Here is a 92,170-nt window from a genome sequence, read left to right as displayed (position 1 = left end):
CTCCTTTGTAGAAGATTTGGGAACTAGTTAGGTCTTCTTCTACAATAGGAGCAATTTTTATTTTTGTAAACAGATTACATATTCTTTCATTAAAGTAAAGATAACCCATTAATGCAACGCTAGTGGGACTGTCCCCAAAGTCTTGTTACCGGCTTGCGGTCATGATATACTCCTTAAGGTTGGGTGGGGAAGGTTGTCCTTCTCTGCTATTTGATGAACGGGGTGTTATGATGATTGCGAAATATAGGCGGAATCCCATGCCGAAATGGCTGGTTCATGTAATTGAATATTCGATGGTGATTATCGGAGCGTTTTTTGTGGCGCTCGCTTTTAACGTTTTCCTTTTGCCTCATGATGTGGCATCAGGTGGAGTGGCGGGCATCAGTACGATAACAAAAGCATTGTTTGGCTGGGAACCTTCAGTAGTCCAGTGGGCGCTGAATATCCCGTTGTTTATTTCCGGGGTAATAATTCTTGGTAAAAATTTCGGCCTGAAGTCATTGGTCGGTACAATCGTGCTGCCGTTTTTCGTGTTTTTAACGAGAGATCTGCCGCCCGCAACACCGGATCCTTTGCTCGGATCTATATTTGGCGGGATGGGAGTCGGTCTCGGACTTGGTATAGTTTTCCGTGGCAAGGCATCTACTGGCGGAATCGATCTTGCCGCACAAATTCTCCATAAATTCACGCATCTCCCGCTCGGTGTCTGCGTGCCGATTTTTGATGGGATGATTGTGTTGACGGCTACCTTCGTTTTCTCTGTAGAAGAAGGGCTTTATGCATTGATCGGTTTGTTCGTTACCAGCAGGACGATTGATTTTGTCCAGGTTGGTTTGAATACGTCCAAAAATGTACTGATTATTACGGACCATACGGAAAATATCCGGCGGGCTTTGCTCCAAGACGTCGACAGAGGAGTCACCGTTTTAAATGGAACCGGCGGATATACAGAACAAGAACGGCGGATCGTCATGTGCGTGGTTGCGCAAAACGAATTCACGAAATTGACACAACTCGTAAAAAGGATTGATCCTCATGCGTTTGTCGTGGCCATGAATGCCACCGAAGTGCTTGGCGAGGGTTTTAAAACCCACTAGTTTGCTTATAATAGTAGATGACAACGTAGTAAATGGGGGAATAGATCTTGAAAAGAATTTTGTTTCTCTTTCTGCTCGCGGCAGCCTTCGTCATGAACGGATGTGGCGCGGGCGATCAAGCAGGGGAAGATGGACAATCTCCGTCGGAAGAACAGCAAACGGAAGAAAACACAGGTGACTCAGCAGGAACCGTCGATACTGCGGCAGCGGAAGAAGAGTACAAGAAAAGCTGTCAGTCGTGTCACGGTGCTGACTTGAGTGGAAACATCGGACCGGACCTCCGGGAAATAGGCAGCAAATATTCTCAAGAAGAAATACTGGAGATCATTGAAAAAGGCAAAGGTGGCATGCCGCCCGGACAAGCGACAGGAAAGGATGCAGAATTAATTTCCGCCTGGCTTGCTGAAAAAAAGTAAATTAACCGGTGACAGAAAAAAGATGTCCTCAAGCAGAGGGCATCTTTTTTTTGGCTGGGTTCCACCTCTTGTTGACGAAAAAACCTCCGGGTCATGGAAGCACTTTTGTCTTTTGGTTAAACAAAACAAGAAAGATGCCGATAAAAGGGAGGAAGTTGAATTTTTCTGGCAATCTTCATAGTCTATTCTTATAAACTGTCATTATTCCTGGCGGTTTACTATGTTATTGGCGTAATTTGTTGTGATATTGCTAACTTTGAAATATAAATGTAATAATTTTAGGGCTAAAAAAATCAATAAGAGATGTTATAATGTAAAAGAATTGCTGATTCGACAATATAATCAGCGTTGGCTAGCTAGAAAATTCAACAAGATATAACATATTGAGATAAAGGTGATAAATTTATGATAGATATGCAGGGAGTTTACAAGACTTACCCGAACGGCGTCACTGCCCTGAATGGTATTGATGTCCGCATCGAACAAGGTGAGTTTGTATATGTTGTCGGTCCGAGCGGCGCGGGAAAGTCTACATTCATCAAAATGATCTTCAGAGAAGAAAAACCAACAAAAGGGACTGTCATCGTGAATGACTACAAGCTTCATGATTTGAAGTGGAAAAAGGTTCCCTACTTAAGAAGAAACATTGGCGTAGTTTACCAGGATTTCAAATTACTCCCCAAAATGACAATCTTCGAAAATGTGGCTTTCGCACTGGAAGTAATCGAAGAAGGCCCGAAAGTGATTCGTAAGCGAGTAATGGAAGTGTTAGACCAAGTGGGTTTAAAAAACAAAGCTCGCTTCATCCCCGACGAACTATCCGGGGGAGAACAACAACGGGTGGCTATTGCCAGGGCGATTGTCAATCATCCTCAATTAGTTATCGCTGATGAACCGACCGGAAACCTGGATCCGGAAACATCATGGGAAATCATGAAAATCCTTGAAGAAATAAATGCATCAGGAACTACTATTCTAATGGCCACTCACAGCAAAGAGATTGTGAACACTATCAAGAAACGCGTAATTGCTATCGAAGACGGCATAGTGGTACGTGACGAACATCGGGGTGAATACGGCTATGAAATTTAATACATTCAAAAGACACCTTAGTGAAGGCGCCAAAAACATCCGCCGGAACGGCTGGATGACCGTAGCTTCAGTGGGGGCTGTGACCACCACTTTGATCCTGGTCGGAGCATTTCTGGCATTGATGCTTAACTTGAACCAGGTTGCCGGCAATATCGAAGAAGATGTCGAAATCAAGGCACTGGTCGAAGTTACTGCAGATGAAGCGCAAGTAGATGAGATCCGCCAAAAGATCGATGATATTCCGGAAGTTGCTAGTGTAGATTATTCCTCAAAAGAGGAAGAATTAAACGGCTTAATTGAAAGTATGGGAGAACAAGGGGAAACCTGGGAGATGTTTGAACAGGACAACCCGTTGAATGACGCATTTGTCATTAAAACGGATGATCCACTAGATACATTTGATGTAGCGTCGGAAATCGAAGGATTTGAAAATATCCAGGAAGTCAATTATGGAGAAGATGTTGTCCAGAATTTATTCCGTTTCAATAAATATGCAAGAAACATAGGATTAGCTTTGATCATCGGTTTGGTATTCACGGCAATCTTCCTTATCTCCAATACCATTAAAATCACCATTATGGCCCGCAGTAAGGAAATTGGCATCATGAAGCTCGTGGGAGCAACGAATGCATTTATCCGCTGGCCGTTTTTTATCGAAGGTTTGCTGCTCGGCATACTAGGAAGTGTGATTCCGATAGCAGTGATTATCTCAGGTTATTACTACCTTGACGCAAATGTAAGCCAATTGATAACATTTGATTTTGTCTCATTGATGCCTTTCAACCCGTTTGCCTGGCAGCTTTCCCTGATTATACTGGGAATCGGTGCCGTCATCGGAGTATGGGGCAGTGTCATGAGCGTACGGAAGTTCTTGAAGGTGTAGGCAGAGGATTTAGTCAACAATGAATAGACCAATCGCTAAATAGTATTAACAGGGGGAACTATAAAATGAATAAGAAAAAACCGGCTTATTTATTCATGATAACTGCATTATCATTAGGCACTGTGTTACCGGGTGTCAGCCAGGTGAAGGCAGATGAACTCGGCAATGTAAAAGATGAAATCAATTCATTGAAAGAAAAACAAGAGGATGTCAACAGCGAAAAAAGCGAAGTGAGCGGTAAAAAGTCCAATACAGAAGAAAAGATTGAAGAAAACAAAGAGAATCAGAACCAAGTAACAAATGAAATAGAGAAAATCGATCAGGAACTGTCCGATGCTCAAGATAAAATCGCGAGTAAGGAAGCAGAAATTAATACCACCAATCAGGAAATCGAGCAAACGACTGCTGAAATCGAAAAGACAAAGCAGGAGATTGAACAGCTGAAAGCAGATATCGAGGACTTGAAAGAACGGATTGCCAAGCGTGAGGATTTGTTGAAAAATCGTTTGCGCGCTATTCAAAAAAACGGTGGAGACATCAGCTATTTGGAAGTGTTGATGGGAGCCCAAAATTTCGGGGACTTCATCAATCGGGCAACTGCTGTAAATAAAATCATGGATCAAGATAAAGACATTATGGAAACCCATCGGGCAGAAAAGGCCGAATTGGAAGAGAAACAGGAAGAAGTAGTTTCCAAGAAAGAGCAGTTGGAAACCAAACAAGCCGAGCTTGAAGACAAGAAAAGCAGTTTGCAGCAGCAAAAACAGGAGCTTGAATCGCTGAAAGCCGACTTGAACCAAAAAATGGAGCAAAAGGAATCATATATGTCCGAGCTGGAAAACGAACAGCAAGAACTCGAAGAATATAAGATGTCCTTAGAGGAAGAACAGCAGTTGCTTGCAAGCCAGCAAAGCGCTATTCAAAAAGCAATCCAACAGGCGCAGTCTGAGCAGCAAAAACTGGAACAGATGGCAGCGGAGAAAAAACGTAAAGAAGAAGAAGCACGCAAAAAATCGGAAGCGTCCAATTCAAGCGGAAGCAGCAGTAGCAGCAAAGCTTCTTCCTCCCAACAATCCAGCGGCAATGGGTCTTTCATCCGCCCAGCCGAGGGAAGAAACACTTCTGGCTTAGGGCAGCGCTGGGGAACTTTCCATGCCGGAATCGATATTGCAAATGGAATCGGCACACCTGTCAAAGCAGCAGCAAATGGCGTAGTCATCCGGGCGTATCGTTCATCAAGTTACGGTAACTGTGTGTTTATCAGCCATTATATCAATGGACAAGTTTACACAACTGTATATGCTCATTTAAACAGTTACAACGTTTCAACCGGCCAATCTGTAACCCAGGGGCAACCAATCGGTCAAATGGGTAATACCGGTGATTCGACCGGCCCGCATTTGCATTTCGAACTGCACAAGGGTTCTTGGAATCTTTCGAAAAGTAACGCCGTAAATCCTTATAGTTACTTCTAAGTTTTCTACAGGCATGTTTGGGACAAGTCCCGCATATAACTGAATTAAGAAAAGGCATCGCACAGTCACGGTGTGATGCCTTTTTCTTACATCTTCATCCTTTTTGTCCAAAATTTCTCGACCAGCGATTGTTTCGTGTTAAAGTAGTAAGGAGAGACTTTGGCAGAAATAGAATCAAATCCATTGGAGTGAATACCATGAATCTCAAAAAACGCTACATAGCGGCGATTATGGCGGCTGCCCTCCTGCTTGGCGGTGTCGGGGCTTACTTTGGTGTCCAGCTTGCCCAGTCACAGGATTCCACTGCACAACAAGGCGGAGATGGTGGAACGTTCGCCGATTTAAGCGAAGAACAGCAGCAGGAGTTGATCGGGAACTCGCAAGGCAGCGAGGAACTCGCAAAAGTAAACAAGGCATTTAACCTGATCAAGGATAGCTATCTGGAAGATGTAGATGACAGCAAGCTGATCGAGGGTGCGATTCAGGGAATGATGGACAGCCTGGAAGATCCGTACAGTGTGTATATGGATCAGGAAACAGTCGAGGAGTTCAATCATTCGATTGAGTCATCTTTCGAAGGAATCGGGGCCGAAGTCAGCATGGTGGAAGGCAAGGTCACCGTCATCGCTCCAATCAAAGATTCGCCGGCAGAAGAAGCAGGATTAAAGCCGAATGACCAAATCTTGAAAGTCGATGGGGAAAGCGTAGAAGGGTTGGATCTTTATGATGCGGTTTCCAAAATCAGAGGAGAACAGGGTTCGAAAGTTTCCTTGGAAATCAATCGTCCAGGTGTTTCCGATCCTCTGAACATTGAACTGACAAGAGACGATATTCCATTGGAAACAGTTTATTCCGACACGAAAGAAGTAAATGGAAAAACAGCAGGCATCATTGAAATTACTTCCTTCTCAGAAGGGACTGCGAAACGATTCGATGAAGAGCTCGCTAAGTTGGAAGACAAGGGTATCGACGGATTGGTTATCGATGTCCGTGGAAATCCGGGCGGCTTGTTCACAGCTGTAGAGGATATCTTGAAAAACTTCATCCCGAAAGATACACCTTATGTACAAATAGAAGACCGCAATGGAGAAAAGTCCCGTTACTTCTCAGAGATTGATGAAAAGAAAGGTTATCCAATTAATGTCCTGATTGACGAGGGAAGTGCCTCCGCTTCGGAAATACTGGCAGGTGCGATGCAAGAAGCTGGCGATGCCGAACTAGTCGGTACAACCAGTTTTGGTAAAGGAACAGTTCAGCAGGCGATTCCGATGGGGGACGGCAGTACAATCAAAATGACATTGTTCAAATGGCTGACTCCGGAAGGGAACTGGATACACGAAAAAGGGATAGAACCTACCATTGAAGTCAAACAGCCAGATTACTTTTATACGAATCCGCTGCAAGTCGAGGAACCCCTCCAATTGAATCAAAACAATGATCAAGTGAAGAATGCTCAAATCATGTTGAGCGGACTCGGTTACGAGCCTGGAAACAAGGACGGGCTTTACGACCAGGAAACGGCAAATGCGGTCCAAAGCTATCAATCCGACAACAGTCTTGAAAGCACAGGGAAAATCGACGAACAGACAGCAAACAAACTACAGGCAGATATCATAGAAAAAATCAGAGAAGGCAGTAACGATAAACAAAAGGAAGAAGCTTTGCAAACACTGTTTCAATAGATAGATTTCACCCGTGGGCGATATCACCTACGGGTGTTTTTTTGGATAAGCACCCGCTGGGGTCAGTCCCCTGCCGGTTTAGATTGGTAAAGCGCTAATAAGGTGGGGGACTGACCCCAGCATAAGAAACTTTCTTATAGATCTGTTTCTGGATTGATAGTTTATAGGAGATGTTTCTTAATATTGCTGTCTAATGGGCATTTTCCTATGCTATAATATACATACTATATTTGACCGGTACGTCGTGGTTAGAGCGGGGAGGGGAATAGATTGGCAATGGATGCATGGTTGATAGAATTGGCAAAAGGGATCGGCAAGCTGTTTTTGAATCCGCTGCTGTATTGGTCGGTAATTTTGTTATTGCTGGCTTCGACACGTAGAATCAAGCAAGAACGAAGTCAATTTGGTTTGAAAATTTTCGATGCATTTTCTGAAGCTAAGCATACATGGCCTGTCAGCTTGATTGGCGGAATACTGCTTTCGATAGCTTTTGTCGGTGGCGGTGTAGTCCTCAGCTATCCTGTCATCATGTTATTGTCGGCGATGATGGTGCTGCTTTCTATTTCAGGACGATTCACCTTGCTATCGGCTGCTTATACTTTTGGATTTAGTTACTTGATTTTGTTGATCGCTCCCCCTATGATAGCGGAATACACAGATTTTCCCTTGACGACCGATTTGCAGTCACTGAATTTCACCGGACTTGTCCTGCTGCTCGCAGCCTTTTTACTAATGGAAGCCCTGTTATTGTTGCGAAGTACAAGCAGGGAGACTTATCCGGAACTGGTCAAAGGAAATCGTGGTAAGTGGGTGGGCCGTCATCGGTTGAAAAAACTGACTGTCATTCCGTTCTTCACCTTGGTCCCATCAGGCATGATCGAGCCGTTTGCGGACTGGTGGCCGTTTTTACATATCCAGGGTGAAAGTTTTGGCTTGGTTCTCCTGCCGCTCATGACAGGGTTCGAGCAAGTGGTGAAAGGAACAAACCCCGTGTATGCTGCCAAAAGAATCGGCAGATCAGTACTTATTTTGGCACTTTTCACCTTTGGTCTTGCCATCGGCAGTTACTTTTTACCGCTTCTCTCACTTGCTGCATTCGGAGTGGCTTTGGTGGGAAGGGAATGGATTTCCTTTCGTTTTCGAGAAAAGGATAAGCAGGAGCAGCCTTTCTTTCATCCTTCTGAAAAGGGTCTGCTGATCCTTGGCATCATTCCAGGTACACCGGCAGATCGACTCGGCATGCTTGTCGGTGAAAGAATCGAGCGGGTAAATGGACAGCAAATCAGCAATGAACAAGAGTTTTACAGTGCATTACAGCGAAATAGTGCTTTCTGTAAATTAGAGGTACGGGATGAACGGGGAGAAATTCGCTTTTTACAACGAGCAATGTATCAGGGTGACCCGCATGAGCTCGGAATCTTGTTCGCTAAAGAAGAATACCGCTTGCGCAAACAGGAAAAATCCGGTTGAAATTCGTGTCGTGAAAAAAGGACCCGCTCAGGGTTCCTTTTTTAATATCGGAAGCAAACACTTTGCTGCCTTTATATTTCAGTTGTTGATGCAAACTAGTGAAAATTCTCTTTTTATAAGGCTCTCACTCGTTCTATAGAAGATGAGCGTAAGTCCAGCATTGCGAAAAACACTCCCTTTCCAGCCTGTAGACTCCTAGAAAATACAAACCGATTTTCTTCGTGCGATGTCTTGTTGTCGCAGCTTCCCTTGGACTGCGATTACTCTTCCCACCGAAAGACACCTTTCCTGCGGGAAGAGAGGCTTCGCTGAGATCCCGTACATATGGCGCTAGCTCGAGGAAACTCGCCAGCCGCCCGTTAAAAGCGTAAGGTATTTCCGTAACGAGGGCTACTGCTCTAACTAGCCAAGGACAAAAGAAAGTCATAAGGAAAATAGGTTCTCGATTCATTATCAATAGTGAAAAAATATAAAAATCCCCAGGCCTAAACCAGCCTGGGGAATCGTTATACTTTCATCTGCAACAGCTCGCGCAGTTCCTGTTCCGACAGCTTCGATAGCATCGTCTCGCCAGGCTGGATGATTTGATCAACGAGTTCGCGCTTTTTCTGTTGTAGCTCGAATATTTTTTCTTCAATCGTACCTTCTGTTATCAATCGGACGACCTGGACTACTTTTTTCTGGCCGATCCGGTGGGCACGGCCGGCTGCCTGCTCTTCGACCGCCGGGTTCCACCACAAGTCATACAAGATGACGGTGTCTGCGCCGGTAAGATTCAAACCGGTTCCGCCTGCTTTCAGAGAAATCAGGAACACGGTCTTTTCTCCGTTATTGAACCGATCCACCATTTCCATCCGTTTTAAAGGCGGGGTGGAACCATCGAGGCAAAAGACGTCGATTCCTTGTTCTGTCAACTTTTTTTCTATGATGCCGAGCATCGATGAGAACTGGGAAAATACCAGCGCGCGTTTGCCGCTTTGCTGCAACTCCTGTACCGTTTCCAGCAGCTGTTCCAGCTTGCCTGATTTTCCATCATAGTTATCGAGGAACAGGGCGGGGTGACAACAGATCTGACGCAGTCTTGTCAGACCGGCCAAGATTTCCAGCTTCCCTTTGTCAAATCCTTTTTCCTCGATTGTTTCGGCCACCTGCTGTTGCATTTTTTCAAGATAAACCAAATACACCTGTTTTTGCTGCTTGGTAAGATCCGAGTATTGCACCGTTTCAATCTTGTCGGGAAGCTCCTCGAGAACATCGGTTTTTAGCCGTCGTAAAATGAACGGCCGGGTAATGCGGGCGATGTAGTCGTGTTCCAGGTTAAGGAACGCTTTTTTATTGACAAACAGTCCGGGCGAAATCGTATGGAAAATCGCCCACAACTCCTCTAAAGAATTCTCGATCGGTGTACCACTGAGGGCAAAACGTTTTCCAGCTTGAATCATCCTTGTGGCTTTCGCAGTTTGCGTCAAATGGTTTTTGATCGCCTGTGCTTCGTCCAATATAAAGTGATCAAAGACTGTATCCTCATAGAATCCAGTATCTTTACGCAACAGTGGATAAGAGGTCACATAAACATCGGCAGCGCTGTTTGAATTGATTATTTCCCGTCGTTGCTGTTTGGTGCCGGCAATAACCGCTACTTGAAGAGAAGGGGCGAATTTTTCAAACTCCTTCTGCCAGTTATATAGCAGGGAGGCGGGAGCCACTACGATACTTTTCATTGTTCCGTTGGTTTCTTTTTCCGACAACAAATAGGTGATTGTCTGGATGGTTTTCCCCAATCCCATATCGTCTGCCAATATACCGCCTAGATGATAGTGACTTAACGTTTTAAACCATCGATAACCAGTCAGCTGATAATCGCGCAATTCTGCTTCCAATTTTGCCGGCAGGGGAAAATCAAGTTCGCCGGGATTTTTCAGCTGGGCGAGCAACTGTTGAAAAGTTTCGCCATATTCGGCATGGTCATCATCCAAAGCTTCCTCAACTTGAAAACTGCGTGCCATGGGCACTTGGATTTTACCGTCCTCCACCTGGCTTTTTTGAAGCTGAAGCTTGTCGGCCAGCTGGCGGAAAGACTCGAATGATTCATCTTCGAGCGAGACCAATGCTCCTTCCGGGATTCGGTAATAACGCCGTTTTTCAATTAACGCCTGCATCAATTGCTGGACTTCCTCGGCTGAAATTCCTTCGACATCAAACTGGATATCAAGCATTCCGTCAAGACGGTTGACTTCAACAGAACTGGACATAACCGGCTCGCCTGTATTGATCAAAGACTTCACCCTGGAAGAAACATATACATCAGCCATTTCTCGTAATTGGGGAAGTGTTTCCTGCAGGAAGTGATAAATCGCATCGGTTTTAAACAATTGGTACATATCGTTTAAATAGACAAATTCCGCCTTTTCCAACAGGTTGATCAATGCCAATTCTTTGTCGGCTTCCCGTTTGATTACCTTTTCTGCCAGTCGATCTTCCTGATAAGGGTAAACGATGTCTTCCCCATAATGGAATTCCAGTTTTAATTGAAGCGAATCGGAAACTTCTTCAAGATAAACTTTCGGACGCAGCGGACTGGTGGTGATAGCCTTCTTTGTTTTTTCTGCATAATGCACCCGGCCGATTTTTTCCAGTTTGGGAACGACATTACTGACGAAGGAACTCATCTCTTTGCCGGCGATCTGTTGCTGTTTATCCGTCCTGTATGGAAGCAGGGCATACAGCTGGTCCATGATTGTATGTTGTTCCTTATCGAGCAGGTAAAAGGTTGCGTCAGAAAAAAGGCAGCCATAGTGTTGGAAGTACATATAATTCGCCAAATCGGAAATATCGATTTGAAAGGCTTCCTCGGCCTGTTTGTCTAGTTGGAAGCGGACAGGCTGAACGTTTTGCTCCACTTCGATCGGCATTTTCTCTTCTCTTACCTGATAATAACTGTCTGCCTCAGCCAGCAGCATGAGCATTTCCCCAGCAGAAGCCGGCGGCAGTATAATCGATCGTTTATCAGCTATAGGATTGGAAAAAGAATTTTCGTATAAAGCCTCATTGTCATAGGCGTCGATCAACTGGTCGATAATTGGTTGATCTTGCTCCCGGAAGACGTGGCTGCCGGGCTGATAGGTGAATGAAGGCGTTACTTTATAAGGAATCCCTCTTTTGATATGGGACAACAATTCCCGGATGTCTTTGATGACATACGTTCTGGATGTGCCCAGTCTCACTTCTGTTTCAAGGAAAAACGTAGAATTATGAGGATTCACTCTGCTTTGCAGGATGTATTCTACCTGCAACAGTTGCTTTTGTTTCGGCGTTTTTTCGGTGAATGCATCGATCATCCTCACAGAAAAGTCATAATCTGCTTGTTCAGCCGTGAAATCCTCCTGTCCGGACTCGGTACGGATTTTACTCCATGACTCCTGGCTGATTGCCAGCAAAACGGCGGCTATGTGCTTGCAGGTATAATGCGTCGCATAGGCCGGACAGTCACAGCTCCCTTCCAGATCATCATCATCGAAAAAGAAAATACGGACATTGTACGTTTCCGTTCCGCGGACTTGGCCGCGCCAGGCATTGATCGTAGGATTGTAGGTGATTCCATGCACCCGGCCCTTCTGATAATAATCCCGGCCCCTTTTATAAAAACGTTCGCCGGTGATTTTCACGATGTCTTGTTTGTCTAAAAAAAACGTTCGCAACTCTATCTCATCCCTTGTTGAAAAACATAGTCATCTCTCTATTATAACAGAGGCAGCAAGCTGTGGGATGAAGGAATGCAGAGAAAAATCCGTCAAATTCGTGGAAGGCATCCTTTCAGATTTGTGTTAGGATTAGAAAAAACGATACAGCAGCATAGGGGGAGAGGGCATGAAATTCATTCTGTTATACGGTCCGCAAGCTGTCGGGAAAATGACCGTCGGGCAGGAACTCGAAAAATTGACTGGATTGAAGTTGTTCCATAATCATATGACTATCGATTTGGTCCATCATTTTTTTGATTTTGACTCGGAGTCGTTCCAGCGTCTTGTCAATCTGTTTCGTCATGAAATCTTCGAAGAGGTAGCGAAAAGTGATTTGCCCGGGATGATTTTCACCTACGTGTGGGCATTCGACGAGCAGGAGGACTGGGATTTCGTCGAAAAAATCTGTGAGACGTTCAAATCCGAGGGAGCAGAAATAATGTTTGTGGAACTGGAAGCGCCATTGTCAACTAGGTTGGAACGCAATGTATCCACGCACCGCCTCGCACAAAAACCGACGAAACGGGATTTGAAACAGTCAGAAAGCAATTTGCGCCTGACGCACGAACAGCATCGTTTGAACTCTGAGCCAGGCGAAATGACACGGAAACCTTACCTGCGAATCGATAATTCGGAACAGACAGCAGCACAAACAGCATTGTTGATCAAGGATGCGTTCGGTTTATAATTTGCGGCTTTCGATAGGTTAGTGAATGAATTGCAATTTTCTGGTTGATAAACAGCAGTCAAATTAGCTATGATAGTAAAGGATTAAAAATTTTTCTCCCGAAGGGGAGTCGTTCGCTCGAAGCAGAGATTTTGACGCACCTGTCAATGGCAGGTGCATTTTAGATAAAGGAGAATCATCCAATGTAAACATAAATCCCTTGCTGTACAGAAACTTAATACCAATCAATCTATATGAAAGGGATTTTTATATGTCTATTAAAGAAGAAGTGAACAAGCGGAAAACCTTTGCGATTATTTCCCACCCCGATGCCGGTAAAACAACCTTGACCGAGAAGCTTTTGTTATTCGGGAACCTGATTCGGTCGGCGGGTACAGTCAAAGGGAAAAAGTCCGGGAAATTTGCTACATCGGACTGGATGGAAATCGAGAAACAGCGGGGGATTTCCGTCACCTCCAGTGTCATGAATTTTCCTTACAAAGGGCATCAAGTGAATATTTTGGATACCCCTGGTCACGAGGACTTCAGTGAAGATACGTACCGGACGTTGACTGCGGTCGACAGTGTGGTGATGATCATAGATGCCACGAAAGGGATCGAGGCGCAGACAATCAAGCTTTTCAAAGTTTGCCGGATGCGTGGCATTCCGATTTTTACCTTCATCAACAAGCTGGACCGGGAAGGCCGTGAACCACTTGAATTGATGGAAGAGATCGAGGAAGTACTCGATATCGAAACCTATCCGATGAACTGGCCGGTAGGAATGGGGAAACGATTCTTGGGGATTTTCGACCGGCACGGCGAGCAATTCGTCCGGTTTAACGGCAATGAAGAGGAAAGCTATATACCATATGCCGATCTCGACAAGGCGGAATATGCTGATTTGGTAAATGATGCAACTTATAAAGAAACGGAAGATGAGCTTGCACTGCTGGATGAAGCAGGTGATCAATTTTCGCTTGACGCCGTGTTGAGAGGCGAGCAGACTCCGATCTTTTTCGGTAGTGCACTTGCCCCGTTCGGCGTACAGACTTTTTTTGATACTTTCATTTCCATGGCACCGGCTCCGACAGCACGAAAGTCGACCGAAGGATTAATCAGCCCGGATAACCCTGATTTTTCCGGTTTTGTTTTCAAAATCCAGGCAAACATGAATCCGGCGCACCGTGACCGGGTTGCCTTTCTGCGCGTATGCTCCGGAAAGTTCGAACGGGGAATGAGCGTCAAGCTGGCAAGGACCGATAAGCCGATCAAACTGGCTCAGTCCCAACAATTCGTCGCCTCTTCGCGAGATACGGTGGAAGAAGCGTATGCCGGGGATATTATCGGCATTTATGATCCGAACGCTTACCGGATCGGCGATACGTTGATAGAAGGCAAAGAGTCGTTTGAATATGATGAGTTGCCACAGTTCCCTCCAGAACTGTTTAAAAAAGTCTCCGCCAAAAACGTCATGAAGGCGAAGCAGTTCAAAAAAGGCATTGAGCAGTTGGTTCAAGAAGGCGCCATCCAGTTGTTCCGAGGCGTCAATGATGAATCTTATATCATCGGAGCCGTCGGTGAACTGCAGTACGAAGTGTTCGATTACCGGATGAAAAACGAGTACAATGTCGAGGTTATGCTGGAATCGATCGGAGAGCGGATTCCGCGCTGGCTCAAGGAAGAACAAGTCGACCGTTCGATGTTCGATGAGCGCAACCTGCTTGTGAAAGATCGTGAGGGAGAGTATCTCGCTTTGTTCAAGAACGATTTTTCACTGCGCTGGTTCCAGGATAAACACCAGGATATCGAACTCATTGATTTGTTTGAAGTGAACCAATACGATCAGAGCTATCAATAAACTGCAACATAAAACAAAGGTGCCTTTTCCAAAAAAAACCGAACGATTCGTTCGGTTTTTTTTTGATGAGCAGAAAGCAAACCGTTCTACCCTTCTCCTATGAGAAGTGCAACTTTCCACTCCGGCAAGGTGATCTGGTGTGATTTCAGTTTTGCTCCTTACCATTACTGGTAGGAAGATAAGCCAATGTAAACCAGGATTATTTCTTTGCCCTTTTTTTGTTGTTGGTCGAACCCTTCAATTTCAGTGGAAAAACCCCCCTATTTTAGCCACTACTTAGTACTTATCAGTTAATAGAAGCATAAGGTTCTTCTATTCATCTTATCTTTATCCGGTTGGAACCAAACCGCGAAAATATAGCGAAGGCAAGATACGGAGACTCCAACGGGAACAGCACGAGCTGAAAATCCCGCAAAGAAGAGGAATTAATTGGCATTTTGTGTTAGGATAACTTTCATAGAATGCATTATCATATTGTCTACCCTATTCTACTTATGTAGAGTAGAAGCGTTTCAGAAGAAGGAGAGGAGATGGTTAGAATGGCAGAGTTCAAAATCAAAAAACTGAATACGATCGTAGTCCCTGTAAAGGACTTAGATAGGTCCAGGACATTTTACAAAGATGTTTTACATCTTCCGGAAGACTTTGTCGAGAATGGAATGGCTTTTTATTCCGTTGGAACGGGGGACGGAAAAGTCACGGTGTTATTACATCTCATCGATGAACCGGAACCAGTGGAAAAAGGTATCGTGATCGAGTTTGAGGTAGATGACGTGAACAAAACGGTCATTTCCATAAAAGAAGCAGGTGGACAAATTATCCAGGAACCGATAGACCGTGAATGGGGAGTGAAGGAGGCAGTCATCGCCGATCCCGACGGCTATAACATTTGGATAGTAGAGCCTTTGGTATAGGTGAATTTATTCGAGGACAACTTGGTTTGGTCTTGTAGTTGGTCGTGATATTCAGGGAAGCTTCTATGAAATCACGTCATCCTATCGACAAATAAGAGAGGAGCCGAATCATCAAAAGAAAAGGCTCCTCTATCTTATGGACGTTGCCACGATATTTTTATTCTTCCACCCCTAGTGTGGTCTCTTCATGTGTATGCAACTCTTCTTTTTTTACGTGGATGGTGATGTCATGCTCACCACTGTGTGCAAAGGTGACTTTGCCGGCATACATACCGTTGTCCCCTTCTGTCAAATTGACCCATTGAGGATCCTCTTCCGGATCATGATAGATTTCCAGTGTGACATTGGCGCCAGTCAACGGCTCGTCCTCCTGGTTGATGCTTACCGTCACTTCGCTTTCCTCATGAACGGTCAGGGAATCCGGAGCATGGAGTTCGACAGCTAAATCATCATGGTGATGATGGTTGCTGTCATCTTCTCCTGCAGTTTCATCGTCCCCGTGGCTATGTCCTTCTTCTGCATCTTCGTCTTTTGCATCACCAATAACAATCGATTTTTTCGGCATGATATGCATTTGCCGAGCAGTGACATGGGACTGAACGATAAAGGTACCGTCCGCGTCAAATTTCTTTTCTATTCCATAGACACCGTCTTCCTGGTATTCCGCTTCGATCATTTCACTGTCGTCTTTTGCGCCTTCCTGCCATATTTCAAATTCTACTTCATCGGCATCGCCGACATTTTCTCCACCTTGTGTTACTTTTGCGGTCATGCTGACGGCTTCACCGCTGTCTGCATGTTCTGGGACTTGCAAATCTACTTCGAGGGGTTGTGGTTCGCTGTTTTCATCGCCAGAACCCTTGTTATCGGATTGTCCGCAGGCAGCAAGACCAAAAAGCATGATGACAAGGAAAAATAAAATTCGTTTCATTCTCAAACTTCATCCTTTCTCGCTAATAAGCGCTCCTATCTCAGATTATAGGCAATTGCCAGTAATACTACAATGCTTGTAGATGACTACTTTGTGAACACTGCCATGTGTCAATCATTTTTCTATAAACCTTGAAAAGAACGTGTTAAACTGTCTTCGTGCCGGCAACCGGCATTCATTAGAAGAAAAAAGCTGCATAAGTCGAATGTTTGTTCGGTTTTGTGTTAATATAGTAATACAATGTGATAAAATAGTTCAGGAATAGAAAGAACGGAGGTTGGTTCGATCGTGGAAAATAAATTCGACCTTGTTGCCCAGTATCAGCCTGAGGGAGATCAGCCGAGAGCAATAGATGAACTGGTGGACGGTCTGAAAAAAGGGAAGAAGCATCAGACGCTTCTTGGAGCTACGGGGACAGGCAAAACGTTCACGATGTCGAATGTCATTAAAGAAATTAATCGCCCGACGCTGGTGATTGCGCACAATAAAACACTGGCAGGTCAGCTGTACAGTGAATTCAAAGAATTTTTTCCGGATAATGCCGTAGAGTATTTCGTCAGTTATTATGATTACTATCAACCGGAAGCATACGTTCCGTCGACGGACACGTTTATCGAAAAAGACGCGAGCATCAACGATGAAATCGATAAATTGCGCCACTCGGCAACATCTGCATTGTTTGAACGCAATGATGTCCTGATTGTCGCCAGCGTATCATGCATCTATGGGTTGGGTTCTCCGGAAGAATACCGCAGCCAGGTGCTCTCGCTCCGGACCGGAATGGAAAAAGACCGGGATCAGCTGTTGCGTGACTTGGTCGATATCCAGTATGCCCGCAATGATATTGATTTCCAACGCGGCACGTTCCGCGTCCGCGGTGACTCGGTGGAAATCATTCCAGCTTCCCGGGAGGAGCATTGCCTGCGCATCGAATTTTTCGGGGACGAAATCGACCGGATCCGGGAAGTCGATGCTTTGACCGGCGAGATTATCGGCGATCGGGAGCATATTGCGATTTTCCCGGCTTCCCACTTCGTCACCCGTGAAGAAAATTTAAAAAAAGCGATAAAAAATATCGAACAGGAGCTTAATGAACGGGTAAAAGAGTTGAAGGACCAAAACAAGCTGCTGGAAGCACAGCGCATCGAACAGCGGACCAATTATGATTTGGAAATGATGAATGAAATGGGCTTTTGTTCGGGAATCGAAAACTATTCCCGTCATTTGACTTTCCGCGAACCAGGATCGACACCATATACGCTGATCGATTATTTCCCGGATGATTTTCTTATCGTGGTGGATGAGTCCCACGTCACCCTGCCGCAAATTCGCGGAATGTACAATGGTGACCAGGCGAGAAAACAAGTGTTGGTTGACCATGGTTTCCGGTTGCCATCCGCTATGGACAACCGTCCGCTGACATTCAGTGAATTCGAAAAGAAAATCAACCAGATGGTTTATGTATCGGCGACTCCTGGCCCTTATGAGTTGGAGCATACACCAAAAATGACCGAGCAAATCATCCGTCCGACCGGCTTGTTGGATCCGGAAGTCGAAGTCCGTCCGATTGAAGGGCAGATCGACGATTTAATCGGAGAAATCAACAAACGGATCGAGCGAAATGAGCGTGTATTGGTAACCACGCTGACTAAAAAAATGTCAGAGGACTTAACCGATTACCTGAAGGAAATCGGCATCAAAGTAGCTTATTTGCATTCTGAAATCAAAACGCTGGAAAGAATCGAGATTATCCGGGACCTGCGGGTGGGTAAATATGATGTATTAGTAGGAATCAACCTGCTTCGTGAAGGACTCGATATTCCTGAAGTTTCCCTCGTGACGATATTGGATGCGGATAAAGAAGGCTTCCTGCGTTCCGAGCGCTCCCTGATTCAGACAATGGGAAGAGCGGCACGTAACGAAAACGGCCGTGTCATCATGTATGCCGATAAAGTTACTGATTCGATGGAAAAGGCAATCGATGAAACCAACCGTCGTCGTGTAAAACAACAGGCTTATAATGAAGAACACGGCATTACACCGAAGACCATCAAAAAGGATGTCCGCGATGTGATCCGCGCAACTGTGGCAGCCGAAGAAACAGAAGAGTATAAATCTGAACAACCAAAGCTGTCGGAGATGACCAAGAAGGAACGGGAGAAAGTGATCGAGGATATGGAAAAAGAAATGAAACAGGCGGCAAGGGACCTGAACTTCGAACGGGCCGCCGAGCTGCGTGACTTGGTTTTGGAACTTAAAGCGGAAGGATGACCTAGGAATGGCAAAAAAATCGATAACGATTAAAGGGGCACGCGCCCATAATTTAAAAAACGTGGATGTGGACATACCGAAAGATCAGTTGGTCGTGTTGACCGGCCTGTCGGGATCCGGTAAATCATCTCTGGCATTCGATACGATTTATGCAGAAGGCCAGCGCCGTTATGTCGAGTCGCTTTCGGCCTATGCCCGCCAGTTTCTCGGCCAGATGGACAAACCGGATGTCGATGCGATAGAAGGACTTTCGCCGGCAATCTCGATCGACCAGAAAACAACAAGCAAGAACCCGCGGTCCACTGTCGGAACTGTCACGGAGATTTATGATTATCTCCGCTTGTTGTTTGCCCGTGTCGGCCATCCGACTTGTCCGATTCATGGGATAGAAATAACATCGCAAACGGTGCAGCAAATGGTGGATCGGATCCTCGAATATCCGGAAAGAACCAAACTGCAAATCCTGGCACCGGTCGTTTCCGGCCGTAAAGGGGAACACGTGAAGGTGCTGGAGGACTTGAAAAAAGAAGGCTATATCCGGGTCAGGGTAGACGGCGACATGTATGAGATTACCGATGAAATCAAACTGGAAAAAAACAAAAAGCATTCCATCGAAGTGGTTGTCGACCGGATCGTTGTCAAAGAAGGCGTCTCCGGGCGTTTGTCTGACTCGTTGGAAACGGCGCTTGGACTTGGTGACGGAAATGTGATTGTCGACGTTATCGGAGAAGAAGAGTTACTGTTCAGTGAGCATCATGCATGCCCGATCTGCGGATTTTCCATCGGAGAATTGGAGCCGCGGCTGTTTTCCTTCAATAGTCCGTTCGGCGCTTGTGAACGCTGTGATGGATTGGGCACGCAGCTGGAGGTCGATGTTGATTTGGTGATGCCCGACCGAAGTCTGTCCTTGAGAGAAGGAGCGATTGCTGCTTGGGAACCGACGAGTTCACAATACTACCCGAAGCTGTTGGAAAGTGTCTGCAACCATTTCGGCATTGATATGGATGTTCCGGTCAAACAGCTTTCAAAACGGCAGATGGATAAAATTTTGCACGGAAGCGGCAAGGAAAAAATCCATTTCCGCTATGAAAACGATTTTGGACGGGTTAGGGAAAATGATATTTATTTTGAAGGCGTTTTGAAAAATATCGCTCGTCGTTACCGGGAAACGACTTCCGATTTCATTCGCGAACAGATGGAAAAATACATGACCCAGAAGCCTTGTCCGAAGTGTGACGGTTACCGTCTCAAAGACGAAGCGCTGGCTGTTTTGGTCAATGGGCTTCATGTAGGCAAGGTGACGGAAATGTCGGTGACCGAAGCTTTTCAATTTTTTGAGTCAGTCGAATTGTCTGAGAAGGAAGAGCAGATCGCCCGGATGATTTTAAAGGAAATTTGCGACAGACTGACCTTCCTGAACAATGTCGGACTCGATTATTTGACATTGGCCCGTTCTGCCGGCACGTTGTCTGGAGGGGAAGCCCAGCGGATTCGGCTGGCGACACAAATCGGTTCTGCCCTGACAGGTGTGTTGTATGTATTGGATGAGCCATCGATTGGTCTGCATCAGCGTGACAACGATCGTTTGATCGGAACCTTGAAACGGATGCGCGACCTTGGCAATACGCTGATCGTGGTAGAGCATGATGAAGATACCATGTATGCTGCAGACTGGTTGATCGATATCGGGCCTGGAGCCGGAGAGCACGGCGGGCAAATCGTATCTAGTGGTACGCCGAAGCAGGTCATGAAGGACAAAAACTCTTTGACCGGTCAATATTTGTCCGGCAAGAAGTTCATTCCGCTTCCGCAAGAACGCCGAAAGCCGGATAATCGGGCAATTGAGGTACTCGGGGCAGAGGAAAACAACCTGAAAAAAGTGGATGCAAAAATTCCGCTCGGGTTGTTTACTGCAGTCACTGGTGTTTCGGGATCCGGCAAAAGTACGCTGATCAATGAAATACTGCATAAATCCCTTTCGATGCAGCTGCACCGGGGTAAACAAAAACCTGGCAAGCATAAAACAATCAAAGGAATCGAACATTTGGATAAAGTGATCGATATCGACCAGTCTCCGATAGGTAGGACCCCGCGTTCCAATCCGGCGACTTATACTGGTGTTTTCGACGATATCCGTGATGTTTTTGCCCAGACGAACGAAGCAAAAATCCGCGGTTACAAAAAAGGCAGGTTCAGCTTCAATGTGAAAGGCGGTCGCTGTGAAGCCTGCCGTGGCGATGGGATCATCAAAATCGAAATGCACTTTTTGCCGGATGTGTACGTTCCTTGCGAAGTATGTCATGGGAAACGGTATAATCGCGAGACGTTGGAAGTGAAGTACAAAGGAAAAAATATCGCCGACGTATTGGACATGACCATTGAGGAGTCGCTTGATTTCTTCGCCAATATCCCGAAAATCCAGCGCAAGCTGCAGACCATATTCGATGTCGGTCTTGGCTATGTCCGGCTTGGACAGCCTGCGACCACCTTATCAGGCGGCGAGGCACAGCGTGTCAAACTGGCCAGCGAACTTCACCGTCGCTCGAATGGCAAGTCCTTTTACATTTTGGACGAGCCGACAACCGGTTTGCATGTGGATGATATATCGCGGCTGTTGGAAGTGCTGCAACGGTTGGTCAACAACGGAGATACCGTGCTGATCATTGAGCATAACCTGGATGTCATCAAGGCGGCAGACAACATTATTGATCTTGGACCGGAAGGCGGCGACCGTGGCGGTCAGATCATTGCAACGGGTACGCCGGAACAAGTGGCAGACTCACCGCAGTCATATACCGGAAAATACCTGAAACCGGTTTTGGAAAGAGATCGTCAACGCATGGCCGATAAAGTCAAGCAACAGGAAAAAGTAGGTTCCAAGTAACAGGAAAACAAAACCGTCTTGGTTGAAAGACGGTTTTGTGCTTGTGTAGAAAATGATAAATTTAACTGTATGTGGACAATGATTGACTGAGACAGCCACGTCCAGCTCCAGCGCCTACCCCCTCGAGGTCTTAAGCCCACCCTCTGTGTGGCAAAAAACGCCACGCCGAGGCAGTTCTTAAGCTTGGCGGGGGTGAGCAAGGCGCTTGCGCTTTTGTTCGTCCAGCTCCAGCGCCTACCCCCTGCCCACCCTCTGTGTGGCAAAAGGCGCCACGGCGAGGCTGTTCTTAAGCTTGTCGGAGGCCGCCCACACGATGTGTGTCAGGCGTTGCCACAGAACGTGGCGGCTTTAGAAGCTTAAAAGGAACATAAAACTAAAAACCGAGCGATTCTACTAGAACTTGTAGAATTCGCTCGGTTTTTTTGCTTTGGTGTCGATGCTTTTGTACCGGCAGCCTTTTGTTATGTTGGATGTGCACGCTATGAGCAAGTCATAACTTTTTTACATCGGTAAGCTTTATACCGCTTTTAGGAATGCTTGGGATTGAAACCATACTGAAGCTTAAATCTTGCACTGGGACATGATAATCCAATCTATTAACCATATAATCAAGCACTACCTTCATTACTTGGATCGTTACCCATTCCCCAGCGCAGCGGTGACCGAGATAATGGTCCCCTCCACCTTGAGGAATAAAGTCGAAAGGACTTCCTTGCCATTCAGTAAAACGCTCCGGATAGAACGTATCGGGATTATCCCATAAGTGAACATCATGGTTTGTCCCGTATAAGTCAAGCAGCGTCAACGTCCCCTTTTTAAAGTGGTAGCCATGCCATGTGAAATCCTCTTTTACACGTGCTCCGGCAAACGGAAAAAACGGGTAGTAACGTCTTACTTCCTGTACAAATTGCCGGTAGTAATCCTGGCCGGTTTCTTTCAGTTTGCTTGCTTGACCAGGAAACTGATGTAAGGCAAGGGTTGTAAAACTTATATAGATGGCAATCGCCACAATCGGTCTGAGGATGTTAAGTAACTCTACTGCTGCTACGCGAGGTTCCAATAAATTTCCTTGTAAGTCCCGATGCCAAGCCATGGTGTATAATGCCGTATCTTCCTTTGGCATTCTTTCTTGCCTTCTGACTTGCTCGATCAAATCCATCATCCAACTTTCCGACCGTTTTCGAGCATTTTTCCCTTTTTGATAGCGGACACCCATCGAAACGGAGGATTCGATGATGGTACTTAGATCCTCTGCCCGTTTTTCCACTTCTGAAGCCCAAAGCGGAACGCCAGCCCATTCACAGGCCACCCGGGTCATCAGTTTTTTTGCTTCTTGGTATACACGGATCGAGTTTCTTTTTTCCCAATCCGCCGCCATTAAGTCGAGGTGTTTGTAGGTGATTTCATGAAGCAGTTCCAATCGTTCCTTCGACATCAGCGACATGAACATTTGTTTCCGGTGCCGGTGTTCTTCCCCGTCCAATGTTTGGACGCCGTTTTCTCCAAACAGCGTTTTTTGAACCCTTTTCGGTGCTGCACCGCTCCTTATGAATTTCGTATGGTCATAAAAAACTTCCGCTGCATCTTTACCACCCATACAAATCGCTCTTTGTCCGAGTAAACGAGTCTCGAACAGGTTACGCTGTAAGCTGTGTCGTCTGTTCGGGATGTACATGTACCCTTCCCGCAGCAAATCCAAGCTATGGTCGATACCCGTTTCTTTAGGGAATTCCTGTTGAACTACCATGGTTACACTCCTTCCAACATGTTTACCGCTAGTTTTAAAGCTTCACTTACATTTCTAGCCTTTTCAGCTTGTTTTAAACATATATTTCCTTCTGATCGGCATCACTTGGAGTAGTGGAATGCTGCTTCCTTGTAAGGTATTACGAATATATTTAGAGATTAGGAAGGTCCAATCAGCTAAATGCTTTGACGCTTCAGCCGATTTTGGGTAAGGTAAAAATAGTATTCGGTGAAGGAAGGGAAAGTGGGAAATGGAACCTATTCATATAGAAGAAGTACAAAAGCAACTGGACCGTCTGGCCAATAAGGAAGTATATGTCCATTTGGAAACGACCAACGGTGCCTATGCCAGCCATTTTAATGAAAATGCCTATAATGTCGGTGCATTTATCCGAAATGCGAAAGTGAATTATCTGCACGGGAAAATCGTCGGAGACAATGGTACATACCGTGTCGGCTTGAAATTGGATATCGGATGGGTTTATGCAGAAGGAGTCAATCAATGGGAGCTTGATGAACAAGATAGATTATTGATGGCGGGCCATGATCGGGAAGGACGCCTGATGGTCGCTTTGGAAATCAGTGAGCAGCCGTTTAAAAATTAGTTAGGGAGAGATGATCGCTTTGGAAAAACATGTAGTAGTCATATATCCGCACCCGGATGACGAAGCATTCGGTGCTTCTGGTACAATCACCCAATTCAGGCAAGAAGGGGTTCCGGTTACGTATTTATGCGGTACCCTGGGAGAAATGGGGCGCAACATGGGAAATCCGACATTTGCCAATCGGGAAACCTTGTCAGATTTCCGCAGAAAAGAACTGATCGATGCCTGCAACGTGATGGATGTCGAATTGCGCATGCTTGGTTATCGGGATAAGACCCTGGAATTTGAGTCCCGGGATGAAATAGCGAAACACTTGAAAAACATACTGGAAGAAATCGAACCAAGTCTGGTGATTACGCACTATCCGGGCCATGCCGTCCACCCGGACCACAATGCAATGGGAGCTGCAGCGATTGAGGCGGTAAAGCAGATGGATCCGGACAAGCGTCCAAAAGTATGGGCACAAGCAATAAGCCATGATCATGTGAAACTTTTCGGAGAGCCGGACGTAATAAATAATGTAAAACCCGTTTTTGATCAAAAAATGAAAACAATCATGGCGCACCGCTCGCAGGCGCAAGGAGTGTTAGGCAGCATGAATGGCAGTGCCGAAGCGGCAGCTGATCTGGAGGAAGTTGCCAAGGAACGGCTGGGCTACGAAAGTTTTTACACGTGGAATTTTGATTGAGGATTGGAAAAAAGCCGCTGAACTAAACTGTACCTGCAAGCGAGGTTTTACGTTTTAGTTGTAGCGGCTTTTTTTAGCAACTAACAAGGCAGGTGGAAAAAAGTGAAGGAAGAACGTAAAAAAATCTTGAAAATGGTAGAAGATGGACTGGTCAGTTCCGAAGAAGCAGAAGAGTTGCTCGATGCGCTCGAAGAAGCCGAACAAGCGGAACAACAACAAAACGCTGTTTCCACGAAAGTGAACTGGGAAGAGGGAAACCGTCAACAGCAATATAAAACAAAAGCAAGTAAGAAAACCAGTTTTTTCGGTTTTGTCGAAGAAGCATTTCAAAAAATCAAAAATGTCGATCTTGATTTTAACTTTGGGAAGTATTACGAGGTATCCCACATTTTTCACCATCACTCCGCTGTTTTCCAAGACATCGATATCGATGTCGCCAACGGAAATGTTACGATTCAGCCATGGAATGAAACCGATGTCCGGATTGAGTGCAATGCGAAAGTCTATCAGGTGGATAATCAGGAACAAGCCCGGGAAAAGTTTTATAAGGAAGCGGTTTTTCAGTTGGATGAGGAGCGTGTGCAGTTTTATTTGCCAAGTCAACAGGTAAAAACGGAAATCACCGTCAAAGTTCCAGAAAGGCACTACCGGAAAACAGTAGTCAAATTGTTTAATGGAAGCATTTATGGTGAAAAATTAAGCGTGGATCGGTTACACATCAAATCGACCAACGGCTCGATCAATTTGTCTGAAGGAAAGGGTGCCGTACTGGAAGCAGAAACTGCCAACGGTACAATCAATATCAGCGATTGCCGGTGGGAAGTGGCGGATATGGAGAGCATCAACGGAAAAATAAATGTCGAGGGCACCTTCGAGAAAATCGACGCACAGCTCGTCAATGGCAGTATTAGTTGCCTTTGGCAGGACGGCTTTCAACCGAAATCAGGGTTCTTCAAAACGACAACCGGCAGTGTCCGTCTGGTTTTACCGGACCGACTCCGCATCGACGGCAAAGCCGAAACCAAAATAGGAAACATTCATTGCGATTTGAATAATTATCAAGTAATCGAAGAAAAGAAAGAAATGATCAATCGTTCGCTGCACTTTGAAGTCAAGCACGAACAAGATATGGAGCCGTTTTACGTGGAAGCAGAAACGAAAACAGGGTCCGTGTGGATGTTACCGACCAAGTAGGAGGGATATTATATGTCCAGAAAGTTATACCGTTCCCGTACCGATCGGAAAATTTCCGGTGTGTTAGGAGGGCTGGCAGAATATGTGGATATCGACGCCACGCTGTTGCGGTTATTGTTCGTATTGATTTTTATATTTACAGGATTTTTCCCGCTCGGAATCCTCTATATCCTAGCAATATTCATCATGCCTAAGGAGCCGTTCGTCTGATGGTGAAGCGATGGCTGCTTTCCATTTTGCTGAATGCGGTGGCATTGATTGTCGTCGATCAGTTGTTTGCTGACTTTTACCTGGAGGGATTCGGAACAGCACTGTTGGCAAGTCTGATCTTGTCTATTTTGAATGTGATCGTCAAACCGATTTTAATTGTTTTTACGTTGCCGATTACGTTTTTGACGCTCGGGTTGTTTTTATTCGTCATCAATGCAATTACTTTGATGATTACCCAGGGGTTGATAGGCAGCTCGTTTGTAATTGATGGATTTGGGTTGGCGATTCTTGCAGCAATCATCCTGTCACTATTGAACTTGCTGCTCAACCGATTGATCAGGGACACAGTTGATTTGAATCGTTAAACAAATAAGCGGGCTGACGGGATCGTATCGTCAGCCCGCTTTCTTTTAAGCAAAAACGAGGAGATACGGCTGAGGCCATGCCCGCGGCAAGCATCCACCGACAAGCGATTCGCGGAGTCGGCAACGATCGTTGAGGCCACTTTAGGATTTTTTCAGTGGCCTCGATTGTTAAAGGATCCATTTTCGCGTTTTCTCCATATTACGTATCCATAGTGCCTGGAAATGTGGCGATAGACATCCTTTCCTGATGCATTCCTTTCCTTGTCAACTTGCCAGCCTTTCCACCGCGTTCCAATCCTTTCCGTCTGAAAATCTACACACTAATGCCTCCGAATAAAAAAAGTGCTACAATAGGATACAGTGATTAGGAAGGTACGATGGAGGGATACATATGGCAAAAGTACGTACCCAGGATTTACTGAACCAGTTCAACCTGGAACTTGTTGCAGGCCGCAATGGCGTGCACAGGGAGATTTTCATGAGTGATATTTCCCGGCCTGGTCTGGAAATGGCCGGTTATTTTAAATATTATCCGAAAAATCGGTTGCAGTTGCTTGGCAAAACGGAAATGTCTTTTTTTAACGAGCTGAGCACGGAAGAACAGCGGGACCGTGTAGAAAACCTTTGCACAGACATAACCCCGGGGATCGTCATAACCAGAGGGATGGACATCCCGGAAGTGCTGATTGAAGCGGCAGACAATTCTGGTGTGCCGCTGATGCGTTCTCCGCATAAAACGACCAGGGTGACCAGCAGGCTGACGAATTATTTGGAGACCAGGTTTGCCCCGTTTACTGCCATCCATGGCGTTTTAGTCGATATTTATGGTATAGGCGTCCTGATAACCGGGCAGAGTGGTGTTGGTAAAAGTGAGACCGCGCTAGAGCTGGTAAAACGGGGACACCGGCTGGTCGCTGATGACAGCGTTGAAATCCGGCAGGAAGATTACGATAGTCTAATCGGCAATTCTCCGCCTTTGATCGAGCATTTATTGGAAATCCGCGGCTTGGGAATCATCAACGTCATGACGTTGTTCGGAGCAGGGTCGGTCCGTTCGCACAAAAAAATATCCATGATCATCAACCTTGAGCTGTGGGATCAGAAGAAGCAATACGACCGTCTCGGATTGGAAGAAGAAACCATGAAAATCATGGACGTAGAAATACCGAAGGCTGTCATTCCTGTCCGGCCGGGTAGAAACTTGTCTGTCATCATCGAAGTGGCGGCAATGAACTTCCGTTTGAAAAGGATGGGGGTAAACGCTGCGGAAGAGTTTTCAGAACGGTTGACCAACATGATTCAACAGGAAAAAAACGAGGATATACAGGATTAGGAGGCGGACGACTTGACGTGTAGTGCACCCGCGCTAGATCGCGCATTATTGGAATTAGGACCACTGACGGTTTATTGGTATGGAGTGATTATCGCGGCTGGAGCTTTTCTCGGCCTGTGGTTGGCAACAAGGGAAGCAGACCGCCTCGGTTTGAATAAAGATTTGTTTGTCGATTTGATCGTGTTTGCGATTCCAATTGCCATCATTTCGGCACGGATTTATTATGTCATCTTTGAATGGGATCGCTATGACGGCGGGACCTGGTGGGATGTATTCGCTATTTGGGAAGGCGGCATCGCCATCCACGGAGCATTGATCGGTTCTGTTGTCACCGCGATCATATTTGCCAGGGTACGCAAGGTTTCTTTTTGGCAGCTGGCCGATATTGCAGCGCCTAGCATCATTCTCGGGCAGGCAATCGGCCGCTGGGGAAATTTTATGAATCAGGAAGCCCATGGCGGTCCGGTTTCGCAAGCTGCTTACGATAATTTCTTGCAGTATCTTCCTGACTTTATCAATAATCAAATGTGCATCGGCGGTGTGATGTACCACCCGACTTTTCTGTATGAGTCCGTCTGGAATTTGATAGGGTTAGTGCTGCTGTTATTGTTGCGCCGATTCAACCCAAGGCGCGGTGAAGTTTTCTTAAGCTATGTCATCTGGTATTCGATCGGACGTTACTTTATAGAAGGCATGCGGACCGACAGTTTGTATATTGTCGGACAGCTCCGGACAGCCCAGGTCATTTCGATTGTATTAGTTGTACTAAGCATCGCTCTGATTATCTATCGCCGGTACTCGGGGAAGGAAGATAGGCTATACAACGGAAGAAAAGTCTGAAGAAAGAGGGAAAGCATATGACTGGTATTTTACAACGCGGATTCAAGGCAGGATTGTCGCTGTCCTGGACTTTGGGAAAAGTCATCTTTCCTGTCACCCTGATTGTGACCATTTTGCGTTTCACTCCGGTTTTGGGGTGGTTGATGGATTTGCTCAGTCCACTGATGAAGTGGATCGGCTTGTCCGGCGAGGCAGCGGTCCCGCTCGTGCTCGGGAATTTGCTGAACTTGTATGCAGGTATTGGAGCGATTGTTTCCTTTGATTTTTCGGTCAAACAAGTGTTCATCATGGCTGTGATGATGTCGTTTTCGCATAACTTGTTGATTGAATCGACAGTGGCGTCCAAGGTGGGCGTCAGCTGGTGGATTGTCGTCGGTGTCCGGGTTTCACTTGCTTTGGCTGCGGCATTGCTGATCAACCTGTTTTGGAAGGGCGGCGGAGAACTCGCCCAATATGGCTTGATATCAAAATCCGAACATATACCGGATACATGGACGGGAATTTTTGCACAGGGATTGCAGACAGCTGTCATGGGCGTATTACAGCTGGCTTTGATTGTGATCCCATTGATGGTATTCATGCAATTTTTCCGCGAGCTTGGCTGGATGGATAAACTTTCTAACTGGTTCGCGCCGTTCACCAGGTTTTTGGGCATGGAAAAAAATGCATCGATGACGCTGGTTGCCGGGCTGACACTCGGTCTTGCCTATGGAGCCGGCTTGATGATCCAGGCCGTCAAGGAAGACGGTGTGTCGAAGAAAGATATGTACTTGTCGCTGATTTTTCTTGTATCCTGTCATGCGGTGGTGGAGGATACGTTGGTTTTTGTGCCGCTGGGCATACCAGTATGGCCGCTTTTGGCAATCAGATTGGCGACTGCGATTTTGTTGACAGCTGGAATCGCTTATTTTTGGAACAGGGCAGAATCGAGACAGAGAAAGGAGCCCGCACATGAACATTCGTACGATACTCTTTGATTTAGATGGAACGTTGATTGATACCAATGAGCTGATTATCGCTTCATTCACTCATACACTGGGCAAGTATGCAAAACAGCCTTATGCCCGCGAAGAAATTTTGGAGTTCATCGGCCCGCCGTTGAAAGACAGCTTCATGAAAATCGATCCGGCAAAGGTGGAAGAGATGATTGCCACCTATCGTAAGCATAATTTAGAAAATCACGACAGTTACGTCACGGCCTATCCGACCGTTGTCGAAACGTTGACACATCTGCATGAGGCAGGTTATCAGCTCGGAATCGTCACTACCAAAGTCAAATCGACTGCGATGAAAGGAATGAAATGGACCGGCATGGATCATTTGTTTGAAACCGTGATAGGTTTAGAGGACGTGACCCACGCCAAACCGCATCCGGAACCGATTTTGAAAGCTTTGCAGGAACTGGATGCCAAAGCATCCGAGACCTTGATGGTAGGGGATAATTATCATGATATCGAGGCGGGACATAATGCCGGCACCCTTACTGCCGGTGTTGCCTGGACGATAAAAGGCCGGGAATTCCTGCAATCATACAACCCTGATTACATGCTGGAAAAAATGAGCGATTTGAGGGATATACTGGGAGTGTGATGAGTGTGCGTAAAACCGAGCGATATCGGGTGGATACGGCCAACTCACTATGGCATATCTACAAAACTGTCCCGTTTTTCAAAGTGGTGAAAAATTTTGCGGTAATCCAGATTGCCCGTTATACACCGTTTTTGTCCGTGAAGAATTGGCTGTACCGGACTTTTCTGCGGATGAAGGTCGGCGACCAGACGGCTTTCGCTTTAATGGTTATGCTGGACATTATGTTCCCGGAAAAAATTTCGGTCGGTAAAAATACGGTGATCGGCTATAATACGACCATCTTGGCACATGAATACCTGATCCGTGAATATCGACTCGGGGAAGTCAAAATCGGAAAAAATGTGATGATCGGAGCCAACACGACGATTTTGCCAGGAGTCACCATCGGAGACGGCGCAATTGTTTCAGCGGGAACGCTCGTACATAAGGATGTGGAGGAAGGGACCTTTGTCGGTGGAAATCCGATGCGAGTCATCTATTCCAGGGAAGAACTAGAAAAACGACAGATAGAGGATACGTTTTTTTCAGAATGATGGCCGATATGGATGCAAGAAGCCGCGACAAAAGCATAGCGAGCAAAACAAAAGCCGAACAATATTCGAAGTGCTGAGCATTCGGATTCGTTCGGTTTTTCTGATTACTTGTCGATGCTTCTTCGGCATTGCACAGAAAGATATTTCCTTACCCAGATAGCTGAAGCTGTGCCGCAGAATACAAGGTACCTTGCCACATTCATCTTCAATGGAATCAATGGCTATTTCATCATTCTGATTCTTTCAGTTTTTACAGGTCAATTTATATGATCTCCCCCTCGCTCCCGCATACACGTACTTACGAACCAAAGGAAGACGATCATAGCACCCTGCCGAGAATTTCACCGGGCAATCCGTCTATTTCACATACTTTTTCCGATACAAACTGTTGTCTAAGCAAAATTTTCCTGGAGGCATGGTTTTCTGGATCGATGATGGCTTTCAACTTTCGTATTTCTGCTTGTTGGGCCAAATCAACCAACAGTCTCGCTATTTCTGTCCCATAACCTTTCCCCCAATATTCCGGCAAAATCATATAGCCAATTTCTGCTACTTCTTTCGCCTCTTGATACCGAGTGACATGCCCCTGCCCGATGAATCCGCCGCTACGTGCATCAGTAATTTTATAGGAACCTGTTTCATCATCCTTGTTATTGCGCTTTACGATTGTTTCAAAGTTTGTCCGGGCTTCCTCCAAAGGGATTGATCTTTCCGTTATCTGAGCCATTACTTTTTCATCCGAAACAAGACGATAATAGTAAGGAAAGTCTTGCATTTTAAATTTCTCGAGGTGAATTTTGGCCATTACGGGGTTCTCCTTTTTCTATGGTTTAATTATAGTTACGTTTGTCCCTTCCTTTTTGTTTCCCTTCCCTACCCTATCTTGGTCTATGGATTCGATTTTCTGAATTCGCCATCCATTGCTTATACAAGTAGCTGTTGTTTTCTGCAAGATGGAGGTTGTACCTTATCCGTCAAGATAAAAGGAGCTAAAAGAATGTTCAATTCGTAGTGTCTAGTTCTCATTGAAACACGTTTCAAAAGGAAAAAACAGTTTTTTGTAGAATCCATAAGTAAAAAGAAATGGGAGGGTTGGCATGATCGTAGTAAGAAGGGGATTGCCCGAGCATGTGAAGGGCATCGCCAGGGTTTGCATAGAGGGAAGACAGGCTGCAATCGGACATCTGAAGAGTCCAGAGAATCTAAAAAGAAATAACCAGGTGTTTTACAATGATGATCGCATCCGGAAGGAATTAAACGAAACACAAGGGTGGGATGGCTATTTTGTCGCCCTCGATGGCGACAACGTTGTAGGAGCCATTGGCGGTGGGATGACAGGAGAAAACACAAGTGAAGTCTACGTATTATATTTGGATCCCGAACGCCGAAGGGAAGGAATAGGGACTAAATTGTTACATCACTTAACAGAAATCCAGCGCCATAAGGGGGCCAAAGAGCAGTGGGTTTCCGTGCTGAAAGGAAACCAAAAAGGAATCCCTTTTTATGAGGCAAAAGGGTTTCGGTTTGTTCGTGAGAAAGAGGCGTATGGCAACATCGAGGGAGAGAATTATGTCTCTTTAAGGTATCGGCGTCCCATAGAAAACTCAGGAACATCGCCATGAAATCTTTTTCATCAGGTAGATGAAGGACAAAAACAGGCAGAGTAATGTCGGAAACGCCGATCTTTGAAATGGATGACCAAGTGGATTTTATGATCCGATTTTCTAGTTGCTGTCCACTGCTAAAATTTTAAATTTGCGCACGCCGTTTACTCTTCCGAATTTTTCGGTTTGAAAGTCATGGCTCGGCAGAAAACAAGTTGTTATGAATAGATGGAGTAGAAGGAGGGGGTTCATAATGGTAAAAAGCCCGGTGAAAAACAAAATCAATTTGGTGTTCATCCCTGTATCGGATGTGGAAAAAGCAAAACAGTGGTATGCAAAGATACTAGGTATCCAAGATGGAGAGGTTCATTTCGGACATTTATTTGCTGCGGGAATGGACGAAGGATCAGGGATGATACTTGATACGATGCCGATGTGGAGAGATGAAAATGGAAAACTGCCGACACTCAATGTCCCTGCCATTCAATTCGGGACAGAGGATGTCCATGCATCCTATCAATTTATGAAAGAAAACGGGGTAGAGCTTGTAACGGAAATCCAACATGGTCAATTTTTTGTTTTCAAGGATCCCGATGGCAACATGTTGATGGTTTGTGAGGACTAGTATATAAATATTAACGGAAATGGGTGGAGCAATGAAGTATCAAGTGGTCACCTTGCCTGCTTACCGGGCAATAGGATTAAAATGGGAAGGCACGTTCGATGAGATTGTGCCAGATTTAAAAAATATAATTGAACAAATGAAGGGACGTGCAAGTGAGCTAAAGGAAAAGCTGAATCCGGCTGTACAGTTAGGCTTGTCTTATCATGTAGTGGAAAATGGCTTTGCACATTATGCCGTGTATGAAGTGGGAGAGAAACAGGAAATCCCGGAGGGGATGGTGGAAATACGGGTGCCTGCATGGACCTATGTGAAGACGTCCCACCCCAAAGGAGAGGATGTTACCAAGACGTATTCGGACTTGCATCAATGGTTATTCAGTAGTGACTATCATGTGCTTAGAGAAGATGGAATAAAATACTATGACCCTTATATGCCGATTAAACATGAATATTATCCTGTGGATCAAGACCCGGAGGACCCGCATTTTGACATTTATATACCGCTTGTGAAAAAATAATGATAGGACGTTGATTCAAATGAATCAACGTCCTTTTTCATGGAAACCCCGTCTTCGAATGGAGGATTTCATGCTTCTATGAAGAAAAGGGTTAGTAGGACCATAGAATGGGGAAATATATCAAAACAAACGTTTACATCCACTAATATGGGAGGAATGTGCTATGGAAAAGTACATAATGGCACTCGATCAGGGTACGACAAGCTCAAGAGCCATTTTATTCAATCACCAGGGTGAAATCGTCGAAACTGCCCAGCGGGAATTTCAACAGTTTTTTCCGAAATCTGGTTGGGTCGAACATGATGCCAACGAAATCTGGACATCGATTACATCCTGCATTGCAGAGGTCTTGCGCAAATCGGATGCGGAACCGGAAAATATCGCCGCCATCGGGATTACCAATCAACGGGAAACAACGGTAGTGTGGGACAGAAACACGGCCAAACCGATTTACAAGGCAATCGTTTGGCAGTCCAGACAGACTGCCCCGATTTGCCGCGAGTTGAAGGAACAAGGTTACAATGACTTGTTCCGTGAAAAAACGGGGCTCTTGATTGATCCGTATTTTGCCGGGACAAAGGTGAAATGGATTCTCGACAACGTGGAAGGCGCCAGGGAAAAAGCGGATAACGGCGATTTGATGTTCGGGACCATCGACTCCTGGCTGATTTACAAATTGTCGGGAGGAAAAGCGCATGTCACCGATTATTCCAACGCTTCCCGTACCCTGATGTTCAATATCCATGAACTGAAGTGGGACGAGGAATTGCTGGATATACTTGGGGTTCCGAAAAGCATGCTTCCAGAAGTGAAGGATTCCTCGGAAGTTTATGCAGAAACCGTTGAATACCACTTTTTCGGACACAATATTCCGATAGCCGGAGCGGCGGGCGACCAGCATGCCGCTTTGTTTGGACAGGCTTGCTTCGACGACGGAATGGCGAAAAACACGTATGGCACCGGCTGTTTTGTCCTGATGAATACCGGTGATAAAGCTGTCAAATCTGACCATGGTTTGTTGACCACCTTGGCCTGGGGGTTGGATGGAAAAGTCGAATATGCGATGGAAGGCAGTATTTTTGTGGCTGGCTCGGCTATTCAGTGGCTGCGGGACGGATTGAAAATCCTTGAAAACGCACCACAAAGTGAAGAGTATGCACAGCGTGTCACCGATTCGTCGGGGGTGTACATGGTACCGGCGTTTGTCGGCCTGGGGACACCCTACTGGGATAGTGACGCCCGCGGAGCAATGTTCGGCCTTACCCGGGGAACGGAGAGAGAACATATCGTCCGGGCGACATTGGAAGCCCTGGCATACCAGACGAAAGATGTAGTAGACGCAATGGTCGAAGATGCCAACATGGATTTGAAATCGCTGCGCGTCGATGGCGGGGCAGTCAAAAATGACTTCCTGATGCAATTTCAAAGCGATATGCTCGGTGTTTCGGTAGAAAGGCCGGCTGTCACGGAGACAACAGCTCTGGGGGCCGCTTACCTGGCAGGTTTGGCGGTAGGCTATTGGGAAAGCAAGGAAGAATTGAAGCAGCATTGGAAAATGGAAAAGAACTTTGATCCGAAAATGGATGAAAAGAAAAAAGAAGCGCTTTACCGCGGATGGAAAAAAGCGATCGAAGCGACCCAAGTATTCAAGTAAAATACTTTGCAAGGACATCCGCTCGTGCTATAATGAAATCAAGTTAATAAGAAACGGCCGGAGAAGTGGAGAGACCGCACAATTCTATGGGGATACCTATAGAAGCTGTTGCGGTCTCTTTTTTTATTTTCACATTGCCTTGGAAAAATGGATGATTTCCAATTATGGTACATGAACCTGGCTTGTTTCGGGTAAAGAATAGATAAGATAATTTCTCTCAGCCGTGAAGAATAAAGGAGTGTCGGAAAATGGCTAGATTTTCTAACTTGCGAAGACAAGAAATTTTCGAGGAATTGACGAAAGAACCGCTTGATCTATTTATTATCGGCGGCGGCATCACTGGAGCAGGTATTGCTTTGGATGCTGTTACAAGAGGACTGAAAACGGGATTGGTGGAAATGCAGGACTTCGCTGCGGGAACATCAAGCCGTTCCACAAAGTTGGTACACGGCGGTCTCCGTTATTTAAAACAATTTGAAGTGAAAATGGTGGCAGAAGTCGGAAAAGAACGGGCGATCGTGTACGAGAACGGTCCACATGTAACTACACCGGAGTGGATGATGCTTCCATTTCACAAAGGCGGAACGTTCGGTCCGTTTACATCGAACATTGGCTTGCGGGTGTACGATTTCCTTGCCGGAGTCAAAAAAAGTGAAAGAAGAACGATGCTTTCTGCTTCAGAAGCAATGGAGCGTGAACCGTTAATCAAAAAAGATGACTTACGTGGAGCAGGCTATTATGTCGAGTATAAAACGGACGATGCCCGGCTGACACTGGAAGTGATGAAAAAAGCTGCCGAGCAGGGTGCTCATGCCATCAACTATACCAAGGTTACCGAGTTCATTTACGATAAAGACGACAAGGTTACCGGGGCAGTGGTCGAGGATTTAACTACAGGCGAACAACAAGAAATCTATGCGAAAAAAATCATCAATGCCGCGGGCCCTTGGGTCGACACACTTCGGGAAAAAGACGGATCGAAAAAAGGGAAAACACTTCAACTGACAAAGGGAGTCCATCTCGTCTTTGACGGAGAAACCTTCCCGCTTACTCAGGCGATTTACTTTGACACCCCCGACGGCCGGATGGTATTTGCCATTCCGCGTGAAGGGAAAACCTATGTCGGCACGACCGATACAGCTTATGAAGGAGACATCGCTCATCCGGTGATGACAGTGGAGGATCGCGACTACATTATCGAAGCAATCAATTATATGTTCCCGGAAGTAGGAATCACAGCGGATGATGTGGAATCAAGCTGGGCCGGGTTACGTCCATTGATCGGAGAAGAAGGAAAAGATCCGGGAGAGATTTCACGTAAGGATGAAATTTTTGTATCGGATTCCGGCTTGATTTCCATGGCAGGCGGCAAGCTTACTGGCTACCGGAAAATGGCAATCAGTGCAGTGGACTTGGTTGTAAAGCAATTGAAGGAGGAGGAAGGGGTTCTTTATTCTTCTTCTGAAACGCTTCATTTGCCAATTTCGGGCGGAGACGTCGGCGGCTCGAAGGGCTTTGAAAAATTCAAACATCAAAAAATCGATGAAGGAACTGCACTTGGTTTGACGGAAGATGCCGCAGCATCGCTTGTCGATACCTATGGTTCCAATGTAGAGCGGGTTTTTGCCATGTATGCTGACCTGCAAAACGAAGCAGCCGAAGCTGGTATCGAACCGCTTGTATTTGCACAGCTCCGTTATGCGATAGACGAGGAACTGATCTATAAGCCGGTCGACTTCTTTGTCCGCCGCACTGGCGCCTTGTTCTTCCATATCAATTGGGTTCGGGAGCATAAGGATACCGTAATCGATTATCTGGCGAAGGTATTCCACTATACCAATGAGCAAAAAACTGAATATACAGAAGAACTGGAACAGCTGTTGAACGAAGCAGTCCATCCGGTTGCCTAAGCAAACGAAAAATCGAGCCGTCCATATGAACGGCTCGATTTTTTTGGCTTGCACGCCGGATCAAGATTGCCAAGATTCCTCATACCAGCGATGATTCTTCAAGAAGAAGTTCGGCAATCCTGAATGCGGACACTTCCCCTCAATCCATCAAGTTAGCTTACTCGATGAGTCCTTTCCACAGTTTTTTGACATGCTTTACTTTGCCGATTTGCCGAGTTAAGTAAATTTTTTTCGGCTTTAAAAAGCCATCGCGGAAATAATATTGTTTATGTTCACGATCCATCAGCCGGAGAATTTCTGTATCCAGTTGCTGCAGCATGTACTTACGGAAGGGGAAGTTTTGATACTTTTTCGGCTGGTATATTTCTTGGGAATACAAATCCGGATATTGGTATAGTCCCCCTTGATATACTAACTCCAGCTCGTCATGATGGCGAAAATCCTCCGGGGTGATCAGGGAACTTCGCTTGGTGAATAACCGATGCCCCGCCCTGCTCAACACTTCAGCGACAAATTGCGAGCAAAAATAGGAAGCGGGCATTTCAATCGGATAGTTTATCGGAATGCCGACAAGGCCTGCGTAATTATATAAGTAACGTTTTGGCTTTTTTTCAAAAACAGCGATGATCCGCTCGAGTTTTCGATATTCCCTGGAGGTCAGCATGAGCCGGTACACTGCGCAAGTGGAATCGGGATACCAGCTAAACGTTCCTGTGACGAAGTCTTCTCTGACAAAACCGCCCCAGAAAGGATTGAGCGGTTCCCGTCTGGCAAAGCTGTATATGCGACGGAAATCTTTATCCAACGCTAACGATGCATGATTGTAAGGAGCTGAAGTAACCGATTTTAACGCCCAGTTGATAAGGGATCCCGTATTAGTCAGCACGATATAGACCGCTTGCATAAAGCCACCTCATGTCAGATATTTAGTACCTGGTGTCAATATACTATGTTTTCCATTTCTTGTATAGCCAGTTTTCGAAAAACGGGCGGAACTTCTGCGGAAATACATCTTGAGACTTAGGATGCTATCCAGAAGATGAGGAAAACTTATTTGGACGGTTTCCGATGGCAGAAAACCTTCGAAAAAGCACTTCATCTACTATTCAATTATCAGGCAAACGGCTTGATGAGTCCATAAATGGTACGAATAGTCGGTAGTTCTATTTGCGCATTGGCTGCCAGTCGCAGGGCGCCACCGTGTAAATGCTCGACCTCCAGGCTGATGCCTTTCCGCCGGTCTTGATGCATCGAGGAGGTAGCTGCGTCGTCCAGTCCGTTCAATTGTCGGATTGCCTGCTCGACATGATCATCGGTCAAGCTTACTTGCTTTTTATTGGCAAGCTGCTTCATTTCCGCCAGCATGGCCTTGGCGACGGCGAATGTTTCCGGGTGGTTTCTGATGGTTCCGATCGGAAGGTCTGCAGCTGTGGTGATACCGGAAAACGCCGCGATGAACATATACTTTTTCCACATGTCTGTATCGATGTCCTCGCTCCACCTGGCAGTAAAATTCGCTTTTTCGGAGGCAGCGGCGATCTGACGGCAGATTTCTTCCTGTTCGGGTGTCAATGCCCCGTAAACGAGCTCGTGGAATGGACTGGTATGTTCGACACCGCCCTGCCCATCCAATGTGGAAATGATAAAGGACAAGCCGCCTAGCACTGCGTCTTTGCCGAGTTTTTCCTGGAGAATCGGAATATGCTCGATTCCGTTCAGGACAGGGAGTACCTTGGCTCCTTTGTCTACCAAGACTTGCAATTGCTCCAGTGTGCCGTCGAGATGGTAACCTTTCACGGCCAATAATACAAGGTCTGCTTCTTGAATTTCCCCGGGATTTTCCACAATTGCCGGGTTGTCTAGCTGATAATCCCCTTCTATGCTCTTTATCCGTAGTCCATTTTTTCTTAATTGGTCTGCTCTTTTTTGGCGGACAAGGAATGTAACGTCTTGCCCAGCTTCCTGCCATCTTGCCCCAAAATAAGCACCGAGGGCACCTGCACCCACAACGACGATTTTCATCAAATCCCTCCCAAAGAATAGCTGTTTGTTCTTTGTCCATTTTAGCACAGTCCAGGTTGGGTATCAGAAAAAAAGCGCTTGATTTTTCTGACAACTGAAACCAAAATGAAAGATAATCGTATGTCTTTTCAAGGGGAGGGAAAAAGATGACGAACGTGTCCGAACTATTAACAAGAGATGGGAAACATCAATTATATACCGGTATCATTCTGTTATTTGGCAGTATATGCATGATCATGTTGTTTTTGTTTTTCGCCCATCAATGGGAAACGGGTCTTTTATCGATCGTGTTGGCAACAGTCGGTGGGACGGTTCTTTCCAGAGGAAGACGCGACATGCAGTTGGGAAAACAATCTGAATTGACTATGCAGAAAGAGAAATGGATTCCTGTCAGCAGGCAACTTGATCGGGTCATGGCAATCGAGGGAAACTTTTCGACGAAGACATCGATCATGAGCCTGGACGACGAGCAGCTTTGTGTATTGAAGGAAACAGGTTTTCAAAGTAACTGGTTCCTGCACATTGTTCGTTTTTTTTCCAGTTCAGGTATTTTTATGCCGAAGAATTTTCAACTGCTGGATGATCAAAACAATATCCTGTTCTATATGCAAAAACGAGGCGGGCTTTCCTGGCGTTCTTATGTATTTAATGAAGACGGAGATTGTATCGGCTACATTTGTCCTGCAAAAGGGGAGAAAGGAGCCTTGCTCGATTTCATTGATCAGACTGGCAGCAGGTGGCGTGCCGTCAAGGATTATCGGGATTTTATCTCGGTTACAGATCAAGAAGGAAAAAAGCTGCTGCTCATGAAACCTGGAGCAATTCCTTTAGAACATGCTGAACGTTTTTCCCGCGGTGATTCCGTGGTCTTGGAATGGACTGAAACCGAAAATATCAGTTATTCGCTTTTATTGTTCATCCTCGCTGTTCTGAAAAGCCGGTCAGCTGATTAAAAAGGGATTGAAGTTTACGTTAACGTAAGTGCTATGCTTGATGTATCACCAAGAAAAAATGACCGTGCCTGACAAATAGTCGCTGCGGCTATTTTTTTACCTTTCATTGGTAAAATCCTGTCTGCGCATCGGCAGAGGCTTCAGAAAAGATTCAAGACAAGGGTGATGGTATGGGCGATAGAACATACACGATTTCTGAACTTGCCGCTGAATTTAACGTCACCCCGAGGACGATACGCTATTATGAAGAGATTGGTTTACTTCAACCTCGACGGACAGAAAGCGGCAGGAGATTATTTTCCGGGAGGGAAAAAACCAGGCTTCGCCTCGTGTTCCGGGGCAAGAAGTATGGTTTTCAACTGGAAGAAATAAAGGAAATGATTCAGTTGTTCGACAAGGATCCAAGCGGCAAACAACAACTCTTGAAGACAATTGAGTATGGCAATAACAAAATCGAGGAGGTATCAAAACGGATAGCCGAATTGGAAACTGTCAAGCGGGAAATGGAAGCGCTTGTAGAAGAATTCCGGCGAAAGCTTGCTGAATAACAAAAAACCAAAGATAGGAGTGTACCCTCCCATGAACATACCGGATTTATTAGCAATCCAGTCTCGAAAGTATCCAGAACATGAGGCGATCGTCACACCAGACGAACGATTGACTTATCGTCAATGGAATAGGACTGTCAATCAGCTTTGTTCCAGTCTGCTTGAATTAGGAGTGGTGAAGGGCGACAAGGTTGTGCTTCATATGCCGAATACGAAAGAATTCTTGATTTGTTACTTTGCAGTCCAGCGGTTGGGCGGCATCATTGTTCCAATCAATCCCAAGCTGGTCGAACAGGAAGCTGCGTATATCTTGGAACATAGCGATGCCAGAATGTTCCTCACCCATGAAGCTGTATTTCCGGCGGTGAGCAATCTGCCCGACAAAGTGGAGGGGATGTTCGCGAAAACGGGGCGGCACTCCGACCAATGGTTGTCGATTGACGAGTTGATACTGGAAGGGGCGTCTGGTGAGATATCGTGCCAGCTGACGGAAGAAGATGAAGCGGCTTTGCTATATACCTCGGGTACCACCGGTGCGCCAAAAGGGGTATTGTACACATACCGGAACATTTTATCGGTGGCAGTGATGATTTGTATTGAAATGACGATGAAACCGGAAAGCCGGATCCTTCATATGATGCCGCTCAGCCATTCAGCTCCTCTGCACTTATTTATGGTGGCGGGCACGTATGTCGGAGGTGTCCATGTACTTGTTCCTAACTTCAGTCCCGAATTACTGCTCGAAACAGTATCCAAGGAAAAAACCACCCACTTTTTCGGTGCACCGATTGCATACTTGGCTTCTGCCAAGCATCCGGGGATAGAAGAGTATGATTTATCCTCGATGGAATATTGGGTGTACGGCGGGGCTCCGCTCTCGGGCCCTGAGGTGACCTTTATCCAGGAAAAGTTTTCGACGAAAAAGCTCATGTGTGTATACGGTCTGACAGAAGCCGGCCCAAATGGCACGTTGCTAGGGTTTGACGACCATCCGCACAAGGCCGGCAGTATTGGTCATCGGGCCGCTTTGAACTGTGAGATTAAGCTTGTCGATGAACACGGACGGGAAGTCGAACAGGGTCAAGTAGGGGAAATTATCCTTAAGGGAGAAGGAAACATGAAAGGGTATTATAAAGAACCGGAAAAAACAGCAGAAACGTTGAAGGATGGATGGCTTTACACCGGAGATATGGCAAAAAGGGATGAAGACGGTTACTACTGGGTGGTCGATCGTAAAAAAGATATCATCATTTCCGGCGGGGTGAATATTTTTCCGAAAGAAGTTGAGCAGATGCTGCTCAGCCATCCGGCGGTTGCCGATGTCGCGGTTGTTGGAGTTCCGCATCCCGACTGGGGAGAAACCGTCAAAGCGTATGTGGTGGTGGTGCTGGAAGTGGAGGACTTAACAGCCGAGTGCAGACAATTTCTTGACGGTAAACTAGCGGATTATAAAATCCCCCGTTTATACGAAGAATTGAAAGCGCTTCCTAGGAATGCGACAGGTAAACTTTTGAAAGGACAGCTGCGCAGCCAGCCGCAGCACTAAGGAGGGTTGACATGGTTAACTTTTACCAGGAGGATGCGCATCTTACTTCGTTGTTGGAAAAATATTTGCCCGTTCCATTCTACCATTGGGCTGACAGGCAGCTTCACGTTTTTGGCGAAAGTTGTGCAGGAGAAATCGATGAACGGGCTGTCCATACAGACCGGGAGGGGCAGCCGCGTCTCGTGAAATACGACAAAATGGGGGAGGAAGTCTCCAAAGTTTGGGTGAATGAGGGGTACAAGCGCACCGTAGAAGAAACCTATAATACAGGGATTGTGGGATATATCCACAAGGAAATTCCTGATCTAAGTAGAAAAGGCAACTATGTTTATTCATTTGCACAGGGATACCTGCTTTCCCATGCAGAACCAGGATTTTATTGTCCGGTTACATTGACGATGGCGACCGCTTATTTGATTGATCATTATGCTGATGAACAGTTGAAAGAAAAGTTCTTGCCGCATGTTCTGGCAACTGGCGAAACAGAATTATATGAAGGGGCGACGTTTCTGACCGAACGGCAAGGTGGCTCGGATGTAGGAGCAAACGTGGTTCGTGCGGTCGAAACAGAGGACGGTTACCGGATTTACGGCGAAAAGTACTTTGCCAGCAACGCCGGGCAATGCGGTGTGGCCATGGTGCTGGCAAGAATGGAAGGAGCTGGAGATGGAACGAAGGGACTCAGTTTGTTTTTGGTGCCTTGGGAAGAAAACCGTCAGGATCAAAAGCTGTATATCCGCCGCTTGAAGGATAAGCTTGGTGTTCGTGCCGTCCCATCGGCCGAGGTCGAATTCGATGGGGCCAAGGCATACCTTGTCGGCCAAGCTGAACAAGGGTTTGCATACATGGCGGAAGCATTGAATCTATCACGGATTTGCAATGCGGTAGCTTCGCTCGGAATCATGAAACGCGCTTTTTTGGAAGCACGGGATTATGCAGGAAAACGGACAGCCTTCGGGAGTAAACTCAAGGACCTTCCAATGATCCAGGATACATTGACCACACTTGCTGTGAAGCAGCAAGTAGAGATGAGCGCGGTGTTTGATATGATTCACCGTTTTGATCAGCTGTGTGGTGATGCAGCCCCATCTACCGAAGAGCAAATCTTGATTCGCTTGTACATTGCTATATTGAAAAAAGAGACGGCCGAACAGGCGATCCATTTTGCTCATGAGTCACTGGAGATGCATGGCGGAAACGGATATATCGAAGATTTTGTCACTCCAAGGTTGTTGCGGGATGCCCAAGTGCTAACCGTTTGGGAAGGAACCGGCAATATTTTGGGATTGGAAGTACTGCGGCTGATAGAAAAATATCAAGCAGACCAACTGTTTTTCCACGAAGTACATCGCAGGCTCGCTGCCCTCCCGGAGAATCTCCAGGTATTACGTGAGCAGCTGGAGCTAGAAATAAAACATATCACAGATTGGCTGGAAGATGTGAAAAGGGCAGATAAGGAAATACGGACGTTGCATTGCAAGGAGATTGCCGAAAAATTCACTGCCGTTTTTGAAAGTATCATTGCATTGGAAGATGCTGCTGAAGGGGATGGACGGAACAAGGATGTGGCTGAAGTCTACATGCAATCTACTTGGAATCCCGGTGGCTATCAGGATGATCCATTGACAATCCGCCATTTTCAGCGGATTGTCGAAACAAATCAACACGCAGCAATTACTGATTGACAGAGGAAAGAGAATCGGTGTTCCTTCTGCCGACATAACGAATATATGGAGTAGCGGACCGAATCGAAATAAAGATTTGGTCTTGTTTTTTTGTTCTATTGAAAAAATCGGAAGAAATATATCGTTATTTTTTTAAGAGGGTGCTGCCACTGCACTGTGGAAATATACGGTGCTTTCCGCGGGTGGCTGTTGAGCTTCCTCGAGGTAGCGCTCTCCGGGATCTCGCCGAGGCCTTTCCACCCGCAGGAATCCCCAAAAAGTCCCTTTTTTCACTTGTTAGTATGTTTTTATGGCAGTTCCTATATATTACCTTTCCCAAATGTGGTATACTTCAAGCGGTATCAGTCTGTAATTATCAGCTGCCATGGAGCGTCAGCTTTCATGGCGGTTTATTATATACGGTTACGGTTGAATTAAGTCATACAGGGGGAGACGAATGCATACTTCGCAAAAGATGAAACTACCGCTTAATGTTGATAAAGTCATCCCTTTTATCCCTGAGGGCGATTTTTATTTTACGAAAGGTGTCGAAGCCTTTCAAAAACGGAAATTCGATATTGCGGTCAAATGGATGAAAAAGGCAGTCGAAGCCTCACCGGAGGAACCGCTGTTCCGCTGTCAGCTTTCGATTATTTATACAGAAGCGGGCGCCTATCATATGGCCAACCAAGTGCTGACGGAAGTGTTAGATGCACATGGTGACGATTATGTGGATTGCTATTATTTGATTGCCAACAATTATGCGCATTTAGGATTGATGAATGATGCCATGAAAAATGCCAAGCAGTACTTGGAACAAGCACCTGAAGGAGAATTCAGGGAAGAGGCCGAAGAATTGCTGCAATTTTTGGATATAGAAGAAGAGGACGAGGACTGGGACGGTATAGACGATGAACTGTTGATCTTCCAGGAAACCGCCTTTTATCATCTGGAACGTCAGGAGTGGGATTATGCGCTGCCACTGCTTAAGGAAATGATGGGATTGTTTCCGGAGCATGTGACTGCAAAGCACGAATACAGTTTTGCTTTATTCTTTTCCGGCGAGGAAACAGAAGCGATTGCTTTAGAGGAAAAATGGCTTGAAGAGGAACCGCAGTCTCTGTTTTGCCACACAAATTTAGCCGTGTTTTATTTCTATACCGGAAACTCCGACAAAACCGCTGCGCATGTCGAAGCGCTGTTCAATGTATATCCGCTGCACAGCCAGCAAAAACTGCGTGTGGCTGTCACGCTGGCAAGAACAGGCTATTATCGGGAAGCGGTACAACGGTTCAAAACCTTGTCTAAATCCAATTTGCAAGGCCATGCTTCGTATTACAAATGGTACAGCATAGCCGCCTTTCATACTGGAATTCCATCGAAAGCGTTGGCCCTCTGGGAAGAAGGCTGCAAACGCCATCCTTTTCTCAGCAAGGATGAAGGCCCTTGGATACACAATAACCATTAAATCCATACTATAAATAAAGACCTGTTTGCAATGAGCAGAATAGTAGACCTGGACATTGATTCATACGATAATGGGCTTGAGAAGACAAAGATGCAGAAGAAAAGGGGCTGATCGAGAATGGCCGATGAAAAAATTTATGACGTTATTATCGCCGGGGCAGGACCTGCCGGCATGACTGCCGCTGTGTACACTTCCCGGGCCGATTTAGATACATTGATGTTGGAACGCGGGATTCCAGGCGGGCAAATGGCGAACACCGAGGATGTGGAAAATTATCCAGGGTATGACCATATTTTAGGACCGGATCTTTCCACCAAGATGTTCGACCATGCGAAAAAATTCGGTGCCGAATACGCGTATGGCGATATAAAAGAAGTTATCGACGGGAAAGAATATAAAACTGTTGTCGCCGGAAACAAGGAGTACAAAACGAGGGCGTTGATCATCACTACTGGTGCTCAATACAAGAAAATCGGCGTACCGGGCGAAGAAGAGCTTGGCGGACGAGGCGTTTCTTATTGTGCTGTATGTGACGGTGCCTTCTTTAAAAACAAAGAATTGATTGTTGTCGGCGGTGGGGACTCTGCGGTGGAAGAGGGGGTTTATTTGACCCGTTTTGCCAGCAAGGTGACCATTGTCCATCGCCGTGATGAGCTGCGTGCGCAAAAAATCTTGCAACAGCGGGCCTTTGACAATGAGAAAATCGACTTTATTTGGGACACAGTCGTAAAAACAATCAACGGCAAAGATGGAAAAGTGGGCAGTGTTACACTTCACAATCAAAAGTCGGATGAAGAGTATGAGCATTCCACGGATGGCGTGTTTATTTATATCGGAATGGTGCCGTTGAGCAAACCGTTCAGTTCGCTTGGTATCACCAACGAGCAAGGGTATATTCCGACCAATGAAAAAATGGAAACAAGTGTACCGGGAATCTTTGCTGCTGGTGACATTCGCGAAAAAGAATTACGTCAAATCGTGACAGCAACCGGGGATGGAAGTATTGCTGCTCAGTCTGCCCAGGCTTACATTGAAAACCTGGTAGAAGAATTGAAAGCCGTCAATTAAAAGGGATGCGGCAGAGATGGAAATCGTAAATACTTTTTAACTCTGCTGTAACACGGACGAAACAATTATCGGGTACAATAGAATTAACTAATTGACCCCCTTTTAATAAATATATTCTTTGTGCACAGGTGGAGTTTCCGCCTGTGTCTTTTTTTGCCCATCTTCAGACGGCTTCCGGTAAGTTTTGCCTAGGAACCAAACATTGTAGGATTGCTTTTAAACATAGTATAATAAAAAAAGATGTCTTCTTTCAGGTAGTATGAACACCAAGAAAAACAGCAGGACCTGGAAGCAGGGAAGAGGTGATGATATGCGTCGAGTCACAACGAGTATCCTGCGGGATGAGGATGAACTGTTAATGCTGCAAAAGCCGAGACGGGGCTGGTATGCCATGCCCGGCGGCAAAATGGAGCAAGGGGAAACAATCAAAGAAGCAGCAGTTAGAGAATATAAAGAAGAAACAGGTTTGACATTGTACAACCCGCGCTTAGGCGGAGTGTTCACCTTCGTTATCAAAGAAGATGACAAGGTAGTCGATGAATGGATGATGTTTACGTTTTTCAGCAGGGAATATGCTGGAGAGATGACAGAAGACTGTCGGGAAGGAAAGCTGGAATGGGTTCCTGTCAATGAAGCGATTCAGAAGCCGATGGCAGATGGAGATCGTTTTATCATCAATCACCTTCTCACCAGCAGTGAGATACTTTTTGGCACATTTACTTATACAAGCGACTATGCATTGATCGATTATCGATTGGATCCGCCGGGTCCTTGATCGATTTACGGCTTCTGGAACAAGCGGCGAAAAGGGGAGATTGAGCTTGGCAGAAAAAAACAAAGAAACACAACTTGTAATCATCACAGGGATGTCGGGAGCAGGGAAAACGGTTGCTATGCAAAGCTTTGAAGATTTGGGCTTTTACTGTGTCGATAATCTGCCTCCGGCATTGCTGCCCAAATTTCTTGAATTGATGAAAGACGCAACGAACAACATACGAAAAGTAGCGGTAGTGATGGATCTCCGGGGACGGGAGTTTTTTGATACCCTGTTCGATGCCCTGGATGCTTTGGCAAAGGAGGACGCATGGCTGGAGGAGCACATTCTGTTTCTGGATGCCAAAGACCAGGCGCTTGTTTCTCGCTACAAGGAAACACGCCGCTACCATCCGCTGGCCCCGGAAGGTCTGCCGTTGGAAGGAATCGAACAAGAACGCTCTATTCTCGATGAACTGCGCGGTCGCGCACATAACATCATCGATACGTCGGCATTGAAGCCGAAGGATTTACGGGAAAAAATCGTCGATACGTACGCCGAAAAAGAGCAGCAGGTTTTTTCGGTCCACACCGTTTCGTTCGGTTTTAAATATGGGCTTCCGATCGATGCCGATTTAGTCTTTGATGTCCGCTTTCTTCCAAACCCTCATTATGTTGCTCATATGCGGCCGTTGACGGGTCTCAATTCGGAAGTTTCTTCCTATGTGTTCAAGTGGACGGATACACAAAAATTCCTGGATAAAGTGACGGACCTTTTGGAATTTATGCTGCCGCAATACAAAAAAGAGGGCAAGAGCCAGCTGGTGATCGCCATCGGCTGCACAGGCGGCCAGCATCGTTCCGTAGCGATTGCAGAGCATTTGGCGAAAAAATTCTCCGGCGACTATGTCACCCATGTCAGCCATCGGGATATCGATAAGAGAAAGGGTCATTAAGCTATGAATAAACAGAAACAGCCACACGTAGTCGTCGTAGGGGGAGGAACCGGGATGCCTGTCCTTTTGCGGGGACTGAAAGATTATCCCATTGATTTGTCTGCAATTGTCACGGTCGCAGATGATGGAGGGAGCTCAGGCCGGCTGCGATCGGAAATGGCCATCCCCGCACCAGGCGATATTCGGAATGTGATTGCGGCACTGTCGGATGCCGAGCCGATGCTGCTTGATTTATTTCAGCATCGGTTCGCCAATGGCAATGGATTGTCCGGGCATGCGATGGGCAACTTATTATTGGCTGCGATGACATCACTGACGGGCGATTTTTACAATGGGATCAAAGAAATATCGCGCGTGTTGAACGTCAAAGGAAGGATCTATCCAATCGCCAACCAAAATATGTTCCTTCATGCTGAAATGGAAGATGGTGAGATCGTTTCCGGTGAATCGAACATTCCTCTCGCCAATAAAAAAATCAAGCGCGTTTTTTTGAGTCCTGAGCCGGTACTGCCTTTGCCCGAAGCAGTGGAGGCAATCAAGCAGGCCGATCTGGTGGTGGTCGCACCGGGAAGTTTATATACCAGTACGCTGCCGAATATGATCGTACCTCAAATCGGGGATGCCTTGCGTCATACGAAAGGGAAGGTCACTTATGTGTGCAATGTCATGAGCCAGTATGGCGAGACTTCCGGCTATACAGCGGCCGATCACGTACAAGCGATTACCGATCATATTGGCGAAGGCTGCATTCATTCGATCATCGTCCATAACCAGCCGATAGAAGGAGATGTCCGCGAGTTGTATGCCGAAGAAAATGCTGCACCGGTTGTGTATGATACCGATCGTCTGCTTGATATGGGCTTGGAAATCATTGAAGGCGACATTATCGACCATTCTAAAAAAATGCTGCGCCATGATACGGCCAAAGTATCTGAATTGTTATATTCCTTGATTTAACGATTCACAAAACAGGGGAGGTGAGGGAATGTCTTTTGCATCAGAGATAAAGAAAGAGTTGACAAAAATTTCGACGGACACTTGTTGTGCTCAATCGGAGCTGGCAGCCCTTGTACGTATGAACGGGGCGATTTCCCTGGCGCGTCAAGAGTACCTGCTCGATGTCCAAACAGAAAACGCTGCAATAGCTCGAAGGATCTATACATTGATAAAATCCCTCTATGATTATCCAGTTGAACTACTTGTCCGGAAAAAAATGAAGTTGAAAAAGAACAATGTCTATATTGTCCGGATGAAGGAAGGGGTTCGCACTTTCCTTGATGATTTGGAGATTCTAAAAGAACCATTTTCTTTTAATCATTCCATCTCGGAAAAATTCACGAGCAAGGATTGCTGCCGCAGGTCTTATTTACGTGGCGCTTTTTTGGCGGGAGGATCGGTAAACAATCCGGAAACCTCCTCGTACCATTTGGAAATTTATAATTTTCATAAAGAACACAATGATGCATTATGTGAGTTGATGAATTCGTTCGACTTGCATGCCCGTAAACTGGAACGCAAAAAAGGTTATATTACCTACATGAAAGAAGCGGAAAAAATCACCGAGCTGCTTACCTATATGGGAGCCCACCAGGCGCTTTTCAAGTTCGAGGACGTGCGGATCGTCCGGGACATGCGGAACTCGGTCAACCGTCTGGTGAACTGTGAAACTGCCAATTTGAATAAAACGATCGGCGCAGCATTTCGACAGGTGGAGAATATCAAATTCATTGATCGGACGGTGGGAATCGATGCGCTTCCAGAAAAACTCAGGGAAATCGCTACATTGCGGGTACAGCATCAAGATGTTTCCTTGAAAGAGTTAGGAGAGCTGGTTTCGACCGGAAAGATCAGTAAATCCGGTATCAATCACAGGTTGCGCAAAATCGATGAATATGCCGAAAAACTAAAAAAAGGTGAACCGCTTGGAAATTAGCTATGTTCGGGACGGGTCGGTATATGGTATAATATTTTAAAGTTGCGGCGAAGCTTGCAGCTGCTCTCTTTACAAAAGAGAGTATTTTTTTAAATATAAATGAAAGCGTTTTCTTTAAGGAGGGAACCGAGTGAAACAAAAAGAGATGGTGGTGGAGTTGGAAGCAGGTTTACAAGCGCGGCCGGCAGCACAATTCGTTCAAAAGGCAAGTGGCTTTTCTTCAGCATTGTTTATTGAGAAAGATGGCAAGCGGGTCAATGCCAAAAGTATTATGGGACTTATGAGTCTGGCGATAGCAACGGGAGAGGAAATCATCCTCATTGCCGAGGGAAGTGATGAAACCGCAGCAATCGATCAGCTTTCGGCATTCATCAATCCCGGCCAAGCGGAACCGACTGTATAAACAATACCAGGCCTTTATAGAGAGGCTTGGTTATTTTTTTGCCCATTTATGATAATCTGCCGTCCCTATTCATAAAGAATAATTTTAATCGATTGAGCAAAATATGGAACGTAACAAAGCTACCATACGTATTACGATAATGGTACCGATACAAGGTTTAAGAAAGGTGGGAATACAGATGAAAGGACAAAAGACATGTCCTTGGGCTGAATCAGGTTCATTGATGAAACAGTACCATGATCAGGAATGGGGAATACCGAGCAAGGATGACACTTATTTATTTGAAATGCTCAATTTAGAAGGCGCGCAAGCCGGTTTATCCTGGAGCACAATCCTGAACAAACGGGAGGGTTACCGTCAGGCTTTTCATCACTTTGATATCAATCGGTGTGCAGCTATGTCAGATGATGACTTGGAAAAAATTCTATCAACGGGAGAGGTGGTCCGGCATCGGCTGAAAATTAACGCAGTCCGCAAAAATGCCATGGCAGCACAGCGGGCGGCAAAGGAATTCGGGAGTTTTTCCGCCTATGTTTGGCAGTTCAGTGATCAAAAACAAATAGTGAATCACTGGGATGAAGCCGGACAAGTTCCTGCCCAAAATGATATGTCGGTTGTCATCAGCAAAGACATGAAAAAACGGGGCTTTACTTTCGTCGGGCCTGTCATTATTTATTCTTTTTTACAGGCTATAGGAGTTTATGATGATCACCTCACTACCTGTCCTTGTCATACCGATAACCGCCAACCTGTTTCAGGAATGGAGTAATCGGCTGCCACTAGATAATCGGCGGCACATACGATACTATTTTAAAGGGATAACAGAAACAAGCCGACAGAGGAGGATTTAATGATGAATGGAAAACGCTGGCTGGCGCTGCTCATAGCGGCAGGTTTATTTTTAATTTCGATTGGAGTACAGTTCGCAACCAGTCTGGCATCCACCAATTTCGAGGATGTATTCACGCAGCAGGATGAATTGTTTAATGAAACGGTTATCGAGAGTGGGACAAGCGGAAGTAAGATCGCCGTACTCCACTTGGAAGGAGTAATTCAAGATACCGGGTCTGGCTCATTACTGAATAACTCAGGCTACAACCACCAAAACTTTTTGCGAATGCTTGAAAAGGCGGGAGAGGACAAAAGCATCGATGGGATAATTCTCCGTGTGAACACTCCTGGCGGCGGGGTAGTCGAAAGTGCCGAGATCCATGACAAAATTGTAGAAATCCAGGAAAGTACAGATAAACCTGTCTATGTATCCATGGGCAATACGGCTGCTTCTGGTGGCTACTACGTGTCTGCCCCTGCCGATAAAATTGTGGCCAATGCGGCAACGTTGACAGGATCGATTGGTGTGATTATGGAAAGCATCAACTATGCGGAATTGGCAGAAGAATACGGAATAGATTTCAATACAATCAAAAGCGGAGAATACAAAGACATCATGTCTGGTTCACGCCCGATGACGGAAGACGAAGAAGCCATTCTTCAGACGATGGTCGATGAGCTGTATGATGAATTTGTCCAAGTCATTGTCGATGGCCGCGGGATGGAAGAAGCAACGGTCCGTGAGCTGGGAGATGGCCGAGTGTACACTGGCAAGCAAGCCCTGGATAACAAGTTGATTGATGGGCTTGGCACGCTGGATGACACGATAGCGATGATGGAAGAGGAGAATGAATTGGGAGAAGCGCAAGTTATTCAGTATAAAACCGGCTTCCATTTTGACCAGCTGCTTGGAATGACTGCGCAAAACTTCTTCGGTCCGGACATGAAATTGGCTGGCCTTCAGGAATTGATCAGGGAGTCAGATGCTCCGCGGGCCATGTATCTGTATTCAAGGTAGGGGGTGCTGTAGATGAGCAATCATGATCAAGAAAACTGGCAAACGGTTGAACATTCAACAAATGACTTGAGGAAAAGACGTTATGCTGGATTTTGGATGAGGTTTTGGGCGTACATAACGGACTTGCTCGTGGTATTTAGTGTCAATGGTATCTTGCTTAGTCCGTTTCATTTTATCAATGACGGCCAGCAACTTGATATTGGTTTTTGGACGGTGACAGGGATACTGGGCTCGATTGTTTTTTATGTGTATTTTTTGTTGATGACCAAATTCTTTGGCCAGACGCTTGGAAAGATGCTGTTTGGTCTTCGGGTGGTCCGGGAAGATGATAGTTCGTTGACCTGGAGTGATTTGTTGTTTCGTGAGGTGGTGGGAAGATTTATCCATAGAGTCTTGTTTTTCACTCCTGTGCTCTATGCGGTTGTGGCCTTCACGGATCAAAAGCAAGGAGTGCACGACCTGTTCGCGAGCACCCGTGTCATCCATACGGAATAACTTTAGGCAGGCTGTCTCGGTTATAAGGCAGCCTGCCAATTTTAATGAATCGTCTCGAACTATCGCCTTGGTGGAAAGGGAAGAAGAAACTTCAAAAACGGCATGCTATGTTAACGAAGTGAAAGCATGGTGAAGGTGTGGAGTTAAAACTCAACTTGTTAAGAAGGCAGTATTATCATTGATAAATATATTTGCAAAAAAAATTTAAAGATTCCTATCGCAGCTGTGTTGCTTTTCAAGCTTTACAGATTGAGGGAACTGCGAATTAATTCTTTCATTCTGAAATAGATAAGGATAAAATGTCGCTGCAGCAGAACACTTCGTTTCATGGTAACGGCCACAGTCAGGGTTCTACTGGAATATCCTTCTTTGCACCCTTGGGTCGAGGAAGTTCACCAGCCGCCCGCGGAAAGCGTAAGATATTTCCTTAGCGCTGGACAACATCCCTTTCATTCAAGGCACCAAGTATTTCAATATAAATTATTACGTAGATTGTATTTTTTTATGAAAGATTATAAAAAGAAAAAACCGGACGATAATCCTCAGGATTTCGGATTATCGTCCGGTTTTCGTTTTGGGCACTATGTTTTTGTCCCAGTCTTTTGATTTCCCTGTTTATTAGTCAGGCTTTTTTTCCATTACTTTGTCGATCAGACCGTATTCAACAGCCTTGGAAGCTTCCATGAAGTTATCACGGTCTGTATCGCGCTCGATCACTTCCAACGGTTGACCAGTACGCTCAGAAAGAATGTGGTTCAGCTTACTGCGCATTTCAATAATTCTTCTTGCATGAATTTCGATATCCGCTGCCTGACCTTGCGTACCGCCAAGCGGCTGGTGGATCATGACTTCACTGTTAGGAAGCGCATAACGCTTGCCTGGTTCACCTGCTGCAAGAAGGAAGGCGCCCATAGAAGCTGCCATCCCGATGCAGATGGTGGAAACGTTCGGTTTGATGAACTGCATGGTATCATAAATTGCCATGCCGGCCGTGATCGAACCACCTGGCGAATTGATGTAGAGCGAAATATCTTTATCCGGATCTTCAGCAGCAAGGAAAAGCAGCTGTGCGACGATTGTATTGGAAACATTGTCATCGATTCCGCTTCCCAGCATGATAATGCGGTCTTTTAACAGACGGGAATAAATATCATATGCACGTTCTCCGCGGTTTGTTTGTTCAATAACTGTAGGAATTAAATTCATTGGATAGTTCCTCCTTTTTTAGTTCTTTCATCCTTATGATGAATGACTAATTTCATCTTACTCCAATAGGTCAATAAAGGTCAAACAAAAAACACTTTGCATATGTAAGAAGTGTTCGACCTTTTTTGCCGGTCGGAAAAACCGGATTATCGCCGTTCACAGTAAGAATTTAATCTATAACCATCGTTCCCTGATTTCCGATAAATAAACTTAACAAGTCGGCTGTTTACGTTATTTTATATTTGTTTTTCGGCCTTCCCTTGCTGCCATATTGGGACAAGACCGTGATTTCCCCTCGTTCGGCCAGATAATTCAGGTAACGGTGTACCGTTTGATAGGCAACAGGCAAACTTGCTTGTATTTCAGATATCGTCAACGGCCGTTCTTGCTGGTAAAGAAAATGTTTTATTGTCCGCAATGTTTCTGCTTTGATGCCTTTTTCTACAAAAACATCTTTTTGTCCCGCTGTCAATTTGCCGACTTTCATGTTGAGGCGTATCCTCGATAGGAGGTCAGGGGCTTTTATGGGCTTTAAAGCAAAATCCGTTGCACCTGCCTGCAGAAATTGCTCGGCAATTTCATGGCGTTCGTCGACCGTCAAGATGATGATCGGGACCGAAGCATTCATTCCACGGATGGTTTTGGTCGTTTTCAGTCCGTCCCAGTCCGGCATATGGTAATCAATCAGAACCACGGAAGGGGACACTTTTCGAAACAATTCCACACCCGCTTTTCCCGTAGACGCTTCACATGCCTCCCAATCAGCAAACGAACAGATTTCTTTGATGGTAAAACGAATATCTTCATTATCATCGATGATCAATATCATAAAAGGCGCCTCCTTGACCGGAAGACACCGGCAGGTAAATATCCATTTGTGTATGACTGCCGGGGGTACTTGAAACGAAGATGGTACCCTGGTGATTCTCGACAACACGTTTCACGAAGGACAAGCCGAGACCGGACGAGTCTTTCGTGCTAAAACCTTCCTTCCATATTTCCTGCATAAGTTCCTCCTTTATTCCTGGACCATTGTCTCTGATTTGAAACCGTACCGTATCATTCACTTTTTTGACATCGATCTGGATAAATCCTGCTTTTCCTTCAAAAGAAATAATCGCATTTTCCAGCAGATTGGCAATGGCTCTGGCAAAACGGATTTTATTGACATGGATATAGGGCAGGTTTTCCTGCACTTCCATTTCGAGACGGATTTTTTGATCGTCCAGCACTAAATGGCTGATCACATAACGTAGAAATTCGTCTACATCAATCTCTTTTTTCGTGTTCTCATAGAGGATTTCCGAAATCATTTCATTCATTTTATCAATGGAATGATCGACCCGGGTTAGATAATCCTGCAGTTTCTTGTCTTCAGTTTTTTCATATTTCATCGCAATCAGGGAGATCAGTCCCCGCACTGTCACTAATGGTGTTTTCAAGTCATGGACCAGTGAATGGATTTCCTCGTAGACCTTTGATTCTGTTAGCGCAAACCGGGTTTCCTTGAGTTCCTTCTCTTGTACTTGGAACCTTTTCAGGGTGGTGATTTGGATGTTGAATAAATGGACCAGCAGGGCAAAGATAACGGCAATGAGAAAAAAAATGGCGAACAGAACAAAGTAAAGCGCTGTAAATAATTGATCCTCGGTGATGAAACTATCGGCTGTTTTCAAACTGATCGCTAAATCATCTGCTCCGAAGCTCCATTGCGAAAGCAGCGGAATCAAATTTAAACATTGCATGGCAGTGATCAAAAAAAATAAAATGACTGCAAACGTTAAATAATAATATCTTTGTTTGGTGATATAGGAATTCAAAGCCAACAGCAGACCCAATGAGAAAAAGTGCGGTGCATAGGAGGACGATTCTCCATAAAACTCATTGATCAAAAAGACGGCTGTTAAGGTGGCACTGATAAAAAGGAATGAAAATGCAATGCTGTCTGTATTTTTGGTTAAGGCACTGACAATTAGCAACGTACTGAAATAAATCAAAAAATAAAGAAGTGCATTTCTGGATATGTAGGCGAACGATGCTATCAGCAATTGTCCACTATCCATGATTTCCATGCTTTCCTGCAGTCTATCGATGATGAAGGAAACCCATTCAGCCGACAGACTAGGGAAAAACAGCCCATAGGTTAATAAAAAAACCCCGATCAGCCCTGGAATGGTATTATTCTTGTAATCTGCCATGTTTCCCCCTTCCTTCTCCGCTAGCGGAATGCCGAATTCAACGGGGTATGAAGGTCTTCCAAATCCTGTACGAGAGTAACAGGGACATTGGCGGCATCCATTGATTCGATGATTTTTGTCGAACTGCTGATTGACTTCAGACCTAGAAAATAATCAGCATACGGAGCGGTGGTTTCTATCAACTCTACGGTTTGATTATCCTGTCGTTTGGTTCCCGCGACATGCAGGATGATCACCGGCACTTCTCTTAATTCTGCTTCATTAAGCAACTGCTTGATCCTGTCCGATTCCTCTGTAAATGTCTTGTTTCGGTATTGCAGCCCATAGGGACTATTACCGACAATGATGACTAGCGTCCGGTAATCATAAAGGTCAGATGCCAAGGCACGTGGCCGGTAATCTCCTTCTAAGTGTAAATCCTCAGCCATTTTGGCTAGCAGAAGATTTTCGGGTGCTTGCCCGGCAGAAGTGAATAAAATGGTTTCTTCTCCGATCGGTGCTGGCAAATTCGGATATGAGTTGATGGAAGCTGCGGAATCCGGGCGTGCGAACGGTGAGGCTGCCAGCAAAAGGCCCGCGAGAAAGCAACCGATGACAGCGCTTGATTTTTTCATGTCTGTACCTCCAATTTCCATCCAAACAAGGTAAAGCCACTCCAGGCTTTACCTTTAGTTTACACGATTTTCTGATTTGATGGGCAGCGAACTTGCGGGACCTCGTCCTGCAGTTTATGGCCGCAACCGTACCATTCTTATTGTTTAAGCCGTGGATCCAATGCATCACGCAAACCGTCGCCGAATAAGTTGAAGCCTAAAACGACCAAGAAAATGGCCAATCCAGGGAATGCGACAACCCATGGAGCGGTCTGCAATGCAGCCCTCCCGTCACTCAACATGGCGCCCCATTCTGGGGAAGGAGGCTGTGCACCAAGTCCAAGAAAACTAAGCCCGGCAGCATCCAGAATGGCCGTCCCGATGCTGAGCGTGGCTTGGACGATGATCGGTGCGAGACAGTTCGGCAAAACATGCTGGAACAGGATCCGGTTGTTTTTAGCCCCGATCGCTCTCGCTGCTTCAATGTATTCCGTTTCTTTCACGGATAAAACGGTGGAACGGACAATCCTGGCAAATTGGGGAACACCTACAATTCCGATGGCAATCATCGCATTTGTCAAGCTTGCCCCCAGGACTGCGACCAATGCAATGGCCAGCAGGATACTCGGAAACGCCATCAGGATGTCGATCACGCGCATGATGACCTGGTCCACCCATCGGCCGAAATATCCGGCAATGCCGCCGAGCAGAATCCCGATAACCGCGGATATTCCGACGGCAATCAAACCGATTTGGATGGAAATCCGCGTGCCATATACAATCCGACTGTAAATATCTCTTCCCAGCTCATCCGTTCCGAGCCAGTGATCGCCGGAAGGAGCGAGGTAGCGGTCAAGCAATTGTTGATCTGTCGGATCGTGGGTAGCCACAACGGGGGCCATTGCTGCCACGACGAGTAAAAGCAAAATGATAAGCAGGCCGATAAAGGAAGTCTTGCTTCTTATCAATCTGCTAAAAGCATCGAGCCACAGACTTGAAGACTTGGCTGTTGCCGCTTTTTCCCGCTCTGGCACTCCCGGTGGGGTCGGTGTGGTTTGTGGTATTGCTGCCATTCTATCATTCACATCCTTTCTTAATCGTAACTGATCCGAGGATCAAAGTATTTGTACAACACATCGGTAATCAGATTAACCAGCACAAAAATAACAGCGATAATGAGTATGGAGCTTTGCACAACAGGATAGTCCCTTCCCATGACTGCCAGATAGACATAGCGTCCGATTCCTGGCCAGGAAAAAATGGTCTCGGTCAGTACTGCTCCGCCGAGAAGGAGGCCGAATTGCAGCCCGATGACGGTAAGTACCGGAAGAAACGCATTTTTCAGCGCATGCTGGAAAACGATCAGGTGACGGGCGAGGCCCTTGGCGCTTGCCGTTCGTATGTAATCCTGTTTCATGACTTCCAGCATACTGGACCGTGTCATCCTTGCGATGATTGCCATCGGTATGGTTCCAAGTGCGATTCCCGGCATCAGCAAATGGGAAAACACATCTTTAAATGCTGCCCAGTTGCCGGTAAGCAAACTATCCAGCAAATAGAAATTGGTGATGGTATGAAGTTCGATGTCGTTCGAAATCCTGCCCGAGGCAGGCAATATATTCAGTTTGACGGAGAACAGCCAAATCATCATCAACCCAAGCCAGAAAATCGGGAGAGACACACCGAACAACGCTCCGCTCATACTAAGATTGTCGAACCAGGAGTACTGTTTGACTGCGGCGATCACCCCTGCCAATATCCCGACGACCATCGCCAATATCATGGCAAAAACCGTTAATTCTACTGTGGCAGGAAGTCTGCTCGCAATTTCGATGCTTATTTCTTCTTGGGACTTTACCGATTCACCTAAATCCCCTTGAAGGATTTTTCCTACAAAACGGCCATATTGGACGACATAAGGATCATTCAATCCCAGTTCCTCCCTGAGCTGTTCCAGCTGGGATTCTGTCGATTTCTCACCAAGCATGCTCCTTGCCGGATCGCCTGGTATCAAATGGATCAGCGAGAAGGTCAGAATCGAAACCCCGAGAAGTACCGGGATCAGCATGACCAGTCTTCGCAAAATATATTTAAGCATCACGTTTCCTCCTTTCCATGATAGGGGTAAAGATGAGAGAAGTTACCTTGGCGGCAGCCAAAGTAACTTCTGGATAAGCTTCATATAAGACGGATTAGCGACTGATATCCAGGAAGTTGAACGGTTCGCTTCCAGTCGGGTGTGGAAGGTAGTCGACTACATCCTTGCTGGCTGCAAGCGGTGGTGTCGTATGGGCGATCGGGAACCATGGCGCATCTTCATGGATGATTTCCTGTGCTTCCATATACAGTTCCGAACGTTTTTCCTGATCCATCTCAGTCTGTGCTGCTTTTAACAAGTCGTGCACTTCATCGCTTTTGTAAAAAGCGACGTTTCCTGCAGAGCCCATTTTGGCATTGTCTTTATCAAGCAATACGTACAGGAAGTTGTCAGGGTCCCCGTTGTCCCCGGTCCAGCCAAGGAAGGCCATATCGTGCTCGCCGTTTTCTGTGGCAGCCAGATGGGTATCCCAGTCGTTCTCCACGATTTCCACTTCTATGTTAACTTCCGCAAGCATTTCCTGGATTGCCTGTGCTGTAACTTTCGGCTGCGGCAAGTAAGGACGTGGATTTGCCATGGAATAAAGCGTCACTTTGAATCCATCGGCATAGCCGGCTTCAGCCAACAGTTTTTTTGCTTCTTCAATGTCGTAACCATAGTCTTCAATTTCGTCATTGTACCCCCAAAGGGAAGGAGGCATCGGATTTTTGGCAGCTTTTCCTACACCTTCGAACAGAGTCAGCAATTTTTCTTTATCAATTGCCAGGTTAATGGCCTGGCGAACCTCTTTGTTGCCCATCGGGCCTTCCTGGTCCGTGTTCATTGCCATATAACTAACGTTCATCGACGGTCTGCGGATGATTTGCAGGTTTTCATCGGACTCCGCTTGTTCAATATCCTGTGGATTCAGTCCGTTCATGACATCGATGGATCCAGATTGCAATTCCATGAAACGGGCACCGTTATCTGGAATTGTCCGGAAAATGACTTTGTCGACCTTGGCCGGCTCATCGAAATAATCATCGTTTTTAACGACCGTAATGCTGTCGTCTTTCACCCATTCTTCGAATACAAACGGTCCTGTTCCGACCGGATTTTTGAAGTAATCATCACCATATTCCTCGACCGCATCAGGACTAGCGATACCGAATGGAGGCATAGCAAGCGTGTACAAGAAAGGAGCATTCGGTTCGGATAAAGTGAATTTCACTTCGTAGTCACCGGTAGCTTCTACCTTTTCAATGATGCCTTTCAAATTGTCCTCTGTCGCACCGAACATGTAGCCATAGTAAATGAAGTCGGCAGATGTAGCCCAGCGCTCAAAGTTGAATACAACATCTTCAGCAGTAAAATCGCTGCCATCATGGAATTTCACGTCATCGCGCAGCTGGAATGTCCAGACTAACCCATCTTCGCTAGTTTCCCATTCTGTTGCCAGTGAAGGCCTTACCTCGGTGCTGTCTTCTTTGTAGCGGACCAGCGTATCATACAACTGGTTGGTGACATAGATGGATTCACCGTCGGTAATTTGCGAAGGGTCCAGCTGAACCGAGTCGGCGCCGCGTCCGAATACAAGCGTTTTTTCACCATCCTCTCCGCTTTCTGTGTCGTCACTCGCTTCAGCAGTGTCATCCCCGGTATCCTCCGACCCGGCTTCGTCACTGCTGCAGCCGCTGGCAATCAACATAACGAATAGCAACATACCAAATAAAGTCCATAATACTTTTTTATTCATTCTTATCCCCCTTAAAGAATTTTATTTAGAATTGACGCTGGAGGTCAGTACTCAAGCGCCACTTCTTTCACAAAATGACAAGCAGCCTGTTGGCCATCCGTTGAAACCTGTTTGAGTTCCGGATTTACGTTCCGGCAGATTTCCTCTGCATAAGGACACCGGGTGTGGAATTTGCAGCCCGCAGGCGGGTTGGAAGGAGACGGAAGGTCCCCTTTAATGGTGATTCGTTCCCGTGATACTTTCGGGTCTGCTTCCGGAATAGCCGACAGCAATGCCTGGGTGTACGGGTGTTTCGGGTTTGCATAAAGTTCCTCGACTTCACCGATTTCGACGATTTGGCCGAGATACATGACCGCGACACGGTCACTGATATGATGGACGACACTCAGGTCGTGGGCGATGAACAAGTAGGTCAATTGGAATTCTTCTTGCAGTTCTTCCATCAAGTTGATCACCTGGGCTTGAATAGATACATCTAGAGCCGAAACAGGTTCATCGCAAATCACCAATTCCGGGTCCAGTGCCAGGGAACGGGCAATTCCTACACGCTGTCGTTGTCCACCGCTGAATTCATGGGGATAGCGTTGTTTATGATAGGAACTGAGCCCGACGACTTCGAGCAGTCGATCAAGCTTCTGCTTCCGTTCTCCTTTCGGCATACCGAAGATTTTCATTGGTTCGGTGATGATTTGTTCGATTGTTTTTCTTGGATTGAGGGAAGCGTAGGGATCCTGGAAAATCAATTGCATGTCGCGCCTTAGCTTTCTAAGTTTTTCGCCACGGTAGCCAGTGATATCTTCTCCATTGAAGCGAATTTCCCCGGAAGTCGGTTCCAACAGCTTTAAAATCGCGCGTCCGGTGGTCGATTTGCCACATCCGCTTTCTCCGACAAGTCCCAGTGTCTCCCCTTTGTTGACTTGAAAGGAAACACCGTCTACGGCCTTGACGGCCCTCTTTTCTTTTTCGAATAAGCTGCTTCCTTTTATCGGAAAATGCTTTTTCAAATTGTTTACTTCTAATAAAACGCTCATTCCGACACCACCTTTTCTTCATCTTCTTCATATAACAGGCATCGGACATGGTGATTTGCTGCTTGTTCTGTCCATGCTGGGTCATGGCTTAAACAGCTTTCCATTGCATGAGTGCACCTTGGCGCAAAGCTGCATCCGCCGGGAAGGGCACGCAAATCTGGAGGAAGTCCTTGGATGGCAGCCAATTTTTCCTGTTTGGCCCCGATGCGGGGAATCGAATTCATTAAACCCAGCGTATAAGGGTGCTTTGGCTGTTCAAACAAAGTATTCTTGTCTGTGTATTCGACAGGTTTTCCGGCATACATGACCATGACCCTGTCGCAAACCTCCGCCACAACGCCAAGGTCGTGGGTAATCATGATAATGGCCATTCCCAGTTCCTTTTGCAGTCTGGCCAACAACTCTAATATTTGTGCCTGGATGGTAACATCAAGGGCGGTCGTCGGCTCATCGGCAATCAAGACTTCGGGGTTGCAGGCCAGTGCCATGGCGATCATCACGCGCTGCCGCATGCCTCCGCTGAATTCATGCGGATAGTTTTTCAAACGGCCCCGCGCTTCCGGAATCCCGACTAAATCAAGCAGTTCGACAGCCCGGTCTTTGGCCTGCTTTTTGCTCATTTTTTCATGGACCAAAATCGTTTCGACCATCTGTTTTTCCACAGTAAAAACGGGATTGAGGGAAGTCATCGGATCCTGGAAAATCATCGAAATCTCTTTACCACGAATTTTCCGCATTTGCTTTTCCGATTTTTTCAGCAAATCTTCTCCTTTAAACAAAATTTCGCCATCGACTATTTTTCCGGGAGGAGAAGGAATCAGATTCATGATCGACATAGCTGTGATACTTTTTCCTGATCCGGATTCTCCGACTATTCCGAGTGTCTCGCCGGGACTGATGGCAAATGAAACGCCATCGACAGCTTTGACAACGCCTGATTTGGTGAAAAAGTGGGTATGTAGTTGCTTGACTTCCAAAATAGGTGTTTTGGAATTCATGCTCGACCTCCTTACTGAGTGGTGGGTGTTTTCTTCGAGAATCCGAAAATATAGGTGAAGTTTAACAAATCGGACTTTTCTGAATTATCTACTTATTATACATACTATGACGAGCTTGTGGAGTTTTTCTCATTTTTCTCATAAAAAGTCTATGGGTTGGGAGGGGGCGCCTGGTTTTGCTCGAAAATAGAGTGGGGATGAAGTTCCTTTTGCATGGAGAGCGACCCGGCTTTGCACTTCATAGGGAGTGTGAAGCGCGTTTTGTGAGGAGAGGGAATCGGAGTTGCACTTGATAAGGTTGTTGAAGCAGATTTTACCAGAATCACTCAAATGTGATTACATTCATGATGCAGTAGCACCCGGCAAACAAACAGATCCAGAAAAAAGAGTGTCCCCAAGTCGATAAAACAACTTGGGAAACACTCTTTTTAAAAGTACGCGCTCGGAGGGATTCGAACCCCCGACAGACGTGGTACCGGAAACCACCGCTCTATCCGACTGAGCTACGAGCGCAATATAATAGGTTGTCGGTTCTCATATTCAGTTCCGACTGACAACGACTATTATACGATAATAAATTTTCGAATGCAAGAGGAAAAATACAACCAATTGAACTGGCAGTCAAAAGGCAACTGGATTATTGCTGTCGTTTTTGTTGTTCCAGCTGGTTGATGGCCTTGTCCAATGTTTGGGATATTTGGAGTACTTCTTGTCCACTCGGATTTTTATTGTATGCTTCATACATTTTAACCCGCAATGCTTCGATTTTTTCTTCTAATTCTTGCAAGTAAACCATGACTGCCCTCCAGGAAAAGTGTATCACGGTATGTACTTCCCTGGATCAGCGGAAAAAAACAATGAAAAAAGTGATCTTTCAGCTTGTAATCAAACCCCAGGGGATAAAGCATAGCTACAAACAAATCTAAAAAAATAGACCTGTGCACCGAGACGCGTGCACAGGTCTGTTTCACTTGTTTATTTATCAAGGGGAGGTGTTGCATGTACATAAGGAGGAGCTGGTTTCAGTTCTGGTTTTCCTCCAAAGCCTACCGGTTCGCTTTCATATTGGAAGTCATGGCCATCGGGCGCATTGCCAGAAGCCCAAATACCGCGTGCACTATCCTCGCCTTCAGAAAAGTTGTACAGTTTATGAGAGAAATCCAATGCTTCCCATTCAGCCGGCACTGTGGTAGGAGTGATTTTGCCGCCTTCTTTTTCTTCTAATTCCTGCAGGGCTGCCATCCATTGGTTTTGATGCATGGTATCTCTGGCCAGCAGGAAGGAAAGCATGTCTTTGACACCGCGATCTTCCGTCAATTCATATAGACGGGCAACCTGCAATCTTCCTTGCGACTCTGCGTTCAGGTTTGCGCGCATGTCTGCCATCAAGTTGCCGCTGGCGATGATATATCCTGCACTCCATGGCACGCCTGCACTGTTTTCCGGAGTGGCTCCGAGTCCGGAAACAATTGCGTGATGCGGATTCATGCCACCCATGATTGCGCCGATCACAGGGTCTTCGGCCGCTTTTTCCTGTTCATTGATTGGCGCTCCATCCAGTAAACGTGCAACCATAGTGGCGATCATTTCTACGTGGCCGAGTTCTTCTGCGCCAGTATCCATGATCAAGTCTTTATACTTTTCATTTCCGCGCGTATTGAAACCTTGGAATAAATACTGCATCGCTACAGACATCTCACCGAATTGTCCACCTAAAATTTCTTGCAGCTGCTTGGCGAAGAGTGGGTCGGACTTTTCTGGTTTTGCATGATACTGAAGTTCTTTTCTGTGAAAAAACAAGTGAAAAACCACCTTTTTAAGTAATTTGTCTGTTTTCGTCTGACTTCGATATCGCTGACGGGCCCGTCCTTTCGCGACAGTTAACCTCTTCCCGCAAGTCACAACGGATAAACGGATTATTCTTATTTTTTCTTGATAATGATTTTAAAAAATGAAATAGGCAGAAAACCTGTTGACAGGTCTTCTTCTACATGCTACAATTCTGGTTAAATCAAAACGGAATATTGCGAATACTTATCCAGAGAGGTGGAGGGACTGGCCCGATGAAACCCGGCAACCTTTAAGCCACGGCTTAAAAAGGTGCTAATTCCTGCTGAGCGAAAGCTTGGAAGATAAGGAGTGAATTGATAACCAATGCCTCTCTATCTTCTGGAGAGGCATTTTTTATGTCTTCCTGGACAGTGAACAGGGGGAAAGACAACTGGAAAAGTGATAGATGGATTGAGAAATAATCGAATTAATTGAAAACAAGAAAGGTGGTGGATCCGTCGTATGGAAGTGAAAACAGCTGTCGAGAGGAAGACCGGTACAGTCAACATAGGAGAGCTCGAGTTGGAATCCGGTACCGTGATCCAGGAGGTTGAGCTTGCCTACGAACGGGTTGGGTTGGCCGAAGCACCGGCAATCCTTGTCTGTCATGCATTGACAGGAAGCCAGCATGCAGCGGGCGATCAGGATATGCCTGGCTATTGGGCAGAAATGATCACCCCTGGAGGTTTTATCGATAGCGATCGATTCCAAATTATATCGTTCAACGTATTAGGCGGCTGTAATGGTTCGACCGGACCGCTTAGTATAGATCCCAAGACGGGAGAACCCTACCAGGCCAAATTTCCGTTTATAACGGTCCGTGATATGGTCCGTGCCCAGCATCTGGCACTGGAAAAACTGGGTATCAACCATTTAGCTGCTGTTATTGGCGGTTCGCTCGGCGGAATGCAGGTGTTGGAGTGGGGAGTGATGTATCCCGGTAAAATGGATCGTTTGATTCCCTTGGCTGTCACGCCTTACTTGACCGACTATGCGATTGCATTCAACAATATCGCAAGACTTGCCATCCTGCATGACCCGAATTGGAACAACGGCAATTATACGGAAGAGACCATACCGGAAAGCGGATTGAGTCTGGCACGTATGGTGGGCATGATCACATACCGGTCGGGAGATTTGTTCAATGAACGTTTTTCCAGGAAACAGCGCGCACCTGCCGGCAACTTCCACGATGAAATTGCCTATGAAATCGAATCCTACCTTGATTACCAGGGGAAAAAGCTGACCAAGCGTTTCGATGCCAACAGTTATCTGTATTTGTTGAAGGCGATGGATACCCATGATATCGGACGCGGACGTGGTGGGTGGCAGAAAGCTGCTTCCCGGATCGAAGCACCGGTAACAGCGCTGGGCTACAGCGGAGATTTGCTATTCCCTCCTGGTTCGCTGGAACAGTTTATCGGCCAGTTGAAGCACATCGGAATAGAAGCGGATTACACATTGATCGATACCAGTTTCGGGCATGACGGTTTTCTGGTCGAATTTGAAAAGTGGGGAAGCATCATCAAATCAGAATTGGAAGCTTGATAAGCTAATGAAGACAATTTAATAAGCACTCTTATCCAGAGAGGCTGAGGGACTGGCCCGATGAAGCCCGGCAACCTTCAAGTCGAATTGACTTGAAAGGTGCTAATTCCTGCAGGAGAGATCCTGACAGATAAGAGGAGAGATTGTATGAACAGTCCTCTTCTTAGGAAGAGGACTTTTTATTTTGATTGAAAAAAAGAGTTACGGGAGGAAAAGAAACATGGCAAATACTTACGATTTAGAAACGTTATCACTTCATGGCGGCCAATCACCGGATCCGACAACAGGGTCGCGTGCTGTCCCGATTTATCAAACTACTTCTTATGTGTTTCACGATACAGAACACGCAGAGCGCTTGTTCGCTCTGGATGAACCTGGAAATATTTATTCTCGATTGGGCAACCCGACAGTCGACGTTTTTGAAAAACGCCTGGCTTTATTGGAGGAAGGAGTTGCAGCAGTCGGTGTAGCTTCTGGTATGGCAGCTATCACATTATCGATTCTTAACCTGGCCAGTGCAGGGGATGAAATCGTAGCTGCCACCAACTTATACGGCGGTACGTACAATTTGTTCTCGACCACCCTGCCGCGTTATGGCATCAAGGTCAACTTTGTCGATCCGACCGATCCTGAAAATTTCCGCAAGGCGATTACGGATAAAACCAAAGCGGTTTATGGAGAAATCATCGGGAATCCAAGCTTGCATGTGCTCGATGTCGAAAAAGTCGCGGAAATTGCCCACGAAAATGGATTGCCGCTGATCATTGACAATACCTTTGCCACGCCGCACTTATGCAAACCAATCACATTAGGAGCCGATATCGTGATCCACTCAGCAACCAAATGGATTGGAGGGCATGGCACTTCGATTGGCGGGGTGATCGTCGATGGTGGAAGATTTGATTGGAATTCGGAAAAATACCCGCAGTTTACGGACCCGGATCCGAGCTACAATGGCATCCGCTATGCAGTGGATTTCGGAACATTGGCGTTCAGCACTAAAGTAAGGGTGCAGCTGCTGCGTGATTTCGGAGCTTCGCTGAGTCCTTTCAACGCCTTTTTGCTGCTGCAAGGCCTGGAAACTTTGCATCTGCGCGTCGAACGGCATAACCAGAATGCGCTGGAGCTTGCCCGTTACTTAAAGGACCATCCGGCAGTGGACTGGGTGTCCTATCCAGGATTGGAGGAGCACCCGTCCCACCAGCAAGCGAGTGAAACCTTGCGGCATGGATACGGTTCGATTGTCAACTTCGGCATCAAAGGCGGCAAAGAGGCCGGCCGAACGTTGATAAACAATGTCGCTTTATGGTCGCATCTAGCCAATGTCGGGGATGCCAAATCGTTGATCATCCATCCGGCTTCGACGACCCACCAGCAGCTGTCCCCGGAGGAACTGGAAGCGACGGGGGTCAAAGCGGAGCTCGTCCGGTTGTCGGTGGGGATCGAGTCGGTGAGAGATTTGATCAACGATTTGGATGCAGCATTGGCAAAAGCGACTGGGCAACAAAAGGAGAGCGGACCAGAAATAGTCATCAACGATGAGGGAGTAATCCGCTGGGCATTGCAGTCCCCGACAGAACGTGTCGAATCCGATGGGGAAGAGCGCCAACGTCAAAAAACATTGGCGATTGTCGGGTTGAGTGGTAAAGAGGCAAGGCCGAGCCACCGTCTTGCCAGAAAAATGCAGCGGCTTGGCTATAAAATCATCCCGGTGAATCCGCGGGAAACGGAGATTTTAGGTGAAAAGGCGTACCCAGATTTGAAAAGCATTCCGGAACCGATCGATATTGTCCAGGTATTCAGAAGTCCGGAAGCTGCAATCGGAATCGCACGCGAAGCAGCGGAGGTCCGGCCAAAAATTTTCTGGCTTCAAGAAGGAGTGGTATCCGATGAAGCTGCCGAAATAGCGAGAAATGCTGGACTCCAAGTGGTTCATAACCGCTGTACGTATAAAGAGGCACAACGCCTGCGAGGAACAATTACGACTTATGCTTGTGAAATATAAGACGGATACCAACGACGAGGAGGATAACCATGGATCGCATACCACTGATAGATTTAAGAAGTTTTTTGGCTCTGACAGCTCTGACGGTGATTATTATCGTCACTGCCGGCTGTTCATCGAGCGCAAGCTCTGAAGGAGCGCCGGATAAGATACGGCTTGACTATGCGTACTATTCACCGACCAGCCTGGTGTTGAAAAAGTTCGGCTGGGCAGAGGAAGAGTTTGAAGAAGAAGGGATCGAGATAGAATGGGCACTAAGTCAAGGCAGCAACAAAGCGCTGGAATTTTTGAACAGTGACAGTGTCGATTTTGGATCGACTGCCGGCGCTGCAGCGTTGATGTCGAAAGCAAACGGAGCGCCGATCAAGAATGTGTATATTTATTCAAAACCGGAGTGGACTGCATTGGTCACCTCGAAAGGTTCCGGAATTTCCAGTCTTGAAGACTTGAAGGGAAAAAAGGTGGCGGCCACACTTGGGACGGATCCATACATTTTCCTCTTGCGTGCTCTTGAAGCAGAAGGAGTTCCAGCAGATGAGTTGGAAATCGTCAACCTGCAGCACGGCGATGGGGCATCTGCCTTGACGTCCGGACAGGTGGACGCATGGTCCGGGCTTGACCCGCACATGGCTCGATTGGAACTCGAATCGGATGCAGAGCTTTTTTACCGGAATCCCGACTTTAATACGTATGGTTTCCTGAATGTCCGCGAGGAGTTTGCGGAAAAACATCCAGAATACGTTGATCGGGTCATCAAGGTGTACGAAAAAGCGAGGAAGTGGGTCCAGGATAATCCGGAGGAAGCTGCCGAGTTATTGGCAGAAGAAGCGGAGATTAAAGAAGAGGTCGCGATCAAACAGCTGGAAAGAAACGATTTTTCCGAACCTGTTCCCGGCGAAGTACATCGTGACGCTTTGATTGAGGCCGGAAAAGTGCTGCAGGAAAGCGAAACGATTGATCCGGAAGCCAATATCGAGGAATTGACAGACGAACTAATCGATCCATCTTTCGCGGAAGAAACAATATCGGAGTAAAAAAGTCAGAGAGGAGGACCAGACATGGCCAAAAATCAAAGTGAAGTGAGCGGTGTCTTCACAACGGGAAGCAAAAGCCAGCCATCGACAATCAAACCGAAAAGTCCGTTCACCCATCCCTTGTTATTGGGGAGCATTTTTCCGGCTTTGTTGGTGGTGGTTTGGGAATTGTTAAGCCGTTCGGAAGTCTTTCCAGCCTATCAGCTTCCTGCCCCGTCCGTCATTTTAGAGACAATTGTCGGGATGGCGGAAGATGGCACACTCTGGGGACATGTCGGCATCACCTTCTACCGGGTGTTGATGGGCTTTCTGTTAGGAACGGCAGCAGCCGTCGTGCTCGGTTCGTTGGTCGGATTTTATAAACATGCCGAAGCGCTATTCGATCCGCTGATCCAAGCCTTTCGTTCCATCCCTTCCCTAGCATGGGTTCCACTGTTCATTTTATGGATGGGAATCGGCGAGCCGTCGAAGATCGCCATGATTGCAGTCGGCGTCTTCTTTCCGGTTTATTTGAATATTGTCAGTGGCATAAGCGGCGTCGACCGAAAATTAATCGAGGTTGGGAAAATGTATGGATTGAATACATTTCAGCTGGTGCGAAGGATTATTCTTCCGGCAGCTTTGCCTTCCTTTTTGGTCGGATTGCGCAGTGGGCTTGGATTGGGCTGGATGTTTGTCGTGGCAGCGGAATTGATGGGTGCGAGCCAGGGGCTTGGGTATTTGCTGGTAGTCGGCCAGAATACACTAGCTCCGGAAACCATTATAGCGAGTATTGTCTTGTTCGCAGTGATCGGAAAGCTGTCGGACTGGGTACTGAAAAAACTGGAGACCCGGACATTGCATTGGCAGGATCGGGCTGCAAAATCGTAAGGAGGTAAAGCGGTGAGTCTTCAATTAGAAAGAGTGGGAAGGACGTTTGCAGGAAAAGCAGCTGTCCAGGATGTTTCCTTCCGAGCGGAACCTGGTGAAATCATCGGTCTTCTCGGAACCAGCGGCTGCGGCAAAAGCACCCTGTTGCGTGCCATCTCCGGACTGGATACCGAATTTGACGGCGTGATCGAAATCAATAATAAGAAAGTGGACGACATACAGAAGACGACTGGGTTTATGTTCCAGGAGCCACGTTTGCTGCCTTGGCTGAATGTCCTCGACAATGTCACCTTCGGCCTTGAGGGGAACAGAGAGGAAAAGAAAAAAAAGGCAGGCCGTTACTTGGAAAGTGTCGGACTTGCCGGCAGTGAAAAATTGTATCCAAAGCAACTTTCAGGCGGAATGGCACAGCGTGTGGCAATTGCACGTGCTCTGGCCACCTCACCGGAAATTTTGCTGCTGGATGAACCGTTCAGTGCTCTCGATGCGTTTACCAAAATGCAGCTGCAGGATTTACTGCTTGAAGTGTGGAGGAGTTATCAATCGACAATGGTCCTGGTGACCCACGATGTGGATGAAGCTGCCTATTTATGCGATCGGATCATCGTGCTTAGGGGACAGCCGGGCAAGGTGGAACGAGAAATCACGATTACAGAGCCAAGACCGAGAGAAAGAGGAAGCAGTGAGCAGGCTGCTTATAAGGCGGAAATTCTCGCCAGCTTGGACTTAACAACAGATACAGCTTGACCAAGCTGGATACATAGAGGAGGTACAACATGACAGGAAATGATGTGAAAATACTTAAAGCCGATAAAGGCAAACACAATTTAACAGACTATCGTCGTGTGGCTGCGGAATTCTCCTGGGAACAAGCTGCAGAACAGCTAAACTTATCCAAAACCGGTAACTGGAATGCCGCTTATGAAACGATCGACCGTCACGTTGCCGAAGGGTATGGCAACAAAACTGCTTTATATTTTGTCCAGGAAGCATACAACGAGAGCTTCACGTTCGCCGAGGTAAAGGAAAAAACGGATCATTATGCCCGGGTATTGAAGGAACAGGGAGTCGGCAAAGGGGATCGTGTATTTGTCTTCCTTCCCAAAACCCCGGCTTGTTACTTTTCCATCCTGGCCATCATCAAAATTGGTGCGATTGCCGGTCCGTTGTTTGAAGCATTTATGGAAGAGGCAGTAAAAGACCGGATGAATGACTGTGGAGGCACCGTCTTGATTACGGACGACCAGCTAATCCAGCGGGTTCCTCAAACGGAAATCCCCAGCTTACAAACGATCTTGCTGGTCGATCAAATCGAAGCAGCCAAACCAGAGGCTGTGACGGAAGAAGAACTGGTCGAATGGGTCGATCCGGAGGACGGCATGTTGATTCACTATACAAGTGGATCGACAGGAAAGCCAAAGGGGGTGCTGCATGCGCATAGAGCTGTCGTCCATCACTTTCAATCAGGGCGCTGGGTATTGGATATACAGGAAAACGATGTATATTGGTGTACCTCCCATCCTGGCTGGGTTACAGGCAGTGTATATGGTTTGTTCGCACCATGGCTGAACCGGGCGGCTGTTGTCATCCAGGCGGGCCGTTTTCGGGCGGAAAACTGGTATCAGATCATCGCAGACTTCGGCGTCACGATTTGGTATAGTGCACCTACCGCTTTTCGCATGCTGATGGCACAGGGGGAGTTATATAAACAATATAACCTGGAGTCGCTTCGTCATATTTTAAGCGTCGGAGAGCCCTTGAATCCCGAAGTCATCAATTGGGCGTGGGACAACTTATCACTGCGGATTCATGACACGTGGTGGATGACCGAAACGGGTGGGCATTTGATTGTCAATCTTCCATCAGAACCGATAAAACCAGGGTCGATGGGGCGTGCCTTCCCTGGAATTACCGTCGGAATTTTGGACGAAAGCGGAAAAGAACTCCCGGCTGGAACAATCGGTCAGTTAGCAGTGAAAACGCCGTGGCCAGGGCTGATGAAAGAAATTTGGGGAAACAAGGATAAATTTGCTTCCTATTTTCTATATGAAGGCTGGTATGTCTCCGGCGATCTGGCGGTACAGGATGAAGATGGCTATATCTTTTTCCAGGGCAGAAGCGATGACATGATCAATTCGGCCGGTGAGCGAATCGGTCCCTTCGAAGTGGAAAGCAAGTTGATCGAACATCCTGCAGTGGCAGAAGCGGGAGTGATCGGTAAGCCTGATCCGCTGCGCGGTGAGCTGGTAAAAGCGTTTATCACCCTGCGTTCGGGATACGAAGAAACATCTGAGCTGCTTGAGGAGCTGCGCGTCTTTGTCAAAACAAACTTGGCGGCACATGCAGCCCCGCGGGAAATAGAAGTAGTCGAAGAATTACCGAAAACAAAGATAAGCGGCAAAATCTTGCGTCGGGAATTGAAGCAGCGGGAGCTCGACAAGGTTGGCGCAACCTCTTAACAAGGAACAGGAGGAGAACTATGACGACAATCAAAGTGGCATTGCTGGGTTTTGGGACAGTTGGCAGCAGTGTTTACCAGACTATTCAATCCCGACGTAGCAAGTTCGAAAGATTAATAGGAAAAAAGGTGGAAATCGTCGGGGTATTGATCCAGGACGAGACAAAACAACGAAATATCGCCGATGGTATTTTGGTAACCTCTTCGTTTGAAGAGTTGCTTGCCATTCCGGAGATCGACGTGATCATCGAAGCGATCAACGGCATTGAACCTGGAGCCGGTTATTTAAGTCGTGCCTTAGAAAAAGGGATCCATGTGGTGACCGCCAATAAAGAGCTCCTTGCTCATGAAGGGCAATCATTAAGGGAAACGGCAGCTAAGGGGCATGCCCAACTCAAATTTGAAGCAGCCGTTGCAGGAGGAGTCCCGATAATAGGGACACTGCAGCAACTATTACAGGTAAATGAAGTTTCGAACGTGGAAGCTATTTTGAACGGAACATCCAATTACATCCTTACGGAAATTGCAGAAAACCAAGTAGGCTTTCAAGCAGCGTTACATTCTGCCCAAAAGCACGGATATGCAGAAGCAGATCCAGGAAATGATGTGGATGGGTGGGATGCTTTTTATAAGCTGATGATTTTGTGCGAGTTACTGCTAGGTAAACAGCCTGATTGGACGCAAGTATCAAGACGCGGCATTCGTGGTATCACGCTTGCCGACATCCAGGTTGTCGAAACGGCCGGTTGGAGGATCAAGCATATCGCCAGTCTCCAGGTTAAGGAGGAGAAGGCACAGCTTCGCGTAGAGCCGATGGCTGTTCCGGAAGGTCATCCGTTATATGAGGTGTCGGGAGTAGATAATGCAGTATCCATTCAAGGCGACTTAGCCGGGAATTTAAAATTACAGGGACCAGGGGCCGGTGCATTGCCTACTGCAAGTGCCATTTTGGAAGATTTCGTCCAATTGTATAAGGAGTCCGACAACAGAAACCGATCAATTGATGCGTCGATTTTGGCAGAAGATTCGAATCGATTACAGGATTGGTTGGCGACGGCCCCCTCCATACCGAAAACTGCTGCTGTCAAACAGCGTTGGAAAGGCAAGCAGGCTGACAACAACGCCTACCTGGTTTCTGCTACTGAAGGAGAGCTTGAGAAATTACTGCAAGCCGGTAAAATCTGTAACTTCTTTAGATTGGCAGGAGCTGGTCGGGAGATTGCGGACACTGTTCCGATATTGATTTAAGCTTCCGTTTATCGATATGTAAAAATCTCTTTATCGGTTGATCACTAGCAAAAGTGTTTGAAGAAAAAAGGTAAATATGAATAGTGGATAATATGGTTGATATTATCCACTATTTTTTTGGCCTTTATTATAAGAGGGGCTAGACTATAGGGTGACTATTCCAGGGTGTTAGTAAACTTCATATCAACAAAGCATTAGAAAGCGATATTGAATAAATACGAGTTTGAAACGATGAATGATTGAAGCAAGAGATGTTCAAAAACGCTAGGAACTTTAAAATATTCAACTAAATTAATTGAGAATTGTTATCAATTAGTGTATATTAGATAGTAACGAACGATACCAATAATTCAGTGAGGAGAGTATCCGATGCAAATATACTGGACTAAAATTAATGATATAATCGAGGAAACGCCGGAGGTTAAAACTTTTCTGCTCAACCGTCCGGAAGGTTTTATATGGGAAGAAGGTTCCCATACCCACTTCGCACTGGAAGGTTTCAATGCCGGGGATAAACCCAACCGCAGCCTGATCCGCCATATGTCAATTTCTACTTTGCCGGACGAAAATACTATCGGTATTACTACACGCATCAGGGAGCAGTGTTCTGAGTTTAAATCGCTTTTAAGGAATCTTGAAATTGGCAATGAAGTTGCAATATTTAAAACCCATTCAAATGTTCCACTTAAAAGAGAAGACAAAAGTGTTTATTTACTGTCATCAGGTGTCGGCCTGGCCACTTTCAGACCGCTTGTACTGGATTATTTCGAACGTGCTGACAAAATCAATCAAATCCATTCCTTGAATATCGAATCATCAAATGATTTCTTATTCACCAATCTATTTGAATCGGCACCTGACAAGAAGTTCACAGCAGAGTTCGTCGACAACCGTAAAGAATACTATGAAAAAGTGAAAACTCTTGCTGCAGACAAGGACGGTCTTTTCTATGTTGTTGGCAGTGACGAGTTCCTTGTACAGAATATTGAATTACTTCGTGAGCAGGGCATCAAGCCAGAACAGATTATGCTCGATAAGCATGAACAACAACTGCCAGAGTTTTTATCATTGGATTTATCGGTTTAAATGGGACGAAATATTTTCTTGGGAACGACCGAGTGCAATTTTATGCTGAGTTAGAGCAACTAATACATCGAGTGATTTACACGATATAATCTGAAGAGAATCGCTACTCCTGATCAAAGGCGCTATTTGAATAAGAGTGCCCTCTTTTTTTAGTTAGATTATTGAGAGGAAGGAGAAAGTTTGTTCAGGACCTATTACTCTCAATATAACAAGAAAATCTATTATGAGATCCACTGCGATGCCCATCTACCGGTATTTTTATATATACATCGCTGTCCTGGGGCTGGTTTCTAGGACTTTAGAGAGTACTGCAGAAAAAAAGCATGAATAATTCCAGAACCATTCAATAAGCCTGATTTTCCTTGGTTCAGATTTTGCCAATTTATACAGTTGCTTTTGGAGACATGCGTACAGTAGGGCGTGTCTATACAGGATGGGCTCATCGCAGATCTTCTACAGAGAAGAACTTTTCCAGAATCAGGATTTGCCGCACTGGAAGATTCTCAGTCTGACTGCTTCACACTGAGGACAGTGATAGTAACCAGTATGAGCACCATTCCGAGAATTTGGATAACAGTCAAATGATCATTGAGAAGCAGAACGCCAAATAATGATGCTGTAACTGGCTCCACCATGGCTACCATCGAAGCTGTTGTCGGGGCGGTCCATCGAATGCCAAAGATATACAATATAAATGAAATTCCTGCACCCACCAAACCTAAAAGAAGAAACCATCCTACATCATTTGATGTTAACGCGGCAGCTGCTTCCCCCTTGTCTGCAAGAAGCAAAAGGATGAGAACAAAAGAAAAAAAGGCGACGGTTAACGTTGTCTGTGGTTTGCCGATGGAGGAGGCATTTTTGAATCCGAATATAAACAATGCATAGGCAAGGCCAGCAGCAAGACCAGCAGCCGCTCCCAGAAAACTCACTGAAATTGAATCGGTGTTGTAGGCGCCTGTAAGCAGGGTAATTCCTATAAGCACGCCAAAAATGCATCCCCATTTAAACCAGGTTGAACGTTCTATTCGTAATAAAAAGGAAATTAAAAGAACGAAAACGGGTGCAGTGTACATTAAAGTAGCTGCAACAGCAATACTGGAAGCTTGGATGCTTAAAAAATATAAAGTGAAATTTCCGGCAACACCAACTCCTGCCAATAGGGACCACAGGTATAACCGAGCAGAGGATGTCCAATTTTGTCTAAAACGAAAGAGAAACCACGTCAAAAAACATATAAACCCAACACCTCCCCGGTATAGGGAGATCACAATAGGGTCCCAGCCCTTGTTCATTAAAATATCGGCAATTCCCCCACTAATGCCCCAGCATATAGCGGCAAGTATAACCAAAACTAACCCTGCCAACCTCATCGTCTGCCTCCTAAGATAAATGGTGCGAATTTTTTATTCTAAGTGGCTGCCGTGGTGAAGAAAGTGCAATGGACACCAACCCGTTAAACGTTTCTATTCATAAGCAAGTTTTTAAAAAAAGGTATAACGGTATTTCCTTTCATTTCTCAAAAATAAACCTCTCTGGTTTGCTCTTTCTACATTCATACGAAAAACCCCTTGATTAGTACACTTTTTTGGTTTTAATGGGAAATAGGGAATAATTCCAGGGTTACATGTTCCCAACTACTTTTCATGATATTATAGAGGAAAAATCTACATACGAGGAGGTGAATCATGCCGAAACATAAGATTTATACCATGAGTTTCGCAAGTGTGTATCCCCATTATATAAAGAAAGCGGAGAAAAAAGGACGCACGAAAACGGAAGTGGATGAAATCATCCGTTGGTTGACTGGATATACCCAGGAAGGGTTAGAAGCACAGCTGGAAAAACAAACAGACTTTGAGACCTTCTTCGCGGAAGCTCCCGGGATGAATCCGTCGCGAACGTTAATTAAAGGCGTAATCTGCGGGGTGCGAGTGGAAGACATCGAAGAACCAACAATGCAGGAAATCCGCTATTTGGATAAACTGATCGATGAATTAGCAAAGGGAAAAACGATGGAGAAAATCTTGCGGAAATAATCATCTGATACAGAGAAACACCGATTCTATTGATGGCAATAGAATCGGTGTTTTTTAATGATTATATAAGAGAAGCCCGAAAATGTTTACAAGGAAAATGTAAACCGAACTTCCTTACACTGTCTAAAACTGTAAACATAAGGTGAAGCGATTGTTTGCCACGATGGCTGATCTATTCAAAGAAGAATATTAATTAGCAGAAGAAGGACTACCCAACCCAGTATTTGGTTGTGAGCTTTTTTAGGTGTGGGTTTTACTGTTGTCATTTGGTGGTTTATAATGGAGTGTCACAAGAAGAAAGATGGGAAGTGCCTATGAAAAAACGTAAGCATAGTGGAGATAATAGATCGACAACAAAACACAATTCATCGACTAAAGCTCACTCAAAAAAGCATTCAAAAGTGGCCACACGAAATAAATCACAAGGCAAGAACCCGCATAAAAGCAAGCGTCCAGGTAACAAGAAAAGTGTAACCGTAAAGGTGAACTGTACAGGGCTCACCAATAATGGAAAAGGGATTGTCCATTGGGAAGGTAAACAGCTGGAGGTAGAGCATCTACTACCTGGCGAAACGGCTGAAATAACGGTGTCCACCAGTGGGAAAAACATTGCTGCGGAACTGAAACGAGTAATAACTCGGTCCGAAAACCGGGTCGACCCAGCCTGTTCTTATTATTACGAGTGCGGGGGATGTCAACTGCAGCATATGAACGACCGCGCGCAAATGCATTTCAAACAGGAAACGATAGATAAATTGATGAAACCGTTCGGTAAACCAGCACCCATTTTATCCATGGACCATCCCTATGATTATCGGAACAAAAGTCATACGACATTCGGTTTGAATAAGGATCGACAAATTATTGGCGGACTATACGCCCAGAATAGTCACCGGCTTATTTCGATGGATCGGTGTCTCATTCACGATCCGAAAGCGGACGAAATTTGGCAAACCATCAAGGGGATGATGAAATCTTTTAAAATCCAGCCATATAATGAAGATACTGGACAAGGCTTCCTGCGCCACGTACTGGTAAAGGTCGGCAAGGTGAGCGGGGAGATCATGGTGGTGTTGGTTGTAGCTTCCCCTGTATTCAAGGGAAAGAATAATTTTGTCAAAGCACTCAGGAAGGCCCACCCAGAAATCACAACCATCCTCATGAACGTGAATAACCGGAAGACGAGCATGGTTTTAGGTGACCAGGAAAAAGTACTGTTCGGAAAAGGGACGATAACAGACACCTTGTGTGGACTGAAGTTTGATATTTCCGCTAAATCCTTCTATCAAATCAACCCTGTTCAGACGGAAAAGCTATATGCAAAAGCCATTGAGATGGCGAAATTGTCCGGAAAAGAAACGGTAATCGATGCCTACTGCGGTATCGGTACGATTGGTCTGATTGCCAGCCAAAAAGCAGGCAAGGTCATAGGGGTGGAGCTGAATAAGGATGCGGTTCGAGACGCCATCCATAACTCCAAGCGCAATGGCGTGAAAAATGCCCGTTTCTATCAAAGCGATGCTGGTGAATTCATGGTACAGATGGCAGCGCGCGGTGAGAAAGCGGATGTCGTCATCATGGACCCGCCTCGAAGCGGAAGTGATGAAGCGTTCTTGTCCAGTGTGGTGAAACTGAAGCCGAAGCGTGTCATTTATGTGTCCTGTAATCCGGAGACGCAGGTACGGGATCTGAACTATTTGACCAAGAACGGGTATGAGGTGAAAGGTATCCAGCCCGTGGATATGTTTCCGCAGACGGTGCATGTTGAGACGGTTGTGTTGATAGAACGCAAATAGCCTTATATCAAAGGCTTTGAAGGGTTTTAAGTAAGTATTTAAGTGTGTGTTATGTTTCCTCAGACTAATAAGTTTGAGGAAATTTTGCTTAAGGGGTTAAGGTTTGGGTTTTGCATTAAGTTTATTGTGCATGCCGGAATTACTATACCTAGCAGAATTGAAATATTTGCCATGAACATTTACCATGAGACTATAGCACTCTGCTCGGAAAGGATGAAGTATAATTGAAAAGATTATAAAGTAATCTATAAAACACCTAGTGAAAAATCATTTAAACTTTTCACTAATGGTGTATACTTCATATATTATTATAACCTATTGTTTTTGCTTCTATATGGTCTAAAGAAAGCCTTAATTTCTTCGGCGAAAATTTCAGGTTCCTCCATGGCAGTAAAATGTCCGCCGTTGGGCATTGTGGTAAAACGGGTGATATTCAGATTGCGGTGCACCCATTCCTTAGGTGGTAATAATATATCAGCAGGGAAAAGTGCTAAACCTGTTGGAACGTCTATACGCCCCATTGGCGGTAAGGAATGGGTGTTTTCATAATACGTATTTATTGATGATCCTATAGTATTAGTAACCCAATAGATCATTATATTAGTGAGTAGTTCATCCATACTATATCTTTTCTGTAGATCACCATTACAATCGCTCCACCCACGGAATTTCTCAATAATCCAGGCAGCCAACCCTACTGGTGAGTCAGAAAGGCCGTATGCAAGAGTCTGGGGTTTTGTGGACTGAATAGCCATATAAGCTCCCTCATTGGAAATCCATGTTGGGGTATTTTTCTTGTATTGCAATTCTTCTTCTGAAAGTTCTGCATCGTCATGTGAAGCCATGAGATTTCTAATGATCCCGATATCTGTTAGGTGGATTCCTGTTAGGATTTCTGGATGATTTAATGCCAGATATCTTGTAACACCTGAACCAATATCCCCTCCAGCAGCAGCGAATTTACTATAGCCAAGTTCTTCGGTCATTAGTATTGCCCAAAGCTCAGAAACATAATAATTGTTGACTCCACTATGTTTTGGGCTGCTGGAAAAACCGAATCCGGGTAGTGAAGGAACAATTACATCAAAAGAATCTTCCGCCTTGCCGCCGTAACTGGCTGGATCAGTAAGTAGAGGGATAATCTTTTTGTAGCGTATGTAACTGTCAGGCCATCCATGAGTGAGGATGATTGGCATAGGATTAGGACCTTTACCGTGTTCGTGCACAAAGTGAATATCTATTCCCTCCACATTACATTTAAATTGGGAAAATCGATTTAATTCAGCCTCTTGTGCGCGCCAATCAAATTGGTGACGCCAGTAAGAAATCAACGATTGTAAATAATTTATATCAGTACCTCTTTCCCAACCGTCCCCTTCCAACTGATCAGGCCATCGGATATGTTCCAGTCTGTATTTTAAATCATTAAGGACTTCGTCAGATATATTGATATTGAAGCGTTCAATAGACATTGTGATTCTCCTTTCATATAAGTCGTGTAAGATTTATAACTTAGGATTGATAATAGTATATACTATAAAAAATATTTGATACGATGGTAAAAATGTAGCTTTAAACTATACTATTTGTTAATGGGGGGGGATAATTATTCCGCAAAAAGACCGCCATAAGAATAGAACTGTATATATAGAATTCGTTGCAAAAGAAAGTTTTAGTAACTTACCTTATAAGGAGCGTTTCACTATAATTTTTATTACAAGCGGATGTGTTAAGTTGCAATTGAACCACTTCCCTATGAAAATTGTTGCTCCAAGTATTCTTTGTTTGTCTATGGATGATAAAATACAAGTTTTAGAAAGAAACAATGTATCATCACAGTCATTTTCTTTCCATCCTGATTTTTTTAATACGGCACATTTTTCTGAAACTGAGGGGTATATGTCAACCGGTTTAAAAATAGAAACGGGCCTTTCGCTATTTAAAAGGGATAATACTCATACGGGAGTATATACTGCTACCGAGAAAGTCTATCCTAAATTATTTGAGTGGTTTTTTGTTATAGGAACAGAAGTGAATGCTCAGAGCGATTCACTTTGGGTGTGCAGAATAAAAAAGTATTTAATACAAATTTTAGGGTTGCTTGAAGAGTTGAACAACCATAGCGAACAATCACCTGTTGGACTTGTTTTAGAATATATACACACTAACTATCCCGATAAAATAAGTTTAGAAGATTTAACAAAATGTGCTCATTTGAATAGAGTATCACTAAATAAAAAGTTTCAGGATTTATATGGATGTACTGCTAAGGGATATTTATTATTATATCGCTTAAAGATTGCCGAGAATCTTCTGACTCATACAGGTATGAGCTTGAACGAAATTGCATGTGCTGTGGGATTTGAGTATGACTCGTATTTTATAAAGCAATTTACTGTTAAAAAGGGCATGACTCCAACTGAATTTCGTAATAGTTCACGTGAGTTTGCATATAACCAAATTGTATAGAACAGGAAAAGAATCTGATTTTATACCAGAAAATATAGGCAACAATAAAAATGAAAAGGCAAAGCACAAACACGCCCCTCTTACTAAAGGTGGATATGTTTACGCAAAATTCATATTAATTGCGTATTTGTATCTTCTTACTGCCCAGACACATGTGGAGTGTGTGACGTGGTTGGAGAAAAAGTAATATAGTTTTAAAAAGCACATGGGTCTTTACATGCTAAGACTCATGTGCTTTTTCTTTCATTTTGAATTGTCAAATTATAGAGGAATTTTCAATTGATTGTAGAATATTGAATTATATGCTGATGTTTTATGGTAGTAATGTCTAGAATTTACAGTTTTATGTGGTAGAAATTGTTTATTAGGTGGAGCTTTTATGTTAATTGAAGAGGAAAAGGGGAGTGTTTAACATGTCAGATTTCCATGAGAAAATGAGAGGACTCAGTGAGCGTGTTCAAAAAATGAAAGACAATATTCAAACAGAGGAAGCTACTAAAACGAGTATTATTATGCCTTTCTTTCAAACGCTTGGCTATGACGTTTTTAACCCAGCAGAGTTCACTCCAGAATACATAGCAGACGTTGGTATTAAGAAAGGTGAAAAAGTGGACTATGCGATTATGCATGAAGGGGAGCCGTTAATCCTAATTGAAGCTAAAGCTCTAACTGAGGTATTAACAAAGCATGATTCACAATTATTTAGATATTTCGGTACTACCAAAGCAAAATTTGGTATTCTCACGAATGGTGTTACTTATAAATTTTTTACTGATTTAGAGGAACAAAACAAGATGGATCCGACTCCTTTCTTCACTTTTGAATTGCTGGATATAAGGGATAGTACTCTAACGGAGCTATCTAAATTTAAAAAAGAGAACTTTGATGTTGATAAAATCTTCAATACAGCATCTGAACTTAAATATAACGGGAAGATAAAAGAATTATTAAATGAACTCTGGGAGAACCCGAGTGAAGATTTTATTCACTTCGTATTAAATAGCGTATATGAAGGTAGAAAAACTAAGAACGTAGTGTCACAATTTGAGCCAATCATAAAAAAAGCATTCAAGCAGTTTATCAATGAAATGGTCAATGACAAGTTGAATGCAGCCTTGAAAAACACGAGTAGTGAGGGTGATCAGAGCAAGGGAACTCCACAAGAGCCCGATTTAGAAGGAGATGTAAACGAGAAGCGGGAAATCATTACTACAGAAGAAGAAATTCAGGGATTTGCAATTGCACGGTTAATATTATCTGAAGTAGTTGATGAAGACAGAGTGCACTATAGAGATAATAAAAGTTATTTCAACATCTTACTTGATGACAACATTCGTAAATGGGTATGCCGGTTAGGTTTGAACTCTGAGAATAATAAATATCTTCAATTAAATGACGAAGATCGTACTACTTACTCAATCAACAAAGTATCGGATTTAGCGAAGTTCAAGAAAGAAATTAAGCAAGTGGTCGAAAGTTTTAAGTAATTTATATAAGCTAAAGACATGGGGAGGGTACTGTCGTTTGTTAAAGAATTCACGACCAACAGAACCGATTCCATGTTTGAGTAGTGGGTATATTAGCTTTTTGCTAATGTGAAAAATATGGAAGCTGATTATATTGTAATCGTTCTTATTCCTACATTGATATTTTTGATGTGAGATGGATATTTTCTTCGACAGGAAGAGCTGTTTAGAGAGTTATACGATAGTATTAGAGTTGTAGAATCAGATAGTCAGATAGACTTTTCAATGAATACTTCAACCTTTAAAGATAAGATTGACTCTTGGTTTAAAGTTTGTTGGTCAACTACCTTATGGCTTTTCTATTGCCTGATTATTGCAGTTGTTATTTTGGTAATCTGTATCTTACCGAATCTATAGGTTCGAGGCATATTCATCTGAATAAATTTATTAAAAAATGTTTCACTATATAAGTAGTGGATTTTATATGTTTATACGAATAAAAAATTAGTTATTGAATTTCGGTGTCTGCCTCCAGAACTTATAAGTGTTGATTCTGGGGAGCAGGTACTTTGGAATAAATAACACGTGGGTTGTCTCAAGTCTATAAGTAATCACCATTGCTTTTCTACTTACTATGTTTAAAATTTTTAATAAATTTTTATTTTTTGATAAATAGAATTACTATTTAAATATTGTTTTATGTGAGGTTAACTTATGAATTGTCTTACTCTGGAAGCTGAAGATGCGTTAATAAAAAAATTATTATCTGTGAATTGAGTGGACACCAATTTAATAGTCTAGCAAGGGTATTAGGTGAATATCCACAAAACGTTTACCCTGTTTCTTCAATTAATGAAGAGAAAGCGAATGTAATAGTAACTAGTGCAAACTATAGGAAATTGTAACCTAATAGAAAAGGAAATAGGCACAATGAGTTCCTTTAATCAAGGTAAAAAAGTTCTAAGAAATTTAAATAATCATTTAGCAATCAGTTATATGAAGATTTATTAAACTCTTCTGGGGATCCCAAAATAAACTATTATGAGCATTAGAGAAAGAAGATTCATAATATCTTTCTCTAAACCTTGCAAGACAAGAAATAAGTGTTATTATTATAATGACCGTTCAATATAAAAAGGGGATCTCATATGAAAAAGTCAAAGAAAAAAGAAGCGATATTAAATACGGCTGAAGAGTTATTTTATCAGCACGGTTTTCATTCGATCGGTGTAAAGGCTATATTGGAGCAGGCCGGAGTCGCACCAATGACGATGTATTATCATTTCAAATCGAAGGAAGATGTCATTAAGGAAATATTAGTCCGAAGAGAGAATCATTATTTTGAATTGATGGGAGAGAAACTTAATAAAAGGGAAAGTTTAGAATCTTACGTCATGTCCCTGATTCAGGCTCATATGGACTGGATAGAAGCAGAGGGCACTAACGGTTGCTTGTTTTTAAGAGCAAAGCAGGAATATGAAGGCATAAATGAGGAGATTGCTTCGCTAAGCAGGGAACACAAAAAAACACTGCTAAACCGGATTCAAAATGATATAAAACCATTTAATGTTCCTGGATCCTTCGGTGTTCAGTTATCCATTATATTGGAGGGGATAACATCAATGGCCCAAATACAGGAAGTGGATGAAGTGAAAGAGGCAGCAATCGATTTAGTGAAGAATTTACAGATCAGGGCAAATGAATAGTAGCAATTAGAGGGGACGAATGAACAATAGCACAGTCAAAGGTCCCTGTTTTTTTTGGTTATTTATTATAATGAACGTTATATATAAAAGAAGAGGGGTATCTGAGATGAAAGAAAAGAAGTTGATTATGGTAGGGTTGCCTATGATTGCGGTAACATATGGTTTATCCAGATTTAGTTACGGTTTAATGCTGCCCTATATTAGCGAAACCATTAACATGGAGCAACGTACCAGCGGAGTCATTTCTTCGTTTTCCTACATCGCTTACTGTATCGCAATAGTATTGGCGATGGTATTTTCTAATAAGCTTTCTTCAAAATTCATTCTTCTTCTTGCCGGACTGTTTTCGATCATTGGTTTGGGTATTATCTCTGTCGCTGTAAACCCTGGCATTCTAGGTCTGGGCATATTTTTGGCAGGATTAAGTTCGGGCTTTTCATCTCCTCCCTACGCTGCCATTGTGGACAAAAGTGTAGAAAGAAGATTACAGAATCAGACGAACTCTTGGATCAATTCAGGGACCAGTATTGGAACAGCTCTAACAGGGGCTATTGCCATTGTCATGGCAGATAATTGGAGAGAAACGTATTTGATATTTGTGGTCATTGCCATAGCAGTAGTATTCGCTAATTACAAAGTGCTGCCAAAAGAACAAAATGTACAAGAAAACGAGACATTCCATTTCTCGAAAGAAGAGTGGAGAAGGTCCATCCCGTTAATTGTCGCGTCTCTGGTATTAGGAATATCCTGTGCAGCCTATTGGACGTTTTCAAGAGATTTCATCTTGCAGACCGGAAGTGTTCCTGATTATATCGGTGAGTGGTTGTGGGTCGTTATTGGATTTTCAGGATTGTTGGGAGGAACAGCAGGTGCAGTTATAAATAGGTTTAGTTTAGTAACTGCATACAGGATTTCTGTATTGGCTCTTTCAACCTCGTCACTGTTACTAGGGGCATTTGTAGATAATAGGATGATTGGGTTTATATCACCAGCCCTCTTTGGCAGCTCATATATTTTTATGACAGGTGTTTTGATAGCGTGGGGCATTTCTGTATTTAAGTCCAATCCCTCATTGGGGGTAGGTATCCCCTTTTTATTACTGGCCCTCGGTCAAGCAATAGGATCGGTTGTTTCCGGGGTTTTCGCTGGTCTATTAAGTTATCCGGCCGTATTTATAGGAGCTTCCTTTATTGGTTATGCAGCTTTATTTTTGAAAAAGCGAAATAAGTACATTTAAAATTCACTCTCTGGTATGAACAGTCATCTTTTATCCAGCTTGGGCTTGTGCAGCCCATTTAATAGAAAGAGAAAGACTTTGTGGAACATTTTTGTGTTAAGGCTTATACAGATTCCATAATATGCTTGCCATGCGGGTGGTTTATCGATAGATGGTTGTATGTTACCATTTTTTATAGTTAATTAGTTAGGAGTAAATAAAAAATGGATATACCAATAATTTACGAGGACAACCACCTGCTTTGTATCGAAAAGCCAGTTAATATTCCAGTACAAGAGGACCAATCGAAAGACAAAGATTTACTCTCGCTTCTAAAAGAAGATATAAAATATCGATACCAAAAGCCAGGCAACGTGTACCTTGGGCTCGTTCACCGCTTGGATCGACCTGTCGGTGGGGCGATGGTGTTTGCCAAGACATCAAAAGCGGCCTCGCGTCTGTCTGATATGATGCGGCGCAAGACGATTGATAAAAGCTATTTGGCAGTAGTGCGGGGAAAAATGCCGAAAAAACACAATGTACTAGAGGATTACTTGGTAAAAGACACACGTAAAAACCAAGTATATACGAGCTCTTCGGATCATGAAAAAGCCAAAAAGGCAGTGTTGGAGTATGACGTAATCAGTGAAAAGAAAGGATTATCCCTTCTTTCGATAAAACTGCATACGGGCAGACCACACCAAATACGTGTACAGCTTTCCTCTCGAAATCGTCCACTCTATGGGGACCAAAAGTATGGGGAGGACGTCAACCGTCCAGGCCAGCAAATCGCCTTATGGTCTCAATCACTTGCGTTCAACCATCCTACTAAAAAAGAAGAAATGAAGGCAACATCCTTGCCGCCAAACACCTATCCTTGGAACCTATGGAAAGAGCTTGCGCAGTGACAGGGCAGTACAATCATATATGCAAGAGGAAATGATCAGGTGCTAATCATGCATCGATTGGCGCCTTTTACTTTATTGAATTTCAACAGACCCTGCCTTGCTTTAAGAAAGCAATCACCATTCTATCTGTTTCTCCGTCCGACTCACCAAGCCAAATCAAATGGCCCCATGCGTCAAGTAGCTGAAGTTCAGCCATTGGAATGTTTTCCTTAGCAAAGTAGGCATGATCCAGAGACACCGAACGATCATGTTTACTGTGCATGATCAATGTAGGACAGGAGACAGCATGTAAATCCCGAACCGACAGCTCGTTTATCTGTTGTAAGTCTATTTCGAAACCATAGCCTGACCGCTGTCTGTTATTCATTTTCCGGATAGCTTCCACATCGTTTTCTCCCATTTTATCCTTGACTTCCTTGTATGATAGCTTGCTGAAGGAAGGGAGCATTTGCTTGAACATAAAGTTCGGAAAAGTATTACTGAAGGAAGATAATAGTTTCCACGTGTATTTTTCGGTTTTCGGATGGAATAACACGTTCGCCGCTTTGTATTCGATATCCTTGGGCGTCAGCCATTCCTGCGTAACGGCAGATTGCAGGACGAGGGAGCGGGTGTGTCCGGAAAAATGTGCGGCAAAGTAAATGCCGGTGGGACCGCCGGCAGATATGGCAATGACATGCGCGTTATTGATATTCAAATGATCTAAAAGTTTTGCATAGTAATAGCAGGCAGTGGATAAGCTGGTGCCTATTTCCGGAGAAGTTGTTCCATATCCTGCTCTTGAAGGCGTAATCACGGAGAAACCACTATCGACCAACGCTTCGTATCCGAATTCTTCCTGGCAATTGGAATGCCCTCCATGAAAAACGAGCACAGGTCGACCCTGGCCGACAATCGAGTATTCCACAGTAAATCCGTCTATGTAGTATTCTCCCATTTTTCTGTTCATCCTGGCACCTCTTTTGAAAGGAATCGATTTATCATGTTCAAGTAGATTCAATTGCATAGTGAATTTCCAATAGTTTTGTTTGTAATTCTGTGTACCTCTTATACGCTTGGATGAATTCCTCGGTTTCATCTATCCGATAAAATTTTATTTCTGTTAACTCGTTTGCTAAATAAGACAGCTCGGCTTTGATCTGCTTATTTTCAATCAAGGTTCCAGCCTGCTCTAACAAAGCGGCTTTCCGCGCCAAATTGTTGATGAGATTTCCGGAGTGTTCCTTATTATTTTTCTCTTGTAGATGGGCCATTTCTTCTTTATTTCCTCTGAAGAACGAAGGAATCTCTTCTTGCTTCGGAATTTTCTCTGCTCCATCAGGACTTATCGAAATTGCTGTTTGCTTCAATAGTTCTCTGGCTTTCATCGCAGATGCATCGTTACGATTATTTTGGAAGTAGTCGTAATACATCTCCTTATCCATGATCAATTTCCCGTTCTTTCTATTTGGTGTGCCTTGATGATTACTCCCTCTGTCCGATATGTCCTTTTTCATTTCTTCTACTGTTTTTTCTTCTGTTCCTTTATCTATTAATAATTGTACAGAAATAATAAAAAGCAAAAAGATGCAAAGCACCATAGATATTTGTTTCTGGATACAAAATCGCTCCTTCCAGATTAAGCTTATATTTGACGAGAAAAAGAGACCTTTTTTTACTATTCGGTAATTCTGATGCAATTCCTTTTCAAACTGTAAATATAATTTAACCTGCTTATTGCGTAGATAAAAGAACTCGTCTTTGTAGCAAATTTTGCTTTCCACAGTGGTAGTGAGCTCAGGGAATACCATAAGTGCTTCCTGCTGTTTTCTTGGGAGAGAGTATGGCACAATAGAAGAGTGGAGGGAATAACATGAAAAAAGTGGTTTTATATTCGAAGCCGAATTGTCCCTTATGTGAGGAGGCCAGAGATCTTCTGCTAGCATTTCAGGATCAATACGGTTATGATTTGAAAGAAGTTGATATTTATCACGATGATGAACTCCTGGAGAAATATCAATTGATGATCCCAGTAGTGGAAATCGATGGGCAGGAAGCAGACTACGGGCAAATCGAGTGGGCGAACGTGAGTGATTTTTTAAAATAGGATTGCTTTTAGTTGTCGGATTTTGACGGTTCTGATACAATGAAATTTGTAAGAGGAATTTTTTTGGAGTCTGCGGGACATAATACGCCTACCAGGGACATTTTTAACCCGGTTAGCATTAACTGGTGAAAAAAAGGAGTAATAACATGAGAGCATTAATCGACCTTCAGAAAAAATTATTCCCTGATGTCTTGGAAGTTATGCAGCGCAGGTACAAGATTTTGCACTACATACAATTGATGGGGCCGATCGGCCGCAGAAGCCTGGCTGATAATATCGAAATGGGAGAACGGCTGGTCAGGAGTGAAGTCGACTTCTTGAACAGCAACGGCTTTCTCGATATCACGGCAAAGGGCATGCTGTTGACCACAGAAGGCACCAACATATTGGAGCAGCTCGGGGAATTCATGAAGGAAGTGTCCGGCTTTAGTGTTTTAGAACAAAGTGTAAAGGATAAATTACACGTAGACCATGTTATTGTGGTTCCTGGTAATAGTGATGAGGTTGATTGGGTAAAACAAGAAATGGGAAAAGCCGCAATCGGGTTTTTGCGGTCGATTCTGGAAAACAATCAAACCATTGCTGTGACAGGTGGAACGTCGATGGCTGCAGTCGCCGAGATGATGAACCCTCTTGAGAATGCAAAAAACTGCATGTTCGTTCCTGCCCGGGGCGGTTTGGGAGAGCGTGTGGAAAATCAGGCGAACACGATTTGTGCGGAGATGGCAAATAAAGCCAATGGGGAATACAGGCTGCTCCATGTGCCCGATCCCTTGAGTGAAGAATCCTATCAATCGATTATCGGAGAGCCATCCGTCAAAGAAATTCTTCAATTGATCAGACAGGCAGATGTCGTCATTCATGGTATTGGCGATGCGATGACGATGGCCGAGCGGAGGAAGACTTCGGAAGAGGTTTTACAGAAGATCAAGACCGGCAATGCGGTCAGTGAAGCATTCGGCTATTATTTCAACAAAACCGGGGAAGTCATCCACAAAGTAAGGACTGTCGGTCTGCAGCTGGAAGATTTATTCAGTTCCCAGTGTGTCGTCGCTGTTGCTGGAGGCACTTCAAAGGCGAAGGCGATCATGTCTTACTTCCAGCAGGGAAAAAGCAACGTCCTTGTCACCGATGAAGGGGCGGCAAAAGAGTTAATAAGGGAGTAATCCCTTTAAATATATAGGAAAAATAAGGAGGAATAACAAATGGCAGTAAAAGTAGGTATTAATGGTTTTGGCCGTATCGGTCGTAACGTATTCCGTCAAGCATTGAAAAATGACGAAGTAGAGGTAGTTGCAGTAAACGACCTTACAGATGCAAACATGCTTGCACATCTTTTGAAATATGACTCTGTACACGGAATCCTTGAAGAAGAGGTTTCTGTAAACGGTGCTAACCTTGTTGTAGCAGGAAAAGAAATCATCGTTAAGTCTGAACGCGATCCAGCTAACCTTGGTTGGGGAGATTTGGGCGTAGAAGTAGTAATCGAATCTACTGGTATCTTCACAAACCGTGACGATGCGAAAAAACATCTGGACGCTGGTGCGAAAAAAGTGGTTATCTCTGCACCTGCTAAAAACGAAGACCTCACATTGGTTATGGGTGTTAACGAAGACAAGTACGATGCAGCAAGCCATCATGTCATTTCTAACGCGTCTTGTACAACAAACTCTTTGGCTCCAGCAGCTAAAGTGCTTCATGAAAAATTCGGTATCAAGCGCGGCCTGATGACAACTGTTCACTCTTATACAAATGACCAGCAAATCCTTGATTTGCCGCATAAAGACTACCGTCGTGCACGTGCTGCTGCACAAAACATCATTCCTACCACTACTGGTGCAGCAAAAGCTGTAGCCAAAGTTCTTCCTGAATTGGAAGGTAAATTGAACGGTATGGCTATGCGTGTTCCAACTCCAGACGGTTCTATTGTGGACTTGGTTGTTGAACTGGATAAAAACGTAACAGCTGACGATGTAAATGCAGCACTTCGCGAAGCTGCAGAAGGCGACTTGAAAGGCATCCTGGAATACAGTGAACTGCCGCTTGTTTCTTCTGACATCGTAGGCAACACCCATTCTTCTATCGCAGATGGCCTGTCTACTATGGTGCTTGAAGATAACATGGTGAAAGTCGTTACTTGGTATGACAACGAAATGGGATACTCTACACGTTGTGTAGACTTGGCTGTTTTCCTTAAAAAACAAGGCCTTTAATCCCTGCAAAAACACGAATAACATGAACGAATGACCAGCAGGGAGGGGGATTTGTCCTCCTCCCTTGCGTGGTTTTCGTATGAATTTAAAGGTTCCCGGTTAACAGGAACCTACATACGGGAATGATAGTATGTGGAGCTATTACAGGTAAGGAGGCTGAAACAGCATGGATAAAAAGACAATTGCCGATCTTGATGTAAAAGGAAAAAAGGTCTTTTGCAGAGTGGACTTCAACGTTCCGATGAGCGATGGCGAAGTCAGTGATGATACACGAATCAAAGCTGCACTGCCGACAATCGGAAAACTGGTTGAACAGGGGGCACAAGTAATACTTGCCAGCCACTTGGGCAGACCAAAAGGCGAAGTGGTAGAAGAGCTTCGTTTGGATGCCGTTGCGAAACGTTTGAGCGATCTACTCGGCAAAACGGTGACAAAAACAGACGAGGTATACGGAAGCGAAGTCGATCAAGCATTATCCGAAATGAAAAACGGCGATGTATTGTTGATCGAAAACGTCCGTTTCCATCCAGGTGAAGAAAAAAATGACCCAGAACTTTCCAAAGCATTTGCAGACATGGCGGATGTTTATGTCAACGATGCATTTGGAGCAGCCCACAGAGCCCATGCATCGACTGCAGGAATTGCCGAACATTTGCCTTCTGCAGCAGGATTGTTGATGGAGAAAGAACTAAACGTGCTGGGCAAAGCATTGTCTAATCCTGAGCGCCCGTTCACGGCGATTATCGGTGGTGCCAAGGTAAAAGATAAAATCGGGGTTATCGATCATTTGCTCGATAAAGTCGATAATCTGATCATTGGCGGCGGACTTGCTTATACTTTCATCAAAGCCCGCGGCTATGAAATCGGAAAGTCTTTGCTGGAAGAAGATAAAATCGATTTGGCAAAACAATTCATGAAGAAAGCAGAAGACAATGGCGTGAACTTCATTATGCCGGTCGATGTCGTAGTGGGGGATGACTTCTCCAACGATGCGAATACGCAAATCGTCGATATCGAGAACATTCCTGCTGATTGGGAAGCGTTGGATATCGGTCCTAAGACAAGAGAAAAGTACAGCGAGATTGTTTCAGACTCCAAACTTGTGATTTGGAATGGACCAATGGGAGTATTTGAGTTGGATATCTATGCGAATGGTACGAAGGCCGTTGCCAAAGCTATGGCTGAAACAGAAGGTTACACGGTCATCGGCGGAGGAGATTCAGCTGCTGCTGTAGAAAAATTCGGATATGCTGAGCAAATGGACCATGTGTCCACTGGCGGCGGAGCTTCCCTGGAGTTCATGGAAGGCAAGGTTTTGCCAGGCGTCGATGCACTTAGCGATAAATAACAGGAGAGGTGATTCTTATGCGTAAAAATGTAATTGCTGGTAACTGGAAAATGAACAAAGTCCTGTCAGAAGCCGAACAATTCGTGGAAGAAACAAAAACTAGAATCCCTAGCGGAGATAAGGCTGAATCGATCGTTTGCGCACCATTCCCTTTTCTTCCTGTTTTAGTGGAAAAAGCGAAGGGATCGGACTTGAAAGTAGCAGCACAAAACATGCATTATGAAGACAACGGTGCTTTCACTGGCGAGGTCAGCCCTGTCATGCTGAAAGATTTGGGTGTGACACATGTGGTACTGGGTCACTCGGAACGCCGGGAATACTTCGCAGAAACAGACGAAACTGTGAACAAGAAAACCCACGCGGCATTTAATCATGGTCTTACTCCGATTATTTGTGTCGGTGAAACGCTTGAACAGCGTGAAAACAACGAAACCATGAACCACATTGAGTCACAAGTGAAACAAGCGTTGTCCGGGTTGACAGATGACCAAGTCAAGGCTTCTATCATAGCTTATGAGCCAATCTGGGCT

82 protein-coding genes, 1 tRNA gene and 2 riboswitches (1 of these 85 cut by a window edge) are annotated in these 92,170 nt (G+C 45.1%); of the genes, 61 read left to right on the top strand and 22 right to left on the bottom strand.

The window, feature by feature from the left end:
• The first annotated feature begins 257 nt into the window (after positions 1-257).
• From ABVF09_RS13810 to ABVF09_RS13780, 7 genes are all read left to right on the top strand, one after another.
• On the top strand, positions 258-1,097 hold the full coding sequence (locus ABVF09_RS13810; RefSeq protein ID WP_035427058.1) for a YitT family protein: 840 nt from the start codon (positions 258-260) through the stop codon (positions 1,095-1,097).
• A gap of 47 nt (positions 1,098-1,144) precedes the next feature.
• The gene (locus tag ABVF09_RS13805) at positions 1,145-1,513 is read left to right on the top strand and encodes a c-type cytochrome (protein WP_371069413.1); all 369 of its coding nucleotides are present in this window, start codon (positions 1,145-1,147) and stop codon (positions 1,511-1,513) included.
• A gap of 405 nt (positions 1,514-1,918) precedes the next feature.
• Positions 1,919-2,605 carry a cell division ATP-binding protein FtsE gene (gene ftsE, locus ABVF09_RS13800; protein ID WP_026570955.1) on the top strand — a complete coding sequence of 229 codons (687 nt, stop codon included), beginning with the start codon at positions 1,919-1,921 and terminating at the stop codon, positions 2,603-2,605.
• The gene (gene ftsX / locus ABVF09_RS13795) at positions 2,595-3,488 is read left to right on the top strand and encodes a permease-like cell division protein FtsX (protein ID WP_371069412.1); all 894 of its coding nucleotides are present in this window, start codon (positions 2,595-2,597) and stop codon (positions 3,486-3,488) included. Before ftsE ends, ftsX begins: the two co-directional genes overlap by 11 nt.
• Before the next feature lie 65 nt (positions 3,489-3,553).
• A complete protein-coding gene (locus ABVF09_RS13790; protein WP_371069411.1) occupies positions 3,554-4,963 on the top strand; it encodes a murein hydrolase activator EnvC family protein in 1,410 nt (469 codons plus the stop codon).
• A gap of 197 nt (positions 4,964-5,160) precedes the next feature.
• A complete protein-coding gene (locus ABVF09_RS13785) occupies positions 5,161-6,645 on the top strand; it encodes a S41 family peptidase (RefSeq protein WP_026570952.1) in 1,485 nt (494 codons plus the stop codon).
• A gap of 276 nt (positions 6,646-6,921) precedes the next feature.
• Positions 6,922-8,115 carry a PDZ domain-containing protein gene (locus ABVF09_RS13780; protein ID WP_371069416.1) on the top strand — a complete coding sequence of 398 codons (1,194 nt, stop codon included), beginning with the start codon at positions 6,922-6,924 and terminating at the stop codon, positions 8,113-8,115.
• Positions 8,116-8,621: 506 nt separating this feature from the next.
• Here ABVF09_RS13780 and ABVF09_RS13775 read toward each other — a convergent pair.
• The gene (locus ABVF09_RS13775) at positions 8,622-11,813 is read right to left on the bottom strand and encodes a DEAD/DEAH box helicase (RefSeq protein WP_371069410.1); all 3,192 of its coding nucleotides are present in this window, start codon (positions 11,811-11,813) and stop codon (positions 8,622-8,624) included.
• 169 nt (positions 11,814-11,982) lie between these two features.
• Here ABVF09_RS13775 and ABVF09_RS13770 point away from each other — a divergent pair, with 169 nt between their 5' ends.
• The 3 genes from ABVF09_RS13770 to ABVF09_RS13760 all read left to right on the top strand — a co-directional run bounded on the left by ABVF09_RS13770 (position 11,983) and on the right by ABVF09_RS13760 (position 15,297).
• Positions 11,983-12,543, top strand: a complete 561-nt coding sequence (locus ABVF09_RS13770) for an AAA family ATPase (protein WP_153463227.1) — start codon at positions 11,983-11,985, stop codon at positions 12,541-12,543.
• A 250-nt stretch (positions 12,544-12,793) separates the two neighbouring features.
• Positions 12,794-14,383, top strand: coding sequence for a peptide chain release factor 3 (locus ABVF09_RS13765; RefSeq protein WP_153463229.1), 1,590 nt, complete (start codon positions 12,794-12,796; stop codon positions 14,381-14,383).
• A gap of 539 nt (positions 14,384-14,922) precedes the next feature.
• Entirely contained in the window at positions 14,923-15,297 is a 375-nt protein-coding gene (locus ABVF09_RS13760) for a VOC family protein (RefSeq protein WP_161993074.1), read from the top strand.
• Positions 15,298-15,454: 157 nt separating this feature from the next.
• Here the strand turns inward: ABVF09_RS13760 and ABVF09_RS13755 are convergent, their stop codons facing one another.
• On the bottom strand, positions 15,455-16,228 hold the full coding sequence (locus ABVF09_RS13755; RefSeq protein WP_371069409.1) for a FixH family protein: 774 nt from the start codon (positions 16,226-16,228) through the stop codon (positions 15,455-15,457).
• 288 nt (positions 16,229-16,516) lie between these two features.
• On the opposite strand from ABVF09_RS13755, the gene uvrB reads away from it, so the two are divergent.
• Both uvrB and uvrA read left to right on the top strand, forming a co-directional pair.
• Entirely contained in the window at positions 16,517-18,499 is a 1,983-nt protein-coding gene (uvrB, locus tag ABVF09_RS13750; RefSeq protein ID WP_026772277.1) for an excinuclease ABC subunit UvrB, read from the top strand.
• A gap of 7 nt (positions 18,500-18,506) precedes the next feature.
• Positions 18,507-21,383, top strand: coding sequence for an excinuclease ABC subunit UvrA (gene uvrA / locus ABVF09_RS13745; RefSeq protein WP_371069408.1), 2,877 nt, complete (start codon positions 18,507-18,509; stop codon positions 21,381-21,383).
• 490 nt (positions 21,384-21,873) lie between these two features.
• On the opposite strand, the gene cypC is transcribed toward uvrA, so the two are convergent.
• Positions 21,874-23,130 carry a CYP152 family fatty-acid peroxygenase CypC gene (gene cypC, locus ABVF09_RS13740; protein WP_371069407.1) on the bottom strand — a complete coding sequence of 419 codons (1,257 nt, stop codon included), beginning with the start codon at positions 23,128-23,130 and terminating at the stop codon, positions 21,874-21,876.
• A 250-nt stretch (positions 23,131-23,380) separates the two neighbouring features.
• On the opposite strand from cypC, the gene ABVF09_RS13735 reads away from it, so the two are divergent.
• From ABVF09_RS13735 to ABVF09_RS13690, 10 genes are all read left to right on the top strand, one after another.
• A complete protein-coding gene (locus ABVF09_RS13735) occupies positions 23,381-23,734 on the top strand; it encodes a YojF family protein (protein WP_026570942.1) in 354 nt (117 codons plus the stop codon).
• A gap of 19 nt (positions 23,735-23,753) precedes the next feature.
• Positions 23,754-24,422 (top strand): bacillithiol biosynthesis deacetylase BshB2, encoded by a 669-nt coding sequence (gene bshB2, locus ABVF09_RS13730; protein WP_035427055.1) that lies wholly within the window; start codon positions 23,754-23,756, stop codon positions 24,420-24,422.
• Between the two features lie 102 nt (positions 24,423-24,524).
• Positions 24,525-25,616 (top strand): DUF4097 family beta strand repeat-containing protein, encoded by a 1,092-nt coding sequence (locus tag ABVF09_RS13725; RefSeq protein ID WP_153463239.1) that lies wholly within the window; start codon positions 24,525-24,527, stop codon positions 25,614-25,616.
• Positions 25,617-25,628: 12 nt separating this feature from the next.
• Entirely contained in the window at positions 25,629-25,826 is a 198-nt protein-coding gene (locus ABVF09_RS13720) for a PspC domain-containing protein (RefSeq protein ID WP_026570940.1), read from the top strand.
• Entirely contained in the window at positions 25,826-26,191 is a 366-nt protein-coding gene (locus ABVF09_RS13715) for a phage holin family protein (RefSeq protein ID WP_026570939.1), read from the top strand. Before ABVF09_RS13720 ends, ABVF09_RS13715 begins: the two co-directional genes overlap by 1 nt.
• 391 nt (positions 26,192-26,582) lie before the next feature.
• A complete protein-coding gene (gene hprK, locus ABVF09_RS13710; protein ID WP_026570938.1) occupies positions 26,583-27,524 on the top strand; it encodes an HPr(Ser) kinase/phosphatase in 942 nt (313 codons plus the stop codon).
• Between the two features lie 12 nt (positions 27,525-27,536).
• The gene (gene lgt, locus ABVF09_RS13705) at positions 27,537-28,364 is read left to right on the top strand and encodes a prolipoprotein diacylglyceryl transferase (RefSeq protein WP_371069406.1); all 828 of its coding nucleotides are present in this window, start codon (positions 27,537-27,539) and stop codon (positions 28,362-28,364) included.
• A 17-nt stretch (positions 28,365-28,381) separates the two neighbouring features.
• Entirely contained in the window at positions 28,382-29,341 is a 960-nt protein-coding gene (locus ABVF09_RS13700; RefSeq protein ID WP_371069405.1) for a nucleoside recognition domain-containing protein, read from the top strand.
• The gene (ppaX, locus tag ABVF09_RS13695) at positions 29,316-29,954 is read left to right on the top strand and encodes a pyrophosphatase PpaX (protein WP_371069404.1); all 639 of its coding nucleotides are present in this window, start codon (positions 29,316-29,318) and stop codon (positions 29,952-29,954) included. Before ABVF09_RS13700 ends, ppaX begins: the two co-directional genes overlap by 26 nt.
• A gap of 5 nt (positions 29,955-29,959) precedes the next feature.
• Positions 29,960-30,487, top strand: a complete 528-nt coding sequence (locus tag ABVF09_RS13690; protein WP_026570934.1) for an acyltransferase — start codon at positions 29,960-29,962, stop codon at positions 30,485-30,487.
• A gap of 319 nt (positions 30,488-30,806) precedes the next feature.
• Here the strand turns inward: ABVF09_RS13690 and ABVF09_RS13685 are convergent, their stop codons facing one another.
• On the bottom strand, positions 30,807-31,292 hold the full coding sequence (locus tag ABVF09_RS13685) for a GNAT family N-acetyltransferase (RefSeq protein WP_153463245.1): 486 nt from the start codon (positions 31,290-31,292) through the stop codon (positions 30,807-30,809).
• Positions 31,293-31,584: 292 nt separating this feature from the next.
• On the opposite strand from ABVF09_RS13685, the gene ABVF09_RS13680 reads away from it, so the two are divergent.
• From ABVF09_RS13680 to ABVF09_RS13660, 5 genes are all read left to right on the top strand, one after another.
• A complete protein-coding gene (locus tag ABVF09_RS13680) occupies positions 31,585-32,109 on the top strand; it encodes a GNAT family N-acetyltransferase (RefSeq protein WP_026570932.1) in 525 nt (174 codons plus the stop codon).
• A gap of 235 nt (positions 32,110-32,344) precedes the next feature.
• Complete coding sequence (locus ABVF09_RS13675) at positions 32,345-32,716, top strand: VOC family protein (protein ID WP_371069403.1); 372 nt, start codon at positions 32,345-32,347, stop codon at positions 32,714-32,716.
• Positions 32,717-32,747: 31 nt separating this feature from the next.
• Positions 32,748-33,233, top strand: a complete 486-nt coding sequence (locus ABVF09_RS13670; RefSeq protein WP_026772287.1) for a GyrI-like domain-containing protein — start codon at positions 32,748-32,750, stop codon at positions 33,231-33,233.
• A gap of 163 nt (positions 33,234-33,396) precedes the next feature.
• On the top strand, positions 33,397-34,887 hold the full coding sequence (gene glpK / locus ABVF09_RS13665; protein ID WP_371069402.1) for a glycerol kinase GlpK: 1,491 nt from the start codon (positions 33,397-33,399) through the stop codon (positions 34,885-34,887).
• A gap of 248 nt (positions 34,888-35,135) precedes the next feature.
• Positions 35,136-36,797: a glycerol-3-phosphate dehydrogenase/oxidase gene (locus ABVF09_RS13660; protein WP_026570928.1), complete on the top strand. Its 1,662-nt coding sequence runs from the start codon at positions 35,136-35,138 to the stop codon at positions 36,795-36,797.
• Between the two features lie 157 nt (positions 36,798-36,954).
• Here the strand turns inward: ABVF09_RS13660 and ABVF09_RS13655 are convergent, their stop codons facing one another.
• Positions 36,955-37,701, bottom strand: coding sequence for a C40 family peptidase (locus ABVF09_RS13655; protein WP_200865451.1), 747 nt, complete (start codon positions 37,699-37,701; stop codon positions 36,955-36,957).
• A gap of 209 nt (positions 37,702-37,910) precedes the next feature.
• Positions 37,911-38,819 carry a ketopantoate reductase family protein gene (locus ABVF09_RS13650; RefSeq protein ID WP_371069401.1) on the bottom strand — a complete coding sequence of 303 codons (909 nt, stop codon included), beginning with the start codon at positions 38,817-38,819 and terminating at the stop codon, positions 37,911-37,913.
• A gap of 146 nt (positions 38,820-38,965) precedes the next feature.
• On the opposite strand from ABVF09_RS13650, the gene ABVF09_RS13645 reads away from it, so the two are divergent.
• The 14 genes from ABVF09_RS13645 to ABVF09_RS13580 all read left to right on the top strand — a co-directional run bounded on the left by ABVF09_RS13645 (position 38,966) and on the right by ABVF09_RS13580 (position 52,455).
• On the top strand, positions 38,966-39,772 hold the full coding sequence (locus ABVF09_RS13645; protein ID WP_026772291.1) for a hypothetical protein: 807 nt from the start codon (positions 38,966-38,968) through the stop codon (positions 39,770-39,772).
• A gap of 170 nt (positions 39,773-39,942) precedes the next feature.
• Entirely contained in the window at positions 39,943-40,320 is a 378-nt protein-coding gene (locus ABVF09_RS13640; RefSeq protein WP_371069400.1) for a MerR family transcriptional regulator, read from the top strand.
• Between the two features lie 31 nt (positions 40,321-40,351).
• Entirely contained in the window at positions 40,352-41,866 is a 1,515-nt protein-coding gene (locus ABVF09_RS13635) for a class I adenylate-forming enzyme family protein (RefSeq protein WP_371069399.1), read from the top strand.
• A gap of 11 nt (positions 41,867-41,877) precedes the next feature.
• The gene (locus ABVF09_RS13630; RefSeq protein WP_371069398.1) at positions 41,878-43,551 is read left to right on the top strand and encodes an acyl-CoA dehydrogenase family protein; all 1,674 of its coding nucleotides are present in this window, start codon (positions 41,878-41,880) and stop codon (positions 43,549-43,551) included.
• Positions 43,552-43,987: 436 nt separating this feature from the next.
• Positions 43,988-44,998 carry a tetratricopeptide repeat protein gene (locus ABVF09_RS13625; RefSeq protein WP_235162509.1) on the top strand — a complete coding sequence of 337 codons (1,011 nt, stop codon included), beginning with the start codon at positions 43,988-43,990 and terminating at the stop codon, positions 44,996-44,998.
• Positions 44,999-45,115: 117 nt separating this feature from the next.
• Positions 45,116-46,066 carry a thioredoxin-disulfide reductase gene (gene trxB, locus ABVF09_RS13620; protein ID WP_026570921.1) on the top strand — a complete coding sequence of 317 codons (951 nt, stop codon included), beginning with the start codon at positions 45,116-45,118 and terminating at the stop codon, positions 46,064-46,066.
• A gap of 310 nt (positions 46,067-46,376) precedes the next feature.
• Positions 46,377-46,841 carry an 8-oxo-dGTP diphosphatase gene (locus tag ABVF09_RS13615; protein ID WP_371069397.1) on the top strand — a complete coding sequence of 155 codons (465 nt, stop codon included), beginning with the start codon at positions 46,377-46,379 and terminating at the stop codon, positions 46,839-46,841.
• A gap of 46 nt (positions 46,842-46,887) precedes the next feature.
• Positions 46,888-47,775, top strand: coding sequence for an RNase adapter RapZ (rapZ, locus tag ABVF09_RS13610; RefSeq protein WP_026570919.1), 888 nt, complete (start codon positions 46,888-46,890; stop codon positions 47,773-47,775).
• 3 nt (positions 47,776-47,778) lie between these two features.
• Positions 47,779-48,732: a gluconeogenesis factor YvcK family protein gene (locus ABVF09_RS13605; RefSeq protein ID WP_026570918.1), complete on the top strand. Its 954-nt coding sequence runs from the start codon at positions 47,779-47,781 to the stop codon at positions 48,730-48,732.
• Between the two features lie 28 nt (positions 48,733-48,760).
• Positions 48,761-49,708 (top strand): DNA-binding protein WhiA, encoded by a 948-nt coding sequence (gene whiA, locus ABVF09_RS13600; protein ID WP_026570917.1) that lies wholly within the window; start codon positions 48,761-48,763, stop codon positions 49,706-49,708.
• Positions 49,709-49,853: 145 nt separating this feature from the next.
• Positions 49,854-50,111: an HPr family phosphocarrier protein gene (locus ABVF09_RS13595; RefSeq protein WP_371069415.1), complete on the top strand. Its 258-nt coding sequence runs from the start codon at positions 49,854-49,856 to the stop codon at positions 50,109-50,111.
• A gap of 178 nt (positions 50,112-50,289) precedes the next feature.
• Positions 50,290-50,880, top strand: coding sequence for a DNA-3-methyladenine glycosylase I (locus ABVF09_RS13590; RefSeq protein ID WP_371069396.1), 591 nt, complete (start codon positions 50,290-50,292; stop codon positions 50,878-50,880).
• 84 nt (positions 50,881-50,964) lie between these two features.
• Positions 50,965-51,960 (top strand): signal peptide peptidase SppA, encoded by a 996-nt coding sequence (sppA, locus tag ABVF09_RS13585; protein WP_026570914.1) that lies wholly within the window; start codon positions 50,965-50,967, stop codon positions 51,958-51,960.
• A 12-nt stretch (positions 51,961-51,972) separates the two neighbouring features.
• On the top strand, positions 51,973-52,455 hold the full coding sequence (locus tag ABVF09_RS13580) for an RDD family protein (RefSeq protein WP_153463267.1): 483 nt from the start codon (positions 51,973-51,975) through the stop codon (positions 52,453-52,455).
• A gap of 618 nt (positions 52,456-53,073) precedes the next feature.
• Here the strand turns inward: ABVF09_RS13580 and clpP are convergent.
• The 12 genes from clpP to ABVF09_RS13520 all read right to left on the bottom strand — a co-directional run bounded on the left by clpP (position 53,074) and on the right by ABVF09_RS13520 (position 64,114).
• Positions 53,074-53,661 carry an ATP-dependent Clp endopeptidase proteolytic subunit ClpP gene (gene clpP / locus ABVF09_RS13575; protein WP_026772301.1) on the bottom strand — a complete coding sequence of 196 codons (588 nt, stop codon included), beginning with the start codon at positions 53,659-53,661 and terminating at the stop codon, positions 53,074-53,076.
• Positions 53,662-53,887: 226 nt separating this feature from the next.
• The gene (locus ABVF09_RS13570) at positions 53,888-54,490 is read right to left on the bottom strand and encodes a response regulator (protein WP_026570911.1); all 603 of its coding nucleotides are present in this window, start codon (positions 54,488-54,490) and stop codon (positions 53,888-53,890) included.
• Positions 54,471-55,859 carry a sensor histidine kinase gene (locus tag ABVF09_RS13565; RefSeq protein WP_371069395.1) on the bottom strand — a complete coding sequence of 463 codons (1,389 nt, stop codon included), beginning with the start codon at positions 55,857-55,859 and terminating at the stop codon, positions 54,471-54,473. Before ABVF09_RS13565 ends, ABVF09_RS13570 begins: the two co-directional genes overlap by 20 nt.
• Positions 55,860-55,879: 20 nt before the next feature.
• Positions 55,880-56,473: a DUF6305 family protein gene (locus tag ABVF09_RS13560; RefSeq protein ID WP_026570909.1), complete on the bottom strand. Its 594-nt coding sequence runs from the start codon at positions 56,471-56,473 to the stop codon at positions 55,880-55,882.
• A 137-nt stretch (positions 56,474-56,610) separates the two neighbouring features.
• A complete protein-coding gene (gene nikC / locus ABVF09_RS13555; RefSeq protein ID WP_153463271.1) occupies positions 56,611-57,525 on the bottom strand; it encodes a nickel transporter permease in 915 nt (304 codons plus the stop codon).
• Positions 57,526-57,545: 20 nt separating this feature from the next.
• Positions 57,546-58,550 (bottom strand): ABC transporter permease, encoded by a 1,005-nt coding sequence (locus ABVF09_RS13550; RefSeq protein ID WP_026772303.1) that lies wholly within the window; start codon positions 58,548-58,550, stop codon positions 57,546-57,548.
• A gap of 94 nt (positions 58,551-58,644) precedes the next feature.
• Entirely contained in the window at positions 58,645-60,285 is a 1,641-nt protein-coding gene (locus tag ABVF09_RS13545; protein WP_371069394.1) for an ABC transporter substrate-binding protein, read from the bottom strand.
• Between the two features lie 44 nt (positions 60,286-60,329).
• Positions 60,330-61,316 carry an ABC transporter ATP-binding protein gene (locus ABVF09_RS13540; protein ID WP_153463275.1) on the bottom strand — a complete coding sequence of 329 codons (987 nt, stop codon included), beginning with the start codon at positions 61,314-61,316 and terminating at the stop codon, positions 60,330-60,332.
• Positions 61,313-62,314, bottom strand: a complete 1,002-nt coding sequence (locus tag ABVF09_RS13535; RefSeq protein WP_371069393.1) for an ABC transporter ATP-binding protein — start codon at positions 62,312-62,314, stop codon at positions 61,313-61,315. The genes ABVF09_RS13540 and ABVF09_RS13535 overlap by 4 nt, the downstream gene beginning before the upstream one ends.
• Before the next feature lie 437 nt (positions 62,315-62,751).
• Positions 62,752-62,827 (bottom strand) — tRNA-Arg (locus ABVF09_RS13530).
• Positions 62,828-62,951: 124 nt separating this feature from the next.
• Positions 62,952-63,110, bottom strand: a complete 159-nt coding sequence (locus ABVF09_RS13525) for a Spo0E family sporulation regulatory protein-aspartic acid phosphatase (RefSeq protein ID WP_081704649.1) — start codon at positions 63,108-63,110, stop codon at positions 62,952-62,954.
• Between the two features lie 179 nt (positions 63,111-63,289).
• Positions 63,290-64,114: a manganese catalase gene (locus ABVF09_RS13520; protein ID WP_026772305.1), complete on the bottom strand. Its 825-nt coding sequence runs from the start codon at positions 64,112-64,114 to the stop codon at positions 63,290-63,292.
• Between the two features lie 231 nt (positions 64,115-64,345).
• Positions 64,346-64,453: riboswitch (SAM riboswitch) on the top strand.
• A gap of 153 nt (positions 64,454-64,606) precedes the next feature.
• Here ABVF09_RS13520 and metX point away from each other — a divergent pair.
• The 8 genes from metX to ABVF09_RS13480 all read left to right on the top strand — a co-directional run bounded on the left by metX (position 64,607) and on the right by ABVF09_RS13480 (position 74,393).
• Positions 64,607-65,692: a homoserine O-acetyltransferase MetX gene (gene metX / locus ABVF09_RS13515; protein WP_153463279.1), complete on the top strand. Its 1,086-nt coding sequence runs from the start codon at positions 64,607-64,609 to the stop codon at positions 65,690-65,692.
• 28 nt (positions 65,693-65,720) lie between these two features.
• Positions 65,721-65,829, top strand: a riboswitch (SAM riboswitch).
• Between the two features lie 83 nt (positions 65,830-65,912).
• Positions 65,913-67,697 (top strand): PLP-dependent aspartate aminotransferase family protein, encoded by a 1,785-nt coding sequence (locus ABVF09_RS13510; protein ID WP_153463281.1) that lies wholly within the window; start codon positions 65,913-65,915, stop codon positions 67,695-67,697.
• A gap of 29 nt (positions 67,698-67,726) precedes the next feature.
• Positions 67,727-68,731 (top strand): aliphatic sulfonate ABC transporter substrate-binding protein, encoded by a 1,005-nt coding sequence (locus tag ABVF09_RS13505; protein WP_153463283.1) that lies wholly within the window; start codon positions 67,727-67,729, stop codon positions 68,729-68,731.
• A gap of 24 nt (positions 68,732-68,755) precedes the next feature.
• The gene (locus ABVF09_RS13500) at positions 68,756-69,601 is read left to right on the top strand and encodes an ABC transporter permease (RefSeq protein WP_026570901.1); all 846 of its coding nucleotides are present in this window, start codon (positions 68,756-68,758) and stop codon (positions 69,599-69,601) included.
• A gap of 12 nt (positions 69,602-69,613) precedes the next feature.
• Positions 69,614-70,348, top strand: a complete 735-nt coding sequence (locus ABVF09_RS13495; protein ID WP_371069392.1) for an ABC transporter ATP-binding protein — start codon at positions 69,614-69,616, stop codon at positions 70,346-70,348.
• A 29-nt stretch (positions 70,349-70,377) separates the two neighbouring features.
• Positions 70,378-72,060: an acetate--CoA ligase gene (gene acsA / locus ABVF09_RS13490; RefSeq protein WP_371069391.1), complete on the top strand. Its 1,683-nt coding sequence runs from the start codon at positions 70,378-70,380 to the stop codon at positions 72,058-72,060.
• A 20-nt stretch (positions 72,061-72,080) separates the two neighbouring features.
• Positions 72,081-73,307 carry a homoserine dehydrogenase gene (locus tag ABVF09_RS13485; protein WP_371069390.1) on the top strand — a complete coding sequence of 409 codons (1,227 nt, stop codon included), beginning with the start codon at positions 72,081-72,083 and terminating at the stop codon, positions 73,305-73,307.
• Positions 73,308-73,676: 369 nt separating this feature from the next.
• Positions 73,677-74,393: a ferredoxin reductase domain-containing protein gene (locus ABVF09_RS13480; protein ID WP_153463291.1), complete on the top strand. Its 717-nt coding sequence runs from the start codon at positions 73,677-73,679 to the stop codon at positions 74,391-74,393.
• Between the two features lie 503 nt (positions 74,394-74,896).
• Here ABVF09_RS13480 and ABVF09_RS13475 read toward each other — a convergent pair.
• Positions 74,897-75,766, bottom strand: a complete 870-nt coding sequence (locus ABVF09_RS13475; RefSeq protein WP_153463293.1) for a DMT family transporter — start codon at positions 75,764-75,766, stop codon at positions 74,897-74,899.
• 315 nt (positions 75,767-76,081) lie between these two features.
• Here ABVF09_RS13475 and ABVF09_RS13470 point away from each other — a divergent pair, with 315 nt between their 5' ends.
• Entirely contained in the window at positions 76,082-76,432 is a 351-nt protein-coding gene (locus tag ABVF09_RS13470) for a DUF2200 domain-containing protein (protein WP_026572079.1), read from the top strand.
• A gap of 314 nt (positions 76,433-76,746) precedes the next feature.
• The gene (rlmD, locus tag ABVF09_RS13465; RefSeq protein WP_153463295.1) at positions 76,747-78,228 is read left to right on the top strand and encodes a 23S rRNA (uracil(1939)-C(5))-methyltransferase RlmD; all 1,482 of its coding nucleotides are present in this window, start codon (positions 76,747-76,749) and stop codon (positions 78,226-78,228) included.
• A gap of 308 nt (positions 78,229-78,536) precedes the next feature.
• Here the strand turns inward: rlmD and ABVF09_RS13460 are convergent, their stop codons facing one another.
• Positions 78,537-79,700, bottom strand: coding sequence for an epoxide hydrolase family protein (locus ABVF09_RS13460; protein ID WP_371069389.1), 1,164 nt, complete (start codon positions 79,698-79,700; stop codon positions 78,537-78,539).
• Positions 79,701-79,962: 262 nt separating this feature from the next.
• On the opposite strand from ABVF09_RS13460, the gene ABVF09_RS13455 reads away from it, so the two are divergent.
• The 5 genes from ABVF09_RS13455 to ABVF09_RS13435 all read left to right on the top strand — a co-directional run bounded on the left by ABVF09_RS13455 (position 79,963) and on the right by ABVF09_RS13435 (position 85,993).
• The gene (locus ABVF09_RS13455; protein ID WP_235162510.1) at positions 79,963-80,697 is read left to right on the top strand and encodes a helix-turn-helix domain-containing protein; all 735 of its coding nucleotides are present in this window, start codon (positions 79,963-79,965) and stop codon (positions 80,695-80,697) included.
• A gap of 413 nt (positions 80,698-81,110) precedes the next feature.
• Complete coding sequence (locus ABVF09_RS13450) at positions 81,111-82,184, top strand: type I restriction endonuclease (RefSeq protein WP_371069388.1); 1,074 nt, start codon at positions 81,111-81,113, stop codon at positions 82,182-82,184.
• A 1,127-nt stretch (positions 82,185-83,311) separates the two neighbouring features.
• Complete coding sequence (locus tag ABVF09_RS13445; protein WP_026569474.1) at positions 83,312-83,869, top strand: TetR/AcrR family transcriptional regulator; 558 nt, start codon at positions 83,312-83,314, stop codon at positions 83,867-83,869.
• 106 nt (positions 83,870-83,975) lie between these two features.
• Positions 83,976-85,106 carry an MFS transporter gene (locus tag ABVF09_RS13440; RefSeq protein ID WP_371069387.1) on the top strand — a complete coding sequence of 377 codons (1,131 nt, stop codon included), beginning with the start codon at positions 83,976-83,978 and terminating at the stop codon, positions 85,104-85,106.
• A gap of 203 nt (positions 85,107-85,309) precedes the next feature.
• Positions 85,310-85,993, top strand: coding sequence for an RluA family pseudouridine synthase (locus tag ABVF09_RS13435; RefSeq protein ID WP_026772316.1), 684 nt, complete (start codon positions 85,310-85,312; stop codon positions 85,991-85,993).
• Positions 85,994-86,075: 82 nt separating this feature from the next.
• Here the strand turns inward: ABVF09_RS13435 and ABVF09_RS13430 are convergent, their stop codons facing one another.
• Positions 86,076-86,942: an alpha/beta fold hydrolase gene (locus ABVF09_RS13430; RefSeq protein ID WP_153463303.1), complete on the bottom strand. Its 867-nt coding sequence runs from the start codon at positions 86,940-86,942 to the stop codon at positions 86,076-86,078.
• A 37-nt stretch (positions 86,943-86,979) separates the two neighbouring features.
• A complete protein-coding gene (locus ABVF09_RS13425; protein ID WP_152525581.1) occupies positions 86,980-87,555 on the bottom strand; it encodes a hypothetical protein in 576 nt (191 codons plus the stop codon).
• 290 nt (positions 87,556-87,845) lie between these two features.
• Between ABVF09_RS13425 and ABVF09_RS13420 the strand changes: the two genes are divergently transcribed.
• The 5 genes from ABVF09_RS13420 to tpiA all read left to right on the top strand — a co-directional run.
• Positions 87,846-88,079 carry a glutaredoxin family protein gene (locus ABVF09_RS13420; RefSeq protein WP_026772319.1) on the top strand — a complete coding sequence of 78 codons (234 nt, stop codon included), beginning with the start codon at positions 87,846-87,848 and terminating at the stop codon, positions 88,077-88,079.
• A gap of 146 nt (positions 88,080-88,225) precedes the next feature.
• The gene (locus ABVF09_RS13415) at positions 88,226-89,245 is read left to right on the top strand and encodes a sugar-binding transcriptional regulator (RefSeq protein ID WP_026569480.1); all 1,020 of its coding nucleotides are present in this window, start codon (positions 88,226-88,228) and stop codon (positions 89,243-89,245) included.
• Between the two features lie 39 nt (positions 89,246-89,284).
• The gene (gene gap, locus ABVF09_RS13410; RefSeq protein ID WP_026569481.1) at positions 89,285-90,292 is read left to right on the top strand and encodes a type I glyceraldehyde-3-phosphate dehydrogenase; all 1,008 of its coding nucleotides are present in this window, start codon (positions 89,285-89,287) and stop codon (positions 90,290-90,292) included.
• 166 nt (positions 90,293-90,458) lie between these two features.
• Entirely contained in the window at positions 90,459-91,640 is a 1,182-nt protein-coding gene (locus tag ABVF09_RS13405; RefSeq protein WP_026569482.1) for a phosphoglycerate kinase, read from the top strand.
• Between the two features lie 17 nt (positions 91,641-91,657).
• Positions 91,658-92,170, top strand: partial view of a triose-phosphate isomerase gene (gene tpiA, locus ABVF09_RS13400; RefSeq protein ID WP_371069386.1) — the 5' portion only. 246 nt of this gene lie beyond the right edge of the window; the window shows 513 of its 759 coding nt (coding positions 1-513); it begins with the start codon at positions 91,658-91,660; the stop codon falls past the right edge of the window.

This window comes from Sediminibacillus sp. JSM 1682029 (genome assembly GCF_041366435.1).
GTDB classification, from domain to species: Bacteria; Bacillota; Bacilli; order Bacillales; family Amphibacillaceae; genus Sediminibacillus; species Sediminibacillus terrae.
This window is presented reverse-complemented; position numbering and strand designations above follow the sequence as displayed.

Excerpts from the sequence above, each read along its gene's own strand:
- ABVF09_RS13810 (WP_035427058.1), top strand. The coding sequence starts at position 258 with ATGCCGAAATGGCTGGTTCATGTAATTGAATATTCGATGGTGATTATC.
- ftsE (WP_026570955.1), top strand. The coding sequence starts at position 1,919 with ATGATAGATATGCAGGGAGTTTACAAGACTTACCCGAACGGCGTCACT.
- ftsX (WP_371069412.1), top strand. The coding sequence starts at position 2,595 with ATGAAATTTAATACATTCAAAAGACACCTTAGTGAAGGCGCCAAAAAC.
- ABVF09_RS13790 (WP_371069411.1), top strand. The coding sequence starts at position 3,554 with ATGAATAAGAAAAAACCGGCTTATTTATTCATGATAACTGCATTATCA.
- ABVF09_RS13785 (WP_026570952.1), top strand. The coding sequence starts at position 5,161 with ATGAATCTCAAAAAACGCTACATAGCGGCGATTATGGCGGCTGCCCTC.
- ABVF09_RS13780 (WP_371069416.1), top strand. The coding sequence starts at position 6,922 with ATGGATGCATGGTTGATAGAATTGGCAAAAGGGATCGGCAAGCTGTTT.
- ABVF09_RS13770 (WP_153463227.1), top strand. The coding sequence starts at position 11,983 with ATGAAATTCATTCTGTTATACGGTCCGCAAGCTGTCGGGAAAATGACC.
- ABVF09_RS13765 (WP_153463229.1), top strand. The coding sequence starts at position 12,794 with ATGTCTATTAAAGAAGAAGTGAACAAGCGGAAAACCTTTGCGATTATT.
- ABVF09_RS13760 (WP_161993074.1), top strand. The coding sequence starts at position 14,923 with ATGGCAGAGTTCAAAATCAAAAAACTGAATACGATCGTAGTCCCTGTA.
- ABVF09_RS13755 (WP_371069409.1), bottom strand. The coding sequence starts at position 16,228 with ATGAAACGAATTTTATTTTTCCTTGTCATCATGCTTTTTGGTCTTGCT.
- uvrA (WP_371069408.1), top strand. The coding sequence starts at position 18,507 with ATGGCAAAAAAATCGATAACGATTAAAGGGGCACGCGCCCATAATTTA.
- cypC (WP_371069407.1), bottom strand. The coding sequence starts at position 23,130 with ATGGTAGTTCAACAGGAATTCCCTAAAGAAACGGGTATCGACCATAGC.
- ABVF09_RS13735 (WP_026570942.1), top strand. The coding sequence starts at position 23,381 with ATGGAACCTATTCATATAGAAGAAGTACAAAAGCAACTGGACCGTCTG.
- ABVF09_RS13720 (WP_026570940.1), top strand. The coding sequence starts at position 25,629 with ATGTCCAGAAAGTTATACCGTTCCCGTACCGATCGGAAAATTTCCGGT.
- ABVF09_RS13715 (WP_026570939.1), top strand. The coding sequence starts at position 25,826 with ATGGTGAAGCGATGGCTGCTTTCCATTTTGCTGAATGCGGTGGCATTG.
- hprK (WP_026570938.1), top strand. The coding sequence starts at position 26,583 with ATGGCAAAAGTACGTACCCAGGATTTACTGAACCAGTTCAACCTGGAA.
- ABVF09_RS13700 (WP_371069405.1), top strand. The coding sequence starts at position 28,382 with ATGACTGGTATTTTACAACGCGGATTCAAGGCAGGATTGTCGCTGTCC.
- ppaX (WP_371069404.1), top strand. The coding sequence starts at position 29,316 with ATGAACATTCGTACGATACTCTTTGATTTAGATGGAACGTTGATTGAT.
- ABVF09_RS13685 (WP_153463245.1), bottom strand. The coding sequence starts at position 31,292 with ATGGCCAAAATTCACCTCGAGAAATTTAAAATGCAAGACTTTCCTTAC.
- ABVF09_RS13680 (WP_026570932.1), top strand. The coding sequence starts at position 31,585 with ATGATCGTAGTAAGAAGGGGATTGCCCGAGCATGTGAAGGGCATCGCC.
- ABVF09_RS13675 (WP_371069403.1), top strand. The coding sequence starts at position 32,345 with ATGGTAAAAAGCCCGGTGAAAAACAAAATCAATTTGGTGTTCATCCCT.
- ABVF09_RS13670 (WP_026772287.1), top strand. The coding sequence starts at position 32,748 with ATGAAGTATCAAGTGGTCACCTTGCCTGCTTACCGGGCAATAGGATTA.
- glpK (WP_371069402.1), top strand. The coding sequence starts at position 33,397 with ATGGAAAAGTACATAATGGCACTCGATCAGGGTACGACAAGCTCAAGA.
- ABVF09_RS13660 (WP_026570928.1), top strand. The coding sequence starts at position 35,136 with ATGGCTAGATTTTCTAACTTGCGAAGACAAGAAATTTTCGAGGAATTG.
- ABVF09_RS13655 (WP_200865451.1), bottom strand. The coding sequence starts at position 37,701 with ATGCAAGCGGTCTATATCGTGCTGACTAATACGGGATCCCTTATCAAC.
- ABVF09_RS13650 (WP_371069401.1), bottom strand. The coding sequence starts at position 38,819 with ATGAAAATCGTCGTTGTGGGTGCAGGTGCCCTCGGTGCTTATTTTGGG.
- ABVF09_RS13645 (WP_026772291.1), top strand. The coding sequence starts at position 38,966 with ATGACGAACGTGTCCGAACTATTAACAAGAGATGGGAAACATCAATTA.
- ABVF09_RS13640 (WP_371069400.1), top strand. The coding sequence starts at position 39,943 with ATGGGCGATAGAACATACACGATTTCTGAACTTGCCGCTGAATTTAAC.
- ABVF09_RS13635 (WP_371069399.1), top strand. The coding sequence starts at position 40,352 with ATGAACATACCGGATTTATTAGCAATCCAGTCTCGAAAGTATCCAGAA.
- ABVF09_RS13630 (WP_371069398.1), top strand. The coding sequence starts at position 41,878 with ATGGTTAACTTTTACCAGGAGGATGCGCATCTTACTTCGTTGTTGGAA.
- ABVF09_RS13625 (WP_235162509.1), top strand. The coding sequence starts at position 43,988 with ATGCATACTTCGCAAAAGATGAAACTACCGCTTAATGTTGATAAAGTC.
- trxB (WP_026570921.1), top strand. The coding sequence starts at position 45,116 with ATGGCCGATGAAAAAATTTATGACGTTATTATCGCCGGGGCAGGACCT.
- ABVF09_RS13615 (WP_371069397.1), top strand. The coding sequence starts at position 46,377 with ATGCGTCGAGTCACAACGAGTATCCTGCGGGATGAGGATGAACTGTTA.
- ABVF09_RS13605 (WP_026570918.1), top strand. The coding sequence starts at position 47,779 with ATGAATAAACAGAAACAGCCACACGTAGTCGTCGTAGGGGGAGGAACC.
- whiA (WP_026570917.1), top strand. The coding sequence starts at position 48,761 with ATGTCTTTTGCATCAGAGATAAAGAAAGAGTTGACAAAAATTTCGACG.
- ABVF09_RS13595 (WP_371069415.1), top strand. The coding sequence starts at position 49,854 with ATGGTGGTGGAGTTGGAAGCAGGTTTACAAGCGCGGCCGGCAGCACAA.
- ABVF09_RS13590 (WP_371069396.1), top strand. The coding sequence starts at position 50,290 with ATGAAAGGACAAAAGACATGTCCTTGGGCTGAATCAGGTTCATTGATG.
- sppA (WP_026570914.1), top strand. The coding sequence starts at position 50,965 with ATGAATGGAAAACGCTGGCTGGCGCTGCTCATAGCGGCAGGTTTATTT.
- ABVF09_RS13580 (WP_153463267.1), top strand. The coding sequence starts at position 51,973 with ATGAGCAATCATGATCAAGAAAACTGGCAAACGGTTGAACATTCAACA.
- clpP (WP_026772301.1), bottom strand. The coding sequence starts at position 53,661 with ATGAATTTAATTCCTACAGTTATTGAACAAACAAACCGCGGAGAACGT.
- ABVF09_RS13570 (WP_026570911.1), bottom strand. The coding sequence starts at position 54,490 with ATGATATTGATCATCGATGATAATGAAGATATTCGTTTTACCATCAAA.
- ABVF09_RS13565 (WP_371069395.1), bottom strand. The coding sequence starts at position 55,859 with ATGGCAGATTACAAGAATAATACCATTCCAGGGCTGATCGGGGTTTTT.
- ABVF09_RS13560 (WP_026570909.1), bottom strand. The coding sequence starts at position 56,473 with ATGAAAAAATCAAGCGCTGTCATCGGTTGCTTTCTCGCGGGCCTTTTG.
- nikC (WP_153463271.1), bottom strand. The coding sequence starts at position 57,525 with ATGGCAGCAATACCACAAACCACACCGACCCCACCGGGAGTGCCAGAG.
- ABVF09_RS13550 (WP_026772303.1), bottom strand. The coding sequence starts at position 58,550 with ATGCTTAAATATATTTTGCGAAGACTGGTCATGCTGATCCCGGTACTT.
- ABVF09_RS13545 (WP_371069394.1), bottom strand. The coding sequence starts at position 60,285 with ATGAATAAAAAAGTATTATGGACTTTATTTGGTATGTTGCTATTCGTT.
- ABVF09_RS13540 (WP_153463275.1), bottom strand. The coding sequence starts at position 61,316 with ATGAGCGTTTTATTAGAAGTAAACAATTTGAAAAAGCATTTTCCGATA.
- ABVF09_RS13535 (WP_371069393.1), bottom strand. The coding sequence starts at position 62,314 with ATGAATTCCAAAACACCTATTTTGGAAGTCAAGCAACTACATACCCAC.
- ABVF09_RS13525 (WP_081704649.1), bottom strand. The coding sequence starts at position 63,110 with ATGGTTTACTTGCAAGAATTAGAAGAAAAAATCGAAGCATTGCGGGTT.
- metX (WP_153463279.1), top strand. The coding sequence starts at position 64,607 with ATGGAAGTGAAAACAGCTGTCGAGAGGAAGACCGGTACAGTCAACATA.
- ABVF09_RS13510 (WP_153463281.1), top strand. The coding sequence starts at position 65,913 with ATGGCAAATACTTACGATTTAGAAACGTTATCACTTCATGGCGGCCAA.
- ABVF09_RS13505 (WP_153463283.1), top strand. The coding sequence starts at position 67,727 with ATGGATCGCATACCACTGATAGATTTAAGAAGTTTTTTGGCTCTGACA.
- ABVF09_RS13500 (WP_026570901.1), top strand. The coding sequence starts at position 68,756 with ATGGCCAAAAATCAAAGTGAAGTGAGCGGTGTCTTCACAACGGGAAGC.
- acsA (WP_371069391.1), top strand. The coding sequence starts at position 70,378 with ATGACAGGAAATGATGTGAAAATACTTAAAGCCGATAAAGGCAAACAC.
- ABVF09_RS13485 (WP_371069390.1), top strand. The coding sequence starts at position 72,081 with ATGACGACAATCAAAGTGGCATTGCTGGGTTTTGGGACAGTTGGCAGC.
- ABVF09_RS13480 (WP_153463291.1), top strand. The coding sequence starts at position 73,677 with ATGCAAATATACTGGACTAAAATTAATGATATAATCGAGGAAACGCCG.
- ABVF09_RS13475 (WP_153463293.1), bottom strand. The coding sequence starts at position 75,766 with ATGAGGTTGGCAGGGTTAGTTTTGGTTATACTTGCCGCTATATGCTGG.
- ABVF09_RS13470 (WP_026572079.1), top strand. The coding sequence starts at position 76,082 with ATGCCGAAACATAAGATTTATACCATGAGTTTCGCAAGTGTGTATCCC.
- rlmD (WP_153463295.1), top strand. The coding sequence starts at position 76,747 with ATGAAAAAACGTAAGCATAGTGGAGATAATAGATCGACAACAAAACAC.
- ABVF09_RS13460 (WP_371069389.1), bottom strand. The coding sequence starts at position 79,700 with ATGTCTATTGAACGCTTCAATATCAATATATCTGACGAAGTCCTTAAT.
- ABVF09_RS13450 (WP_371069388.1), top strand. The coding sequence starts at position 81,111 with ATGTCAGATTTCCATGAGAAAATGAGAGGACTCAGTGAGCGTGTTCAA.
- ABVF09_RS13445 (WP_026569474.1), top strand. The coding sequence starts at position 83,312 with ATGAAAAAGTCAAAGAAAAAAGAAGCGATATTAAATACGGCTGAAGAG.
- ABVF09_RS13440 (WP_371069387.1), top strand. The coding sequence starts at position 83,976 with ATGAAAGAAAAGAAGTTGATTATGGTAGGGTTGCCTATGATTGCGGTA.
- ABVF09_RS13435 (WP_026772316.1), top strand. The coding sequence starts at position 85,310 with ATGGATATACCAATAATTTACGAGGACAACCACCTGCTTTGTATCGAA.
- ABVF09_RS13430 (WP_153463303.1), bottom strand. The coding sequence starts at position 86,942 with ATGAACAGAAAAATGGGAGAATACTACATAGACGGATTTACTGTGGAA.
- ABVF09_RS13420 (WP_026772319.1), top strand. The coding sequence starts at position 87,846 with ATGAAAAAAGTGGTTTTATATTCGAAGCCGAATTGTCCCTTATGTGAG.
- ABVF09_RS13415 (WP_026569480.1), top strand. The coding sequence starts at position 88,226 with ATGAGAGCATTAATCGACCTTCAGAAAAAATTATTCCCTGATGTCTTG.
- gap (WP_026569481.1), top strand. The coding sequence starts at position 89,285 with ATGGCAGTAAAAGTAGGTATTAATGGTTTTGGCCGTATCGGTCGTAAC.
- ABVF09_RS13405 (WP_026569482.1), top strand. The coding sequence starts at position 90,459 with ATGGATAAAAAGACAATTGCCGATCTTGATGTAAAAGGAAAAAAGGTC.